82 protein-coding genes, 4 tRNA genes and 4 pseudogenes (1 of these 90 only partly in view) are annotated in these 104,841 nt (G+C 41.7%); 76 read left to right on the forward strand and 14 right to left on the reverse strand.

Annotated features, from left to right (window positions below; all coding sequences use genetic code 11):
* The 3 genes from ABHC48_RS06050 to ABHC48_RS06060 form a co-directional block, all read left to right on the forward strand.
* Window positions 1-2,992, forward strand: the 3' portion of a protein-coding gene (locus ABHC48_RS06050) for a phosphoribosylformylglycinamidine synthase (RefSeq protein WP_118581142.1). It extends 806 nt beyond the left edge of the window; only the last 2,992 of its 3,798 coding nucleotides appear in the window; its start codon lies off the left edge, out of view; it ends in the stop codon at window positions 2,990-2,992.
* 263 nt (window positions 2,993-3,255) lie between these two features.
* Window positions 3,256-3,765, forward strand: a complete 510-nt coding sequence (locus tag ABHC48_RS06055) for a sigma-70 family RNA polymerase sigma factor (RefSeq protein WP_118581320.1) — start codon at window positions 3,256-3,258, stop codon at window positions 3,763-3,765.
* A complete protein-coding gene (locus tag ABHC48_RS06060) occupies window positions 3,758-4,906 on the forward strand; it encodes a hypothetical protein (RefSeq protein ID WP_195699039.1) in 1,149 nt (382 codons plus the stop codon). The genes ABHC48_RS06055 and ABHC48_RS06060 overlap by 8 nt, the downstream gene beginning before the upstream one ends.
* Window positions 4,907-4,988: 82 nt before the next feature.
* Here the strand turns inward: ABHC48_RS06060 and ABHC48_RS06065 are convergent, their stop codons facing one another.
* The 6 genes from ABHC48_RS06065 to ABHC48_RS06090 all read right to left on the reverse strand — a co-directional run bounded on the left by ABHC48_RS06065 (window position 4,989) and on the right by ABHC48_RS06090 (window position 7,907).
* Window positions 4,989-6,542 (reverse strand): hypothetical protein, encoded by a 1,554-nt coding sequence (locus tag ABHC48_RS06065; RefSeq protein ID WP_195699080.1) that lies wholly within the window; start codon window positions 6,540-6,542, stop codon window positions 4,989-4,991.
* Window positions 6,543-6,594: 52 nt separating this feature from the next.
* On the reverse strand, window positions 6,595-7,287 hold the full coding sequence (locus tag ABHC48_RS06070) for a hypothetical protein (RefSeq protein ID WP_195699038.1): 693 nt from the start codon (window positions 7,285-7,287) through the stop codon (window positions 6,595-6,597).
* Window positions 7,288-7,474: 187 nt separating this feature from the next.
* Window positions 7,475-7,548, reverse strand: a tRNA-Met gene (locus ABHC48_RS06075).
* A 60-nt stretch (window positions 7,549-7,608) separates the two neighbouring features.
* Window positions 7,609-7,682 (reverse strand) — tRNA-Met (locus ABHC48_RS06080).
* A 60-nt stretch (window positions 7,683-7,742) separates the two neighbouring features.
* Window positions 7,743-7,816, reverse strand: a tRNA-Met gene (locus ABHC48_RS06085).
* Between the two features lie 18 nt (window positions 7,817-7,834).
* Window positions 7,835-7,907, reverse strand: a tRNA-Val gene (locus tag ABHC48_RS06090).
* Between the two features lie 516 nt (window positions 7,908-8,423).
* Here ABHC48_RS06090 and rhaD point away from each other — a divergent pair.
* From rhaD to ABHC48_RS06110, 4 genes are all read left to right on the forward strand, one after another.
* Window positions 8,424-9,257 (forward strand): rhamnulose-1-phosphate aldolase, encoded by an 834-nt coding sequence (rhaD, locus tag ABHC48_RS06095; protein ID WP_118578371.1) that lies wholly within the window; start codon window positions 8,424-8,426, stop codon window positions 9,255-9,257.
* A 196-nt stretch (window positions 9,258-9,453) separates the two neighbouring features.
* Entirely contained in the window at window positions 9,454-9,582 is a 129-nt protein-coding gene (locus ABHC48_RS06100) for a hypothetical protein (RefSeq protein ID WP_272066912.1), read from the forward strand.
* Between the two features lie 275 nt (window positions 9,583-9,857).
* Complete coding sequence (gene trpE / locus ABHC48_RS06105) at window positions 9,858-11,384, forward strand: anthranilate synthase component I (protein WP_195699037.1); 1,527 nt, start codon at window positions 9,858-9,860, stop codon at window positions 11,382-11,384.
* Window positions 11,381-11,950, forward strand: coding sequence for an aminodeoxychorismate/anthranilate synthase component II (locus tag ABHC48_RS06110; RefSeq protein ID WP_118578370.1), 570 nt, complete (start codon window positions 11,381-11,383; stop codon window positions 11,948-11,950). The genes trpE and ABHC48_RS06110 overlap by 4 nt, the downstream gene beginning before the upstream one ends.
* Here the strand turns inward: ABHC48_RS06110 and ABHC48_RS06115 are convergent.
* Window positions 11,884-12,030 (reverse strand): annotated as a pseudogene (locus ABHC48_RS06115) (DUF6783 domain-containing protein); the annotation flags it as partial. The gene ABHC48_RS06110 and the pseudogene ABHC48_RS06115 overlap by 67 nt on opposite strands.
* Here ABHC48_RS06115 and ABHC48_RS06120 point away from each other — a divergent pair.
* The 19 genes from ABHC48_RS06120 (at window position 11,968) to ABHC48_RS06210 (ending at window position 35,896) form a co-directional block, all read left to right on the forward strand.
* Window positions 11,968-12,120, forward strand: coding sequence for a DUF6783 domain-containing protein (locus tag ABHC48_RS06120; RefSeq protein ID WP_319017267.1), 153 nt, complete (start codon window positions 11,968-11,970; stop codon window positions 12,118-12,120). The pseudogene ABHC48_RS06115 and the gene ABHC48_RS06120 sit on opposite strands and share 63 nt — an antisense overlap.
* Before the next feature lie 38 nt (window positions 12,121-12,158).
* Entirely contained in the window at window positions 12,159-13,172 is a 1,014-nt protein-coding gene (gene trpD / locus ABHC48_RS06125) for an anthranilate phosphoribosyltransferase (protein ID WP_195699036.1), read from the forward strand.
* 142 nt (window positions 13,173-13,314) lie between these two features.
* Window positions 13,315-14,112 (forward strand): indole-3-glycerol phosphate synthase TrpC, encoded by a 798-nt coding sequence (trpC, locus tag ABHC48_RS06130; protein WP_195699035.1) that lies wholly within the window; start codon window positions 13,315-13,317, stop codon window positions 14,110-14,112.
* 112 nt (window positions 14,113-14,224) lie between these two features.
* On the forward strand, window positions 14,225-14,875 hold the full coding sequence (locus ABHC48_RS06135; protein WP_173718792.1) for a phosphoribosylanthranilate isomerase: 651 nt from the start codon (window positions 14,225-14,227) through the stop codon (window positions 14,873-14,875).
* A 47-nt stretch (window positions 14,876-14,922) separates the two neighbouring features.
* Complete coding sequence (gene trpB, locus ABHC48_RS06140; protein ID WP_195699076.1) at window positions 14,923-16,107, forward strand: tryptophan synthase subunit beta; 1,185 nt, start codon at window positions 14,923-14,925, stop codon at window positions 16,105-16,107.
* On the forward strand, window positions 16,100-16,879 hold the full coding sequence (trpA, locus tag ABHC48_RS06145; protein WP_118578364.1) for a tryptophan synthase subunit alpha: 780 nt from the start codon (window positions 16,100-16,102) through the stop codon (window positions 16,877-16,879). The genes trpB and trpA overlap by 8 nt, the downstream gene beginning before the upstream one ends.
* Window positions 16,880-17,085: 206 nt before the next feature.
* The gene (locus ABHC48_RS06150; RefSeq protein WP_118578363.1) at window positions 17,086-17,979 is read left to right on the forward strand and encodes a diacylglycerol kinase family protein; all 894 of its coding nucleotides are present in this window, start codon (window positions 17,086-17,088) and stop codon (window positions 17,977-17,979) included.
* 199 nt (window positions 17,980-18,178) lie between these two features.
* Entirely contained in the window at window positions 18,179-20,293 is a 2,115-nt protein-coding gene (locus ABHC48_RS06155) for a glutamine synthetase III (protein ID WP_195699034.1), read from the forward strand.
* A gap of 68 nt (window positions 20,294-20,361) precedes the next feature.
* A complete protein-coding gene (locus ABHC48_RS06160; protein ID WP_118578362.1) occupies window positions 20,362-21,282 on the forward strand; it encodes a MoxR family ATPase in 921 nt (306 codons plus the stop codon).
* Window positions 21,272-23,443: a nitric oxide reductase activation protein gene (locus tag ABHC48_RS06165; protein ID WP_243284462.1), complete on the forward strand. Its 2,172-nt coding sequence runs from the start codon at window positions 21,272-21,274 to the stop codon at window positions 23,441-23,443. Before ABHC48_RS06160 ends, ABHC48_RS06165 begins: the two co-directional genes overlap by 11 nt.
* 25 nt (window positions 23,444-23,468) lie before the next feature.
* A complete protein-coding gene (locus tag ABHC48_RS06170) occupies window positions 23,469-24,338 on the forward strand; it encodes a YitT family protein (protein ID WP_118578378.1) in 870 nt (289 codons plus the stop codon).
* A 387-nt stretch (window positions 24,339-24,725) separates the two neighbouring features.
* Window positions 24,726-25,814: a helix-turn-helix domain-containing protein gene (locus tag ABHC48_RS06175; protein WP_118578361.1), complete on the forward strand. Its 1,089-nt coding sequence runs from the start codon at window positions 24,726-24,728 to the stop codon at window positions 25,812-25,814.
* 446 nt (window positions 25,815-26,260) lie between these two features.
* Window positions 26,261-26,944: a cell division ATP-binding protein FtsE gene (gene ftsE / locus ABHC48_RS06180; RefSeq protein WP_118578359.1), complete on the forward strand. Its 684-nt coding sequence runs from the start codon at window positions 26,261-26,263 to the stop codon at window positions 26,942-26,944.
* Window positions 26,934-27,842, forward strand: a complete 909-nt coding sequence (gene ftsX, locus ABHC48_RS06185; RefSeq protein ID WP_187565499.1) for a permease-like cell division protein FtsX — start codon at window positions 26,934-26,936, stop codon at window positions 27,840-27,842. Before ftsE ends, ftsX begins: the two co-directional genes overlap by 11 nt.
* A 222-nt stretch (window positions 27,843-28,064) precedes the next feature.
* The gene (locus ABHC48_RS06190; RefSeq protein WP_195699033.1) at window positions 28,065-29,249 is read left to right on the forward strand and encodes a S41 family peptidase; all 1,185 of its coding nucleotides are present in this window, start codon (window positions 28,065-28,067) and stop codon (window positions 29,247-29,249) included.
* Window positions 29,250-29,415: 166 nt separating this feature from the next.
* On the forward strand, window positions 29,416-31,818 hold the full coding sequence (gene leuS, locus ABHC48_RS06195) for a leucine--tRNA ligase (RefSeq protein ID WP_173717049.1): 2,403 nt from the start codon (window positions 29,416-29,418) through the stop codon (window positions 31,816-31,818).
* 51 nt (window positions 31,819-31,869) lie between these two features.
* Window positions 31,870-33,201: an AAA family ATPase gene (locus ABHC48_RS06200; RefSeq protein ID WP_195699032.1), complete on the forward strand. Its 1,332-nt coding sequence runs from the start codon at window positions 31,870-31,872 to the stop codon at window positions 33,199-33,201.
* Window positions 33,202-33,312: 111 nt separating this feature from the next.
* A complete protein-coding gene (locus ABHC48_RS06205; protein ID WP_195699031.1) occupies window positions 33,313-33,933 on the forward strand; it encodes an HNH endonuclease in 621 nt (206 codons plus the stop codon).
* An 82-nt stretch (window positions 33,934-34,015) separates the two neighbouring features.
* Window positions 34,016-35,896, forward strand: a complete 1,881-nt coding sequence (locus tag ABHC48_RS06210; protein WP_195699030.1) for a DNA cytosine methyltransferase — start codon at window positions 34,016-34,018, stop codon at window positions 35,894-35,896.
* Between the two features lie 73 nt (window positions 35,897-35,969).
* Here the strand turns inward: ABHC48_RS06210 and ABHC48_RS06215 are convergent, their stop codons facing one another.
* Window positions 35,970-36,935 carry a hypothetical protein gene (locus ABHC48_RS06215; protein WP_195699029.1) on the reverse strand — a complete coding sequence of 322 codons (966 nt, stop codon included), beginning with the start codon at window positions 36,933-36,935 and terminating at the stop codon, window positions 35,970-35,972.
* 288 nt (window positions 36,936-37,223) lie between these two features.
* Between ABHC48_RS06215 and ABHC48_RS06220 the strand changes: the two genes are divergently transcribed.
* The 27 genes and pseudogenes from ABHC48_RS06220 (at window position 37,224) to ABHC48_RS06350 (ending at window position 69,929) form a co-directional block, all read left to right on the forward strand.
* Complete coding sequence (locus ABHC48_RS06220; RefSeq protein ID WP_195699028.1) at window positions 37,224-38,519, forward strand: AAA family ATPase; 1,296 nt, start codon at window positions 37,224-37,226, stop codon at window positions 38,517-38,519.
* Window positions 38,506-39,162 (forward strand): hypothetical protein, encoded by a 657-nt coding sequence (locus tag ABHC48_RS06225; RefSeq protein WP_195699027.1) that lies wholly within the window; start codon window positions 38,506-38,508, stop codon window positions 39,160-39,162. The genes ABHC48_RS06220 and ABHC48_RS06225 overlap by 14 nt, the downstream gene beginning before the upstream one ends.
* A gap of 146 nt (window positions 39,163-39,308) precedes the next feature.
* The gene (locus ABHC48_RS06230; protein WP_195699026.1) at window positions 39,309-40,910 is read left to right on the forward strand and encodes an ASKHA domain-containing protein; all 1,602 of its coding nucleotides are present in this window, start codon (window positions 39,309-39,311) and stop codon (window positions 40,908-40,910) included.
* An 88-nt stretch (window positions 40,911-40,998) separates the two neighbouring features.
* Complete coding sequence (locus tag ABHC48_RS06235; RefSeq protein WP_173772544.1) at window positions 40,999-41,379, forward strand: diacylglycerol kinase family protein; 381 nt, start codon at window positions 40,999-41,001, stop codon at window positions 41,377-41,379.
* A 77-nt stretch (window positions 41,380-41,456) separates the two neighbouring features.
* Window positions 41,457-41,846, forward strand: coding sequence for a hypothetical protein (locus ABHC48_RS06240; RefSeq protein ID WP_148463236.1), 390 nt, complete (start codon window positions 41,457-41,459; stop codon window positions 41,844-41,846).
* A gap of 156 nt (window positions 41,847-42,002) precedes the next feature.
* Window positions 42,003-43,703 (forward strand): AarF/UbiB family protein, encoded by a 1,701-nt coding sequence (locus ABHC48_RS06245; RefSeq protein ID WP_243284461.1) that lies wholly within the window; start codon window positions 42,003-42,005, stop codon window positions 43,701-43,703.
* A 399-nt stretch (window positions 43,704-44,102) separates the two neighbouring features.
* Complete coding sequence (locus ABHC48_RS06250) at window positions 44,103-45,554, forward strand: sugar transferase (RefSeq protein WP_195699025.1); 1,452 nt, start codon at window positions 44,103-44,105, stop codon at window positions 45,552-45,554.
* A 65-nt stretch (window positions 45,555-45,619) separates the two neighbouring features.
* Complete coding sequence (locus ABHC48_RS06255) at window positions 45,620-47,293, forward strand: phospho-sugar mutase (RefSeq protein ID WP_195699024.1); 1,674 nt, start codon at window positions 45,620-45,622, stop codon at window positions 47,291-47,293.
* 22 nt (window positions 47,294-47,315) lie between these two features.
* Window positions 47,316-48,626, forward strand: coding sequence for a sugar phosphate nucleotidyltransferase (locus ABHC48_RS06260; protein ID WP_195699023.1), 1,311 nt, complete (start codon window positions 47,316-47,318; stop codon window positions 48,624-48,626).
* 21 nt (window positions 48,627-48,647) lie between these two features.
* Window positions 48,648-49,613 (forward strand): type I phosphomannose isomerase catalytic subunit, encoded by a 966-nt coding sequence (locus ABHC48_RS06265; RefSeq protein ID WP_195699022.1) that lies wholly within the window; start codon window positions 48,648-48,650, stop codon window positions 49,611-49,613.
* A gap of 24 nt (window positions 49,614-49,637) precedes the next feature.
* On the forward strand, window positions 49,638-50,384 hold the full coding sequence (locus tag ABHC48_RS06270; RefSeq protein ID WP_195699021.1) for a WecB/TagA/CpsF family glycosyltransferase: 747 nt from the start codon (window positions 49,638-49,640) through the stop codon (window positions 50,382-50,384).
* Window positions 50,384-51,484, forward strand: a complete 1,101-nt coding sequence (locus tag ABHC48_RS06275; protein WP_195699020.1) for a glycosyltransferase family 1 protein — start codon at window positions 50,384-50,386, stop codon at window positions 51,482-51,484. The genes ABHC48_RS06270 and ABHC48_RS06275 overlap by 1 nt, the downstream gene beginning before the upstream one ends.
* Window positions 51,485-51,506: 22 nt before the next feature.
* Window positions 51,507-52,505 (forward strand): capsular polysaccharide synthesis protein, encoded by a 999-nt coding sequence (locus ABHC48_RS06280; protein WP_195699019.1) that lies wholly within the window; start codon window positions 51,507-51,509, stop codon window positions 52,503-52,505.
* Window positions 52,502-53,368, forward strand: a complete 867-nt coding sequence (locus ABHC48_RS06285) for a glycosyltransferase family A protein (protein ID WP_195699018.1) — start codon at window positions 52,502-52,504, stop codon at window positions 53,366-53,368. Before ABHC48_RS06280 ends, ABHC48_RS06285 begins: the two co-directional genes overlap by 4 nt.
* The gene (locus ABHC48_RS06290) at window positions 53,365-54,441 is read left to right on the forward strand and encodes an EpsG family protein (protein WP_195699017.1); all 1,077 of its coding nucleotides are present in this window, start codon (window positions 53,365-53,367) and stop codon (window positions 54,439-54,441) included. Before ABHC48_RS06285 ends, ABHC48_RS06290 begins: the two co-directional genes overlap by 4 nt.
* Before the next feature lie 201 nt (window positions 54,442-54,642).
* Entirely contained in the window at window positions 54,643-55,470 is an 828-nt protein-coding gene (locus ABHC48_RS06295) for a glycosyltransferase (protein WP_195699016.1), read from the forward strand.
* Entirely contained in the window at window positions 55,467-56,558 is a 1,092-nt protein-coding gene (gene wecB, locus ABHC48_RS06300) for a UDP-N-acetylglucosamine 2-epimerase (non-hydrolyzing) (protein WP_195699015.1), read from the forward strand. Before ABHC48_RS06295 ends, wecB begins: the two co-directional genes overlap by 4 nt.
* Window positions 56,559-56,574: 16 nt before the next feature.
* A complete protein-coding gene (locus ABHC48_RS06305; protein WP_195699014.1) occupies window positions 56,575-57,585 on the forward strand; it encodes a glycosyltransferase family 2 protein in 1,011 nt (336 codons plus the stop codon).
* A gap of 27 nt (window positions 57,586-57,612) precedes the next feature.
* Window positions 57,613-59,130: a polysaccharide biosynthesis C-terminal domain-containing protein gene (locus tag ABHC48_RS06310; RefSeq protein WP_195699013.1), complete on the forward strand. Its 1,518-nt coding sequence runs from the start codon at window positions 57,613-57,615 to the stop codon at window positions 59,128-59,130.
* Window positions 59,131-59,487: 357 nt separating this feature from the next.
* Entirely contained in the window at window positions 59,488-61,182 is a 1,695-nt protein-coding gene (locus ABHC48_RS06315) for a transposase (RefSeq protein WP_272066913.1), read from the forward strand.
* A 13-nt stretch (window positions 61,183-61,195) separates the two neighbouring features.
* On the forward strand, window positions 61,196-61,441 hold the full coding sequence (locus ABHC48_RS06320; RefSeq protein ID WP_195699011.1) for a hypothetical protein: 246 nt from the start codon (window positions 61,196-61,198) through the stop codon (window positions 61,439-61,441).
* A 237-nt stretch (window positions 61,442-61,678) separates the two neighbouring features.
* Complete coding sequence (locus ABHC48_RS06325) at window positions 61,679-63,265, forward strand: AAA family ATPase (protein WP_195699010.1); 1,587 nt, start codon at window positions 61,679-61,681, stop codon at window positions 63,263-63,265.
* Window positions 63,266-63,347: 82 nt separating this feature from the next.
* Window positions 63,348-67,283 (forward strand): metallophosphoesterase, encoded by a 3,936-nt coding sequence (locus ABHC48_RS06330; protein WP_195699009.1) that lies wholly within the window; start codon window positions 63,348-63,350, stop codon window positions 67,281-67,283.
* Window positions 67,267-67,611, forward strand: a pseudogene (locus ABHC48_RS06335) (arsenite transporter); the annotation flags it as partial. The gene ABHC48_RS06330 and the pseudogene ABHC48_RS06335, both read left to right, overlap by 17 nt.
* A gap of 44 nt (window positions 67,612-67,655) precedes the next feature.
* Window positions 67,656-67,949 (forward strand): annotated as a pseudogene (locus tag ABHC48_RS06340) (hypothetical protein); the annotation flags it as partial.
* A gap of 106 nt (window positions 67,950-68,055) precedes the next feature.
* Window positions 68,056-68,205, forward strand: a complete 150-nt coding sequence (locus ABHC48_RS06345; protein ID WP_195699008.1) for a DUF1016 N-terminal domain-containing protein — start codon at window positions 68,056-68,058, stop codon at window positions 68,203-68,205.
* Window positions 68,206-68,339: 134 nt separating this feature from the next.
* Window positions 68,340-69,929 (forward strand): AAA family ATPase, encoded by a 1,590-nt coding sequence (locus tag ABHC48_RS06350; protein WP_195699007.1) that lies wholly within the window; start codon window positions 68,340-68,342, stop codon window positions 69,927-69,929.
* Window positions 69,930-70,016: 87 nt separating this feature from the next.
* On the opposite strand, the gene ABHC48_RS06355 is transcribed toward ABHC48_RS06350, so the two are convergent.
* Window positions 70,017-71,447 (reverse strand): hypothetical protein, encoded by a 1,431-nt coding sequence (locus ABHC48_RS06355; protein WP_195699006.1) that lies wholly within the window; start codon window positions 71,445-71,447, stop codon window positions 70,017-70,019.
* Between the two features lie 195 nt (window positions 71,448-71,642).
* Between ABHC48_RS06355 and ABHC48_RS06360 the strand changes: the two genes are divergently transcribed.
* The 11 genes from ABHC48_RS06360 to ABHC48_RS06410 all read left to right on the forward strand — a co-directional run bounded on the left by ABHC48_RS06360 (window position 71,643) and on the right by ABHC48_RS06410 (window position 84,571).
* Window positions 71,643-72,722 (forward strand): glycosyltransferase family 2 protein, encoded by a 1,080-nt coding sequence (locus tag ABHC48_RS06360; RefSeq protein WP_195699005.1) that lies wholly within the window; start codon window positions 71,643-71,645, stop codon window positions 72,720-72,722.
* 75 nt (window positions 72,723-72,797) lie between these two features.
* Complete coding sequence (locus tag ABHC48_RS06365) at window positions 72,798-73,478, forward strand: collagen-like protein (protein WP_195699004.1); 681 nt, start codon at window positions 72,798-72,800, stop codon at window positions 73,476-73,478.
* A 355-nt stretch (window positions 73,479-73,833) separates the two neighbouring features.
* On the forward strand, window positions 73,834-74,823 hold the full coding sequence (locus ABHC48_RS06370) for a LacI family DNA-binding transcriptional regulator (RefSeq protein ID WP_195699003.1): 990 nt from the start codon (window positions 73,834-73,836) through the stop codon (window positions 74,821-74,823).
* Between the two features lie 175 nt (window positions 74,824-74,998).
* Window positions 74,999-76,492 (forward strand): sugar ABC transporter ATP-binding protein, encoded by a 1,494-nt coding sequence (locus tag ABHC48_RS06375; RefSeq protein ID WP_173736090.1) that lies wholly within the window; start codon window positions 74,999-75,001, stop codon window positions 76,490-76,492.
* Window positions 76,493-76,513: 21 nt separating this feature from the next.
* Entirely contained in the window at window positions 76,514-77,518 is a 1,005-nt protein-coding gene (locus ABHC48_RS06380) for an ABC transporter permease (protein ID WP_195699002.1), read from the forward strand.
* 25 nt (window positions 77,519-77,543) lie between these two features.
* On the forward strand, window positions 77,544-78,512 hold the full coding sequence (locus tag ABHC48_RS06385) for a sugar ABC transporter substrate-binding protein (RefSeq protein ID WP_195699001.1): 969 nt from the start codon (window positions 77,544-77,546) through the stop codon (window positions 78,510-78,512).
* Window positions 78,513-78,538: 26 nt separating this feature from the next.
* Entirely contained in the window at window positions 78,539-79,768 is a 1,230-nt protein-coding gene (locus tag ABHC48_RS06390; RefSeq protein ID WP_195699000.1) for a Tm-1-like ATP-binding domain-containing protein, read from the forward strand.
* Between the two features lie 15 nt (window positions 79,769-79,783).
* Window positions 79,784-80,611, forward strand: coding sequence for a phosphoenolpyruvate hydrolase family protein (locus ABHC48_RS06395; protein ID WP_173736080.1), 828 nt, complete (start codon window positions 79,784-79,786; stop codon window positions 80,609-80,611).
* A 5-nt stretch (window positions 80,612-80,616) separates the two neighbouring features.
* Window positions 80,617-81,762, forward strand: a complete 1,146-nt coding sequence (locus ABHC48_RS06400) for a glycerate kinase (RefSeq protein WP_195698999.1) — start codon at window positions 80,617-80,619, stop codon at window positions 81,760-81,762.
* A gap of 312 nt (window positions 81,763-82,074) precedes the next feature.
* Entirely contained in the window at window positions 82,075-82,923 is an 849-nt protein-coding gene (aroE, locus tag ABHC48_RS06405; protein ID WP_195698998.1) for a shikimate dehydrogenase, read from the forward strand.
* A gap of 70 nt (window positions 82,924-82,993) precedes the next feature.
* Window positions 82,994-84,571 (forward strand): hypothetical protein, encoded by a 1,578-nt coding sequence (locus tag ABHC48_RS06410; RefSeq protein ID WP_195698997.1) that lies wholly within the window; start codon window positions 82,994-82,996, stop codon window positions 84,569-84,571.
* 214 nt (window positions 84,572-84,785) lie between these two features.
* On the opposite strand, the gene ABHC48_RS06415 is transcribed toward ABHC48_RS06410, so the two are convergent.
* Window positions 84,786-86,270: a DUF1846 domain-containing protein gene (locus tag ABHC48_RS06415; protein WP_195698996.1), complete on the reverse strand. Its 1,485-nt coding sequence runs from the start codon at window positions 86,268-86,270 to the stop codon at window positions 84,786-84,788.
* Between the two features lie 415 nt (window positions 86,271-86,685).
* On the opposite strand from ABHC48_RS06415, the gene ftsH reads away from it, so the two are divergent.
* The 4 genes from ftsH (at window position 86,686) to ABHC48_RS06435 (ending at window position 92,956) form a co-directional block, all read left to right on the forward strand.
* Window positions 86,686-88,728: an ATP-dependent zinc metalloprotease FtsH gene (gene ftsH, locus ABHC48_RS06420; RefSeq protein WP_195698995.1), complete on the forward strand. Its 2,043-nt coding sequence runs from the start codon at window positions 86,686-86,688 to the stop codon at window positions 88,726-88,728.
* 66 nt (window positions 88,729-88,794) lie between these two features.
* Entirely contained in the window at window positions 88,795-90,660 is a 1,866-nt protein-coding gene (gene uvrC, locus ABHC48_RS06425) for an excinuclease ABC subunit UvrC (RefSeq protein WP_195698994.1), read from the forward strand.
* Window positions 90,661-90,919: 259 nt separating this feature from the next.
* Window positions 90,920-91,852 carry an HPr(Ser) kinase/phosphatase gene (gene hprK / locus ABHC48_RS06430; protein ID WP_118583906.1) on the forward strand — a complete coding sequence of 311 codons (933 nt, stop codon included), beginning with the start codon at window positions 90,920-90,922 and terminating at the stop codon, window positions 91,850-91,852.
* Window positions 91,853-92,014: 162 nt separating this feature from the next.
* Complete coding sequence (locus tag ABHC48_RS06435) at window positions 92,015-92,956, forward strand: ROK family glucokinase (protein WP_195698993.1); 942 nt, start codon at window positions 92,015-92,017, stop codon at window positions 92,954-92,956.
* A 223-nt stretch (window positions 92,957-93,179) separates the two neighbouring features.
* Here ABHC48_RS06435 and ABHC48_RS06440 read toward each other — a convergent pair whose 3' ends face one another.
* The gene (locus tag ABHC48_RS06440; RefSeq protein ID WP_195698992.1) at window positions 93,180-95,777 is read right to left on the reverse strand and encodes a PBP1A family penicillin-binding protein; all 2,598 of its coding nucleotides are present in this window, start codon (window positions 95,775-95,777) and stop codon (window positions 93,180-93,182) included.
* Between the two features lie 244 nt (window positions 95,778-96,021).
* Between ABHC48_RS06440 and ABHC48_RS06445 the strand changes: the two genes are divergently transcribed.
* Entirely contained in the window at window positions 96,022-96,678 is a 657-nt protein-coding gene (locus ABHC48_RS06445) for a YigZ family protein (RefSeq protein WP_195698991.1), read from the forward strand.
* A 117-nt stretch (window positions 96,679-96,795) separates the two neighbouring features.
* On the opposite strand, the gene ABHC48_RS06450 is transcribed toward ABHC48_RS06445, so the two are convergent.
* Window positions 96,796-97,314 carry a peptidylprolyl isomerase gene (locus ABHC48_RS06450; RefSeq protein WP_173773444.1) on the reverse strand — a complete coding sequence of 173 codons (519 nt, stop codon included), beginning with the start codon at window positions 97,312-97,314 and terminating at the stop codon, window positions 96,796-96,798.
* 97 nt (window positions 97,315-97,411) lie between these two features.
* Here ABHC48_RS06450 and tsaE point away from each other — a divergent pair, with 97 nt between their 5' ends.
* From tsaE to rimI, 3 genes are read left to right on the forward strand one after another with little or no spacing between them, the layout of a single operon-like run.
* Entirely contained in the window at window positions 97,412-97,843 is a 432-nt protein-coding gene (gene tsaE / locus ABHC48_RS06455) for a tRNA (adenosine(37)-N6)-threonylcarbamoyltransferase complex ATPase subunit type 1 TsaE (protein ID WP_173772218.1), read from the forward strand.
* Window positions 97,844-97,899: 56 nt separating this feature from the next.
* On the forward strand, window positions 97,900-98,628 hold the full coding sequence (gene tsaB / locus ABHC48_RS06460; protein WP_173719273.1) for a tRNA (adenosine(37)-N6)-threonylcarbamoyltransferase complex dimerization subunit type 1 TsaB: 729 nt from the start codon (window positions 97,900-97,902) through the stop codon (window positions 98,626-98,628).
* Between the two features lie 22 nt (window positions 98,629-98,650).
* Window positions 98,651-99,091 (forward strand): ribosomal protein S18-alanine N-acetyltransferase, encoded by a 441-nt coding sequence (gene rimI, locus ABHC48_RS06465; protein ID WP_148463469.1) that lies wholly within the window; start codon window positions 98,651-98,653, stop codon window positions 99,089-99,091.
* Between the two features lie 76 nt (window positions 99,092-99,167).
* Here rimI and ABHC48_RS06470 read toward each other — a convergent pair whose 3' ends face one another.
* Together ABHC48_RS06470 and ABHC48_RS06475 are read right to left on the reverse strand one after the other, a co-directional pair.
* On the reverse strand, window positions 99,168-101,756 hold the full coding sequence (locus ABHC48_RS06470) for a YfhO family protein (RefSeq protein WP_195698990.1): 2,589 nt from the start codon (window positions 101,754-101,756) through the stop codon (window positions 99,168-99,170).
* 161 nt (window positions 101,757-101,917) lie between these two features.
* Window positions 101,918-102,061: a DUF6783 domain-containing protein gene (locus ABHC48_RS06475; RefSeq protein ID WP_306797114.1), complete on the reverse strand. Its 144-nt coding sequence runs from the start codon at window positions 102,059-102,061 to the stop codon at window positions 101,918-101,920.
* Between ABHC48_RS06475 and ABHC48_RS06480 the strand changes: the two are divergent.
* The 4 genes and pseudogenes from ABHC48_RS06480 to ispD all read left to right on the forward strand — a co-directional run.
* Window positions 101,999-102,181 (forward strand): annotated as a pseudogene (locus tag ABHC48_RS06480) (DUF6783 domain-containing protein); the annotation flags it as partial. The gene ABHC48_RS06475 and the pseudogene ABHC48_RS06480 sit on opposite strands and share 63 nt — an antisense overlap.
* A 3-nt stretch (window positions 102,182-102,184) precedes the next feature.
* Window positions 102,185-103,096, forward strand: a complete 912-nt coding sequence (locus ABHC48_RS06485) for a ribonuclease Z (RefSeq protein ID WP_173719275.1) — start codon at window positions 102,185-102,187, stop codon at window positions 103,094-103,096.
* 3 nt (window positions 103,097-103,099) lie between these two features.
* Window positions 103,100-104,119 carry a tRNA (adenosine(37)-N6)-threonylcarbamoyltransferase complex transferase subunit TsaD gene (gene tsaD / locus ABHC48_RS06490; RefSeq protein WP_148463466.1) on the forward strand — a complete coding sequence of 340 codons (1,020 nt, stop codon included), beginning with the start codon at window positions 103,100-103,102 and terminating at the stop codon, window positions 104,117-104,119.
* Entirely contained in the window at window positions 104,119-104,814 is a 696-nt protein-coding gene (gene ispD / locus ABHC48_RS06495) for a 2-C-methyl-D-erythritol 4-phosphate cytidylyltransferase (protein WP_195698989.1), read from the forward strand. The genes tsaD and ispD overlap by 1 nt, the downstream gene beginning before the upstream one ends.
* Window positions 104,815-104,841: the final 27 nt, after the last annotated feature.

Below are 104,841 nucleotides of genomic sequence, written 5' to 3' on the forward strand. Positions count from 1 at the left end.
CGACAAATTCGTCTGCCTGATGGATCTTGCCCTTATGGCTATGAAGAAACTGAAATCCGAAGGCAAGCTTCAGGATCAGGAAGAGTCCGACGAGATCAATGCCTGCAGTATTGTAGTGCCGGTTGATGTAAATGGAAAAGAAGAGGAATGGCTGATCAACTTCAAGAATGAGACACACAACCATCCGACAGAAATCGAGCCATTTGGTGGCGCAGCTACCTGTCTTGGCGGTGCAATCCGTGACCCACTTTCCGGACGTACTTATGTATATCAGGCAATGCGTGTAACAGGAGCAGCAGATCCTACTGTTTCTGTAAAAGAGACTCTGAAGGGCAAGCTTCCGCAGAAGAAATTGGTTCGTGGCGCAGCCCACGGCTACAGCTCCTACGGCAACCAGATCGGTCTTGCTACCGGTTATGTAAAAGAAATCTATCATCCGAATTACGTTGCAAAACGTATGGAGATCGGTGCAGTTATGGGTGCTGCTCCAAGACGTGCAGTTATCCGTGAGAACTCTGATCCGGGAGATATCATCATCCTTCTTGGCGGACGTACCGGACGTGACGGCATCGGTGGTGCTACCGGTTCCTCCAAGGTACATACAGAGGCTTCTATCGAGGTCTGCGGCGCTGAGGTACAGAAAGGAAATGCACCTACAGAGCGTAAGATCCAGCGTATGTTCCGTCGTGAGGAAGTCAGCTATATCATTAAGAAATGTAACGACTTCGGTGCAGGCGGTGTATCCGTAGCAATCGGAGAGCTGGCACCTGGTCTTCAGATCGACCTTGACAAAGTTCCGAAAAAATATGCAGGTCTTGACGGTACTGAGATCGCAATTTCCGAGTCCCAGGAGCGTATGGCAGTTGTTGTTGCTCCGGAAGACGTAGAGAAATTCCTTGGTTTTGCAAACGAAGAGAACCTGGAGGCAGTTCCGGTTGCAGTTGTAACAAAAGAGCCAAGACTGGTGCTTTCCTGGAGAGGAAAAGAGGTTGTAAATATTTCCCGTGCATTCCTTGATACCAACGGTGCACATCAGGAGACAACCGTAGAAGTTGAAATCCCGAATAAAGAGGGCAACCTTTTTGAAGAGCGTCCGGACGTAGCCGATGTAAGAGAAAAATGGCTTTCCACACTGGCAGACTTAAATGTATGCTCCCAGAAGGGCCTTGTAGAGATGTTTGACAGCTCCATTGGTGCAGGAAGCGTTCTTATGCCTTATGGCGGTAAAAATCAGCTTACAGAGACTCAGGCAATGGTTGCAAAGGTACCTGTACAGAATGGAACAACTAATACTGTAACTATGATGAGCTATGGCTTTGATCCATACTTATCCTCCTGGAGCCCATATCACGGAGCTGCTTATGCAGTGACAGAATCTGTTGCAAGAATCGTGGCAGCAGGTGGTGATTATAAGAAGATCCGCTTCACCTTCCAGGAATACTTCCGTCGTATGACAGAGGATCCAAAGAGATGGAGCCAGCCATTTGCAGCACTTCTTGGTGCTTATGCAGCACAGATGGGCTTCGGTCTTCCGTCTATCGGTGGTAAGGACAGTATGTCCGGAACCTTCAATGACATTGATGTTCCGCCAACACTGGTTTCCTTTGCAGTGGATGTTGCCAAGCTTCAGGATGTGATTACACCAGAGCTGAAAAAGGCTGGAAATAAACTGGTATGGCTTCGTGCACCCAAGGATCAGTACGATTTACCAGACTATACAGGCATTATGGAGCAGTATGAGAAGCTTCACAATGATATGCAGGCTGGAAAAGTGGTTTCCGCTTATGCACTTGACCGTCACGGTATTGCGGCAGCAGTCAGCAAGATGGCATTTGGAAATGCAATGGGCGTGAAGATCGAGCATAATCTGGATCCAAGAGACTTCTTTGCACCAGGCTTCGGCGATCTGGTTCTGGAAGTTCCGGCTGAAAAGGTTGGTCAGCTTTCTATCACATATACCGTGATCGGTGAAGTAACAGATAATGGTAAATTCTCATATGGAAATGCTGAGCTCACAGTAGATGAGGCTTACAAGGCATGGACAGGCACTCTGGAGAAGGTCTTTAAGACAACCTCTGGTGAAGAAAACGATGGACCAGTTGCCATGGCTGTAAAGACAGCAGATCCGGAAGCAACCTATGAGAATGGTATTTATAATACAAAGAATATTTATGTCTGCAAGCATAAAGTAGCAAAACCTCGCGTATTCATTCCTGTATTCCCAGGAACAAACTGTGAGTACGACAGTACAAAGGCATTCGAGAGAGCCGGAGCTGAGGTAGACGTTAAGGTATTTAAGAACTTAAGTGCAGAGGATATCCGTGATTCTGTGGAAATATTTGAGAAATCCATTGATCAGGCACAGATGATCATGTTCCCAGGCGGCTTCTCCGCTGGTGATGAGCCAGACGGTTCTGCGAAATTCTTTGCAACTGCCTTCCAGAATGCAAAGATCAAAGAAGCTGTTATGAAGCTGTTAAATGAGAGAGATGGTCTTGCACTTGGTATCTGTAATGGATTCCAGGCGCTGATCAAGCTGGGACTTGTTCCATACGGCGAGATCTGCGGACAGAAAGAGGATTCTCCTACACTGACCTATAACACCATCGGACGTCATATTTCCAAGATGGTTTACACAAAGGTTGTAAGCAACAAGTCTCCATGGCTGCAGAAAGCCACACTTGGCGGTGTATACTGCAACCCGGCTTCCCACGGTGAGGGACGCTTCGTAGCAAACGATGAATGGCTTGCTAAGCTCCTTGCAAACGGTCAGGTAGCTACCCAGTATGTAAATCCAAACGGAGAGCTGGATCAGTCCGAAGAATCCAATATCAACGGATCTACCTATAACATTGAGGGTATCACAAGCCCGGATGGACGTGTCCTTGGTAAGATGGCACACAGCGAGCGCCGCGACAATGGCGTTGCAATCAACATCTATGGACAGCAGGATATTCAGATCTTTGAGTCCGGTGTTGAGTACTTCAAATAAAACGTTGCAAATAAAACGTTAAAAAAGAAATATCCTGGTAAGTACAAAGCTTTTTCCGCATTGTAACTTATCCAGGATATTTTTTGTATCTTCATTACTTTGATTTTCGTCGCCGCAGATGCATTGCCATCAATATAGTTCTTGCGCTATATTTAATGATTTTAATGAAATATTTTCCCGGCTATTTCCATCTAATGTATGTAAAAGGAAATACAGCAATTGATTTCGTGTACTGCAGAACACAAAAAGGAGCGAAAAACCTTATGGAGAATTTGGTGAAAAAGGCAAAATCCGGAGATTCCGGTGCATTTGCACAGCTCATCCGGATGAATACCCAGAGCATGTATAAAGTAGCCTGGGCCTATCTGAAGAATGACGAAGATGTGGCAGATGCCATACAGGAAACGATTTTAAAGTGTTATGAGAAGCTTTCCACTTTAAAAAAGGATTCTTACTTCAAAACCTGGATGATTCGGATTTTGATCAATAACTGCAATGAAATGCTTCGGCATAAAGGCCGTGTTTTTCCTACGATGGAAATGGAAGAGGGAATCTTCGAGGAATCAGGCTATGTAGATTGTGAGTGGAAGGAAATCCTGGCATCCCTGGAAGAGAAGTACCAGGTGGTGATGCTTTTGTATTACAGCAAATCCCTTAGTGTAAAGGAAATTGCCGCTCTTCTGGAAATCAGCCAGAATACAGTGCTTACAAGGCTCTCCAGAGCCAGAAAACAGCTTCGTGCAGAGTATGAAGGAGGATATATTCATGGATGATAAATTGTTTGATGTTTTTTCAGAAGAAACAGAAGTGCCGGAATGTGTGCGCAGGCGTGTAGATGAGACATTGGAAATGATAGAGAATTCGGCAGAGTCCGATAGAGGGTATCAGAAAGAAGAAAAAACGGGAAAAGTAATAAATGGCACTGACAGAATGGGAAAAATTGGTACACGGAAAAACTGGAAGCGCAGTTTAATCCTGACATTTGCGGCAGTGATGGCATTTGGTGCCACTGTTTTTGCAGCAGAGAAGTATATAGGAATTTCCGGTTTTTTTCAGGAAGTTGGAAATAAGATGCCGGAAGAAGCCAAGGGGCTGATTGAAAAAGATCCGGTGCAGCAGGAAGATGGCGATTCCATTCTCACTTACACCGTGAAGGAAGCCCTATGTGATAAGAACAGTGTCCAGGTGGTGGTGGAAGTCACAGCGAAAGAAAGAGGCAAATATCTTCTGGCAGGACAAGACACCATGAATGAGGATCCTGTAAGAAATCTTGGAATTGAAAGTGACAAGACAATAGGAGAATATGCCGCAGAAAAAGGGCTGATCATCGTAAAGGTTGGAGCCAGCTTTGATTTTGATTCAGATCTTGGCATTGAAACAGCAGTGGGAGATTATCGAAATCTGGAAGATGATGTAGTAGATTTCTATTCTTCCGCGGTAAAGACAAATGAGAGTAAGAATCTTACCATTTCCTGCATCGGAACTGCCACGCTTCCGGATGCTAAGTGCGTTGATGATGTGATGCGTACAAATATTACTTTCCAGCTGGAAGATAAGAGCCAGGGGAAAAGTATGACCTATGTGCCTGTGGATGGTGAAGGGATAACTGCAGCTGGAAAAGTAAAGATCCTGTCCGCAGATATAGAAGAAACAGAAGTGGGCGATTACGTCACAATCCATTGCATCTTCTTAGAAGAGTGCGACAGTATTTCCCTTGACGTAATGGATCTGAATGGAAATCTGTGGCAGCTTTCCGACCTTGGCGGTGGTTCAGAGGTGGCAGAGGTTGGAAAAGAAGCCACCTTCCAGAGAAGCTATCAGAAAACGGACCTTGCCGACGAAATCGGAATACGGGGATATGACTATGAAACGAATACCACGTATGAGCCGGTAAAAATGAAGCTTAAGAAATAGAATAATCGAAAAAAGTCCCCATTCACTGTTTTTTGCAATTAAAACAGTGGGATGGGGACTTATTTGATTTGTTAAATTAAGATTATCCGAACTTTCGCATATTACTCAGATCGGAAAAATCAATCATTTTGATTTCTTCAACGTTGCCGGTTGAGCCCATTGGGCAAACGGCGTAGTTTCGCGTCTCATTTCCTATAGTAAGTTTTACCACATAATGCCATATGGACCATGATGGAGAGCCAACCGGATAATCACCAAAGCAATAATGAATATCATCAAATCCACCGACTAATTCAGCGAACTCACCGAGAACTGACGGTGATGTGCTAGAGTTCCAACGGTAAGTTACAAAAAATGGCTCATTGGGATCTGCTGCCAGATCGACTGTATGATCGTTATATCTGGTTAAATATTTAAAGCGGCCTGGTTCTCTGAGGTAGGCACTTATAGCGTCCATCTTTTCAAAAGGAGTCATATCAGCAGTTGTAGTTTTGTTAATAATGTCAATCATCCATGCGTTTTTGGCCTGTTTATAATCCAGAACATTTAATGTCACTGTATTTGCAACCGTATAACCTGATAATGAATATTCCCTGAATTCTACAGTGTTGGTTCCTGCTTCGAAAAATATCGCGTATTTGATATAACCGCCTTTTACTTTCTCTAATGAAGTAGTTCCTGAGTCATTGTTTTCTAAAGGAATATCATCAAAGAAACGAGATGAACCACTTCTGTATGCGCTGGTCCGCGAGTCATTTCCATTAAAAATCAAGGAAAAAGAGTTCGGATCCGGATTGTCTGTCTTTATAAAAAAAGGTTTGGGACAACCGGTGTAAATATCTGCCTTCTGTTTGTCCAGACCATAAATTTCATATGTATATTTAGCTGGTGCAGTTCCTTCTTTATCGTGTGCAGGCAGATCAGCTTTGGGAATCGGTGTGGGTGTAGGAACCGGTGTGGATGTAGGCGTTGGTGTAGGTGTAGGGGTAGGGGTTGCACTTTGGTGGGTACTGTTTGTCTTTTTGTTTGTTGTGCAATGGCCTGTAGAAGACCATTTGGAATAATATTTTTTTCCTTTAACAGTCATGTAAGTGCGGGTTTGCATATAATATGTAGTCCCGGCACGGAGGCCATTGAGAAAAATTGTGTTGTTTTTGTTACCTTTGACTGTTATAGTTTTGGCATTTTTTAGTTTTGAATTAGTGGCATAGCGCAGCTGGTAACCACTGGTCTGGGAGGTTTGTCTTTTTATTACTACAGTTGTAGCTGCTGTTTTTGCATAGATATTCATGATCTGGGCTTTCGGCGGTAAAATGACAAACTGTTTTTTAGCAGTACCGGTATAAGTGCCTTTTCCAATAATCTGAACCGTGTAAGTTCCTACTTTTTTGCAGCCTTTAGAGTACTTTACAATATAGTTTTTCTTTTCCTTCAAGACTTTTCCTTTATAAGTTACTCTTACTTTGGGACGCTGTACCTTTTTATTATAGGTAAGCTTTGTGGCTGATAATTTAATCCTGGTATTTTTCACATTTACCTTTGCTGCGGCAAATACCTGGCTTGAACTGCAAAACAGAAGCAGTAAAATAATGAGGCAGAGGTGAATCTGCCGGTGTAGATGATGATTTTTTTTCATGGCTTTTTACTCCTTTTATATGATAAGTTTATTGGGTTTTATAAAAATATAACTATTTATGACCAGACCGTAGCAGCCATTTCTGGTCAATCTTTTTTACCTCATCATCTGCAAAACGGATATGCAGCCGGACGGAATTGGACAGCTGTACGATTTCCTCTACAGTGCCTTCTCCGAATTTGGGATGAGTTACCATATCGTTTACCTGGAATTTTATTTCGCTATGTTTGGCGCTTTTGTAGGCCTGTTCACGGCGGTAGGTGTCCCGGATGGGAACTGTCTTGTCGTGAATAGGGTTTTTCAGAGCTTTGTCATAATCGTGCTTCAGAAGGCTTTCTCCGATTCTATAATAGGGAGTAGGCGCGGCGCCCACAAGAGAACAGCAGTATTTCCAGGCGCTCCCGTGTTTCCCGGCTTGCCAGTTGTACTGCGCCGGTATTTTCATATTGTACTGCATATAATGGGCGTATTCGTGCTTATAAAGATCCAGGCGATCCTCTTTGGAAAGAGGCTTCTTTACGGCATAACCAATAAACAGAAGGGAAAAATAGAAGCCTTCCTTTTCATGAGAAGAAGCAGGTGTATAAGAGCCAAGTACAGCCTCATCGTAACCAAAGCGGATAGGCACAGAAGCTCCCCGAAGCCCAAACCTGCGGTCAAGAGTCTGGAACAAAGCGCGGATCTGAGCTTCGTGGATGGTAGCTTCATTATCAAGAAGTTTACGGATAGATGGGTCAATATTCATGCAGTTACTCCTTTAAAAATTATTAACTGGAAAAAATACATGCCAAGTTTTATGGCGTTTGACTTGAAAACTCCCACTGACAGATCGCGAAGCGACTGCGTTCATGAGCAAGTAGCGAAGCGGACATTCCAGGTCCGCTTCGCTGATAGATAAAAAAAATAGATGCTGCAATCTGCAACATCTATAATAGCGAGAGGGGGATTCGAACCCTCGACACCGCGGGTATGAACCGCGTGCTCTAGCCAACTGAGCTATCTCGCCATATTCAATTAAAAAAACTTTTGCTGAAAAGTCTGTGCGTATAAAAGACTATCAGCAAAGTAGCGAGAGGGGGATTCGAACCCTCGACACCGCGGGTATGAACCGCGTGCTCTAGCCAACTGAGCTATCTCGCCATATTCAATTAAAAAAACTTTTGCTGAAAAGTCTGTGCGTATAAAAGACTATCAGCAAAGTAGCGAGAGGGGGATTCGAACCCTCGACACCGCGGGTATGAACCGCGTGCTCTAGCCAACTGAGCTATCTCGCCATATTCATTTCATAAGTATGGGGCCTACAGGGCTCGAACCTGTGACCCTCTGCTTGTAAGGCAGATGCTCTCCCAGCTGAGCTAAGACCCCATATACAAACTGTGAAGTATCTTCTCTTCCGCAGCTCGCTTTGCTATTATACTATTAACTGTCGCAAATTGTCAACAACTTTTTTAAATTTTTTCAAAAAAATTTAGAATTATATTTTTTTACTATTTTATTGGAAAAAAAGAAAACTAGAGCCTGTTTGCAAAATCTCCCGCAAAGTGGGGCGTGCAGATTGCAGAAAGCCTTTCTCAAACATGCTCTGGAAACAGAAATTTTTATTTTGGGTCCTTATTTGCAAAAAGCGGAAAACAATTTGGCAAGTAAGGTTCTTTCCAAAATGAGAATTGGTGTTATACTGAGTCTGTAAACAAGAAGAACAAACAAAAGCATACCGGATACCTGCAAGAAGAAAAAGAACGGACGCAGCGTATTCGTATGGTCTCATAAGAAAGGGCTTACAAACTCGCTCTGAGATCATAATTGCGATCAGCTGACAATTGTTTTTCCTATTAGGAAACGTCAGTTGGCGATACGAAAAATAGAAGAGGAGAAGATGGTATGAAGATTTTAGATTCCAAATTTATGAAGGGCTTTATCAAAATGGCAGACGATGGTTTCCAGCAGGGCTGGCATGAGAGAAATGGCGGAAACTTAAGCTATCGTCTGAAAGCAGAAGAAGTAGAAATGATCCGTCCCCGTCTGAATGCACCAGGTGAGTGGCAGCCTATCGGCACAGAGGTGCCGGGACTTGCAGGAGAGTTTTTCCTAGTAACCGGAAGCGGCAAATATTTCAGAAACATAGCAGTTGACCCGGAAGCATGTCTTGCAATCATTGAACTGGATGACAAGGGTGTTAATTACAGGATCCGCTGGGGACTGGTAGAAGGCGGCCGCCCAACCAGCGAGCTTCCAACCCACCTTATGAATCATGAGGTAAAAAAGAAGCTTACAAACGGCAGACATCGTGTTATTTATCACGCACATACAACCAACACCATCGCATTAACCTTTGTCCTTCCACTGGATGACAAGGTATTTACAAGAGAGCTGTGGGAGTCTGCAACAGAATGCCCGGTTGTTTTCCCAGATGGCGTAGGCGTTGTAGGCTGGATGGTACCAGGCGGAAGAGAAATTGCAGTAAAAACAGCGGAGCTGATGAAGAAATATGACGTTGTTATCTGGGCACATCATGGAATGTTCTGCTCCGGTGAGGACTTTGACCTGACCTTTGGCCTTCTCCATACAGTAGAGAAGTCCGCGGAAATCCTGGTGAAGGTAATGTCCATGGCACCGCGTAAGCTTCAGACCATTACTCCTGATGATTTCCGCGCAGTAGCCAAAGACTTTCATGTTACTTTACCGGAAGAATTTCTTTATGAAAAAGAGCAGTAAGTAAATTAATATAATAATGTGAGATCTGTCTGTGATGAGAAAATTCACAGGCAGATTTTTTACGTTAGAGGAAATCAATTTTAATAAATGTTTATAAAATATGAAAAAATTGCTTGACAATTCATTGCCCGTATGCTATTTTAAATAAAAATTCAATTCAACGAACTAAACCGATGAAGCGGGAATAAAAACAATCGTGCACCCACAGAGAGTCCGGGAGGCTGAGAGCCGGGCGGTAAGGCAGTTTGTTAAATGGGCCGCTGAGGGCGCATGGAAAGGCAGAATGAGTGCAGAAGAAATGCAGACATATCTGATTGAAGCATGAAAGAAGATTCTGCAGAAGCCAAGTATTATGCGACGTAGGACATACGTCAGTTGTCAGGAATATGATGGTATTCCGTTAAGAGCACGATTTTATCGTGAAGCAAGGTGGCACCGCGGGTGAATATTCAGACCCGTCCTTGACAGATATGGAAATTCTGTCCTGGACGGGTTTTTTGTGTACTAGAAAATTACTCCGTAATGTTCCTGTTACACCTAAAAACGCTCTGCGAGGATGCGGCGCGTGCACTGTTCAGGAAATAAATCGGGAGGTGTTCTATGTATCCAACATTTGATAAAATCAGGGAAATGGCAACAGGAGATTACAAAAGAATTCCAATCTGCAAAGAGTTATACGCAGACAGCTACACACCAGTAGAGATGATGCGGATTCTGCAAAAGGCGAGTCATCACTGCTATCTGCTGGAAAGCGCCAGCCAGAGCGAAGCGTGGGGCAGGTATTCTTTTCTGGGATATGACCCTTCCATGGAAATCACCTGTACAGACGGAATCCTGCGAATTCGAAAAACCAGTAAGACGGAAACTTTTGGTAGAAGCGGCAATGCTGCAGAAAGCAGTACAGAAAGCAGTACAGAAGAGGTTCGACAGGTTGCCCATCCAGGCGATGCCATCCGTGAAATCATCAGTCAGTACAAAAGTCCGGTTATGGACGATATGCCCACATTTACCGGCGGTCTGGTAGGTTACTTCTCCTACGACTACATCAAATACAGTGAGCCCAAGCTGGAACTAAAAGATAAGGAACAGCAGGATTTTCGGGATCTGGATCTGATGCTGTTTAATGATGTGATCGCATTCGACCACTACCGTCAGAAGGTTTTTCTTATTACAGGTGTGATGACAGATGATCTGGAAAAGTCCTATAAACAGGCCTGTGAAAAACTGGAAGAAATGACAGAGCTGATCAAAAAGGGTGAGAAAAAAATCTTTCCTCCGATCAGGCTTAAATCTGAAATCCAGCCTCAGTTCGTTAAAGAAAAATATTGCCAGATGGTGGAAACGGCGAAGCATTATATCCACGAGGGCGATATTTTCCAGGTGGTTTTGTCAAACCCCATGAGGGCAAAAGCAGAGGGCAGCCTGTTTGATACTTACCGTGTTCTGAGAGCTACCAACCCATCCCCCTACATGTTCTATTTTTCCAGTGATGACATTGAAATCGCAGGTGCCTCCCCGGAGACACTGGTGAAATTAGAGCATGGCAAGTTAAGCACTTTCCCACTGGCAGGAACAAGGCCGCGAGGAAAAACACCGGAAGAGGACAAAGCCCTGGAAGCAGATCTTCTTCAGGATGAAAAAGAGCTTGCCGAGCACAACATGCTTGTAGATCTGGGAAGAAACGATATTGGAAAAATCAGTGAGCTTGGCAGCGTAAAAGTGGAAAAATACCTGACTGTGGAACGTTATTCCTGTGTCATGCACCTGGGCTCCACAGTAACAGGAACTATCAAAAAGGGCAAAGATGCCATAGACGCAGTGGATGCCATCTTACCTGCAGGAACCCTTTCAGGGGCACCGAAATTCCGTGCCTGCCAGATCATTCAGGAACTGGAACAAAGCAAGAGAGGCATTTACGGCGGTGCAATCGGATATGTGGATTTCACAGGAAATCTGGATGTGTGCATTGCAATCCGTCTGGTATATAAGAAAAAAGATGAAATCTGTATCCGGTCGGGAGCCGGAATCGTGGCAGACAGCGTACCGGAAAAAGAATTTGAAGAGTGCCAGAATAAGGCAAGAGCGGTGGTAAGGGCCATCAGCCAGGCAGAGGAGGGATTAGAATGATTTTACTGATTGATAATTACGACAGCTTTTCCTATAACCTGTATCAGCTGATCGGGTCCGTTAATCCGGATATTCAGGTGGTTCGAAATGACGAAATTTCCCTGGGAGAAATAGAGAAGCTGGCACCGGAAGCAATTGTTCTTTCCCCGGGTCCTGGAAGACCGGAGGAGGCAGGCATCTGTATTCCGGTGATCAAAGAGTTCGCTGGAAAAATCCCAATTCTGGGTGTGTGTCTGGGACATCAGAGCATCTGCGAAGCCTTTGGCGGAGTGGTTTCCTATGCAAAAGAACTGAAGCATGGGAAAAGAGATGAGATGATCCAGTGCGGTTCCAATGTCCTGTTTAAGGGACTCCCGAAAAAGTTCCCGGCAGCAAGATATCATTCCCTGGCAGCAATAGAAGAGACTCTTCCGGAGGAGCTGGTTGTGACAGCCAGAGCAGAAGATGGAGAAATCATGGCAGTGGAGCATAAGGAATATCCGGTTTATGGTGTACAGTTTCATCCTGAGTCTGTTATGACTCCCGATGGAAGGAAGATGATTGAGAATTTTCTAGAGCGTGTTTGAAAAAGGCTTTCTGCAAGATGTGCGTCACAATTTGTGGGAGATTTTGTCCGGATGAGGGCGCCGTAGCGGGCTACGGCAACCGAATTCGGGCAAAATCTCCCGCAAAGTGGGGCGTGCAGATTGCGGGAATGATTTTTCAAACACGCTCTGGAAGCGCAAGTCAGATTTGACAATTTATAAAGGACAACATCAGAGAGGAGCAGAAAAAATGATCAGAGAAAGTATTATCAAATTATCGAAGAAACAGAACTTAACCTATCAGGAAGCAGAAGAGGTAATGGACGAGATTATGAGCGGAAAAGCTACTCCGGTACAAATGTCAGCCTATCTGACTGCTCTGGCATTGAAAGGGGAAACTATTGATGAGATTACCGCTTCCGCGGCAGGCATGAGAGCACACTGCATCAAGCTGCTTCATAACATGGATGTACTGGAAATCGTAGGTACTGGTGGAGACGGCTCCAATTCCTTTAACATTTCCACTACTGCCTCCCTTGTGATCGCAGCAGGAGGTGTACCGGTAGCAAAGCATGGAAACAGAGCTGCTTCTTCAAAATCAGGAGCCGCAGATGTGCTGGAAGCTCTGGGCGTTAAGATCACAATTCCACCGGAAAAAAGCCAGGAGCTTTTGGAAAAAATCGGAATCTGCTTCCTGTTTGCCCAGAACTATCACATTGCAATGAAGTATGTGGCTCCAATCCGTAAAGAGCTGGGAATCCGTACTGTATTTAATATTCTTGGACCGTTAAGCAACCCGGCTGGCGCCAATATGGAGCTGATGGGTGTTTATGATGAAGCCCTTGTTGAGCCTCTTGCGCAGGTTATGGCAAATCTTGGAGTAACAAGAGGAATGGTTGTCTTTGGACAGGACAGTCTGGATGAAATTTCCATGAGTGCACCGACTTCTGTATGTGAGATCAAAGATGGCAAATTTACATCCTATGTACTCACTCCGGAGCAGTTTGACTATGAGCGCTGCACAAAAGAGGAGCTTCAGGGAGGAACCCCGCAGGAGAACGCCGAAATCACAAAAGCAATTCTGGAAGGCAAAGAGACAGGTGCGAAACGTCATGCAGTTTGCCTGAATGCTGGTGCCGCACTTTATATTGCAGGCAAAGCAGCTTCCATTGAAGAAGGTGTGAAGATGGCAGAGCAGCTGATCGACAGCGGGGCTGCCCTGAAGAAACTGGAAGAATTTATACAAAAGAGTAATCAAGAGTGAAAAATAAACACAAATAATAACAAAAATAACAATAATCACATCACAAAACAAAATAGCACTGAAAAAAATAACAATATAACTCATTTGGATAAAGATGACGACAAGAGAGAATGACATCACAGAGAGTTTTACAGGAGATAGAATGAGTATTTTAAACGAGATAGCAGCGCGCACAAAAGAGCGTATTGCGGAGGAAAAATTTAAATTCCCATTAAGGGAACTTATCTCACAGCAGAATTCCGATCTGGCGAAACATGCCGAGGAAAAAATCTCTTTTCTGGAGGCATTAAAAAAGCCGGGAATGTCTTACATCTGTGAAGTAAAAAAAGCGTCTCCTTCAAAAGGATTGATCGCACCAGATTTTCCTTATCTGGACATTGCAAAGGAATATGAGCAGGCCGGTGCTTCTGCAATCTCCTGTCTCACAGAGCCCTTTTATTTCCAGGGCGCAGACAGGTATTTGCAGGAAATTTCCCAGGCAGTGAATATTCCGGTGCTTCGAAAGGATTTTACAGTAGATGAGTACATGCTCTACCAGGCAAAAGCATTTGGGGCTTCCGCTGTACTTCTGATTTGTGCGATTCTTGATAACAGCCAGTTAAAAGCCTTTGGGGAACTGGCACAGGAGCTGGGGCTGGATGCTCTGGTAGAAGCTCATGATCAGTGGGAAGTGGACCGTGCTTTGAATCTTGGAGCAAAAATCGTGGGAGTGAACAACCGGAATCTCCATGATTTTACCGTTGATATGGGAAACAGTATCAGACTGCGGAACATGGCACCTGCTGATACGGTGTTTGTTTCCGAAAGTGGTATTAAGACAGCGGAGGATATCCGTATATTATATGAAAACAAAGTAGATGCAGTCCTGATCGGGGAGACCTTAATGCGCAGCCCTGACAAGAAAGCGGCACTTGGGGCATTAAATGCAGGGATTGTCTGAGCTGACTCATGGTGATAAGTGATATTCCATGCACGCTCTGGCAATCTAAGATGTACAATGTGCTGATAAAATAGTTGGAAAATAAAAAATTAAAGAAAAGGAACGAAACAGTATGGCAAAATTAAAAATTTGCGGTCTGACCTGCAAAGAGGATATTGAAGCCGTAAATGGAGCAAAACCGGATTTTGCGGGATTCATAATTGAAGTTCCAGGAAGAAGACGAAGCCTTACGGCAGAACAGGTCAAAGTCCTGGTTAAGGGACTGGACAAGGAAATCCTTCCCGTAGGTGTATTCGTAAACGCTGCCCCGGAACTCCCCATTTCCTTATTAAGAGATGGCACCCTATGGGCAGCCCAGCTTCACGGGGATGAAGACGAAGACTACATCGAAAAAATCCAGAATATGACTGGAAAGCCTGTCATCAAGGCCTTTTCCATAAAAACACCCGAAGATGTACAGCGGGCCCTTCGAAGCCCTGCCGACTACATCCTCTTAGACCAGGGCGCAGGAGGAACCGGCGAACCTTTCGACTGGACCCTGGTTCCCCCAGTCCGTCGCCCATTCTTCCTTGCCGGAGGAATCGGTCCCGAAAACCTCCGCAGCGCCATCGGAACCTTACACCCATGGGCTGTAGACCTGAGCAGCAGCCTGGAAACCGATGGAAGAAAAGACCGGGCGAAAATACAGCAGATTGCCCGTATGCTGAAGCAGATTAATACACTGGAAGCATACAGAAAAGAGCGAGAAGCAGATTTAGAGTGAAAAAAGTAATTCATATACAAAACAGCGAAACGAAAGGAACCAACACTATGTCAAACGGAAGATTTGGAATCCACGGCGGCCAGTATATCCCCGAAACCCTGATGAACGCGGTGATCGAACTGGAAGAAGCATACAACCACTATAAAGACGACCCGGAATTCAACCGGGAGCTTACAGAACTTTTAAATGAATATGCAGGAAGACCATCCCGCCTCTACTACGCAGCTCACATGACCGAAGACCTTGGCGGCGCAAAGGTTTATCTAAAAAGAGAAGACTTAAACCACACCGGCGCCCACAAGATCAACAACGTCTTAGGTCAGGTGCTTCTTGCCAAAAAAATGGGCAAAACCCGTGTCATCGCGGAAACTGGAGCAGGACAGCATGGTGTAGCCACAGCCACAGCAGCAGCCCTTATGGGAATGGAATGCGAGGTATTCATGGGAAAAGAAGACACCGAGCGCCAGGCATTAAATGTATATAAGATGTGTCTCCTTGGAGCAAAAGTTCATCCTGTAACCTCCGGAACTGCCACCCTGAAAGATGCCGTATCCGAGACCATGCGTGAATGGACCAACCGTATAGCAGATACCCATTATGTACTGGGCTCCGTTATGGGCCCTCACCCTTTCCCAACCATTGTCCGCGATTTCCAGGCAGTTATCTCCAAAGAAATCAAAGAACAGATGCTGGAAAAAGAAGGCAGGCTTCCAGATGCAGTCCTTGCCTGTGTAGGCGGCGGTTCCAATGCCATCGGAACCTTTTACCACTTTATTGAAGACAAAGATGTACAGCTGATCGGCTGCGAGGCAGCAGGCCGTGGCGTAAATACTGCAGAGACCGCAGCCACCATTGCCACTGGCAGACTTGGAATCTTCCATGGAATGAAATCCTATTTCTGCCAGGACGAGTACGGACAGATCGCGCCGGTTTACTCTATTTCCGCAGGACTGGATTATCCGGGAATCGGACCGGAGCATGCCCACCTTTACGACACTGGTCGTGCCCAGTATGTACCTGTAACAGATGAAGAAGCAGTAGAAGCCTTTGAATATCTTTCCAAAACAGAAGGAATCATTCCTGCCATTGAAAGCGCCCACGCTGTTGCCTATGCAAGAAAAATCGTGCCCCAGATGGGCAAGGATCAGTGCGTAGTCATTACCATTTCCGGCAGGGGTGACAAAGACTGTGCAGCAATCGCAAGATACAGAGGGGAGGATATCCATGAGTAACCGAATTTCAGAAGCATTTGCAAAAGGAAAAGCATTTATCCCATTTATCACCTGCGGAGATCCATCTCTGGAGATCACCGAGCAGCTTGTCTATGCAATGGAGGAAGCAGGCGCAGACCTTATTGAGCTTGGAATCCCGTTTTCCGACCCGACAGCAGAAGGTCCTGTGATCCAGGAAGCCAATGTGCGTGCACTGAGCGGCGGAGTAACCACAGACAAGATCTTTGACATGGTGGTAAAAATCCGTAAAAAAACCAGTATCCCAATGGTATTTATGACTTACGCAAACGTTGTTTTTTCCTATGGAACAGAGCGTTTCATCAGGAAAGCAGCAGAAATTGGAATGGATGGACTGATTCTTCCTGATGTACCTTTTGAGGAAAAAGAGGAGTTCGACGTGGTCTGCAAACAGTATGGTCTGGAGCTGATTTCCTTGATTGCCCCCACATCCCACGATCGGATCACCCGGATTGCAAAAGAGGCAAATGGCTTCGTATACTGCGTTTCCTCCCTTGGCGTAACCGGAACCAGAACCCAGATCACCACCGATATAGGAGCAATGGTGAAGCTGGTAAAAGCTGCAAAGGACATTCCCTGTGCAGTAGGCTTCGGCATCTCCACCCCGGAGCAGGCAAAGAAAATGGCTGCCCAGTCTGACGGTGCGATTGTAGGCTCCGCCATTGTGAAAATTTGTGCCGCACATGGAGAAAACTGCGTCCCATATGTAAAGGATTATGTAAAGTCTATGAAAGACGCTGTGCGTGAGGCTTAAGCAGGAAGAATATAAAAAATGGAAAAGAAATGCTTCAGTTTTTCCAAAAATAAGCAGAACAGACCAAAAAAATTTAGCTTGTTTTAATTCTAAAAAGACTATAAAAGAGGGCAAAAGCGTTGACATTTTGCCCTCTTTTTTTTATAGTATCATATGTGAATTAATTTTATGTGTAAAATAAATGGTAATGAAAAAGAGGAATGAAGTTGGAGAAAAAACTGGTATTTATTTTTAATCCCAAAGCAGGGAAGGGCAAGATCAAGACATCTCTGATGGATATAGTAGATATCTTTAATAAAGGCGGTTATGAGGTGATCATCCGCGCAACTCAGGCCCCGAAGGATGCCTATGAACAGGTGAAGAAATATGCAGACAAGGTGGATCTGATCGTCTGCAGCGGCGGTGACGGCACGCTGGATGAAGTGGTTACAGGAATTACCGAGGTGGGAAGCAAGGTTCCGGTCGGATACATACCGGCAGGAAGCACCAATGACTTTGCCAACAGCCTTTTTATGCCGAAAAATATGCTGGATGCGGCATCTATGATCATGAAGGAAGAGATTTACAGATGCGACGTAGGCAGATTTAACAGCCAGACTTTTGCCTATGTAGCTGCTTTTGGTCTTTTTACAGATGTGTCTTATGAGACAAGTCAGGATCTGAAGAACATTCTGGGTCATCTTGCTTATGTCCTGGAAGGTGCCAAGAGACTTCTGGATATCAAGGCTTACCATATGAAAGTGACAACAGAGAATGGTGTGATCGAAGATAATTTTATCTACGGCATGGTCACCAATTCCAGATCTGTGGGCGGATTTAAGAACCTGACCAAGGATGTGGATATGAACGACGGCCTTTTTGAGGTCACTTTGATCGTACAGCCTAAGAACCCGCTGGAAATGCAGGAGATTGTCCGGAATCTTCTCAACATGGAGGACAATTCTGACCTGATCTATTCTTTCAAGGCCCGGAAGCTTACAGTAGAAGCAGAGGAAGAAGTAGCATGGACACTGGATGGTGAGTACGGCGGAAGCCCAAGGCTGGTAGAGATTGAGAATCTGCAGCAGGCACTGAATCTTTGCCTGAAGAGCGACAAGTAAACAGGGTGAGACCGGCTGGTATCATCAGAGAGAATTTTTGCGCGTTTTTTGCCTTGCACCTGTGAAAGCATTAAGTGCTTACATGTGAAAAAATAAGAACCAGTAATGTGTGATGAATCGTTGTTTATGGAGAGAAGGTACCGCAGATAAATGGCAGCCTGGGGAAATAAGCAGCGAGATGAACGAGAGGAGAGGAACAATGGGAGATTATGTTAATGTGAAGGAATTATTCGGATGTGATGTATTCAATGATTCCGTCATGCAGGACCGTCTGCCGAAGAAGGTTTACAAAGAACTGAAGAAAACCATTGAAGAGGGCAAGGAGCTTTCCATGGAGGTTGCAGATGTGGTTGCCCACGAGATGAAGGAATGGGCCATCGAGAAGGGTGCCACTCATTACAGTCACTGGTTTCAGCCCCTTACAGGCGTAACTGCAGAGAAGCACGATGCATTTATCACCGCACCTATGGAGAATGGAAAAGTCCTTCAGAGCTTTTCTGGTAAAGAGCTGATCAAGGGAGAGCCGGATGCATCTTCTTTTCCATCTGGCGGACTTCGTGCCACCTTTGAGGCAAGAGGCTATACAACATGGGATTGTACCTCACCGGCTTTTGTAAGACATGATGCAGCAGGTGGAACCTTATGCATTCCTACCGCTTTCTGTTCCTATACAGGAGAAGCGCTGGATCAGAAGACACCGCTTCTTCGTTCTATGGAAGCCATCAATACACAGGCGTTAAGACTTCTCAGACTTTTCGGAAATACGACCTCCAAACGGGTGACACCATCTGTTGGTGCAGAGCAGGAGTATTTCCTTGTTGATAAAGAGAAATATATGCAGAGAAAGGATCTGGTTTACACCGGACGCACTCTTTTCGGAGCCATGCCTCCGAAAGGACAGGAGATGGATGACCATTATTTCGGAACCATCCGTCAGAGAGTTTCCGCATATATGAAAGAAGTAAATGAAGAGTGCTGGAAGCTGGGAGTTACAGCCAAGACCCAGCACAATGAGGTTGCACCGGCACAGCATGAGCTTGCGCCGATCTATGCACCTGTTAATATTGCAGCAGATCACAACCAGATCATGATGCGTATCCTGAAAAAGGTGGCAAGCCGTCACGGCATGCGCTGTCTGCTTCACGAGAAACCTTTTGCAGGCTTGAATGGTTCCGGTAAGCACAATAACTGGTCCCTGACTACTGATGACGGAATTAATCTTCTGGAGCCGGGTAAGACACCACATGAGAACATTCAGTTCCTTCTGGTTCTGACCTGTATCCTGAAAGCAGTTGACAAGCATGCAGATCTTCTTCGTGAGTCCGCAGCAGATGTTGGAAATGACAAGCGCCTTGGCGGTCATGAGGCTCCGCCAGCTGTTATTTCGGTTTTCCTTGGAGAGCAGCTTGAGGATGTGCTGGAGCAGCTGATCAGCACTGGTACTGCTACAAGAAGTAAGACCGGGGAGAAAATGGATACAGGCGTTAAGACGCTTCCGGATTTCATGAAGGATGCTACAGACCGTAACCGTACTTCACCCTTTGCTTTTACCGGCAATAAATTCGAGTTTCGTATGGTTGGTTCCAAGGATTCCATTTCCGCATGCAATGTGGTGCTGAATACCATTACTGCTGAGGCGTTTAAGGAAGCCTGCGATGTTCTGGAGAGCGCAGAAGACTTTGATCTGGCAGTCCATGATCTGATCAAGGAATATGCTACCAAGCATCAGAGAATCGTATTTAACGGCAATGGCTATGCTCCTGAATGGGAAAAAGAGGCACGCCGCCGCGGACTTCCTGTTCTGCCATCTATGGTAGATGCCATTCCGGCACTTACTACAGATAAGGCTGTAGAACTGTTCGGAGAATTTGGAGTATTTACAAAGACTGAGCTGGAGTCCAGAGCGGAGATCCAGTATGAGATTTATGCGAAAGCAATTAACATCGAAGCGAAAACCATGGTGGACATGGCAACCAAGCAGATCATTCCGGCAGTTATCAAGTATACAACTGTACTGGCAGAGTCCATCAATCAGGTGAAGGCAGTTGGACCAATTGACGTGAGCGTTCAGATGGATCTTCTGAAGAAAGCAAGCAAGCTTCTGAAAGAAGTGAACAGTACCATGAATAAGCTGAGCAAGCTGGTAGATCAGATCGAGACGCATCCGGAAGGACGTGACAGGGCAGTGTTCTGCAGAGAGAAACTGGTTCCGGCAATGGAGAAATTAAGAGAGCCGGTTGACGAACTGGAAATGTTAGTGGATAAAGATATGTGGCCGATGCCATCTTATGGAGATCTGGTGTTTGAGCCGTAAAGTGATCAGGAGGACTGTAGCCGCAGTCCTCTTTTCTATTAAAGAGATAAAGTGAAAGCAGGAAAAAGATGAGTGAATTTGATTTTTTAGAGGAACAAGGCGTCAGTGCGGCGCTTATTAAGGCGGCGGAAGAGTTTCGACAGGAATATGGTGTTTCAGAGGAAGCGAAGCACAGACGGATAAAGCCGGCGCTGCCATTTTATGGGAAGGAAACATTGGAGATGGCCATGGCAGCGGTGCTGGAGCAGGAGAATCTGCTTCTGGCAGGACCGAAGGCTACGGGAAAGAATGTGCTGGCAGAGAATCTGGCATATATTTTCGGGAGACCGGTGTATAACGTGTCCTTCCATGTGAATACAAACAGCGGTGACCTGATTGGAACAGATACTTTCGTGGATAATCAGGTGAAGCTGCGTAAGGGAAGTATTTACCAGTGCGCAGAGGAAGGCGGATTCGGTATTCTGGATGAGATCAATATGGCGAAGAATGATGCGGTTTCTGTACTTCACGCCACATTGGATTACCGCCGGTCCATTGATGTGCCAGGATATGACAAAATAGACCTTCACCCGGCGGCAAGATTTATTGGAACCATGAATTACGGGTATGCCGGAACCAAGGAGCTGAATGAGGCTCTGGTTTCCCGTTTCCTGGTGATCGACATGCCGGCGCAGAATGAGGAAACGCTTGGTTTTATTTTCAACAGGATGTTCCCTGATGCAAAGAAAGAGGCTGTGGAGCAGTTTATGGGAGTATTTCTGGATCTGCAGCAGAAATCCATGAACAGTGAAATTTCCACAAAGCCGTTGGATCTTCGCGGCCTGCTTGCTGCCATGAAGATCGTGCGTACCGGGCTTTCCCCATGGCAGGCGGTACGCATGGGCATTGTGAATAAAACATTTGATGTGTTTGAGAAGGAAATCGTGGAGGATGTGGTGCGAACCAGAATTCCACAGGGCTGGACCCGGGAAGATGTTTATGGAGAATAAAGAAAACGAATCTTTAAAAATTTCTGCCAAATTGGTTGATCTTGAAGATGCAGAGGAATTTTTGAAGAAATCAGCTATTGGGAAAGAAAAAATTAAAATTGCAGCTGGGGATAAGAAATCAGAAAAAGTTTCAATGGAAGTACCTGTAGCGGAGAAAAGCGAAAATTTTCAGGCAAGAGAGGATAACTGTGAAGAACTGAATCTCCAGGATTATCAATTAGAGCTGGAAAACCGTATCCGAAATCTGCTCTGGACCATCAGTGGGGACTACACCCAGCAGATGAAGCCGGATGTTTCCCTGTTCCTCAGGTCAAAGGATATTGCATTGTATGATGGAATCAAGCAGGGCGCATTGGCGAAATTCTTCGATAAAGATTTTCTGGGAATGTATCTGGTGAAAAAAATCTTCATGGGCGCGGATGAAGCTGCGCTTACCTTTGTTTCGCAGCTCTGTATTGAAGAAGCCATCGGAGAACGGATCTGTGAACAGCGCCCTGGGATCTGGGAGATGCAGAGGAAAGCCTGCGAGGACATACTGGATCAGGAATATGAGACTATGCCGTCGGCAGCAGATAAGCTGGGCTATCTGAGAGTGAATCTGCTGAGAAGGCGGATTGACAGAGGTGGAAATACTTCTTTGAAAAAGAAGAATCTGCAGGATGATTCCAGAAGTGAGGAAAAATCGGCGGATAGTGTGGAAAATACGGATGTATCCAATGGAATAATAACAGGAAATGCGGATGTATCGAATGGGAGAATAGCAGGAAATGCAGATGCATCAAACAAAACTATAACAAATATAACAGAAAACAAACAAAAAAATAGAAAATACAAAGGAATCTATCACTATATTGATTTAATCTCCAGCGCAGCAGAGACTACGGATACAATGTCTTTAATCCGCATCATAGATACTGTATACAATGAAGTCGCTGACCCTGATTTTTCCAAAAAGGCAACACTTGAGCAGGTGCTTGCTGTCACTATGGAGGATCTGACGGAGTTCGACTGGCATGACTATCTTTCCGAAGAAATGTATGAGGACGCACTGGAAAGCTATATGGAGCAGCTTACCTCCAATGTGGCGGGCATGGAGAATGCGGATGTCACTCGGGAGATGGAAGAGGAACGGCAGTCGAAACAGAAAATTACAGTTCTGCCTCAGGAGGCTTTGGAAAAAGCCCACACCTATGTAGAGCTGAATTTTGGAAAAACGTATCTGAGCGAGCTGGAAGAGAAGCGGATGAACCAGCTGATGTGCCGTGACATCCACAGCGACTGTAGCCTGTATTTTACTGAGGGGATTCTGAAAAGTCCGGTAAAACGAAATTACCAGTATGAATATGCAAAAAGGTTGAAAAATAAGAATATCTGGCTTTATCATGACAAACACCGCATTGTGAAGCGGAATATCGCCCTACTCACAGAAATGCTGAAAAAGTCACTGGTCATCAAAAGTGAAAATCAGGAGATTCTTTCAGACAGAGGAATGATTGTTCCATCAAGGCTGTGGCGGCTTGGAAGAAGCAGTGATGCACAGGTTTTTAAGCGGGAATTGAAGGGAGATTCTTCTGATTTTGTGGTAGATGTGCTGATCGATGCCAGTGGTTCCCAGATGAGCCGCCAGGGCGAGGTAGCGCTGCAGGCCTACATTATCAGCGAGGCACTTAGCAATGCAGAGCTGCCCCACAGAGTGATGAGCTACTGCACTTTCTGGGACTATACCATTCTCCATCGCTTCAGAGAATATGACGACCCAAGAAGTGCAAATGAAAATATATTTAACTATGTAACATCATCCAACAACCGTGACGGACTTGCCATCCGGGCAGCAGGATACGGCCTGCTGAACCGGGAGGAAGAGAAAAAGATTCTGATCATTCTCAGTGATGGACGTCCTTACGATGTTATTGTCAATCGTCCCAATGCGAAGAATCCGGCACCGTATCATGGGAAGTACGCAATTACTGACACTGCAGCCCAGATCCGTAAGCTGCGCAGCCAGGGAGTGAGCGTGCTGGGTGTTTTCGCCGGGGAAGAGAAAGATCTGGCGACGGAGAAGAAGATTTTTGGAAAGGATTTTGCATATATCCGGAATATTACCGGATTTTCCAAAATCGTTGGAAGATATCTTACAAAGCAATTGGAGGATGATGAATAAGAAAGCAGAATACGGAGGTAACGCCATGTTCCAAAATAACAAAAAAGCTGCCTTCCTGGACTACCTGATGATCATTGTGGGTACAGCCCTTATGGCAACTGCCATAAACAGTGTTTTCGATATGTCCGGTATGGTAACCGGAGGCTTTTCCGGTATTGCGATCCTGGTAAAAGAGTGGACGGAGGGAGTCGTGCCGGGAGGCATCCCACTGTGGATCACAAACTTAAGTCTGAATATCCCGCTGTTTCTGATCGGAATGAAGCTCAGTGGATTCCAGTTTGTGAAAAGGGCACTGGTGGGAGAAATCTGCCTGTCATTCTGGCTGGCGGTTCTTCCGGCATTTGATATTGCAGGAAATGATCTTTTGCTGGCAGCCGTTTATGGTGGTGTAATCCAGGGGATTGGAATCGGACTTGTGTTTCTGGGAAGAGGAACTACCGGGGGCACAGACATGATGGCGGCACTGCTGCAGCGGAAGCTCCGTCATTACTCCATTGCCCAGATCATGCAGTTTATTGACGGAGCCATTGTACTTGTGGGTATGTATGTGTTCGGCGTGCAGAAAGCACTTTATGCCATCATCGCCGTTTATCTTGTAACAAAGGTATCTGACAGCTTGATCGAAGGTCTGAAATTTTCAAAACAGGCGTATATCATTACCAGCAAGCCTGACGAGATTTCCAAAGAAATCATGGACAAACTGGATCGTGGCGTGACCGGAATCCACGGAAAGGGAATGTACTCCGGCCAGGACAAGCTGCTTCTTTACTGCGTTGTGGGACGCAAGGAGATCGTGGCATTGAAAGAGCTGGTAGACCATATTGACCCGGATGCTTTTGTGATCGTGTCTGACGTGCGTGAAGTCCATGGTGAGGGATTTATTGAACGTAAGTAAAAAGAAAAACTTTACCAAAGCCTTTTGTGCACCGCAAAAAGGGGAAAAATAGGGCTTGAAATTGGAGTGATATAGAAAAAGTTAAAAAAAATTGCTGGAAATTTGTAAATTTTTTCTACTTTCCTCTTCCTTTTTTGGTGATTTTGTATTAAAATAGGTTCATAGATTTTTGGAATCAGTAGATTTTCCTAAGACTGTCTGAGGTTTTGTGCAATATTACAGATTTGAGACCGCGAATTTTGGCACTAATGGACAGCGATTCATGCCGGTTATACCGGCGAACATATAATGTTACTGCTCTCTTTGACGATGTTTTCACTATCCTGGAATACATTGACAGCTGTGAGACCAGTAGCCCTATAATTTACAAGAAGGGACGGAAGGGTAATGATATCAAATCAGGTACTGCAGAATACACTTGAGGGGCTCAGGGAGATATCCAGGACGGAGTTTTGCATTATTGACACAGATGGCAAGACACTGGCGTCCACCTACAGTGAATTTGAGATTCAGCCACAGGATATTCAGGCATTTGTGGAATCCCAGGCTGCCAGCCAGCTTGTGAAAGGTTATCAGTATTTCAAGGTCTGTGATGATTACCAGCTGGAATACATTCTGGTCGCCCACGGAGAAGATGAAGATACTTATATGGTAGGAAAGCTTGCCGCTTTCCAGATCCAGAGCCTGATCGTTGCATATAAGGAGCGTTTTGACAAGGACAGCTTCATTAAGAACCTGCTTCTTGATAACCTGCTTCTGGTAGATATTTATAATCGTGCGAAGAAGCTTCATATTGATGCGGATGTTCGACGGGTGGTTATGATCCTGGAGCTTGAGCAGGAGAGAGAGCACAGCTCCATGGAGAGCGTGAAGAGTCTGTTCGGCGGCAAGAGCAAGGACTTTATCACAGCTGTTGATGAGAAGAGTATTATCATTGTCAAGGAGCTTGAGGAGAATGAAGGATACGAGGAGATGGACAAGCTTGCCCAGACCATCCTTGATACCTTAGGCCTTGAGAAAGAGAATAATACACATATTGCATATGGAACTATCGTAAGCGAGCTGAAGGAAGTTTCCCGTTCCTACAAGGAAGCCAGAATGGCTCTTGATGTAGGCAAGATTTTCTCACCTGAGAAGGATGTTATTGCTTACAGCTCTCTTGGAATTGGTCGTCTGATCTATCAGCTTCCGATCCCGCTGTGCAAGATGTTTATTAAGGAGATCTTTGGCGGCAAGTCCCCGGATGATTTCGACGAGGAGACTCTGGTCACCATCGACAAGTTTTTCGAGAACAGCCTGAATGTATCCGAGACCTCCAGACAGCTTTACATTCACCGTAATACTCTGGTTTATCGTCTGGACAAGCTTCAGAAGAGCACCGGTCTTGACCTTCGTGTATTCGAGGATGCGATCACATTCAAGATTGCGCTGATGGTTGTAAGATACATGAAGTATATGGAGACTCTGGAGTATTAATTTTCATATCTGTAATTTCTGTGCCTGCTGCATTTGTTTGTGGCAGGCATATTTTATCTCTTGTGATTTATCAGTATGAGAACTCTGAACGTGGTATTTGGAAATATTTCTGGATCTGCTTTGTGTTTCCTTTGTGAAATCTATTGCGTTCTTAGTTTTCTCTGTTATAATAAAGTACTGCCTGAAAATGAAGCTGGAAAGATGGCATGTTACTGTGTATGGAAGAAGATATGATAACGATAGAACGGTAATGGTTACTGTTCACTGGTAACATTCCGCGAGGCGTTTTTTGTGAACGAAGTTCACAGTAACCAGTAACCGGTAATGCTTATGCTTTCGGGAAAAATAAGGTTGCATTTTCATCAGACATATATTACAATAATGTTACATAAAAATTAAGCAAACTGCTGAATTGAATTTTTATATGAAAAATGTAGGAGGATATCATGATTGATCTGATAGATGTAAGCAAGTCCTATGGACCGGGACTGCCGGCAGTGAATCACGCCAATCTCCATGTAGATAAAGGTGAATTCGTATTTATAGTAGGAAACAGCGGTTCTGGTAAATCCACGCTGATCAAGCTGCTTTTGAAGGAACTGGATTCCACATCCGGTACGATTATCGTAAGCGGAGAGAAGCTTGAGGGGATGAAGCACCGCCGTGTGGCCAAATACCGCCGTAAGCTTGGTGTTGTATTCCAGGACTTCCGTCTTCTGAAGGACAGGGATGTGTATGAGAATGTAGCTTTTGCCCAGCGTGTTGTGAACCGTCCTACCAGAGTTATCCGCAAGAGAGTTCCGGAGGTACTTCAGGAAGTTGGACTTGCAGGGAAATACAAGGCATACCCTGACGAGCTGTCTGGTGGAGAGCAGCAGAGAGTTGCTCTTGCCAGGGCGATTGTAAACCGTCCGGACATCCTTCTTGCAGACGAGCCTACTGGTAATCTTGACCCGAAGACATCCGAGGAGATCATGAAGCTCCTTGAGGAGATCAATCAGCGTGGAACCACCGTTCTGGTAGTAACCCACAATAAAGAGATTGTCAATTCCATGAAGAAGCGTGTACTGACCATGCATAATGGAGTGATCATCAGCGACGAGAAAGAGGGAGAATATTATGAGGCCTAGTACCATCTGGTATACTCTGAAGCAGGGTATCAAGAACATCAAGAGAAATTTCATGTTTTCCATTGCTTCTATTATTACGATGGCAGCATGTATTTTTCTTTTCGGAATTTTCTTTTCCATTGTAAATAATGTGAATACGCTGGCGCATAAGGTTGAGGAAGATGTGCCGATCACAGTGCTTTTTAATGAAGGAACCACGCAGGAGCAGATGGATGCAGTTGGAGAACTGATCAGGCAGCGCCCGGAGGTTTCCAAGATTGAATTTGAGTCCGGTGATGAAGCCTGGGAGAAGATGAAGCAGGAATACTTCGGTGATGACTCTGAGGCAGCAGACGGTTTCAAGGATGATAACCCGCTGGCAAACTCATCTAACTACCGTGTGTACATGAACAACATTGAGAAACAGTCTGAGCTGGTTGCCTACATCAAGACACTGGATAATGTACGAGAGGTTAATCAGTCTGAGCAGGCTGCCAAGACTCTTGGTTCCATTAACCGTATTGTTTCCTATGTATCTGTGGCTGTGATCGTGATCCTGCTGCTGATCGCTGTTTTCCTGATCAGTAATACCATTTCCGTTGGTATTACAGTTCGTAAGGACGAGATCGGAATTATGAAATATATTGGTGCTACCGATAGTTTTGTACGTGCACCGTTCCTTCTGGAGGGTATGATCCTGGGACTGATCGGTGCGGGAATTCCACTGATCATTTTGTATTTCTGTTACAATAATGTGGTAACCTATGTATATACCAAGTTCAGCGTACTTCTGGGTGTTGTAGATTTCATCCCGGTTGGACAGATCTACCAGACACTGGTTCCGGTGGCGCTGGCACTGGGAATTGGAATTGGTCTTGTGGGAAGCTTTATTACTACAAGAAAACACTTGAAGGTGTGAGAGTTCTGTTTTACAATAAGGGCGGTTGTTCGCATTCCGCCAGAATATGAGAAGAGGATATGGGGGCTGCTGGAGAGATCTGGCAGTCCTTTTGTATAAAAACAAGTAAGGTGTTTCAAGGCGGACGCATTGGGGCAAATGATATTCCACGCAAGTCGGTGCAACGCTCCGGTGAGCTAGCTGGCAACTGGATGAAACTTGTATGGTGAGGAGTGATAATATATGGCAGATAAACAATTTATGAAGGGGGCTGTAACTGGTGTGCTTTGCGCATCCCTGGTGCTGGGCGGGGGATATGTGGGTCTTCAGAAAGCGGGACGTGCGGGAAGTAATGTACTGTCGGATGTGGCGGTTACCCAGAAGATTAAGTATCTGGAAGATATTATAGATCAGAATTATCTGGAAGATGTGGATGAGGATTCGCTGAAGGAGGGGATTTATACCGGGCTTCTGTATGGGCTGGGGGATCCGTATTCCAGATATTATACGGAGGAAGAATACGAGGAGGAGATGAGAGATACGGAGGGCTCTTACTCTGGAATCGGCGTGAGCATTACCCAGAATACGGAGGGCGGAATTCTGGTAGTGGACTGTTATGAGGGCAGTCCGGCGGATGAGGCCGGACTGAAGGCGAATGATGTGATCACGGCTGTGAACGGAACGGATGTAACGGAAATGACGCCAGCTGAGGTCTCAAAGATGATCCGGGAAAAGGAGGACGGTACTTCTATCCTGACCGTCTATCACCAGGAGGCAGATGAACCGGAAGAAATTACAGTGACTTTGAGCGATGTGGAGCTGCCCACTGTTTCTTATGAAATGCTGGAGGATTCTATAGGATATTTGCGAATTACAGAGTTTACCATGGTAACACCCCAGCAGTTTGAGGATGCTTACAAAGATCTTCAGGCAAAAGGCATGGAGAAGCTGATCGTGGATCTTCGTGACAATCCAGGTGGGGTGCTTTCTTCTGTGTGCGATGTGCTGCGCCAGATTCTGCCCGAAGGACTGATCGTGTATACAGAGGACAAATATGGGGAAAAACAGGAGATGAAGTGTGACGGCGACACCCCGATCGACATTCCGCTAGCAGTGCTGGTAAATGAGAACAGCGCCAGTGCATCGGAGATTTTCGCCGGGGCAGTGAAGGATTATAAGATTGGAACGATTGTGGGAACCACCACTTATGGAAAGGGAATCGTTCAGAGCATCCGTCAGCTCTCTGATGGAAGTGCGGTGAAGCTGACTACGGCGAAATATTTTACCCCCAAGGGCAATGATATCCACAAGGTGGGAATCACACCGGATGTGGAGGTAAAACTGGATGCCAGCCTTTTGAACCGGACAGATTATACCCATGACGAGGATAATCAGCTTCAGGCCGCAATAGAGGCGGTTTCTCGTTGACAAAACCACTATGTTGGATTAGAATGGTAAAAGGATTTTTGCAAAATAACGCGCCTGATCTGCGCGATAAACAGGCGGATCAGCCGACAGTTATTTTGTTGACAGGCAATAGCTGTGAATGCATTGAACAGTTATGACAGGCACAATAAATGTGGAGGAACCATCAATGAAACACAATTTTAAGAAAATCGAGCCGAAATGGCAGAAAAAGTGGGAAGAGCAGCAAGCATTTAAAGCTGTTGACGGAAGTGATAAACCGAAATTCTACGGCCTTGTAGAGTTCCCATACCCAAGTGGTGCGGGAATGCATGTTGGACATATTAAGGCATATTCCAGTATCGAGGTACTTTCCAGAAAGAGAAGAATGCAGGGATACAATGTACTGTTCCCAATCGGATTCGATGCATTCGGACTTCCTACTGAGAATTATGCGATTAAGACGAATACACATCCTCGTGAGATCACAGACCAGAACATTGCGAAATTCACTAATCAGCTGAAGAGTGTTGGATTCTCCTTTGACTGGAGCCGTGTGATCGATACCACACAGGAAGATTTCTATAAATGGACCCAGTGGATTTTCCTGAAGATGTTTGAGAACGGACTTGTTTTCCGTGATAAGACATTAGTTAACTATTGCCCGTCCTGTAAGGTTGTTCTTTCCAATGAGGACAGTCAGGGCGGCAAATGCGATATCTGCCACAGCGACGTTATCCAGAAGTCCAAGGATGTCTGGTATTTAAGAATCACCCAGTATGCAGACAAGCTTCTTGAGGGACTGGAGGATGTGGACTATCCGGCGAACATCAAGCAGCAGCAGGTAAACTGGATCGGTAAATCCACAGGTGCTTTCGTAAACTTTGCAGTTGACGGAATTGATGAGACACTGCAGATTTACACCACCAGACCAGATACCCTGTTTGGTGTAACCTTCATGGTTATCGCACCGGAGCATCCGCTGATCGACAAATATGCTGACCGCATTACCAACATGGATGAGATCAAGGCTTACCGTGAAGAGTGTGCGAAGAAGACTGAGTTCGAGAGAACCCAGCTTGTAAAAGAGAAAACAGGTGTATGCATCCAAGGACTTGAGGGCGTAAATCCTGTAAATGGCAAGAAGATCCCGATCTACATTGCAGACTATGTAATGATGGGATATGGTACCGGCGCGATCATGGCAGTACCGGCACATGACCAGAGAGACTATGATTTCGCCAAGAAATTTGGTATTGACATTATCCAGGTTATCAAGGGCGGCGACATTGAGAAAGAAGCCTACACAGGTGACGGCGAGATGATCAACTCTGATTTCCTGAACGGCTATACAAATAAGAAGGATTCCATCAAGCGCATGCTGGAAGAGCTTGAGAAGAAGGGCATTGGTAAAGCTGGCGTTCAGTATAAGATGAAAGACTGGGCATTTAACCGTCAGAGATACTGGGGCGAGCCGATCCCGATCGTTCATTGTCCGAAATGCGGTGATGTAGCGGTTCCATATGAGGAGCTTCCGCTTCGTCTGCCGAAGATCAAGGATTTCCAGCCAGGTGAGGACGGACAGTCTCCGCTTGCAAAGATTGATTCTTTTGTAAACTGCAAATGCCCGAAATGCGGCGGCGATGCCAAGAGAGAGACGGATACCATGCCACAGTGGGCTGGATCTTCCTGGTATTTCCTTCGTTATGTGGATCCACATAATACAGAAGCTCTTGCAGACCGCAAGAAGATGGAATACTGGATGCCGGTTGACTGGTACAACGGCGGTATGGAGCATGTAACCAGACATATGATCTACTCCAGATTCTGGCATCATTTCCTGTATGACATGGGAATTGTCAATACTCCGGAGCCATATGCGAAACGTTCTGCACAGGGTATGATCCTTGGCTCAGACGGCGACAAGATGAGTAAATCCAAGGGCAACGTTGTTGATCCGCTTGATATTGTAAATGAGTATGGTGCTGATGCACTTCGTACCTACGTTCTCTTCATGGGTGACTACGGCGCAGCTGCTCCGTGGAACGACAGCTCCGTAAGAGGCTGCAAGCGTTTCCTTGAGAGAGTTGCAGGACTGACCGATATCATGACAGAGGAGCCGGCAGCCAAGGATATGGAGGTTAAGATCCATAAGGCAATCAAGAAGGTATCCTCCGATATTGAGGCTATGAAGTTCAACACTGCAATTGCCTGCCTGATGACTCTCATCAATGAGATTTATGCAGTTGGCAAGATCAGCAAGGATGACCTTGTGATCTTCATCAAGCTCCTTTGCCCGTTTGCACCTCATCTTTGCGAGGAAATCTGGGAGACCATCGGTGGAGAAGGTTTACTTTCCCTTTCCCAGTGGCCGGAATATGAAGAGAGTAAGACTGTAGAGGACTCCATAGAAATCGGTGTCCAGGTTAACGGTAAGGTTCGCGGAACCATCGTAATTCCTAATGGCTGTGCGAAAGAGGAAGCTCTTGAGCTGGCAAAGAAGGACGAGAGAGTAGCTTCCTTCCTGGAAGGCAAGACTCTTGTAAAAGAGATTTATGTACCGAATAAGATCGTAAACTTTGTTGCGAAATAAAGATTACTGGAATTGAGAAACTCCCCACTGAATGATCGGTGGGGAGTTTTTTTGAAACCTATAGTAAACCTTGCGGAGAAGGAGTTTGTAAGATATAATCAATTTATATTATATAGAGAAGGTGATGCAATGAAAATTGATTTCCTGGAATTGACGAATTTTAGAAATATTCAAAAGCAAGATATTATATTCGAAAATAAAAACTTTGTTGCTTTAATCGGAGACAATGGGAGCGGAAAGACTACTATATTGGAGAGCATTACTAAGGCATTTGTACCTGTATTAAGATCGATCAATGCAGAGGCAATGAAAAAATGTGATTTAACGAATAACGATATTAGAAACGGAGCAAATAGTACAGGGGTTACATTAGGAATAAGCCTGGATAACGAACGGTATATCTGGACTAATAAGCGTAGATTTTCATCGCAGAAACCATTTGAAAACATCAGCGAAAAAAAGCTGGAAAATGTTAAAGACCTTAAGGAATTAAAGATAAAATATGCACAGTGTGTTGAAACGAAAGCATTACCTCTGGTGCTTTATTATGGAACTGATAGAATTATAAGAGAAGTACCACAGCGCGGTCATATTAAAAATTTTAATGTAATAGATGCATTAAGAAATTGTTTTGACAATGTGAATTATTTTAGAGACTTTTATGACTGGTTTAAGACAGAAGAGGACATTGAACTTCGAGGATTGCGTGAAAGTTCAAATTACAAAAATCCGAAACTTAATTGTGTCCGAACAGCATTAGAACGGATGATAAAAGGGTATTCTAATCTGCGAATTGAACTAGCACCATCAAGAATGGTAATGACGAACGCAGAGGGAATAGATTTACAAATTGATCAATTAAGTGGCGGATATAAAGCTGTATTATCTGTTATTGCGGATATCGCAAAAAGATTATCTATTGCAAATCCGAATTCTTTAAACCCTTTGGAAGAAGAAGCTGTGATTTTAATTGACGAGCTAGATTTACATTTACATCCGAAATGGCAAAAAGAAATAGTAGCCGATTTGAAAAGAACATTTCCAAATTGCCAGTTTATTATTTCAACACATTCGCCATTTATAATCCAGTCATTAGATGCAGCAGAAGTTTTTGATATAAAAACAATGACATTTGCAGAAGAAAAAGGAAATTATAAGGGATGGAGTATAGAAGCTATTCAGGAATATAAAATGGGAGTAGAGCCTAAAACAGCTATTTTTAATGATTATTTGGAAAAATTTTCATTGGCAATGGACCACGAAAATTATGATGATGCAAAAGCATTTTATAAAAAATTGAAGGAAATGGTAAAACCAGATAGCAATGAAAGTAAAGTTTTAGAATTGGATATGGAGATGATTGAAGCATATGATAAAGCTTAGTAGAGGTGAAAAACCAGAAGAGCTTAAGAATGATGTCTGTGAAGAATTAAAAAAATATATGCTGAAGATAAAGATAGGGATGTATGGAATTCATCTAAAATAAAGGAGCCTTTGAAAAAGGCTATGCTAGAGATGAGTCATGGAAAATGTTCCTATTGTGAATGTAAATTAGGAATAGAATCTAAAGATGTTACAATAGACCATTTTCTTCCGAAATCGGAGAATCCAGATGAAGTTGTAGAATGGGAGAATCTTTTTCCTGCTTGTTTGAGATGTAATAGAAAGAAAAATAAGCGTGAAGAAAGAATTGTAAATCCATGTGTAGACGAACCAAAAGAATATTTAGGGGTGACAAGTGTAAATCGTTATAGATTAAAAGGAATCGATACACAAGGCATTGGCAAAAATACAATAGAGGTAATAGGGCTTAACGATATAGAACGAGTAATGGTTCCAAGGATGACTGAGTGGGAAGCATTGAAAGTGCATTTGGAAGAAATAGAAGAGGATTTAAAAGAAGAAGGATACAAGAACAAATATAGAAACCGTTTGCAAAAGATAATGGAGAATTGTTTATTTGATAAGTCATATGCTGCGGTTAAGGCGACGAATCTTTTGAATGACAGAAGTTATCTTCAAATAAAAGACTATTTTATAAAAGAAAATCAGTGGTCAGATAATATGAAGAATATCGAAGCGAAAATAAAAGAAATTGCATTGAAGTTAGTTTAGTTGCACAATGGTACATAGCCGATTGGTCGTGAAAAATCAATCGGTTTTTCAAATTTATAGTATTGTACAGAAGGATGAATTTATGGAAATTAGGGAAAACAGGGTTGTAATATTGGGGGCAGGAATTGGTGCAATGGCAATGGGATTTGAAAATGCCAGTTGTAAAGTTGTGGCTGCTTATGAACATGATGAAAGAGCTAGAGAGCTTTATGAAAACAATGCAAAGGATAAAACATATAAAATAGGGGAGCTTGATTATAATAATTTTGAAGAAATACCTGATATGGATATCTTAGCATGCGATTTTCGTAGAGGACTTTCTTTTACGAGTGCAGGTATGGGGAAAACACATCATTTTAGAAATGCGGTAAAGGCAGTTATCGAATTTAAACAGCCTAAAAAGGTTTTCTTTCTTGTTCAGTGTGGTTATGCTAGATTAAAACCTTTTAAAGCATTATTAGACTATTTAAAGGATGAAGGTTATAATTATAGTTATAGAATTATAAATACCGAGGGTTCTACTGGATTACCTATTAAGGAAGATTGTGTTTATCTTATAGGTACTAGAGATTCATCAGAATGTGAGTTAAAATTTCCTGATTTTGAAGAACAAAGTATATGTTCGATAAATGAAATATTAGAAAGTGATGAGGTGGATGGGTATTATTATAAAGTCAATTATGAGCAGATTGACAAGAAAATTAGAAAAAATACATTTTTGTGCTGGGAAAAAAATCAATATGTAGAGGCTAATTTAGCAGATACAAATTTACGAAAAATCCCATTGATATGTAACAATGGAGTCATTAGAAAAATAACCCATCGGGAATTTGCAAGATTGAAGGCAATTCCAGATAGTTTTAATCTTGATATAAGTAATAAAGCATGGATGTATAGACAATTGGTGTATAGCCCGAATGTGGAAATTGTAACTCAGATAGCGAAAAAACTAGGAAATACAGAAGAAAATTTGTTACGAACGTCTTATGTGGTAAGGGAGGATGTGTTTGCTGATATATTTAGAAAATATCTTTTTAAAAAGTGTCAAAGTGTAAAAATAGGAAAGAGTGTGGATTTTGAATGCAATGTGCAGGGAAAAGATATTTGTTTTGAATTAAAAATTTATAATAGTAATTATGCTATTGAAAAAAATATAGAGCGAGTTTGCGCATACTTGGTGTCTTTAAAAGCTAAGGAAGATATGATATTAGTTGTTGGGAATATTGTTTCAAAAGAAATAGTAGAAAAATATTTCGAAAAATATAAAATACATATTTGGACCTTAAGTAATATACTTTGGTTGTTTGAAGAATATCCGGACATTAAGAATGAGTTCATTTCTTTACTAACGTATAGTGTGGATGATTTGAAATTAGAAAAGCCTTGTCATTCTTTATTTCAAGAACAGAGAAATAAAAAAAATGAAGGTACATGGAAGTCCAAGTTGTTAGCTATCAAACCTGGAAAGGGAGAGCGTTCTAAAGAATATGAGGACATTTGTGTAGAAATATTAAAAAATGTGCTTGGTGAATATCTGGGATTATGGAAAGTTCAGGAGTCTTCAAATAATGGCTTATATCGTTTTGACTTATGTTGTAAAATAAAAAATGGTGTAAATCAAGATTTTTTTGATACAATTAAAAATTATTTTAATACAAAATATATAGTGTTTGAATTCAAAAACTATGAAAAAGAAATAAGTCAAAAGGAAATATACACAACAGAAAAGTATTTATATGAAAAGGCTTTAAGACGTGTTGCAATAATTATATCAAGAAAAGGAGCTAGTAAGAATGCTCTTTCAGCAGCAAGAGGATGTTTACGTGAAAATGGAAAATTAATTATGTGCTTATCTGACCAAGATTTAATTGAGTTAATCAATATTAAAGAAAAAGAAGAACAACCAACAGCAGAATTTTTTGAGGTAATGCTAGACGATTTATTAATTCAATTAGAAAAATAAGAGATAAAATAATTGTTTAAGACTTCCCACACCAACAATAAAAATTCATTTGGTATGGGAAGTTTTATAATAGTTACAAGTATGTAGCGTTTTTGCTCACGTAGTACCAGAAGGTACGGGTGGTTTTTTTGAAGCTTTTGGTTTTGAAATTGAGAAAATAGTAGGTCTTATTGGTGTAATAGGCGCCGGTGGGAGTGATTTCCTGAATACTGTCTAAGGTATAGCCTTTTCTGGAAACGGCGGCAAGTTTCTTGGCAGAGCCGGAACCGGAGGCTTTTTTCTTATAGAAAGTTATCTTCGTGCCAGAAGCATAGGGGCTGGTGGATACGGCGTAATACCAGTAATTTCCTATGCGGGTAACTGTGGAAGCAGTTCCGCTGCTGTTTAATTTTCGGATCTTGCCAGTTTTGGCATCTAAGACAGCAGCCTGATTCCTTTTATTAGACACGTAGAAGTAACGGTCCTGAACCTGGGTTGATGGGAATTCCAGATTGTAGGATTTGGAGATCGTCTTCTTATTGGCCTTGCCGTTGATGTTTACACTGTAAATTTTGTAATGGGTGGTGTATCCGCTGCAGGTGCTATAGAAGATTTTGTTTCTATAGGGAATCATGGTGGTAAAACTGTTCTTGGTCTTATATATGTGGAGATCCAGGATTTTGCGCGCTTTACCGGTGCCATCGGCATTTTTGCAGTAGACATAGCCTATGTCATCCTGGTAGACCAGGTATTTGCCATTGGTATAGATGAATGTGGCAACGCTTATATATTGTGGCTTAAAATCGAGGATCACCTGGGTCGCCCCTGTCTGGCAATCCTGACGGCACACCTGGAAAAGAGGGCTTCCCTGCTCATGGTTATAGTAATAGGAATATCCGCCAATTTCCACCGGATCGCCGTACCCATTGTGGCAGACCCGCACCCATGTTCCCGGAGATGCCGCCTGTGTTTTCACTGGAAAAGATATTCCAAGGAGCATAGTAAGCAGCATGGAAAAAGCTAAAAGTGTAAGTGGTCGCTTAAATGATTTTCGCTCCATTTGTCCCTCCTTAAATGAAATTGATCTATTAAAAATGTAGCAAAAAAAGGTAGGATTGTCAAAAACTTTGTGGCTTTATAGGAAAGACCGCTTTCGGTGTTATTACTGTTCATTCCGTGACTCTAACTTTATTGTGGAATATAATAGATTTTTGTTCTAAAATAGGATATAATGAATAAAATATTATTATAGCTATTGTATGAAACGGAGAAAAAGAGAGGGAGTTATTCCTTCTTTTTATGATCAAATATTTCTTGGTGAATTTGATGTTGTTAAAAATGAGGTAGGATGATGAAATTAAGGATTAGAAACTTTGCAAAGATTTCAAAGGCAGATATTGAAATTGATGGAATTACCATTATTGCGGGAAATAATAATACGGGAAAAAGCACGGTCGGTAAAATTTTAGATTCTGTTTTTAATTCATCATATAATATAGATGAGAAGATGAATAAGGCAAGAATTGATTCATTGGCATCTATGCTACGAAATGAAATTGAAGGTAGTATGGCTAGAGTTAACAGATCGGTAAGAAGATATTTACCACGTACTTATCGCGGATTTGCAAAGGATCTTTTAGAATGTAAAGAAGATGAGAGAGAAGAGTTGTGTAAAGAGTATAAAAATGTTTTGCTATTGCCACAGGAGGAAGAAACTAAGTTTACAGAAAAAATTTTAGAAAAATTGGAAGAAAATCTAAACATATCGAACGAAACATTTTGCAAAGCCATATATACAAGTTATTTTGGAGAAACATTTCATGAACAAATAAATTCATTATATTATTTTGATGAGCTGGCAGAAATTACATTGTCTATAAAGGAAAAGGAAATTTATTTAGCTTTTAAGAATAATGAGTGTATAGAAGCAAAGAGACAACACCTGGATATTTTTAATACATCTCTCTATATTGACGATCCATTTGTAATAGATGAGCTGAATAATAATTTATCATTTGGAATCTCTGAATTACCAATTCAGAAAAGAAATATATTACAAAAATTAATGCAAAAAGAGGAGAGGGAAGTAGAAGAAAAAACGTTTTTAGGTTTATTGGCGAATAACAAACTTGAAGATATTATGCAAATTATTGATTCTGTAGCTAATGGAAAAATTACCAAAAAACAAAAATATATGTATCAATTGGCTGGAGAATCCTCTAAAGAAATTGATGTTGCGTCATTGTCAACCGGTTTAAAGGCATTTTTAGTTCTAAAGCAAATTTTGTTAAATGGAAATTTACAGGACAAAGACGTTATTGTATTAGATGAACCTGAAATACATTTACATCCAGAATGGCAGCTTTTATATGCGGAAATAATCGTATTGTTACAGAAAAAGTTTAATTTCCATATTGTTGTGACAACACATAGTGCTCATTTTTTGGAAGCATTAGAGTTATATTCCCGAAAGTATGAAATTGCAGAAAGATGTAATTACTACTTAACAAGTTTGCAAGAAGAGGGAGTCGTTTTTGAAAATGTAACAGAAAATATCAGCAAAATATATAAACAAATGGTTGATCCAGCTCTATTATTAAGCCGATTAAGAGAGGAATTAGATACGGAAAATGACAAATTATGAGCAAATAAAAAAATTGCTATATACATTTGAAGATAATCACAATCGACATGTCGGTATAGAAACAAAGCTTTCGAGTGTGTCGGAGGATAAAACTGAATCCCAAAATAGGGATGTCAGACAACTGGTTTACGAGAATACCAGACAAGATATGGATATTATAGATATGGATGAAATTGCGCATAATGTATATCGTCTTGTGCGGTTTCCAGATTCTAAAAAAGAAGAGGAATCATTAGCTTCAGCAGATGCATTTGTAATAAGTTCGGATAATATTTGGTATTTTATAGAATTTAAAAATCAAAAAATAACGAGAGCAAAAGAGAGTGTAACGAAGAAGGCTTATCAGAACTGGTTTTGGCTTGTAGATATTTTATATGAATTGTGGGAACAAAAACAACTGAAGTACGATACATTTAATTATGACAATCCGATAGAGTTTGCAAGGAAAAATGTGGTTTATATTTTGGTAGTAAGCGAAGATAAAAATAAGTTAGAAGCTGATAAAATGGAGAAATGTCAGCTTGCTGGAGTGAAATATCAACCAGAATATATGAAAAAATTGGAAAAATATATTTTCAAAGAAGCATATGCTTATACACCTCAATTACTGGAAAGAAATTTTGTCAAACGTTTTAAGTATTAGCAAAGCAGTAAAATAAAAAGCAAGGTTATTAAGTTGTATAGGTTGAATACATAACCGATTGGTTCAAATAAGGAATCAATCGGTTTTTAATGACTGGAAGTAGTACTTATAACGTTTGAAGATTTATGTAAAGGAGCTGAAAAACGATGAACGGTCTCAGCCGAAAAATATATCTCGAACTCCCCCTCCCAACCGAAGACGATCCCCGCTCAGATCAGCAGCGGATCCTGGATAGCCTGGCGGCAGCAGGTGTGGAAGAGCGAGTCCATATGCCTGTCCACATTTTGAGAAAGTTATACCCCTTGCTGGACAACGCAAAGTGGAAAATAACGGTTTCCCTTGCCTGGAATGGGGAAAACTGGGAAATGGTGGAGATAGAGGAAGGAGATACCACCGCGCAGCATTATGGGCTGGCGGTGGATCTGGGAAGTACCACTGTGGTGGCGAGACTTCTGGACTGCAACAGTGGAGAGATTTTGAAGGAAGTCAGCTGCTTCAATAAGCAGATCCAGTGGGGGACAGATATTCTGTCCAGGATTTTTTGCTGTAAAGATAATAAGGAAAAGCTGGAAGAAGTGCGGCGGGCTACGGTGGAATCCATTTGTGAATGCATGGATAAGCTGGATGCAAGCCACTCCGCGCTCTCCATGGTAATCGCGGGCAACACCACCATGATTCACTTCCTTCTTGGAATGGATGCCTTCTGCGTCTTCTACACCCCACACGCAGTTCATGCCGACTGCCCCGGCTTTCAATTGGCGCGCGATCTGGACATTCCGCTGAAGGGCTACGTTTATTGTTACCCTGCCAAGTCAAACTATCTTGGTGGCGATATTATCAGCGGCATGATTGACACTGAATTATACAAGAAAAACGAGATCAGTGTTTTCTTCGATATCGGAACCAACGGCGAGCTGGTAATCGGAAATAAGGAATTCCTTCTCTGCGGTGCAGGAGCAGCAGGCCCGGCACTGGAGGGAGGTGTGGTGCGCACCGGAATGTGGGCAGACGTTGGCGCTGTGGATGAAGTGAAGATAAGAGATGGAAATATTTATGTGCATGTGATTGGAAGCCATGAGGAAGACTCAGGAAGGCATGAGGAAGATTCAGGAAGCCACGAGAAAAATTTAGGTAATCATGAGGATAATTCATCAGGTGAAGAACCTCAGGGAATCTGCGGTTCCGGCATCATAGACCTGATCGCAGAGCTTTTCCTGGAAGGCTGGATCGACATCCGCGGCAAGCTTTCCCCGGAAAAAAGCCCTCTTATCCAGGAGAGAGACAACCAGCTCTGTGTGGAATATGCCCCCGGTCTGTACTTCTACCAGAAGGACATCGACGAATTTATCCGCACCAAATCCGCCGCCCACACCATGGTAGAAATCATGCTCCGTGAATCCGGTCTTGACTTAAACCAGGCCGACCGCTTCTATGTAGCCGGAGCCTTTGGTAAACACGTATCCAAAGAATCCGCCATCACTATCGGCATGTATCCCGATATGGATCGCGACCACATTATCAACGCTGGAAACTCCTCACTGGAAGGAGCTCAGAAGCTTCTTTTAAACCGAAGTCTCCTCACTGACATCGACCAGATCCTGGAAGAAATGGTTTATATTCAGTTTGCCGAAGTGGAGGATTTCCTGGAATTAATGGTAGCAGCCCAGGCTTTGCCCCATACAGATTATAAGCGGTATCCTACGGTTATGGAGAAGCTGAAGGAACGACAAAAAGATATAAAATTATGAGATGATTGTAAAAAATATCTAAATTTATAGTAATTTAGCACAAAATATGCTATACTATCCCCAAACCAACAGACAGGAAGTGTACGAAATGACAGCACCCAAGAAACCACCAATTACGAAAAGTTTCGGATACGCATTTGAAGGAATTTTCACCTGTATCCGCAAGGAACGGAACATGAAGATCCACTGTATCATGGCAGTCCTGGTAGTGATCGCAGGCATCATCCTGAAGCTTTCCCCAGTGGAATGGTGCATCTGTCTTGGCCTTTTCGGACTGGTGATGGCACTGGAGCTGGTGAACACCGCCGTAGAATCCGTGGTGGATCTGGTGACCAGCGAGTACAAGCCCCTGGCGAAGATCGCCAAGGACACTGCCGCCGGAGCCGTCCTGATCGCCGCCATCATGGCCGCCATCGCCGGACTGATCATTTTCGTACCCAAAGGACTGGCATTTCTTGGACTTTTATGAGAAGTCCGGTCTGCTGAAAACGAAAATCCCACAGGGAGTTGGCAGATACAGCTGTAAATAAGAAAGGAGCACACACTATGGAACTTGGAGAAGGCATCAAAAAAATATTACTTGCAGGAATCGGCACTGCAGCAGTGACCGCAGAGAAATCCAAAGAAGTTCTGGATGAACTGGTAAAGAAAGGTGAGCTCACTGTAGAACAGGGCAAGGTCCTCAATCAGGAACTGAAGCACAATATCAAAGAGAGCGTGAAGAAGAACGTAAACGTAACTCTGAAGCCATCCAACCCGGACGAGCTGAAGGAAGTCCTTGGCAAAATGACTCCGGATCAGCTGGCCGCCCTGAAAGAGCAGATCAGCAAGATGCAGGCGAAAGACGTAGACGCAGAGGAGACTGCCGAAGAAGAGGAAGAGGCAGAAGAAGTGGAGGAAGCCAAAGAAGAATACGAGGACGACCCTCAGGAATAAGCAATAACATTTTCCGAAAAAGAAATAGTATTGCCTTGTTTAAGAAGTGCAGCAGGAAATCCTGAACGGCATTGCAGAACGAAATAAAGAAATTTATGAAGGCAGGATGAGGAGAAAGAGTACCCGAATCCTGCCTTTTCAGTAAGGGGAACAGACATGGGTGTGACAAAGAATGACAGTACGATGAAGTCAGAAGCAGACCAGGCACAAAGAAAGAATCTGGAAGTGGAAAACCAACAGGATAAAAATGAGAAAAGCAACACAGCTGGTAAGAAGTCAAATGGCAAAGACACCGGCACGTATAAAGAAAGGCTAAAAGAAATCACAGCTGTCCTCCACAAGCATGCCATCACACGAGGCGTCTCCCCGGAGAAGCTCCGCCTCATTCTCACAGATCTTGGTCCCACCTTCATCAAGCTGGGACAGATCATGTCCATGCGCTCCGACATTTTGCCCAAGCGCTACTGTGATGAGCTGATGAAGCTTTGCTCTGATGTAGACCCCATGCCATTTGCAGAAGTAGAAGAAGTCCTCCGGGAAGCCTTCGGCTGTCCCTGGCAGGAAGAATTTCAGGAAATCCAGGAGAAGCCCCTTGGCTCAGCCTCTATCGCCCAGGTACACCGCGCCGTCCTGAAAACCGGCGAGGAAGTTGTGATAAAGGTTCAGCGAAAGGGTATCTACGAAATCATGGCCCGGGATATCGGCCTGATGAAAAAGGCGGTGAAGCTCCTTCCCCCTGTAAGTATCAAGGAAGCAGTAGATCTGAATCTTGTGCTGGAAGAGCTGTGGCGCGTCACCCAGGAAGAGATGAATTTCCTGACGGAAGCCGCCAACATGGAAGAATTTTCCAGGAAAAATAAAAAGGTGGCATTTGTGAAAACACCTATTCTTTACAGGGAATATACCACAGCCAGCGTCCTTGTTATGGAATACATTGATGGTATTCCCATCGACCATAAGGAAGAGCTTCTTGCAGGCGGCTACGACCTTGATGAGATTGGCAGCAAATTTGTGGACAATTTTATCAAGCAGGTTATGGATGACGGCTTTTTCCACGCAGACCCTCATCCGGGAAATGTGATGATCCAGGGCGGCAAGATTGTGTGGATCGACATAGGAATGATGGGACGGCTGAATGAACGTGACCGCGAGCTGATCGGTCAGGCTATCGAAGGAGTGGCACTGAATGACATTGGAAAAATCCAGGATGCAGTGCTGGCACTTGGAGAATTCAAGGGGAAACCCAATCAGAGCCGCCTTTACACAGACATCAGAGACCTTATGGCGAAATACGGCACCGCAGATTTTGGCGAAATCGATATCGTAGAGATCCTCACAGATCTGATGGACGTAATGAAGGAGAACAAGATCGTCATGCCCCATGGGCTTACCATGCTTGCAAGAGGACTGACGCATATGGAAGGGGTACTGGCAGATATCAGCCCGGAGATCAATATGGTACAGATTGCAGCAGCCCGTCTGAAGGGGAACCTTCTGGATGAAGGGAACTGGAAGAAGCAGATGAAGGGCACCGGGAAAAAGCTGTATCGCTCCATGCTCCGCGCTGTGGATATCCCTGCGCTGGCAGCAGATTTCCTGCAGGGCTGTATGAAAGGCCAGACCAAGATCAACCTGGATCTACACGCCTCCGATGACCTGGCGTGGCTGATGCGCCGCCTGATCCGGAACATTGTGCTTGGTCTTTGGGTAATGGCACTTCTGATCAGCTCCAGTATTATCTGTACCACAGATATGACACCGAAGATAATGGGAATTCCGGCTTTTGGAGTGCTGGGGTACTTTGGGGCGCTGGTCATTCTCATGTATTTGTTTATCAAACATTTTATGAAAAAGTAGTGGAAAAAACCAGTGGGAAAATCGGGTTAAGTGGATAAAATTACCAAACTTTGCCGGAAAAGCCAGAAAGAAACCTGGGGGGGTTGACACTAATATGGCAGGGTGATATTTTATTAAGAAGACTGGAATGGTGAAATTTGTCGAAATTGGAAAAAAAGAAATAAATAATACCGCTGACGCATGAACGGTGGTTACAGATCCAAAGAGAGATGTGACCCAAAGATGCCTGAGAAAAAGCATAACCGGGAAGCGTTGGCGGGAAAATATAAATTTAGATAAGTTATAAATATAAGACTAAAAATAGATTTTGCAATTGCATTTTAGAGAATGGAAGGATTCTGTCAGCTGTATTTACCTAAGCTGAACGGAAGAAAGGTACTTGGGAGGGAAAAGGAAAATATGTATCGGAAGGACTCAGAGGGCTGGTTAAAGCATGGGGATTTTATTGTTCTGGATATGATCTGTCTGCAGCTGGCATTTATTTTGGCATATGCATTCCGTGGGTACGGATTCAATGTGTATGGAGATATTTTGTATCGAAATATGGCAATATTCCTTGGATTTGCCGACCTGGTGGTGATCTTCACCTCCGGTACCATGAAAAGCGTTCTGAAAAGAGGTCACTATAAGGAATTTGTCACCACCTTGAAAAATGCTGTGGCAGTAGGTGCTCTTGCAATCGCTTATCTGTTCATAATCCAGGAAGGCCAGAGCTTTTCCAGAATGATCCTGATCACCACAATTGTGATCTACCTGATCCTCACCTATGCCATAAGAGAAATCTGGAAAAATTCCTTACATAAAAAAATGGAAAACGGCGGCGACAAGAAACTGCTGATCATCACCTCCAAAGCGGTAGCGAAGAACGTAGTGCACAGCATGCAGGAAAACAATTATGCCAGATATTCCCTTGCCGGAGTGGTTGTGATCGATGAGGACTGTACCGGTGAGAAAATCTGTGGCGTCCCTGTAGTTGCATGCGAAAGTGACGTGCCTATGTACGTCTGCCAGGAGTGGATCGACGAGGTGCTGATCGTCATCTCCGAAAATCTGCCATACCCGGATGGGCTTATCGACAAGCTCACCGAAACCGGCGTAACCGTTCATCTGAACCTTGCAAAAATCACCAACCAGACTGGCAAAAGACAGTTTGTGGAAAAGGTTGGAAGCTACACAGTTCTGACCACCAGTCTGAACTATGCATCCTTCGGACAGCTTTTCCTGAAGCGCCTGATGGACATCTGCGGCGGACTGGTTGGCTGTATTTTCACAGGAATCATTACCATCTTCGTTGGCCCCGCCATCTACCTGGCATCCCCGGGCCCGATTTTCTTCTCCCAGGAACGTGTGGGAAAGAACGGAAAGAAATTCAAAATGTACAAATTCCGCAGCATGTACATGGATGCGGAAGCGCGGAAAGCCGAGCTTATGAAAGAGAACAAACTGGGCGATGGCAAAATGTTCAAGATGGACTTTGACCCCAGAGTAATTGGAAATAAGGTGCTGCCGGATGGAACACATAAGACGGGAGTGGGAGATTTTATTAGAAGGACGAGTCTGGATGAGTTTCCGCAGTTTTTTAATGTGCTTAAGGGGGATATGTCCATTGTGGGGACGAGACCGCCGTTGATTTCGGAGACGAATTTGTATGAACCGCATCACAAGGTAAGGCTTGCAATTAAACCTGGGATAACGGGGATGTGGCAGGTTAGTGGTAGGAGTGATATTACGGACTTTGAGGAAGTTGTGAGACTGGATAAAGAGTATATTGAGAATTGGAATATTGGACTGGATATTAAGATACTTTTTAAGACGGTGATGGTGGTTGTTAGGAAAGATGGATCGATGTGATTTGTAATACGAAATGAGATTACATAATTTTCATTAGGTTAATAACTGACATAGGAGTAAGTGTAATGGATATTAGAAAAGAATATGATCGGTGGTTAGAAAATGCTACATCTGATGCAGACATTGTTGAAGAATTGAAAGCAATGAATGATGCGAAAATTGAGGATGCATTTTATCGTGATCTCGCCTTTGGTACTGGTGGTTTGCGCGGGGTAATTGGTGCAGGAACTAATCGTATGAACATTTACACTGTATCGAAGGCTTCTCAAGGTCTGGCTGATTATCTGAAAAAGAATTTTGCAGAGCCATCAGTAGTCATTGGTTATGATAGCCGAATTAAGAGTGACATATTTGCAAAAGTAGCAGCTGGAGTATTTGTAGTTAATGGAATCAAAGTAAATATTTGGTCTACTTTAATGCCTGTGCCGACAGTGTCATACGCAACTCGTTATCTTCATACTTCTGCTGGTGTAATGATTACTGCTTCTCATAATCCGAGTAAATATAATGGCTATAAGGTATATGGAGCTGATGGTTGTCAGATTACCAGTGAGGCTGCTGCTGATATTTTAAGTGAAATTGAGAAATTGAATATTTTCGCAGATGTTAGAATTGGTGATTTTGAAGCTGGTGTAAAAGATGGCAATATTCAATATATTTCAGACGAAGTTTACACCGCATTTGTTAATGAGGTGAAAAATCAATCTGTTTTGTTTGGAGAAGAAATTAATAAGAATGTCGCTATTGTATACAGTCCACTGAATGGTACCGGTTTGAAGCCTGTTACTCGTACATTGAAAGAAATGGGATATACCAATATTACAGTGGTTAAAGAACAGGAGCAGCCGGATGGCAATTTCCCAACTTGCCCCTACCCGAACCCTGAAATCAAGGAAGCCATGGTTCTCGGCATGGAGTACGCCAAAAAGTGCAACGCTGACCTGCTATTGGCAACTGACCCAGATTGTGACCGCGTGGGTATTGCTGTTAAGAACAAGGCTGGAGAGTATGAACTTCTGACTGGTAACCAGACTGGTATGCTGTTGCTGGACTACATTTGCAGCCAGCGTGTGAAGCATGGTAAGATGCCTGCTGACCCTGTTATGATCAAGACTATTGTTACGATGGATATGGGCGAGCAAATCGCTTCCCACTACGCCCTACGGACCATCAATGTGCTGACTGGCTTCAAGTTTATCGGTGAGCAGATTGGCAAACTGGAACAGCAGGGGAATGCCGACAGTTATGTGTTCGGCTTTGAGGAAAGCTATGGCTATCTGACCGGTTCCTACGTCCGTGATAAGGATGGTGTGGATGGTGCATACATGATTTGTGAGATGTTCAGTTATTATGCAACGCAGGGCATCAGTCTGTTGGACAAATTGGACGAGCTATATAAGATCTATGGCTACTGTTTGAACACCCTGCATAGCTACGAGTTCGATGGCAGTGCTGGTTTTGCTAAGATGCAGAACATCATGCAGGCTTTCCGTGGAGATATCAAGGCATTTGGCGGCAAGAAGGTCGTTAAGTTACTGGATTATGCATCGGGGCTGGAGGGTCTGCCGAAGTCCGATGTGCTGAAGTTCTTACTGGAAGATAACTGCTCTATTGTAGTACGTCCTTCCGGTACTGAGCCGAAGCTCAAGACATATATCTCTGTCAGTGCAGAGAATAAAGAAAACGCCGAAAAGATGGAAGCGGAGATTCGTAAGAGTGCTGAAGAGTACTTGAAGTAAAGAGTAGAGGAGAAAAACATAAATGAATATTATTTTACTTTCTGGTGGTTCAGGCAAGCGTCTTTGGCCTCTTTCCAATGATGTGCGTAGCAAACAATTTATTAAACTATTTAAACATAATGAAGAATATGAGTCTATGGTACAACGTGTGTATCGCCAGATTACCACGGTAGATGCTGATGCTAAGATTACAATTGCAACAAGCAAGTCACAGGCTAGTGCTATTAAGAACCAATTAGGTGAAAAAGCATCCATTTGCGTAGAACCTTGTCGACGTGATACTTTTCCTGCTATTGCATTGGCTGCGGCTTATCTTCATGATGAATTAGGCGTTACAGAGAACGAAGCAGTAGTTGTCTGCCCTGTTGATCCATATGTGGATAATACATATTATGAAGCAGTTAAAAAATTGCAAGAATTAGCAGAACAAGGAAATGCTAATTTAACGTTAATGGGAATTGAACCCACTTATCCTAGTGAAAAATATGGATACATCATCCCAGAAAATGGTAAGAATGTTAGCAAAGTCAAGGAATTCAAAGAGAAACCAGATGTGGAAACTGCTAAGAAGTATCTGGAAAAAAAAGCATTGTGGAATGCAGGGATATTTGCTTTTAAACTGGGGTATTTATTGAGTAAAATTCACAGTATGATTGATTTTGAAGATTATCGCGATTTATTTAGCAAATATGACACCATGACAAAAATCAGTTTCGATTACGCTGTGGTTGAGAAAGAGTCCAGTATTCAGGTTCTGCGTTACAGTGGTGCTTGGAAGGATGTTGGAACTTGGAATATGATGGCTGAAGTTATGGCAGATAAAACCAAGGGTAAAGCAATTTTGGATGAAACCTGTGAAAACACCAATATTGTAAATGAAATGAATATTCCTGTTCTTTGTATGGGATGTAAGAACATGATCATTGCAGCCAGTGGTGATGGAATTTTAATTGCTGATAAAGAGCGCAGCGGCTATATGAAGCCATATGTTGAAAAAATAGAGACAGAGGCAATGTATATTGAAAAGTCTTGGGGAACTTATACTGTTATTGATGTGCAGCCAGGATCAATGACAGTTAAGGTTTCAATGAGAGCTGGTGAGCAAATGGCATATCATATGCACAATTATAGAGAAGAAGTTTGGACTGTAGTTTCGGGTAATGGAAAAGCAATAGTGGATGGTATGGAACAAATTCTTCGTGCTGGTGATGTTATTACAATTGCAGCAGGATGTAAACACACTGTTGAAGCGATTACCCCGCTGGATATGATTGAAGTTCAGTTGGGAGATGAAATTAGTGCTTCAGATAAGATTAAATTTCCAATGGAATAAGAAACGGTGGTAGACAAAGTAATGGAAATTATGAAGCTTATTCCGACGGGCAAGGATTATTTGTGGGGTGGTGTTAGGCTACGGGACGAATATGGAAAGAAAATTGATTTAACACCGTTGGCTGAAACTTGGGAGTGTTCTGTTCATCCGGATGGTCCAAGCTATGTGGCAAATGGTACGAATAAAGGAAAAACATTGGCAGAGGTACTAAAAGGGCATCCGGAATATCTTGGAACAAAAGTAGAAAATGGTAAACTTCCTGTACTAGTAAAATTTATTGACGCCAAGAAAGACTTATCTGTGCAAGTTCATCCTGATGACAAATTTGCGAGAGAACATGAGGATGATAATGGTAAAACTGAAATGTGGTATGTCGTTGAAGCTGATGAAGGAGCTTACTTGATTTATGGCTTCCAACATGAGGTGACAGAAGCAATTCTTCGAAAAGCTATTGAAACGGGAAGGCTTGATAAACATTTACAAAAAGTGCCTGTTCATAAAGGTGATACATATTTTGTTCCAGCTGGTACAGTTCATGGAATTGGTAAGGGAATTTTAGTGGCTGAGATTCAGGAAAGCTCTAATGTGACATATCGCGTTTATGATTATAATCGTGTAGATAAGAACGGAAAAAAAAGAGAGTTACATTTTGATAAAGCAGTTCAGGTAATGAATATGAATGCCGCACCAAGTGTGAAGCAAAAGCCAAGAATGGTAAAGTACTATTCTGGATGTTCGCGGGAGTTGCTTTGTCGTTGTAAATATTTTGAAACAGAAAGAATACAAGTAACGAAAGGTTTCGCATTCTCTGTTATGGATGCATCTTTTCAGGTGTTGATGTGCTTGAGTGGATATGGTGAAGTACAGACCATGGATGCAGAACAGAAGCCGATGCGATTCAGCAAGGGAGAAACGCTGTTTCTGCCGGCTGGACTGGGTAGATGTTTAGTTGTTGGTGATGCAGAGCTGATTAAGGTGCGATGCTAACAGGTTTGTAGTGAGGGTGGATAAATGTCAAGAATGAAGTTTATGAATACAGAGATTGATAACTTGACAATGCAGGAAACGCTGCAGGCTATTGATCAGCTAATTCAAAAAAATGAAAGTGCCTATGTGGTTACACCAAATGTAGATCACATTGTACAACTTGAAACAAATAAAGAATTACAGGCGGTTTATGAAAATGCGTCATTGATTTTGACGGATGGTAAGCCACTGCTGTGGATTGCTAAATGGTACGGAACACCGATTAAAGAGAAAATTTCAGGATCGGACTTGTTTCCACTTTTGTGTGATATGGCTGCTCAAAAAGGATATAGGATGTTTTTTTTAGGTGCAGCTGAAGGTGTGGCAGCAAAAGCAGCAGAAAATCTTGCAACCAGATTTAAGGGATTGCAGATTGTAGGTACATATTCACCTCCATTTGGTTTTGAAAAAAATCAAAAAGAAATGAATAAAATTAAATCCATGATAAAAGAGGCTAGTCCGCATATATTGATTATAGGATTAGGTTGCCCGAAGCAGGAAAAGTTTATGTACCATTATTGTAAAGAACTTGGAGTGCCAATTTCTTTTGGGTTGGGTGCTAGTTTTGATTTTGAAGCAGGGAATATTAAAAGGGCCCCTCGTTGGATGTCTAATCATGGTTTGGAGTGGATTTTTAGAATCACACAAGATCCAAAACGTATGGCAAAACGATACTTAGTGGATGATCGAAAGATACTTGGTTTAGCAATTAAGTATTGGAGGGAAAAATAATGCGGATTTGTGTAGATCTCACCTCATTAGCAGATAATTTTTCTGGCATAGAACGCTTTGCTCTTTCAATTACTAAAGAGCTTATAAAAAATGAAAAATATCACTGGATACTTCTCTTTAAAAACACTGTGCATAAGGCATTTGAAGATGCAAATGCTGAAAAAATTGTAATTAAGGGTAGTAACAAATTATTATTCAATCAGATAATACTTCCTTTGAAAATGTTAAAAATCAAAGCAGATAGATATTTTTTTCCTGCATTTCCAGCTCCTTTTTTCTTTTTTAATACGAACGTATTTAATACTATTCATGATTTGAGTTGTTGGGATTGTCCAAGAAGTAATAAGAAATATATGATAGCCTATTTTAGACTTATGTATTGGAAAGCTTCCATATGCAATAAGAAAATTGTTACAGTGTCAGAATTTTCGAAGAAGAGAATTTGTTCTATTTTATCTGTCAAACCTGAAAATATTGCAGTAGTATATAATGGAATTTCAAGGCATTTTAATGCTGAAAACATTGATGAAATAAAGAAAAAGCAAATAGCTGACAAATATTCCTTGCCCCCAAGTTTCATTTTATCATTATCTACAATAGAACCAAGAAAGAATGTTAGGCTTTTATTAGATGCTTGTGCAGAGTTATTAGAAGAAGGAGTCGTAGAGGATATAGTCTTAGCAGGACGAAAAGGATGGAAAATGAATGATTTTCTTAGTGGATATCAAGAAAAATTTCTAAAGCATGTGTTTTTTACAGGATTTGTAGATGATGAAGATTTACCGTCTGTGTACAAGATGGCGAAATTATTTGCTTTTCCTTCGCAATATGAAGGATTTGGAATTCCTCCTTTAGAAGCTATGGCATGCGGTACTCGTGTAATATCTTCTGATGCTGCATCAATGCCAGAAATTTTGGGTGATGCTGCAGTATATTTCAAAAACCAGAATTTAAATGATTTGAAAAGAATTTTAAAAAAAGAAATTAAAGTAGTTGAAAAAAATAGTGATTATGTAAAATGTGGAGAACAGCAAGCAAAAAAATATAGTTGGAATAGAGAGGCAAAAAAACTGATTAATTTCCTCTGCGAGTGTCAATGATTTAAGAAATGAGGAGCAAGTTATGAATAAAAGGTTGATGAAAAGAGAATTAGCAAATCTGAAAATGCTATTTAATATTGCGAAAAAACAAGGAGGCAAAGTCTTTTTTTGGTCGTTAACAGATGGAGTTTGCAGGAGATTTCACTTTGTTAATTTTTATCATAAAACACATTATAAACGTCATGAAGCATGTAAAGCATATTTAAAAAAAAGATATGCATATGTTGTTGAAAAATATAGAAAAGATACTTTTAAAGAACTTGGGAAAATAGATTCTGACTCTATAATTTGGCGATACTGGCATCAAGGGGTGTCCAATGTTCCGTATCCGGTTGATATTACATTGAACAATATAAAAAATAAAGTTGGAAAACATCCAGTAAAGGTTTTAGATGCGACATCTTATAAAGATTATATTGATGTGCCAGATTATATAGCTGAAAAAGTACAAAATGGGCAAATGAATATTGCTGTGTTTTCTGACTATATCCGGCTAGCTTTATTAAAACGTTATGGAGGTATCTGGCTTGATAGTACGTTTTATGTAAATAGAGATTTCCCAAGAGAAATTGATAACATGTCTTTTTATACGATTAATCAAGGAAATAAAAGAAAGTGGGTAGTGACGAGAGATAGGTGGTCAGTCTGCCTGTTAGCATGTGCACCTAATAATCCGTTGATTTCATTCTGCGAAGAATTCTTGCGGGAGTATTGGAAGAATGAAACGACACCAGTAGCGTATTTAATGACAGATTGTATTATTGGAATTGCATATGATGAAATTCCTTTTTTCAAGAAAATGATTGATAGTGTGCCTATCAACAATACACATTGTTTTGATTTTCTAACGGAATTTAGGAATGAAACTTATAACGAGGAAAAACAGATAGAAATGAATCGTGATACATTTTTATATCAACTATCTTATAAATTCAGTTGGAATCAAAAAACATCAGATGGCAAATTGTCAAACTATGGTGGTCTTGTAGAGAATAATAATGGAGCTGAGTTAATAAAATGAAATTTTCATTCATTATAGGAACAATAAATAGAACAAGAGAATTAAAATACTGCATTGAATCTCTCCTAACTCAAAGCTATAGAGAGTTTGAAATAATCATAGTAGATCAAAGTGAGAATGATTTGACAGAAAAATTAGTTAAGTCTTTTAATGAAAAATGCATTATATATAATCATGTTAGTTTTAAGGGACTTTCTAAAGCTCGCAATTATGGTATTAGTATAGCAACAGGTGAATATATTTGTCTGACAGATGATGATGCTTGTTACGATATTGATTATTTGTCTATGCTAAAAGGTTATTATGAAAAAGAACCTAATTGGATTATATCGGGGCATATGTGGGATGCGGTTAATAAAAGAGAATTTATTGATTATAGTAGAATACGTGAAGGAGAACCTTTATCAGTAAGAGATATAATTAGAAAATGTCCTTCGCCTGCAATTACATTTCCTAAATGTATTGTGCAAGAAATAGAGGGGTTTGATGAGAACTTTGGTGTTGGAGCTAAATATGGAGCTGGTGAAGAAACGGATTTTTTACTTAGAGCATTTTGGATTAAATATGATGTGATTTATTGCGAAGATGTTAGAGTACAACACCCTCATGAATATGCGATGATTGCAGTGGATGAAGAAGCAGAAGATCGTAAAGCATTTAATTATCCATATGGAATTGGAGCAATGTATAAAAAGCAATTTGTACTTGGTGATAAAAAAAAGATGATGTATCCGTATGTTGAACAGATTTTAAAAATGATAATTAAGAAGATTTTGCATAAATCAAGAGCTGAATTAATATTAAAGCGATTTCAGGAGGGCTTCAATTCATATAATAGAGAGCTCGAGGGTAAAATAGAATGACTGTTTATTTGACATTACTTGGAATTTTAGCTGTAACATCAATATTAGAGTTACTTCATATTAAATTAGAATCAAAACAAAAAAAAATTCTCTATTTTGTAACGGTAATAGCTTTAGTTTTGGTTGCAGGCTTAAGATACGGGCTTGAAACCGATTATTGGCATTATTATTATGTATTTAATGGAACACTAAAGGTGTCTTCTCTTGAAATTGGATTTAAATTATTCAACTTTTTAATACATACTTTTTTTAAAAATTATGGAATATATTGTCTCATAGTGGCTATTATATCATTGGGAATAAAAGGAAAGTTTTTCTTTAAATTAAAGTATCCATTTATTGCTTTATTATGCTATTATCTCCGTTTCTATGTTCTATTTGAATTAAATGCAATAAGGCAGGGCATTGCAATGACATTTGTTATTGTTGCGATATATTATTTAATAAATAATAATACTAGAAAATATATTGTTTATGTTGTAATTGCAATGCTTTTCCATTCAGCAGCAGTGTGTGCACTACTTGGATTGATTTTAAAAAAAATAAACTTAGAATTTAAGCATATTATTTTTATGTATTTGTGCTGCCTTATATTTAGATTGGCTTTTTTTGATATAGTTATAGTTTCTTTTTCACCTTATATTTCGGGTGTACTTGGCTCGACAAATAACTTGATACACGGAATACAATATATTATAAATTCAGGTGATAAGATGCAGGAAATGAATTACTTTGCATTAGCCAGAGTAATTATTCCTGGTATTTGCTTGTATTTTATCTCAAATAAAAATAATCAAATGTATTTCAATTTATATTTTACAGGTTCAGTATTAAATTTGCTTTTTTGGGGGTTAGATACAATTGCGTTTAGAATTCCAGCAGTTTTTTATATATTTGAAGCATATATATTAAATGATGCGTTATTAGAACGAAAGTTATTTGGCCGAAAAAAAAAGGATTGGATATTTACAATTTGTTTTTGGGGCATATCTTTTTGCGATATTTGGACTTTTGTGTCATATCTAACAGACAGCACTACGCTTGTTCCATATCGTACAATTTTGGGAATATAGAATGAAACTATGCGGATGAAATAGATAGATATTGAATGAGGCATATTAATTAATAATGGTTATGAACTATATTTTAGGAATATATGGTGTTGTTTAGAATTGTATGCGCAAATATAAAATATCAGATAACAGTAATATATAAGATGTTTTCTTTTTGGAATTTAAGTTTTTATATATTAAAAAATTAGAGTGGAGGTAAAAATGATTCCTAAAATTATACATTATTGCTGGTTTGGTGGAAAACCGCTTCCAGAGCTTGCACAAAAATGCATTTCTTCTTGGAAGAAATATTGTCCTGATTATGAAATTAAAGAATGGAATGAATCTAACTTCGATTTAAATTCTTGTGATTATGTACGAGAGGCTTACGAAGCAAAAAAGTGGGCTTTTATTACAGATTATGTTAGGTTGTATGCTATGGTGACAGAAGGCGGAATTTACATGGATACAGATGTGGAAGTGATTAAAACATTAGACCCTTTTCTTTGCCATAAAGCTTTTTCTGGTTTTGAAGATGAGGTTAGTATTCCAACTGGAATTATGGCATGTGAAAAAAACTTTCCGCTATTTACAAAGTTATTAGAAGATTATGATAATCGTCATTTTATTTTGCAGGATGGCAAATTTGATCTTACAACTAATGTTGTAACAATAACAAATCTCTGTAAAAAATATGGATTTATTGGAGATGATAGCAGACAAGATATTTGTGGATTTATTTTGTATCCACATGATGTATTTTGCCCTAAAAGTCATGTGACAGGGATTATTAGTTTGACTAATCGTACTGTTACGATTCATCATTTTTCTGGTTCATGGAAAAATAAGGAGGCAAAGATATCAATACAAATAAAGAGAAAACTCGATAATAAGGGACCTGCATTTCATATAATTGCAAAAGTCGTAGCTTTTCCTTTTACTTATAGTGATCGTGCGAAGAACGAAGGAGTGGGAAAAGCTACGCATTATTATATAAGAAAGATTGTAAAAAAGATAATAATACAAAAAAGAGGGAGAAATCACATATGAAAAAAATAATGGTTGTTTTTGGAACTCGTCCAGAAGCTATCAAAATGTGTCCACTTGTTAATGAATTGAAGAAGCGTAAGGAATTGCAAACAGTAGTATGTGTGACAGGTCAGCATCGTCAGATGCTTGATATGGTTTTGGAAGCATTTGAGATTATACCAAATTATAACTTATCTATTATGAAAGATAAGCAAACATTATTTGATGTGACAACTAATATTTTAAATCGTATTAAAGATGTTTTAGAAAAAGAAAAACCTAATGTTGTTTTGGTTCATGGTGATACATCTACTACATTTGTAACTGCCTTAGCTTGTTTTTATTTGCAGATTCCAGTTGGTCATGTAGAAGCCGGTTTGCGTACATATAATATTTATAGCCCTTATCCTGAAGAATTTAATCGTCAGGCGGTTTCAATTATTAGTAAATTTAATTTTGCTCCAACAGAACTGTCTAAAGAAAATCTTTTGAAAGAAGGAAAAGATCCGACAAGTATTTATGTTACTGGCAATACTGCAATTGATGCATTGAAAACGACTATCAGAGAAAATTATACACATCCTGAATTGGAGTGGGCAGATGGAAGCCGACTTATTATGATTACTGCGCATCGCCGTGAAAACCTTGGTGAACCAATGCAGCATATGTTTAAAGCAATTCGTCGTGTTATGGATGAACATCCAGATGTTAAGGCAATATATCCTATTCATATGAATCCGGTTGTTCGCGAAATTGCTAACGAGTATTTAGATAACGACGATCGTATTCATATTATTGAACCGCTTGATGTTCTTGATTTCCATAATTTTCTGAACAGAAGTTATCTTATTTTGACTGATTCAGGTGGAATTCAGGAGGAGGCACCTTCTCTTGGTAAGCCGGTTCTGGTTATGCGTGACACTACAGAGCGACCGGAAGGTATTGTAGCGGGTACATTGAAGCTAGTTGGTACGAAAGAAGAAACGATTTATAACGAGTTTAGCCGTTTGCTTTCAGATAGAGAGGAATATGATGCGATGAGCAAAGCAAGCAATCCGTATGGAGATGGTCATGCTTGTGAAAGAATTGCAGACATTCTTGTCAAGTAAACTAGGAGAGGTGAGAATGAAAACATTATCTATTATTATCCCGATGTATAACACCTCAAAGAGTTACTTTGAAAAATGTCTGATATCTTTGTTGTGTGAGCAGCAAAAAGAGATTGAAGTTATTGTTGTGGATGATGGTTCACAAGAACAATATAGTAGAGAGACAAAAAAACAAATTGAAAGTTCGCCACTTGATATTAAATATTTTAAAAAGAAAAATGGTGGTCAAAATTCTGCGCGAGAATATGGTCTTGCACATGCAACGGGTAGATATGTTTTCTTTATGGATGCTGATGACTATGTGGATAGTGATGCCTTAGATAAAATTATATCTTTATTAAAAAAATACAAGCCGGTTATTCTTGCCTTTAATTATGATGTACGAACTTCAGATGATGTTATTTTAGAAGAACATAATCGTTGGAAAGGTGAATATAAGAAAGTTGATGTAAATAAAGGGCTACTTTATAGTGATTCTTTGTGTTTGCAAATTTATGATAGAGACGCATTTTATAAAAGCGGAATACATCTTGTACAGGGAGTTAGAATTGGTGAAGATATGGCTTCATCGACAGCACTTTTAGCCACAATTGAAACGGAGTATGCAACAGATACGTGTTTGTATCATTATATAAAACATCCAGGAAGTGCGTTAAGCAATCCATCAGAAGAATCGGCACTTGACATGATTCATGCATTTGAGGCAATGCTGGCACAGCTTGACACGTCGATTCAAACTCAATATTATGTAGAATTTGAATGGCTTGCAATTTTACATATATTGTACTACAACACTATGAGGATTTTAAAAAGCTATGGGGGAAACAAGGCGTATATTAAAGAAATAAAAAAATGGATGAGGAATAATTATCCAAATTGGAAGGAAAATACATATATAAGGACAGAGAATATTGCTACCAAATGGTCATTTGTCTTAATTAAGAATGACCACACAAAGTTTTTATTTTATTTACAGGAAGCAAAAAAGAAAATGAAAAAACTTTTTAAGAAAAGGCAATCAAAGTGATTTTAGAAAGGAAAAATTGATTGGGCGATGATAAATGAAAGAAAAAAAGGAGCAATATTGTCTTATATTCAAGTTGTATTGAGTGTCGTTGTCAGTATTGTTTATGTGCCGGTTCTACTTCGATATCTTGGACAAAGTGAGTACGGATTGTATCAGATTGTAGGTTCTTTTTTTTCCTACATATCTGTTTTTGAGTCGTGTATGTCAACGGGGGTTCTAAGAAATTATTGCAATGCATTAGGTAGTAAAAATACAGAAAATGCAGATATAACACTTTCGATGGCTAGAGTGATATATAGGGCTATGGCTGTTTTGATAGCTGTTATTGGTGTCATTGTGTTTTTTTTGTTTAGGTATCTTTATACAAGTTCTTTTAGTACTCTGGAATTAAAGGAAGGTTCTGCAATTCTGATTTTGTTATTTGTCAATATGCTGGTAACATTGTTAGGATCAGTTTATTTAACCATTTTAACAGGGCATGAGAAGTTTACCTTTTTGAAAGTACTCGCAATTGTAATTCAGATAGTACAACCGTTCTTAGTTATTTTATGTGTGCGAAAAGTTCCGTATGCTATTACAATATCGACAGTAATTGTATTACTTAATATTTTAACAGTATTCATAAGATACATTTATGTAACTAGGAAATTAAAAATTAGAATTATAAAGAAAGAAAAAGATACCAAGGTAATTCAGGATATTGTTGGACTTTCTGTAACAATTCTTATGGGGTGTATTGCGGATCAGATTTTTTGGAAGACAGATCAGGTTATTTTAGGAAAGCTTTTTAACACAGCGCTAGTTGCAGTATATTCAGTGGGAGCTCAAATTTATATGATGTATATGCAATTTGGCACTCAAATTGCCAGTGTGTTCTATCCAAAGGTTAGTATTTTATATCAAGAAAATAATGGAAATAAAAAAGTTTCGGAGCTTTTTGTACGAGTTGGAAGAATGACATTCATGGTAATTATGCTGATTCTTTCTGGTTTTATTGCGTTTGGAAAAGAGTTTCTTATGATATGGGTTGGAACTGGCTATACAGAAGCATATTATGTATCGATTGTTGTTATGATCCCATTTTCGGTTGATTTAGCTCAAAACCTTGCATTAGCAATTTTGCAGGTAAAAAAACAGTATGGATTTCGTGCAAAAATTTATTTTTTAAGTGCAGTTATTAATATTATTACGACAATAATTTTTGCATCATATTTTGGCATTGTTGGAGCTGCGATTTCAACGGGGTTATCAATGACTATTACAAGTGGTTTTATTATGAATTGGTATTACTTAAAAAAAGCAGAATTAGATATTGCGAAGTTTTGGAAAGAATCTATCCCGGTTATCATGGTAGCAATTGTGATGTCATGCATTTCGTGCTTACTGAAGCGCGGTGAAGGCGTGAAAAATGTGTCAGTTGTTCATTTCGGAATAGAAGTTTTAATTTATTCAGTGGTTTATGCATTTATAATGTATTTGTGTGTTATGAAATCAGATGAGAAAGAACAAATTTTTAATTTGGTGAAGCACAAGAAAAAGATTTAAGAATGAAATGTTGAGTTTGTTAAGTTTTGAAAAATAATTTGAGGGTGTAAAATAAAGTGTGTAAGTTAAGAAAAACAAATTTCAAAACTTACGCACTTTGTTCAATGTGAACTTCCGAAAAAATCTCCCCTAAACAAATTTTAGGGATGATGAGGAATAAAAAAATATTGAAAATTCGGCGTTTTGCACGTAATTTTGCTTGCAATCGTGTGAACTTCCAGAAAAAGTTCCACCTAAACAAAATTAAGAGAATAAAAAATTGAAAAAATCCCGATTTTCTGCGGGTTCTGCTTGCAGGAGACTGGGATATATGGTACAATTATTTTAGGCGGATTACCGCCTAAAAGGAGGAGCCTAATGTATCTGGATTTTTTAGTGAAAACACCATTCGTACAGGGGAAGATTACACGTAGAAAAAAGAAAGATGTTGTATATATTGAGTATGAATATGACCGGATCTATGATCCGGTAAGGCAGTATACTTTTCCAAAAAGAGTAACGATAGGAAAACTGTCAGAAACAGATCCGGAACTGATGCAGCCGAACCAAAATTTCCTGAAATATTTTCCAGATGCAGAGCTTCCAGAGACAAAAAACAGGACATCCAGAAGCAGCTGCCTGCGTGTGGGAGCATATTTTGTATTGCGTAAAATTATAGAAGAATTCAACCTGGTCGAGCTCCTTGGTGGGTATTTTGAACAGCGTGATCTGGGACTTTTTCTTGATCTGGCGGTATACTCAATCATTGCAGAAAACAATGCTGCCCAGTACTATCCGGATTATACATACAACCATCCTCTTTTTACAAATGGAATGAAACAATACAGCGATTCTACTGTCTCAGATTTCCTGAATTCCGTAACGGATGACCAGAGTATTGGGTTCTTAAACTCCTGGAATGAGACCAGAAACCATCGCGAAAAAATATATATTTCCTACGATTCCACGAACAAAAACTGCCAGGCTGGAGACATTGAAATGGTGGAATTCGGACATCCGAAAGTAGATGTGGGACAGCCTGTATTTAACTATGCGGTTGCATATGATACACATAACCAGGAACCATTATTTTACGAAAAATATCCCGGAAGTCTGAACGATATCTCACAGCTTCAGTTCATGTTAGACAGAGCTTTTGGATATGGCTATAAGAAGATTGGCTTTATTTTGGACAGGGGCTATTTCAGCTGTGAAAACATACAATATATGGATAAATGCGGGTACAGCTTCGTGATCATGGTGAAGGGACTGGCTTCACTGGTGAATGAACTGGTTCTGGAACACAAGGGAACTTTTGAAAGTAAGCGCGTGAATAACATCTATGAGTATGGAGTATATGGGAAGACCGTGAAGCACAGGCTTTATGCGGGTGATAAAAAAGAACGGTATTTTCATCTGTACCACAGCATTTCCAAAGAAAGTGCAGAGCGTGCTGGGATTGAAAACAGGCTCAACCAGATGACATTGTACCTTAAGAAATATCAGAATAAAGTAAAAGAATTCGGGCCAGGGTTTGAGAAGTATTTTAATCTTCATTATGATGAAAAAACACAGGCATTTGTACTGCCGGAAGAGCGCTGCAGTGTGGTGGAAAGGGAACTGGATCTGGCAGGATATTTCTGTATAATCACATCGGAAAAGATGAGCGCAAAAGAAGCAATCGAGTTGTATAAGAGCCATGATACATCAGAAAAACTTTTCCGGGGAGATAAATCCTATCTTGGAAATAAGAGCATCCGGGTGTATTCGGAAGAGTCAGCACGGGCTAAGATATTTGTTGAATTTGTGGCAATGATACTGCGCTGTAAGATGTATACGAAGCTGAAAGAGGAGATGAAAAAACTGGAAAAGAAGCCGAATTATATGACAGTTCCGGCAGCGTTGAAGGAACTTGAAAAGATAGAAATGGTGCGTCAGTTGGACAATGTATACAGGCTGGATCATGCAGTAACAGCTAATCAGAAAACAATATTAAATGCGTTTGGTCTGGATGCGAATCACATAAAAAACTATGCATCCGAGTTGAGTAAAGAATTAAAAAAGGCGGAGTAGAAAGGAGAAAAAGATGGCAAGAACAAGAAAAACGAGCAGGGAAGCCCTGGATGAAAAGATTGAAAAAGCGGAAGCGGATGTGATCGTAGCGAAGAAAAGATATGACCATGCAACTGCAGTTTTGAAAGAGCTATTGGACAAGCGGGATGCGATAAGGAAAGATGAAATCCTGTCAGCAATTGTAAAGAGTGGACGGTCTTATGAGGAGATAATGAACTTCCTGAATGTGGAAGAAACTGAGAGAGAAATAAAGGAATAGACAAGGAATGCACCACAGCTACGGCTGTGGTGCGAGTTTTAGGCGGAAAATTTCTGGAAGTTCACATGAATGGATATAGGCTGGATTTAGTTGTAAAATTTCTGGAAGTTCACACTTTACAAGTAAGAATTCATAAACACGCATAAAATTATTGAGACCAAAAAGTTTTCATGATATCATTATTGGTAGAAAATAGTGATACTGTGGAAGCTTTTTTGTATAGGGAGTGTGTGATAGATGGGAAGATTTGTGAATCCGGACAACAGTGCTTTTCAGGCTGCTTTGAATTCCAGAATTTATGTAGATAAAACTGGTATGATCGAATATATGAATCGCGTTCTGGAGACTACAGATGCATATATTTGCAACAGCCGCCCCAGGAGATTTGGGAAATCCTATGCGGCGAATATGCTTGCAGCATATTACAGCAAAGGTGCAGATTCTGAGATGATGTTTTCCGACCTTTCAATAGGAAAAACACAGGATTTCAAAAAGTATCTTAACAAATATGATGTAATTCACATTGATATCCAGTGGTTTCTGGCAAATTGTGAAGATAAGAACAAAGTGGTACAGTTTATTACAAAAAGCGTACTGGACGAGTTGCGCGAAATTTATCCAGAGTGTTTGGTTCTCCAAGAGGGTTCTTTGTCTGATGCGCTTTCAAGAGTTAAAAATCAAACAGGACAGAAATTTGTCATTATTATTGATGAATGGGATGTTTTGATTCGAGATGAAGCGCAGAATCAGGCTGTACAGGAAAATTATATTAATTTCCTGAGGGGACTGTTTAAAGGTACTGAGCCAACTAAATATATTGCTCTCGCATATCTGACAGGTATCCTTCCAATCAAAAAAATGAAAACCCAGTCAGCACTAAATAATTTTGATGAGTTTACTATGCTTAGTGCAGGCAATATGGCGCCTTATGTCGGTTTCACAGAAAGTGAAGTGAAGATGCTTGCAAAAAAATATCATCAGAATTACGAAAAGGTCAAAAGGTGGTATGATGGTTATCTCCTAAATGAGCATCAAATATATAATCCACGGGCGGTTGTGGGAGTTATGCTAAATGGCGAATTTAAGAGCTACTGGTCAGAGACTGCTTCTTACGAGACAATCGTGCCGTTGATCAATATGGATTTCGATGGCTTAAAGTCCGCTGTTATTGAAATGTTGTCAGGCGCTGAAGTGAAAGTGAATACGGCAACTTTTAAAAATGATACGGTAAATATACAGAACCGCGATGAGGTTCTTACGTATATGATCCATCTTGGCTATCTGGGATACGATCAGAATCGAAGGTCTGCATTTGTTCCTAATGAAGAAATTCGGCAGGAACTTACGCTTGCTGTAGAGAACAAAAAATGGAGTGAAATGACAGCATTTTGGAAGAACTCTGCCAGTCTTTTGGAGGCAACCCTGGATATGGATGAAGAAGCCATTGTAGAAAGTATAGAAAAGATTCACACTCAGTATGCATCTGGAATCCAGTACAATGACGAAAATTCCCTAAGCAGTGTACTTACGATTGCATACTTAAGTTCTATGCAGTATTATTTCAAACCTGTCCGAGAGTTTCCTACTGGTCGTGGCTTTGCTGATTTTGTGTATATACCGAAACCAGAATACAAAGCCAATTATCCAGCGCTCGTAGTAGAATTGAAATGGAATAAGAATGCGAAAACGGCTCTTCAACAGATTTACGAGAAAAAATATCCGGAGTCTATTGCAGAATATACTGGAGAGATTTTGCTGGTTGGGATTAATTATGATAAGAAGACGAAGAAACATGAATGTGTGATAGAAGAGTACCAGAACTAGCAAGTTGTATAAAGTTAGTTAATGAAATATCGGCGATTTATAATACAATCTATCTATAAATACAGATGAAGGAGAATGTATAGTGGGGAGAGTTAGATGGATTCATTTTTCTGATTTGCACTTGGGAAATGATAAAGCAACAGAAACACGTCTTATGAGGCGTGAATTGCCAGAATATATTGCTGGATTGAATCGAAATTTTGACTATGCGTTTTGCACAGGTGATATTAAAGAGTGGAATGGCTGCTATACAGATGCCTGTGTGGAGTATTTAAAATCGATATGTAAAGCTGGAATGGTGCCTTTGACACGGTTATTTATAGTTCCAGGAAATCATGACGTTAAAGTTACAAATTCCGAAAGAAAAGAGATTATAGATAGATTAACTGATTGGAATAGTTCATATTACACTCCGGCTGAGGGAAATATTTCAGAATCTGATATTAGAATCCTAAAAGAAGGGGAAACTGATTTCATAAATTTTATCAGAAAACTGCTTGGAACAGAACGTGCAGAGATGTACACAAAACCGCATTTTGTGGTTAAGACAGAGCAGTTTAATATTCTACATGTGGATTCAACTTTGACTTACGGTCAGGGAAGAAATCGTGACTTCGTAATTGGATCAGGTGTACTGTTAGATGCATTGGACGAATGTGCTCCAAACAAGCCAACAATTCTTCTTACACATTATTCGTTTGATTTTTTGACACAGCAGGAGCGAAAAGAGGTTGAAAAATTGTTGGAAAGTACAGATGTGCAGCTATGGTTGGCAGGTCATGAACATGAAAATCTGATTCGCAAGCAGCGTGAAAAGTTCTGGGAATGCCAAAGTGGAAACCTTGCACTTCAATATGGGGCAAGATCTTGTTTCCTTACTGGAGAACTTGATTTAGATACAGGAGAAGGGATTCTTGAAGTTCATGCCTGGTATGAGAAAAAAGGCTGGGCATTGTATCCCTTTGCACGAACTGGATCGGAAAATGATCAAATTTACCCTTTCTCATTAAGGCTTCCGGGAATTAAAAGAGAAAAGAATGTATCACCAGAGCTTTTTAATGCTCGTGAAGCCTGTTATCAGCTTTCCCAGGATGGAAATCTTTTTGATGGTGTCAAAGTGAACAACCTGCTTTTTGCAGATTTGGAATGGAATGGCCGGACATATATAAATAATAATACAGAAACTCCGTTGACGACGCTTATGAGGGAATTATGGACTTACAAAAATGAACATCCGGAAGTATCCTGTAATGCACTGATTCTTGGCGACGGCGGAATGGGCAAGAGTACTATGATGTATCAAGAGTGCAGAAGATTGCTTGAGGATGGAAAAATGGCAGTATATGTTTCACTACAGGCGCGCGAGGGATTTGGAAACGAAAGAATATTAGATTATGTCTTGAAGTGTATATATAAGGAAATAGATGAGCGCTCTAAGAGCCGTTTTGTTTCATTAACATGTTCCAGACATTTGCATCCAGATGTCACATTATTTATTGATGGATTTAACGAACTAACAGGCTCTGGTGCACAGAGATATGTTGCGGAAATTAAGAAATTATCACAGCAACAGGGAATTCAGATTGTAATATCTTCACGGCTTGATTTTTTGAGAGATTATGGACTTAGTCATTTTTGGATGATTCATACCTGTGATCTTAGAGAAGAACAATATCATGGCCTTTTTGATGAAAACGAGTGGAATAATATTGTGGCGCATAAGAATATAAGGATTCTTCTTCGAAACCCAATGATGGCACTTTTGTATGCATGTACCTGTCCGGTTGTAAGTAAGCATCAAGATCTGGATTATTTAGACTGGAAAATGCCAATAACGAATGTTGTTGATCTGATTCATGATTATTACTTATCACAAATTGCAATTTTGTTAGATAGGGAAATGGTCAGTGGGGATGATGTGGTTGCTGGCTATTTAATAATTAAGAGAGTTCTTCCAAAGCTTGGATATGAACTGGAACGGAAAAATACTACAATTTGGGGAGAGGATGATTTTGAGCGTGCGTTGAGTAATGCAGTTGCGGAGACAAATGCATGGATAGGTGGAAGCTGTGATGTAGCTGTAATACGAAAGATAAGAAGAAAATTTCGTATTCAGAGTGCAGAAATTTCAGAAGATAAAGCGTACAATCTTATAGTAACAGAACTATGTCTTTTAAAAGCTGGCTCCGGAAGAGTTTCATTTTCACATCAGGTTTTCCGCGATTATCTTTCAGCAGTATATTTGTACGCTTGCCTTAGAAATAATATTAGAACAGAAAGACAGTGGCATGAAGAAAAAATTCATCGTGGTGTTGTGAGTTATCTTCGCTATATGCATGAAGAACCGCTGTGGGGAGAAAATGGAATTGCAAACCAATATCTTTCCGGATATAGAGAAAAGGAAAGGCCTGCTGCGGATAATTTTGTTGCCAATATTGTAAATTGTTGGTTAAGTGAAGAAACTGGAGAGCGTGATCTGTCCGGAATTGATTTACGGGGGATTCCTTTAGCTGATCATTTAAAAAGTAAATTCACAGGAAAAATTAATATAAATAATGCATGGGTTGATCGGCAGACTTTTATTAATGATAAGCATCATGATTGCATTATAGATATAAACTTTTCTCATGATGGAAGGACAATGGCCGCAATTTCTAAAAATGGAATTGTATCAGTTGTCAATTTATTAACTCAGAGTCAAATGATCGTGGGAGAACTGGGATGCCTTGAATCAGCGGCTATTGGCTATAATACAGATGATTTTCTAATTGTAAAATATGATGGAAAGACAGTTAAATGGCCAACGATTGCTTATGATATTATAGAAAATTGTAGCTTTGATGAAGTGGTTTACGTTGATTCCATTACAGAAGAAATGAAGGTGAAGGTGAATGCGCTTAAAAAGAGGCTGAGTGAATCGGATTTGTTAGGATCATGTGTGAAACAATCTGAGGACGGTAGATACTTAGGAATTGGGTATGAGAGTGGTTTTCTGCAAATTTGGGATGTACAGACGCAGGAGTGTGTTGGAGAATTGTCATTGAGCGATACACAAATATCCACTGTGTCATTTACTCCGGACGGAACAATTGCAGCATTAGGATCTGGTGGTAAAATCGTTCAAGTATGGGATGTTGTAAAACGCAAATATCTTCATACATTGTATTTTAAATACCGGGTAAGTAATGTTAGTTTTCCAGGAAATGAGCATATCTTAGAGTGCCAATTTTCAAATGGAACATACAGAAAAGTGAATATTGATGATGGAAGAGTGGGTCCGGAGACGCAGCATGGTGGAACCCGGTTTGTTTCTCAAAGGTTACTAAAAAGACTAGGAAGGCAAAAAGCAGACAAGATAGAGTCTGCACAAAATGGAAACGCAATCATCTTGTTGGAAAATGGAAATGCATACACATGGGATGAAAAATTACAAAGACTAAATTTTTGCCCTGGTCATATGGGAAAAGTTACAGCCATTGCAATGTGCGGTGCTGATAATCGATTTGCAGCAAGTTATTCGCAGGAAAGATATCGGGCAAATCGGAATGACAAAACTCGCAGAGGTATTTTGGATGGACAGAAGGTAGTTCGGGTTCGAATTGTGAAAACGGGCCAGTGCCAGTGGCGATTGCCTACTCGTGGAAGATCTATAAAAAAATTACAGTTTTTTACAGCAAATCGGATTATTTTGGCTGGACTGGCAACAAATGGTGACATTTTGTTATGGGAATTAATCAATAAAATGGTATATGGGAAAGAGCGAGGCGAATGGAAAGCAGTAGAAGTTGTTCGGAATAATCAGACGGAACCGCTGGAATGTGCAGTGACAAAGGACAGAAAAACATTTATAAGTGCGTATATAGATGGGAGTCTTGTAATCCGATCCTTTTCCGAGCAGTGTGAAGACGATGGAGTGATAAGCACATTTCCTGGAATTGATGCAAGTGTATTTGAATGGGAAGACTTGAAATGCGATGACGATATAAAAAAGACTTTGAGGAGTTATCTTCAGAAATGACTTCAAAAGTGTCAAGTATATCAGTAAAAATCCGAAAGGATTATTTGTGACTTGGATCGTTAATTGGCTGATCAAACCATTTACAATGTATGGAATTGCATGCTTGTTCTTCTTTGTGTTATTCAGGGCATTTATTCCGGTTGAACTTGCTACAGAATATCTGGCTGGGGCAGTATTGCTTGGTGCAGCACCATGCACAGCAATGGTATTTGTATGGAGCAGTCTGACGCAAGGGAATCCGGTATATACTGTCGTTCAGGTTGCAACGAATGATATTATCATTCTTTTTGCATTTGGACCGATTGTGAAATTTCTGCTGGGCGTGTCCACAGATTAGAGTGCTTTTTTCATGCCTTGAAAGGAAGTGGTCAAAGCACAATGCTTGCAAACTCAGAGTTCGTGGCACTTTTAAAGCAGGCGAATACAGACAGTTCCAAGATGGCAGAGATTATCGGAGTATCAGAGGCACAGCTTAGATTCGTAACCAATACCGCTTCGGGAATGGGGCTTATCAAGTGTGGCTCTGTGGTGATTCCATTTGATAATCAGATTAGCAAGGATACAGACCTTTACAGACTGTATAACACCAATATTCATGAGATGATAGCGATGATGAAAAAGGAAAAACTACCGGAAAAAGTAATTGAGAGGAGTGGAGAATCTTGATATAATTAAATATAGTGATTTAAAAAAGTTTATAATTTCTCGCTAAAATGGTAAAAATGACATTGTGACACCACTGGTGTCACAATTCGAAAGGTGGAATATTTGTATGGATAATGATTTAATGTCTGCAGCTGGATTAATCCATATAATTGAGGAATCTAGACAAAATGCATTAAAAAAAGTAAATGAGGAACTTATCAAAATGTATTGGAAAGTAGGTGAGTTCTTAAGTAAGGAAACGGAACACGCTTCGTAGCAATATCTATGGACAATTGATTTGTAAACGCTGTTTTTCACAAAATTATTGAGGCCAAAAAGTTTTCATGATATCATTATTGGTAGAAAATAGTGATACTGTGGAAGCTTTTTTATATAGGGAGTGTGTGAGTGATGGGAATATTAGTGAATCCAGATAATTTGGCTTTTCAGGTAGCATTGAATTCCGAGATATATGTTGATAAAAGCGGACTTATTAAGTATACGAATAAAGTTTTGAATACATTGCAGGCCTATATTTGCAATAGCCGTCCGAGAAGGTTTGGAAAATCTATTACAGCGAATATGCTTACAGCTTATTACAGCAGAGGCTGTAATTCAGAAGAAATGTTCGCTGGATTGGAAATTGGTAAAAGTGCAGATTTTAAGAAGCACTTGAACCAATATGATGTAATACATCTTGATATCCAATGGTGTATAGAGCCAGCTGGTGGACCTGAAAGGGTGGTTTCTTATATTTCGGAAAAGACGATTGCGGAGCTTGCGGAATACTATCCAGGTGTATTGAAAGAGAAGACGGAATCTTTGCCAGAAGTGTTGTCTCGTATTAACGGTGCAACTGGAAAAAAATTTATTGTCATCATTGATGAATGGGATGTCCTTATTCGTGACAAGGACGTTAATAAAAGGGTACAGGAAGAGTATATTAATTTTCTCAGGACAATGTTCAAAGGAACAGAACCAACAAAATATATTCAACTTGCATATCTTACTGGCATTCTTCCAATTAAAAAGGAAAAAACTCAGTCGGCATTAAATAATTTTGATGAGTTTACAATGCTGAGCGCAAGTAATCTGGCTCCGTATATTGGTTTTACAGAAGCTGAAGTGAAAAAGCTGTCAGAAAAATATCAGCAGGACTTTGCTGAAGTGAAGCGATGGTACGATGGCTATCTTCTGAAGGATTACCAGGTTTATAATCCCAGAGCAGTTGTCAGCGTAATGCTAAGGGGGGAATACAGGAGTTACTGGTCGGAAACAGCATCCTATGATGTGATTGTGCCGTTGATTAACATGAACTATGATGGGCTGAAAACAGCTGTTATTGAGATGCTTTCCGGAGCCGAAGTCAAGGTGAATGTGGCAGCTTTTCAAAATGATACGGAAGATATTAAAAGTAAAGATGATGTATTGACTTATATGATCCATTTAGGATACCTTGGTTATAATGAGAACAGGAAGACTGCTTTTGTACCAAATGAGGAGATACGGCAGGAGCTGACGACGGCTGTTGAGAGTAAAAAGTGGAATGAAATGCTGATATTGCAGCTGAATTCGGAAAATCTGCTGGATGCTACATTGGATATGGATGGTGAGGCGGTTGCAGAAGAGATTGAAAAAATCCATAACGAGCATGTGTCAGTAATTCAGTATAATAATGAGAATTCCTTGAGCAGTGTGCTTACAATTGCCTACTTAAGCGCAATGCAATACTATTTTAAGCCAATCCGTGAATTTCCTACAGGACGAGGATTTGCTGACTTTGTATTTATCCCAAAGCCAGAGTACAAAAATGATTATCCGGCATTGCTGGTGGAATTGAAGTGGAACCAGAATGCGCAGACTGCATTAACACAAATTAAGACAAAAAAGTATCCTTCTTCGATCCTGAATTACACAGGCGATATTCTTCTTGTTGGAATCAATTATGATAAAAAAAGTAAGGAACACCAGTGCTTGATTGAGAAGTACGAAAAAGATTGATTTTGCCAGAACAGTGCCGAATGAAAATAACTTAAAAGGGCAGGTGTGGATGTTCTCCACAACCTGCCCTTTCGTGAGGGGAATGTATCAGAAACCTGTAAGTCGGAATACCATTAATTCGCTTGCAGAGTCGTCGTCACGGTCCTGTGTCATAAGAACCATCACAGAACCATCCTCTGCAACTTTCATATCTTCAATCCAGGGGTATCTGGTTCCAAACATATCGTAGCAGTCTACTTCGGCGAGGAGAGTTCCGTCCTTTGACCAGAAGTAGAATTCTCGCATATTTCCATCTGCTGCAATATAGCCATTCGCTGTCTCAGCTATTCCCGTGAGACTTCCGAAATAAGCAGGATCCTCGTGCTGGTCACCGCCAAGAAGCAGCTGCTGGTTGCCATCCAGATCATAAACTGCTATTTTCGATGGGGGGTCATCTCCTGCAAGACGTCCGTATACCATAATATGATCATTGCTGATCTCAACCAGGCTGACAAATTTAAAAATACCGGTTCGTGCCTCGTCATCATTCATGGAGGTTAAGATCCAGGGCTCTGTAAGCACGCTGCCGTCCTGGAAGGTTACTTTTTCCGTATCATAGCCAAGGTAGCTGGTAATGCCCCAGGCACCGGATGGGTGTACAGACAGGTAACCGCTTGTGCCGGTCTCCAATATGGTCTGCCCGTCTTTCATAACGATTCCTTTTCCACCGTTATGGGAAATATAAAGTTTTCCGTCCGTGTCTGTAAAAAGATCCATTCCCTGCTCGTCCATTGTATCAGAAGAAAGAAGATTCAGGGTGCTTCCAGTATATTCGTAAGTTTCCAGAGTATTATTCAGCTGATGATACATCCGGTCTCCAGATATTGCAAACTGGTGACGCATGATTTCAAATCCGTTCTGGGAAACACTAAATGGAATATACTCCGGAGTGACGGTATAATCTCCAACAGCTATACTCTGCGGAGCCGGTGTGAATGGAGTTCCATCCCATGGGTAAGGTGCTTCTACATTGCCGGTGTCCTCTAATTTCAGTTCCAGATTGTTAAAAACGTTTCTGACAGAATCATTTTCTTCTCCGGAAATGATAACTTTGTAGGTCACACCGGATGGCTCGTGACGATAAATGTAGTAAATTCTGTCAAAATTGTCTGTGGTTCGTATATAATCCACATCACCAATGGTTGTTTTTTCAATAGTGCCGTCTGCATAGTCATGAAGATCGATATCGGAGGTCTGAAGATATTTGCGGAAAGAGTAGCTTGATTCTTCATTTGCTTTAATGGTGAAATCATTTTGTGAGTTGTCCTTGTCAGCACCTTCGAATACGCTGACGGAGCAGGTGTATTCATAATCGCTGATATCATTCGGATCATAGCTCCAGTCATCTGGAAGGTTAAGCTTGAACAGGGTTACGTCAATGGTGTTGTCACTTTCTCCGTGAACGGTGAGAGCGCTACCGGCAGTCAGAAGCACAAGTCCGGTCACAAGAGGTAGTATTTTCCATATTTTTTTTCTCATATTCAGCACCTCTTTTCTATGTGGAATGTTTTGTATTTTTATTTTCCCAGATTTTGGAGACTTTGTCACTGACACAAATGACAGGTAATCCGTAAGGAAAGCGTTATTGCTGGAAAAAATGCGGATATCCGGAAGCGGCAAATGGGAATAAAAGTAATTTGTCTTGCATAGGCTATTGAAAAAAGGATATTTGGAATGATATCAATTGGCCTGTGTATGATCGTAAAAAATGAGGAGGCGGTACTTCGCAGAATCCTCACGCCGATGAGCAAGCTTGTGGACAAAATCTATATTTGCGATACCGGATCGGTGGATAAAACGAAGGAGATTGCCAGGGAGTTTACCGATGAGGTTTATGATTTTTTGTGGAAAGATGATTTCTCAGCTGCCCACAATTTTATTATGGAAAAAGCAGATACAGATTATTGGATGTGGCTGGATGCAGATGATATCATTACGCCGGAAAATCAGGAGAAGCTGCTCAGGCTGAAAGAGAGCATGGATTCAGACACGGATGTGGTTATGATGGATTATGCAGTGGGATTTGATGAATGGGAGCATGTCACGTTTTCTTATTATAGAGAGCGTATTATGAAGACTTCCCGGAATTTCAGATGGCAGGGGCGCGTCCACGAATCGGTTGTTCCGGCGGGGAATATTTTATATTCGGATGTGGTGATTGAGCATCGGAAAATAAAGGCTGGAGAGTCTTTTCGCAATCTGCATATATATGAGCAGATGATTGATTCCGGTGAAAAAATGGAACCGAGACATTTCTTTTATTATGGGCGGGAGCTTTTTTATCATAAGCAATATGAGTATGCAATTTTAATTTTAAAAAAATTTCTGGAAGAACCAGATGGCTGGATAGAGGATAAACTGAACAGCTGTCTGGTTCTTTCCTGCTGTTATCAGGCAATGGGAGAGAATGCAGCTGCTTTTGATATACTTTTTTACAGCTTTACGATGGATGTTCCGAGAGCGGAGATCTGTTGTGAGATAGGAAGATTGTTTATGGAAAAAAGGGAGTATGTGACGGCAGCATATTGGTATCAGCAGGCTCTTCTTGCGCCACGGAAAAAGAAAAACGGCGGTTTTTATATTGCAGACAGTCATGATTTTATACCTGCGATACAGATGTGTGTATGTCTGGATAAAGTGGGAAGGCACAGGGAGGCGTTTGAATTTCATAAAAAGGCAAGAGTATTGAAGCCTCTGCATCAGGCAGTTATTGGAAATGAGAAGTATTTCAGGGATGTTTGGGGTATGGAGTGAGAGGGAAAATTCACCTGTATTGTTAGTATTTCATATATTGATAGTGAATATCTAAGCTGTTATGGGAGAATGTGTATGTTTTTTGATCGTCATAATCAGAAAAATTCTTCTGAAAAGGAAGCTTCTGGTGATATCACCTGTACATCCTGTTTTGGAAACAATAATCGCTGCGGCTGCGATTGCAGTTGTTCGGGACAGGGAGCCACAGGGCCTCGTGGTGCAACCGGTCCTATGGGACCTATTGGTCCAAGAGGGTGTCCCGGTGTGACTGGTCCTATGGGACCAAGAGGATGCCAGGGAGCAGTAGGCCCTGCAGGTCCTATGGGCCCGCAGGGAGAGCCTGGTATGCCAGGCGTTATGGGGCCTGCCGGAGAAGCCGGCCCAGCCGGAGCGACAGGCTCAACCGGCCCAACCGGCCCCGCCGGAGCGACAGGCCCAACCGGTCCAGCCGGAGCAAACGGCCCAACCGGTCCAGCCGGAGCAACAGGCCCCGCCGGTCCCGCTGGAGAAGCAGGTCCAACCGGTCCAGCCGGAGCAACAGGCCCAACCGGTCCAGCCGGAGCGACAGGCCCAACCGGCCCCGCCGGAGCGACAGGCCCAACCGGTCCTGTCGGAGCAGACGGCCCGATTGGTCCAACCGGCCCAGCGCCAACTCCGGCAGCGGCAGTGGCAGATGCTACTGGTACAGAGGATGCTGTGACACAGCTAAATACACTTCTGGCAAATCTTCGCGCTGTCGGAATTCTGCAATCATAGTTTGGAGACGAGGCAAGACGTATTTTGAAAGTTTTGTTTTGTTGCATATGTAACTGAGAGAAAGGGCTGGAAATGGAGTGATCCGTTTTTAGCTCTTTTCTTGGTTCGTTTTGTAGTGCAAGTTCTAGGAAAAATAAGAATATGAAAATAAAATTGAAAAGGATTATGAAAAATATATACCTTTTAAATTTTATTCTGTAAATTAGAAAAATTCAGGGATAAATTCATATGAAGATAGACTGACAATAATTGCTTGGTAAAAAACAAATAAATATCTGTATATATTGCAAAAATTAGCCTAATATTATATAATGAATAAAAATAATCAGGAATATATTTGATAGGGAGAGACAATATGGCGAAAAAAGTTACACTGGATGATATTGCTGCGGCAACAAATTTATCGAAATTTTCAGTTTCAAGAGCAATTGCTGGAAAAAGTGGGATTAGTGAGGAAACCAGAAAAGTGGTATTGGAAGCATGTGAAAGGCTGGGCTATGTAAAGAAAGGAAGTCCCTCTGGAAATGAAAAGAAATATGTTCTTTTGGTAATTCCAAAGATTGATGCCAAGGATACTACATTTTGGATGAAAGTAATTTTAGGCGTGGAAAGTGACTTGACATTGCGAGGATATTCATTACATTTGAAGGTGACAGATCAATCGGAAAATGGCGTAGCAGAAAGAGAACTGGATGGGGCTGCTGGAGTTATTTTTGCAGGACATAAGAGTTTGGAATATATTGATATGCTTCAGAAGTATAATCGCCCCAATCTGGTGCTGACATATCCTCCATATAATTTATTCCCATACGATACAATGTATTTTGCAGATCGTGAGGGAGCATATGCCTTATGTGAACGAATGCTTAAAATGGGGCATAAGAGAATTGCATACTTAGGAAGTGCTGAAAGACCTTCAACTAAGAAAAGATTTGCTGGTGTCAAGGAGGCTATTAGTGAATATGGTGTGGAATTGATTAAAGTTTGGGATCAGAGTGATTCAATAGAATCTGAACAAGTGTATGAGGATCTAAAGCGGATGAAAGAAGAAGGTAGTTTACCTACTTTGATCATGTGTAGTTCAGATGCAAAGGCACAGTCTCTGATTTTTACCTTAAACCGTTTGGGACTGGAGGTCCCTAAAGACATTTCAGTAACTGGATATAATAGTGATCTTGATGAGACAGAAACGATTCCTCTTACCAGTATAGGTTTTAGCAAAAGAGAATATGGAAGACTTGCAGTACATTATCTAATGGAAAAAATGGAAAATCCATGGATTCCGGTTAGAAGAATTTCTATAATCCCACAGTTTAGTCAAGGTGAAACAGCAAGAAAAATTTAAAAAGTTCAATGATTCAGTTACCCTGTGGTTTTTACCACAGGGATTTTTAAAAACAAAACATAACAAATAACATAATTATAAATAAAATTAGGCTAATAAAAAGTTGACAATAAAATAAAATTATGCTAATATGAAAATAGAAAAAGGAATGCTATAAAAAATGAAAGGAGCTAAAATGGACAAGCCATTATTGAAAGTATGTGGACTTAAGAAAAGTTTTGGTGGTGTTGAGGTTCTTCATTCTATCGATTTTATAGCCGAAGCAGGTAAAGTAACAGCCTTGGTTGGAGAAAATGGCGCAGGAAAATCGACTTTTATGAAGATACTTATGGGAGAATATGACTCTGATGCTGGTACTATAGAACTGAATGGGAAAGAAGTTCATTTTACAGATTCCCATCAGGCACTTTCAAATGGAATATCAATGATTTTTCAGGAAATGTCGCCTTTTCCGAATCTTACAGTTGCTGAAAATATGTATATAGGTAGAGAACCACATAAATTACACTTTCTGAAAAAAAAAGAGCTTCGAGAAAAAGCAAAAGCACAGTTAAAAAAACTAAATATTTCACTGAATATAGATACTCCTGTAAAAAATTTGACCGTATCTGAAATGCAACTTTTGGAGATTGCAAAGGCTGTGTCATATCAATCACAGATTGTAATCATGGATGAACCGACATCAGCACTGACAGATTCTGAGGTAAGAATTCTGTTTGATATGATTGCAAAATTAAAGAAACAGGGGGTTGCAATTATATATATCAGTCATAAACTGGATGAATTGTTTGAAATTGCTGATGTGATTAGTGTTTTAAGAGATGGTCAGATGATTAGTACGCATCCAATAGAGTTAGTTGATCGGGATGTCATGATAAGTGAGATGGTAGGAAGAAAGATTGATAATATTTATCCTACTGTAGAAAAGAAAATTGGAGAGCCTGTGTTGGAAGTGAGAAATTTAAAACGTCAAGGTATTTTTCATAATATAAGTTTTCATTTGAAAAAGGGCGAAATACTTGGAATTGCAGGAATGGTTGGTGCTGGTAGAACAGAAGTTGTTACTTCAATTTTTGGAATTGATAAATACCAATCAGGAGAAATATTTTTGAATGGTAAAAAGGTTGATATTTATAGTCCTAAATCTGCGATTCAAAACCATATCGCTTTAGTACCAGAGGACAGAGCCAGATGTGGTTTGAATCTGGGTGCAACCATTCGGTCAAATATGTGTACTACTATATTGAATAAGACATCAAAGTTTCATGGAGCATTATCGGATTCTAAAGCAGAATATAATTATACTAGGTTGATGATGGATAAAATGCATATTAAAGCGACTGGATCAGAACAGGAAGCAGGCTCATTATCAGGAGGAAATCAACAGAAAATTGTAGTGGGAAAATGGTTATTGACTGAGCCGGAGATTGTTTTTCTTGATGAACCTACAAGAGGAATTGATGTGGGTGCAAAATACGAAATTTACCAGCTTATTCAGAAACTGGCTAAAGAGGGAAAAGCAATCATAATGATATCCTCAGAAATGCCGGAATTGCTTGGAATCTGTGACAGGGTCTTAGTAATGAGAAACGGAGAGATTGCAGGCGAAATGGATGTTGCAGAAGCTACGCAAGAGAAAATTATGTCTGTAATTGTGGGTGAACAATAAAAGATAATGAGGTAAATAAAAGTGGATGATAAGAATGTAAAAAAATTAAAAATTCCGGGTTTTGTTTCAAAATTAGGTATTGTGTTTGTTTTGATCGCATTGGTTATTTTATGGTCGTGTTTGTCCAGTGCTTTTTTTACAGTTAATAATATGCTGCTTATTGTGAAACAGGTAAGTATGTATAGTATTTTATGTGTTGGTATGACATTTGTTTTAATAACAGGTGGAATTGATTTGTCTGTCGGATCTATAGTTGCACTTGCAGCTGTTTTTGCTGCTCATTACTGCTCTGGTGATTATTTGGAAACACCCCTTATTGTTCCAATTGCTATTGCAGTTTTTATTGGATTGGGATGTGGGTTGATAAACGGTATATGCATTGCTTATGGAAATATTCCACCATTTATTATGACAATGTGTATGATGTTGGCAGCCAGAGGGGCAGCATATGTGTATACAAATGCAAAAGCAATTTTCAATTTAAATCCTGATTTTGTAAATATTTCAAATGGATTTCTTGGAAGGACATATACAGAAGAGAAGTTAATTGAAAATTATGGAATTCCATATATGGTATTTTATTTTGCAACAGCTGTATTGATTGGTATTGTTATATTGCATTTTACTACATATGGAAGACGTATTTATGCCATTGGTGGTAATAAAGTTGCAGCTAGATATTCTGGAATTAATACTAAGCTGGTTGAGTGTTCTGTTTATGTTCTTAGCGGATTATGTTCTGGAATTTGCGGGTTTCTGATGGCATCTCGTATTTCATCTGGTAATGCAAACTCAGCGGACGGTTATGAAATGACTGTAATTTCAGCAGCCGTGATTGGAGGCGTTTCTTTATCAGGTGGGGTCGGTTCTATGTATGGTGCCATGATCGGCGTATTAATTGTTGGTGTAATTCGAAATGGTATGGATATTCTTGGAATAAATACATATTTTCAGCAAATATTACAGGCTGTAATAATTTTGGTAGCTGTATATATTGATGGAAAAGTAAATCGAAAAAATAAATAAAATATCATAAAGGAGGAAGTGTAACATGAAAAAAACTTTATCAAGAGGTCTTGCAGGGGCATTATGTGTGGGTTTAATGATTGGAAGCTGTGTTTCAGTAGGTGCAGAAGGGGAAACAGCAGATAATCTTGGCAAAATTTTATTTTTACAGACTCACAACAATAATTCTTTTATGTCCTATATGGGAGAGGTTTTTGTGAAACTTGCTGAGGAAAAAGGGTTTGAAGTAGATCATTTAACAGCCGATTCGGATGAGGGGAAGCAGCTTTCTCAGATTGAACAGGGGATTTCAAGTGGCGAATATGTTGGAATTATCTGTGATTGCACAGGCGAAGGCGTAACTCAGGGATTTAAAGAGGCAAAAGAGGCTGGATTATATGTAATGACATTGCATGAGGGGGTAGAGGACAATACATATGTAGACTGTATTGTTGCATGTAGCCTTGCTGAGACTGGATACGAAGCTATCTCACTGGAAGTAGAAGAATTAGGTGACGATTTTAATCTTGCAATTGTTAATGGTTCTGAAGGTCATGGTGCGACTGTTGCAATCAGAAAGGGATATGACAAAGCACTTGAAGAATATCCAGATATAAATGTTGTTTTTGACGGAGCTGGAAACTGGAATGCGGAAGATGCTATGGCACTTACTGAAACCTGGTTTTCATCAGGAGAAAAAATCGATGGAATCGTTTGCATGAATGATGGTATGGCAACTGGTGTGCGTCAGGTAATGCGAGATAATGGAGTTTTAGGAACAATACCGATTTATTCAAACGATTGTGAGGAGAACACTTTGCAGGCTATTGAAGCTGGTGAGCAGAGTGGTTCCTTTGACATGAATGCTGAAGCACAGTGTACTGCAGCTTTGGATGCAATGGCAAATCTTATTGCAGGAGAAAAGATAGAGGAAAAAGAAATTTATGTAGATCCTCTCTTGGTTACGAAAGATAATTTGGAAGAGTACAGAGCAAGTCATAGTGACAACTATTAATTACCCATATAAAAATAGGAGCTGCAATGGAACCTGAGAAAAAAACGATTTTGATGCTGGGAACTTTTGACTCAAAGGGAAATGAATTTCAATATTTATATGAAGAATTGCTTCGTAGAGGTGTGGCTGTAATGACTATGGATGTAGGTGTGTTCAAACCACAGGGACATTTTCATGTAGATATTACCTCAGAAGAAGTTGCCGAGAGCGGTGGGAGGCTGTTGAAAGACATAAGAGCGCGCGGTGATCGAGGCGAGGCTATGAAGTACATGAGCCTGGGAGCCAGAAGTATTGCCATGAGTTTGCAGAAAAAAGGAATAATCCAAGGTATAATCAGCATGGGCGGTGGAGGAGGAACTTCGGTGGCAGCTACGGCGATGCAGGGATTGCCATTGGGATTTCCAAAAGTATGTATCAGTACATTAGCGTCTGGAAATACACAGGAGTATGTGGGTACAAAAGATATAGTTCTTTTTCCATCTATTGTTGATATATGCGGAATCAATCGTTTCTCGAGAATGATTATGTCAAGAGCTGCCGGAGCTGTTTGTGGAATGGTAGAACTAGATCCAATAATAAGTCAGAATGATAAACCAGTAATTGCAATTTCTATGTTTGGAAATTCTACTCCGTGTGTAGAAAAATGTTCAAAAATTCTAAATGAAAAGGGTTTTGCCACGGTGATTTTTCATGCTACAGGATCTGGTGGAAAAGCAATGGAAGATTTTATTGTTGAGGGAAATTGCATAGCGTGCCTGGATATTACAACCACAGAGTGGGCTGATGAAATTTGTGGAGGAATCTTATCAGCTGGCAGCACAAGACTAGATGGACCAGGAAAAGCTCATATTCCCCATTTGATTGTTCCCGGTTGTCTTGATATGGTCAATTTTGGAACGATGGATACAGTTCCGGAAAAGTATGTAATAGCAGAACGAAAATTTTATAATTGGAATCCAATGGTAACTTTAATGAGAACCAATGAAAAAGAAAATGAGATATTAGGGAAAATATTAGCGGAAAAGGCAAACGAATCTTTATCTCCTGTTGCGTTTTTGTTTCCATTAGAGGGGATTTCAATTCTTGATGGCGTGAACCAACCATTTTGTGATTGGAAAACAGATAAAATTTTATTTGAGTCAATCAGGAAAAATGTAAAAGAAGGTATTCCAATTAAAAGTGTAGAAGCAAATCTTAATGATGATTTGTTCGCAGAAGCAGCAGTTGAAAATTTGTTGGAACTAATGAATAAATGATAAGAGGAGAAAAAAATGGCAATTAAGCGAGAAGAAATTATTAGAAGACTTCGTAAAAATATTAGTGAGGGAAAACCTATTATTGGTACAGGTGCTGGAACTGGAATCAGTGCAAAATTTGAAGAGGCAGGAGGAACCGATTTAATTATTGTCTATAATTCTGGACGATACAGAATGGCAGGAAGAGGTTCAAGTGCAGGTCTTTTAGCTTATGGTGATGCAAATCAGATTGTAATGGATATGGCTGGGGAAATTCTTCCGGTAGTAAAGGATACCCCTGTTTTAGCAGGTGTTAATGGTACAGATCCGTTTAAGGATATGCATTATTTCTTAAAAAACGTAAAAGAAATTGGATACTCAGGAGTACAAAATTTTCCTACAGTAGGTTTGTTTGAAGGAAGAATGCGCCATACTTTTGAAGAAACTGGTATGAGTTATAATCTAGAAGTTGAAATGGTTCATATTGCACATGAAATGGATTTATTTGCTTCTCCTTATGCTTTTAATCCGGAAGAGGCTGTAAAAATGACAAAAGCAGGTGCTGATGTTATTGTAGCTCATTGTGGTTGCACTATAGGTGGATCTATAGGTGCAGAAACGATTATGGAATTGGATGCAGCAGTTAAAGTTGTACAGGACATTCATGATGCTGCTACGGCTGAACGTAGTGACGTGATTGTATTGTGTCATGGTGGTCCGATTTCAAGTCCTGAAGATGCGCAGTATATTCTTTCACATACGAAAGGAGTACATGGTTTTTATGGTGCTTCAAGTGCTGAGAGAATGCCGGTTGAAGTTGCTATTACTGAACATATCCGCAAATTTAAGAGCATAACATTTTAAGAAAAATGAAAATTACGATCGCTATTGATTCATTTAAAGGAAGTCTTTCATCGGTAGAGGCAGGATGTGCAGTTCGTGATGGGATACTTAGCTGCTATGCTGATGCAGAAATTCATATTAGTCCATTAGCAGATGGAGGAGAGGGATTTACGAAAGCTTTGATCTATGGAGTAGGGGGAAAGCTCCATAGTGTAGAAGTTACAGGTCCTTTAGGAAAAAAGGTTAACGCTGAGTTTGGAATTTTAAATGATGGAGTAACGGCAGTAATAGAAATTGCTGAGGCAGCTGGAATTACACTAATTCCAAAAGAAAAGCTAAATCCCTTAATAACAACTACATATGGCGTAGGTGAAATAATAAAAGTAGCATTAAAAAAAGGTTGTCGAAAATTCTGGATAGGAGTTGGCGGAAGCGCAACAAATGATGGTGGACTTGGTATGTTGCAAGCCCTGGGCGCTGAGTGCGTAGCTGAAAATGGACTGCAAGTTGCGTATGGAGCTTATGGATTGAAGCAATTAAAACATATGACAGTGGAAAAATTTATGCCAGAGTTGAAAGAATGTGAATTTAGTATAATCTGTGATGTAGAAAATACATTAACAGGGAAAAATGGTAGCAGTTATGTGTATGCCAGGCAAAAAGGAGCATCAGACGCTGAAATAAGGCAAATGGATGTTTGGATGCAGAATTATGTGGAGATTGCAAAAAAAATAAATCCGTTAGCAGATGAGAATTATCCGGGATGTGGAGCTGCTGGTGGTTTAGGATTTTGTTTCCTTACTTTTTTGAACGCCAAGTTGATGCCTGGGGCTGAGTTTATTCTTAGAAAAACAAGACTTGAGGAGTATATAAAAAATTCTGATTTAGTCATTACCGGAGAGGGCTGTCTGGATGGACAGACCGTTATGGGAAAAGCTCCAATAGGAGTTGCTAGATTTGCAAAAAAATATAAAAAACCGGTTATTGCATTTTCAGGCTGTGTTAAAGATGGAGCTCAGGCATGTAATGAATATGGAATAGATGCATATTTTCCAATTCTTAGAAGCATAGTTTCGTATGAAGAGGCTATGGATAAGCAAAATGCTGCTATCAGTTTGCAAAGGACTTGTGAACAGGTTTTTAGATTAATTAAAATGAAAATTGCGGATTAGTTATATTTTTACAGGGTAGCTGAAGCTTACACGAGCTTGCTACCCTGTTTGGCTTGGTGTTTTGGAAATTCTAATGTCTTTCTCAGGCGATTTTTATTTTTGATGGTTGCCGTTGCCCACAAAATTATTGAGACTCCAAAGCTTTCATGGTATCATTATAAAAACAGGAAATAGTGATACTGTGAATTACCGGGGACAATGGGAGAAATACAGGGCTATGGGAGTGAGCGGTATTTATTCGGATGCATTGTGAAAGCGAATTTGGATTCGATTTTAAGGATGATTTTGAAAAAGAGAAAGGGGCATTCAAACATGAAAAACTATCGTGCAGAATTAACAGGCGTTTTTGGTGATCCAGTGGATGATAATCCTACTGGTGTAGTTGAGGAGGCTGCATTTGCAGCGAAGAATTTGAATTATCGTTATCTGACCATTAAAGTGCTTCCAGAGGATCTTGGAAAGGCAATGGACAGTGTGAAAATCTTTGGCATGAAGGGAATCAATCTTACCATGCCTCACAAGATCAAGGTTCTCCCTTATCTGGATGAACTGAGTCCGGCAGCAGAGATTATCGGAGCAGTGAATACGGTTATCCAGAAAGAGGGAAAACTATTCGGTGAGAATACGGATGGGAAAGGGTTTGTAACCGCGTTGAAGAATTCTGGTGAGACTCTGGATAAGAAAAATGTGACTATTCTTGGCGCTGGCGGAGCAGCCAGGGCGATAGCTGTTGAATGTGCATTAAATGGGGCTGCCCATATCAATATTATCAATCGAAGCATTGAAAAAGGTGAGGAACTGGCATCTCTTATTCAGATGAAAACAAACAGCCGTGCAAAGTATCTTAACTGGAAAAACAATATGGAAATTCCATCTGATACAGATATTTTAATCAATGCCACTTCAATCGGTTTTTCTCCAAATGTGACAGACAAGCCAGACATTGATTATACTGCCATCACACCGGAAATGTGTGTATGCGATGTCATATTTAATCCTGCGGAAACAATTTTCCTAAAGTCCGCAGCAGAAAATGGTGCAAAAACTATCACCGGTCTTGGAATGCTGGTACAGCAGGCCGCACTGAATTTCACCCTCTGGACAGGCGTGGAAGCGCCGGTAGATGTGATGGAGGATGCGCTGAAGAAGGAGTTTGAGTAAGGAAGACAGGCTTTTTCTGAAAAGAAAGTTGTCAGATTGAATCTTTTTAAACAAAAAGGATGTGAGACCTTTGAAAATAAATTATGAAACTGTCCACTTCAATTATGCAGACAGAATAGGCAATCTGACCGCGGAAGCAGTCGGCGTAGTAAAGGGAGAGAAACATTTTCCGGTTTACGGTGGAAATCGGATTTTTAAGCCGTTGAGTAAATCCAAGCCATTTTCTACGCCTCTGTTTGCTTATGCGGAAGTGTTCTGGTCGAATGTGATAAATGAATATTTTGTATCGGCGCCTTTATATCAGCTGGCTTTTTGCCATGGTTATGAAGAAGAGATACAGAAATACTATGATTATGGGACTGTGGTTCCAAGGATTTATAATGAAGATGAGCAGCTTTTGAATCTTCTGGAATTCTTTCGGAAGTATCCGGATGAAAAGGTGGATATAGACCAGTATGAGAATTACTGTATGATGTTTTATGATTATACGGATATTCTGGAGGCTTCCTATTTCCAGGATCATGAAGACATGGCAGAGCAGCTTGCCATGCAGATCCTAGTTTCTGTGCTGAAAGGCGATCAGAATTATCACTATGAGAATATTGCGTTTGTTTGTAATAAAGAAGGAGAAATTCTGAGGCTGGCACCAATGATCGACCATGAATTTTCCACGTACTTTATGTTTCCGGACAATTCTGCGCAGCATAGGTACTGGTACAGTGAGTTGATTCGTTCCATGGAGGGACATGAAGTTCAGGATTATGAATATGACTGTCTGATGAACCCAAAAGAACGGCAGATGATGGAAAAAAGTGCCGTTTGTCTGCATAAGAATCTTGTGTATATAAAAGAGCATTACCCGGAAGTTACCGGGAAGTTTATAGAGAAAATGAATTGCCTGGAGCATGATCTGGAAGAGAATCCATCTCCCTTCTATCTGCAGGAAAATATTGAATATCCGGGAACTGCCAACTCTTATGCCTACATGTCTGGGAAAGCCAGATACAAGGATCATGATGAGGAAAAGGCAAAGCTTCTGGAAGAGAAATATAGTTCCAGGGAAAAGAAAATAGATTTTCATGTATTGAGTGTTCAGATTGTGCAGGAAATCAAAGGAATTATAAGGTTGTTGAAAGTAATGCTGGAGAAAGAAAACGGCAATTGGGATAAAGTAAAGGAACAAAATGATGAGGACAAAGCCGGAGCCGGATTTACAGGTAGAAAAATAAAGGCATATGTCAAGCCGGAACTGACAGATGGGCAGCAGAAAGTTCTTGATGCTCTTAAACAGAACTGTGAGGAAGAGACTCTTTGGTCAGCAATTGCAGCCTTCCAAAACTATCCATTTCGCACAGCCTCTGGTCTCCCATACCAGTACAAGCTGAAAATCGGCAAAGACGGGACCTACAACAAAGAGCTTCTCATCGATCGCCGTGAAAACAGCAAAACCTTGTCCTGGAGCAGCATAAAAATGGCATTCCAAAATTGCCGGCAGATATCCGGCATCGTGAAACGTCCAAAGGCATTAGGGGATATTAGAGGTATTTCTTATATTTATCCATTGTTCTGGAAATTTGGACTGATCGAAGTGCCAGAAGAGACTGAGAAGAAGATGTGTGGGGAATGTGATACCGAAGCGGAGCTATGAATGCATGAAAGAAAGAATGCTGTTTTTCAAGGTAGCGACGGTGTGGAATTTTTTCCGTAAATTCAAAACCTCATGCGGCTTAATGGCAGATTTTGCGGTTAAGCCGTTATCTGGGCACATATACAAAAGAAAAAGCTCTGACAAATGATAATTATCTAACAATCATTTGCCAGAGCTTTTAATTACGTAGCAACAAAATAAAATCTATGCCTGCTTATCTCTGCAGTTTCTTACCCTGCTCAAATTTCGGTTCACAGGTCAGCTCCACGCCCAGTTTACGGAAGGAGAGGACATCCACAGAAGAAAGCATAACAGAAGTATGCGCCTGGCAGCCTTTCAGCTTTGGAAACTGCTCCAGGGCAAGACGTGCTTCTGGATTCGTAGCGGCGCTGATGGAAAGAGCAATCATGGTCTCATCCATATGAAGACGAGGATTCTTACTTCCAAGATAATCTGTCTTCAGCTCCTGAATGGGGTGAATAGCATCCGGGGAGATCACATGCTTCTGGTGATCAATTCCTGCAAGCTCCTTCAACACATTCAGAAGAAGGGCAGAGGATGCACCAAGCAGATCAGAGGTCTTACCTGTGATGATCCTTCCGTCTTCCAGTTCCATGGCAGCAGCCGGGGCACCAGTTTCTTTCTCTCTTTCAAGGGCAGCAGGAACAACCTTGCGGTCCTCCAGTGTGGCATGTGCCTGCTTCAGAAGAAGCTCGATCTTGTAAACTTCCTCCTCTGTGCCGGTACCGGACATAAGTGCATCCATACTCTTGTAATATCTGCGGATAATCTCCTGACGGGAAGCCTCCTGGCAAACCTCATCATCCACAATACAGTTTCCAGCCATATTAACGCCCATATCTGTAGGAGATTTGTAAGGGCACTCGCCCATGATTTTCTCAAACATAGCCTGTACAACAGGGAAAATCTCTACGTCACGGTTATAGTTGACAGTGGTCTGACCATAAGCTTCCAGATGGAATGGATCAATCATGTTGACATCATTCAGATCAGCGGTAGCAGCTTCATAAGCCAGATTTACCGGGTGCTTCAGCGGGATATTCCAGATCGGGAAAGTCTCGAATTTGGCATAGCCTGCGCTGATTCCTCTCTTGTATTCATGATAAAGCTGGGAAAGACAGGTAGCCATTTTTCCGCTTCCAGGTCCTGGTGCCGTGATAACGACCAGTGGGCGGGTGGTTTCAATATAGTCATTCTTGCCGTATCCCTCGTCACTTACGATCAGGGAAGTATTGCTTGGATAACCTGGAATATTATAAAGGACATAAACCTTGATTCCAAGCTTCTCCAGACGCTTCTTGAATGCATCTGCGCTGTCCTGTCCGGAGTAACGTGTGATGCAGACACTTCCTACATAAAGCCCTCTGCTTGTAAACTCGTTCATCAGACGGAGTACGTCCTCATCATATGTGATGCCAAGGTCACCGCGAATCTTATTCTTCTCAATATCAGGCGCACCGATTACGATTACGATCTCTGCCTGGTCGGAAAGCTGCATCAGCATGCGCAGCTTGCTGTCTGGCTCAAATCCTGGAAGAACACGGGAAGCGTGGTAGTCATCAAATAACTTGCCTCCAAATTCCAGATAAAGTTTGTTGTCAAATTTGCTGATTCTCTCACGAATGTGCTCGGACTGCATTTTCAGATATTTGTCATTATCGAACCCAATTTTCTTCATTCTGTCTTTCCTCCCTCTTTCTCTGGGCTGTTCTTTACTATGTTGACAAAACACCTTGCGGAATATTTGCGGCACATAGTAATCTTTTAGTTCCTCATCCATTATGTTGTTTCTTACTGTAAGGTTACAGGTAAAAAGGATACAGCAGATGCGTTCTGCACCTGCCTCAAAAAATATGTTCCTGGATTGTATTAGAAAAATCATTTCTGCAAATTGTACGCACATCCTGCAGAAAGCTTTTTTCAAACACGCTCTAGTATACTACAGTTTGCGCCGTAAAAAAAGTATCTATTTTTTTTCTGATGTGAATTTTTTTGACCTTTTTTTCTCAAAAATTCAGAGGGTTTTCACAATATCCAGGTTGATTTATCTGCGTTTTATCTTTATAATAGAAAAGATAGTAAGGAGGAATGAAATGGATAATAATCTGGATAACAATCAAGGCGGACGCCGCCCTGATAAAGGGGATCCAAGAAGAGATCAGGATCCCAACCGCAATAAGAAAAATCATCAGTCCATTCTGGCTTTTCTGATATGTCTTTTGGTTACTCTGGTGTGTTTCAGCCTGTTTACCAATATGCTGCAGGATAATTCCAGTGAGATTACGTATGATAAGTTTATTGATATGGTGAATAATGATGAAGTGAAATCCGTTACACTTCAGTCTGATAATCTGACCATCGTGCCGAAGAAGCAGGTGAATCCTTATCAGGAGATCAGTTATTACACCAATCTGACAGAAGATGAGACTGCCCTTACCAAACGTCTGGAAGGAACCGGTATTATTTTTAAATCTGAGCCGCCGGATGCTTTCGGAGAATTTATGGCAATGATGCTTAGCGTACTTTTACCGTCTGTGCTTCTGTTTGTGCTTCTTATGTTCTTTATGCGCCGCATGAACAAAGGCGGCGGTGGTATGATGGGCGTTGGGAAAAGCCGCGCCAAGGCGTATGTACAGAAAGAGACCGGAATCACATTTAAGGATGTTGCCGGACAGGATGAGGCCAAGGAATCCTTGCAGGAGGTTGTGGAATTTCTTCACAATCCAGGCAAATACGTGGAAATTGGTGCTAAACTTCCGAAGGGCGCCCTGCTTGTAGGACCTCCGGGTACAGGTAAAACCCTTCTTGCTAAGGCTGTTGCAGGGGAGGCACATGTACCGTTCTTTTCCCTTTCCGGATCAGAATTTGTGGAGATGTTCGTTGGTGTAGGTGCTTCCCGTGTCCGTGATCTTTTTGAGGAAGCCAAGAAGAATGCGCCGTGTATCGTATTTATTGATGAGATTGATGCCATTGGAAAGAGCCGTGATTCTCATTACGGCGGAGGCAATGACGAGCGTGAGCAGACTTTGAACCAGTTGCTTGCTGAGATGGATGGTTTTGATACTTCCAAGGGACTTCTGATCCTGGCAGCTACCAACCGTCCGGAGGTACTGGATCCGGCACTTCTTCGTCCGGGGCGTTTTGACCGCCGTGTTATCGTTGACCGTCCGGACCTGAAAGGACGTATTGATATCCTGAAGGTTCATGCGAAGAATGTAAGGCTTGACGATACCGTTGATTTCGAGGCAATTGCCCTTGCCACATCCGGTGCCGTTGGTTCTGACCTTGCCAATATGGTCAATGAGGCCGCTATCCTGGCTGTTAAGAATGGCCGTCACGCAGTTTCCCAGAAGGATCTTCTGGAGTCTGTTGAGGTGGTTCTTGTTGGAAAAGAGAAGAAAGACCGTATTTTAAGTGCCCAGGAGCGCCGTATCGTATCCTATCATGAGGTAGGACATGCACTGGTAAGTGCCCTTCAGAAGGATTCCGAGCCGGTACAGAAGATCACCATTGTACCTCGTACTATGGGCGCACTTGGTTACGTTATGCAGGTTCCGGAAGAAGAGAAATATCTGAATACCCAGAAAGAACTGGAAGCTATGCTGGTCGGATATCTTGGCGGACGTGCTGCTGAGGAGATCGTTTTTGACAGCGTGACAACTGGTGCTTCCAATGATATTGAGCAGGCCACCAAGGTTGCCCGTGCTATGATCACCCAGTATGGTATGTCCAAGAAGTTTGGTCTGATGGGTCTTGCCACTCAGGAGAATCAGTATCTGAATGGTCGTGCAGTGCTTAATTGCGGTGACAATACAGCTACCGAAGTTGACCATGAGGTTATGGAGTTGCTTCGTGTTTCTTATGAGGAGGCGAAGCGCCTGATCAGCAGCCACAGAAAGGCTTTGGACAAGATCGCTGCTTATCTGATCCGCAAGGAGACCATTACCGGTAAGGAATTTATGATCATTTTCCGCGCAGTGGAGAAGGGACTGGAAGTTTCAGATGTGTTGGATGCAGAAGGGCTGAAGGCACTGGATGAGGCTGTGAAAGCAGAGGATAAGACAGATGAGGTAAATGCAGACACAGAGACAGCGGAATCTGCTATTGCCGTTCCTGCAATTGAACAATACAGATAATATAGGATAAAACATCAGAACCGGGAGACATGTTTTCCCGGTTCTTTTCAACAAAGGAGAGTTTTTATGTTCCTGATTGAAGAAGAATTAAAAAAGCTGCCCGGTAAGCCTGGTGTCTACATTATGCATGGGGAAAAAGATGAGATCATTTATGTGGGAAAGGCGGTCAGTCTGAAGAACCGTGTTCGTCAGTATTTCCAGAGCAGCCGCAATAAAGGCGCAAAGATTGAGCAGATGGTCACTCACATTACCAGATTTGAGTATATTGTCACCGATTCTGAATTGGAGGCGCTGGTACTGGAGTGCAACCTGATCAAGGAGCACCGCCCGAAATATAACACCATGTTGAAGGATGATAAGACATATCCATTCATTAAAGTGACGGTAAACGAGCCCTATCCAAGAGTTCTTTTTTCCCGCACCATGAAAAAGGACAAGGCGAAATATTTCGGACCCTATACCAGCTCCACAGCTGTGAAGGACGTGATCGAGCTGGTCCGCAAGATTTATATGGTACGGTCCTGCAACCGTAATCTGCCCCGTGACTGCGGCAAAGACCGTCCATGTCTGTATTATCATATGAAGCAGTGTACGGCCCCCTGCCAGGGAAATGTAAGTGAGGAAGTGTATAAGCAGAACATTGGACAGGTACTTCATTTTCTCAATGGAAATTTCCAGGAGACCATTGATCAGCTGACTGAAAAAATGATGGCTGCTTCAGAGGATATGCGTTTTGAGGATGCTGCAGGATATCGTGATTTAATCAATAGTATCCGGCGGATCGGAGAACGACAGAAGATTACTACCTATGGGGAAGAGGACAGGGATATTATTGCAGTTGCCATGGATGAAAGTGAAGATCTCCGGGAGCAGGATGCAGTTGTGCAGGTGTTTTTTATGCGTGGCGGCAGGCTGATCGGCAGAGATCACTTTTTTCTCCGTGTGGCAAGAGGCGATACCAAAGCACAGGTTTTGTCAAGCTTTCTGAAGCAGTTTTATGCAGGAACTCCTTTTATTCCGGCGGAAATCATGATGCAGACAGAGATAGAAGATGGGGAAATTATTGAAGACTGGCTGACTGCAAGGCGTAAACAGCGCGTTCACATTCGTGTACCGAAAAAGGGAACAAAGGAGAAGCTGGTGGAGCTTGCCAAGGAAAACGCCTGGATGGTCCTTTCCAAAGACAGAGAACGGATCAAGCGCGAAGAAGGACGTACGATCGGCGCTGTGAAGGAGATTGAGGACTGGCTGGGGCTTAAGGATATTGTGCGTATGGAGGCCTACGATATATCCAATATCAGTGGGTTTGAGTCCGTTGGTTCCATGGTGGTTTACGAAAAGGGCAAGCCGAAGCGCAGCGATTACCGAAAATTCAAGATCAAATGGGTGCAGGGACCTAACGATTACGCCAGCATGGAAGAGGTGCTTACAAGGCGTTTTACCCATGAATCCAAGGGCGAATACGACAGCTTTTCCATTCTTCCGGATCTGATCCTTATGGATGGCGGACGTGGCCAGGTAAACATTGCACGGAAGGTTCTTGGAGAGCTTGGAATTGATATTCCGGTATGTGGTATGGTAAAGGATGACAATCACCGAACCAGAGGGGTGTATTTCAATAATGTTGAAATTCCCATTGATACTTCTGGTGAGGGTTTCCATCTGGTAACCAGGATCCAGGATGAGGCTCACCGTTTTGCCATTGAGTATCACCGCTCCCTTAGAAGCAAAGAACAGGTACATTCCGTTCTGGATGATATTCCGGGAATTGGCGAGACCAGGCGAAAGGCTCTTATGAGAAGATTCCGGTCTGTTGAGAATATCAGGGATGCTTCTGTGGAAGAATTAAGTCAGACAGAGTCTATGAATGTACAGAGCGCGGAGGCTGTCTATCAGTTTTTTCATAGAGCGCCAAATCATACGAATGCATGATTTCTGTGCATCGCGAAGCGTGTTACTGTGAATAGAGCGAACAGTAACAGTTTTAACAAGATTCGACATTGAAGTTACAGAAAAAATTGTGTATAATACAGATAAGTGTGGATTTTTGGCAATGTATATAATTTCTATGTGCAGTGCAAAGAAACCTGCACAGACTGCATAACAGTTTTCACCTATTATGAGGAATCTTGTAACTGCAGGGAACTGCTTATGCGGGAAGGACTTCATTAGAGAAAAAGGAGATAAAAGCATGAAGGGTGTACAGCTTACCAAGCTGGCGCAGGAACTGAATCTGACCAACCTGACGCCTGATATTGACCTTACAGAGATTTATGTGAAGACAGCAGAAATAAATCGTCCGGCTTTGCAGCTTACAGGATATCTGGAGCATTTTGCAAACGAGCGTGTTCAGATCATCGGATATGTAGAGTATACTTATCTGATGCAGTTAAGCGATGAGGAGCGCACATTCAAGTACGAGCGTTTTATCTCCAGCAAGATCCCATGTGTCATCTTCAGCACTATGACAAGACCGTCACAGGATATGATCGATCTTGCATACAAATATAATGTACCTACATTTGTGACAGAGAGAACTACGTCCAGTCTGATGGCAGAGATCATCCGTTGGCTTGGCGTCCAGCTGGCTCCCTGTATTTCCATTCACGGTGTGCTTGTGGATGTTTATGGCGAGGGTGTCCTGATCACAGGCGAGAGCGGTATTGGTAAGAGCGAGGCAGCCCTTGAGCTGATCAAGCGTGGTCACCGTCTTGTCAGTGATGACGTTGTTGAGCTTCGCAAGGTGAGCGATGTTACTTTAGTTGGTTCCGCACCGGATATCACACGTCACTTTATTGAGCTTCGTGGTATTGGTATTATTGATGTGAAGACCCTGTTTGGTGTTGAGAGTGTTAAGGATACCCAGTCTGTGGATCTTGTTATCAAGCTGGAAGAGTGGGACCGTGACAAGGAGTATGACCGTCTGGGACTTCATGAGGAGTATACGGAGTATCTTGGAAACAAGATCGTATGCCATTCCCTTCCGATTCGTCCAGGACGTAATCTGGCTGTTATTGTTGAGTCTGCAGCCGTTAACCACAGACAGAAGAAGATGGGCTACAATGCAGCTGAGGAGCTGTACAAGCGTGTTCAGGCGAATATTGCCAAAAAAAGAGAAGAATAAAAATCAGAGTGTGCAGATTGCGGGAATACTTTTTTAATAGGCTTTAAGGCACAGTAATGCATAGAACGGTAATGCATAAAACAGTAATGCATAGAACAGTAATGCATAGAACAGTAATGCATAGAATAGTAATTTATAGATCAGAAAGGATGGAAATTTACAATGGGTATGTATTGTTTTGGTATTGACGTAGGAGGAACTTCTGTAAAATGCGGTCTGTTTCTTACGAATGGAACTTTGGTTGAGCAGTGGGAGATTCCTACAAGACTGGAGAATAACGGTTCTTCAATCCTGCCGGATGTTGCAGATGCAATCAAGACGAAGCTGGATGAGAGAGGAATCACAAAGGATAATGTAGACGGTGTTGGAATCGGTATTCCAGGACCTGTTAATGAGAATGGTGAAGTTCCTATGGCAGTTAACCTGCACTGGGGCTTTAAGGCCGTAGCAAGCGAATTAAGCGCACTTACAGGTCTTCCGGCAAAGGCAGCCAATGATGCCAATATCGCAGCTCTCGGTGAGGCATGGAAGGGTGCTGCAGAGGGGGCCAAGAACGTAATCCTGGTAACACTTGGAACCGGTGTTGGCGGCGGCATCATCATCGACAGCAAGATCATCGCAGGTTATCACGGTGCCGGTGGAGAGATTGGACATGCATGTGTCAATCACAATGAAGTTCGCCCCTGTAACTGCGGTAATCACGGATGTCTGGAGCAGTATGCATCTGCAACCGGAATTGTACGTGTGGCAAATGACATTCTGGAGGAGAGTAAGGAGGACAGCAAGATGCGTCATGTAGAGAAGCTTTCTGCTAAGAATGTTCTTGACTTCTACAAGGAGGGCGATGCTCTGGCTGTTAAGACTATGGAGAAGGTTGGAGACATTCTTGGAAGCACACTTGCCGTGTTTGCATGCGTAACAGACCCGGAAGCAATTGTAATTGGCGGCGGTGTATCCAAAGCAGGTAAACCTCTTACAGACTGTATCCAGAAGCACTATCAGAAATATGCATTTCCATCCTGCAAGAGTACTCCAATCATTCTTGCAAGCCTTGGAAATGATGCCGGTATCTATGGCGCAGCCCGTATGGTGATCAAAGACTGATTTCAGATCATCCAGAGAATTTCATAATACATAAAATCAGGAAACGCCTTGTGCAGAGGATTGCTGAATCCAGCAGACTCTGTGCAAGGCGTTTCTTTGTATATATAGTTTATCGCTTCCGGCATTGAACAGCTATTATTTTGGCAGAAAAAAACTGCAGCTTTCCGGAAACGAAAACTGCAGTTCTCTAATTGTTTATTACTGGTTGTCAGCTGAAAGCTTTTTAGTAATAATAAATATCATCATTACCAGAATCTCCGCCGCTTTCATCTGGATACTGGATATCACCGCCGCCGGTACCGTCACCGCCAGTACCGTCACCACCAGTACCATCGCCGCCAGTGCCGTCACCGCCACTGCCATCTGCATTGTCTGTGCCGTCCGGATTTTCCGGATCTGGAGTCGGAGTGGCATTTTCATCGCTGATTTCCATATCTTCATCCTGACTTTCGTCATATTCGTAGAAATGCTGGTCACAGTACTCTGTAGGCATGGTTCCTACATCAAAGTACTCCTCTGTAACCGGGCAGCCAACTCTCGGAAGAAGTCCTGTATCAGCACAGATACTGATCTGTTCAATACCATCCGGAACTTCGAAATCTTTGTATTCCATTCCCTGATGGATCCGGTTCATGACCTTACGCCATAATGTCTTGTGGAAATTACGTGCGTCACCTTCCGGTATCTTCTGGTTGCCGTCGTAACCGGACCATACTGCACATGTGTAATATGGTGTATATCCTACGAACCAGAGGTCATTGTATGCATCTGTAGTACCTGTCTTACCTGCAACTGCCATATTATCAAGCTGGCAGGCTGTACCGGTACCATTCTGAACTACATCCTCAAGGGCGCTTGTAAGAAGATAAGCAGTTGTTTCCTTAATGACGGAGCGTCCTACAGAGTTGTTCTCAATCAGTACGTTTCCGTTGTGATCAAGAATCTTGGTGTAGTAAACCGGTTTGATATAATTACCGCCGTTCGCAATGGCTGCGTATGCGGCACAAAGCTCTACGTTCTTAACACCGTAGGTCAGACCGCCAAGTGCTGTAGGCAGGTTGGCATCTGTATAAACATTGCCATTGGCATCAGTATCCGCTTCTGTACCATGTGCCAGTGTGGTAAAGCCAAAGTTGTCCAGATATTTCAGGCCAAGCTCAGGGGTTACATCCTCAAAACACTGAACGGCAACGGTATTGACAGAATTACGGATCGCTGTACGGATCGTAGTGGTGCCATTAAAGCTGCCGCTTGCATTATTGACTGGTGCGCCGTTGTCGTAGGTGATTGGCTGGTCTTCGTAAGTGGTAGCCAGTGTCATTCCCTTTTCATTAAGGGCCGCTGCATAGGTGGATACGATCTTAAATGTAGAACCTGGCTGACGGGTACTGTCTGTAGCGCGGTTCAGGGTAAGGCTGGCAGTCTTGGTTCCCCGTCCGCCAATGATCGCCTTCACATATCCGGTATGCTGGTCGATAATCGTCATTGCTGACTGAGGCTGGGGGGCAAAGCTTACACGCTCTGCAACAACCGTGCTTCCGTCTGCAAGAATATTCGCTTTATAACGGTCTACATAAGTCTGTCCCTCGTCCTGGGAATCAAACAAAAGATCAAAAGACGGATCCTCATTCTGGAAGTAAAGCTTCATCATTTCCTTGCTGTAGTTTACTTCCTGTCCATCCGGCTGTTTCACGGTAAGGGCATAATCAAGTGCGTACTGTACGTAATCCGGATAGTTGGATGGATCGGAATATTCCTCATCCACAATGTTCTGAATGTCCGGATCCTGGGTAGTCATGATCTTCAGACCACCGCTATACAGAAGGTTCTGTGCCTGTGTCTTGGTGTATCCCTTGATATTCATCAGATCATTGATAACCTGCTTGGTAAGCTCGTCCTCAAAGTAAGAGTATGTCTTGCTGGAAGACTGTGTATTAGAAGCCTGTGCCTCCTGAATGCGGGTGTAAACGTCATCATTAATAGCATCGTCATACTGCTCCTGAGTGATGTAACCCTGATCCAGCATATGGTCAAGAACCTCTTTACGTCTCTTTGCATTTTCCTTGGGATTCTCGATAGGGTTGTATTTGGTAGGAGCCTGGGTGATACCTGCCAGAGTTGCACACTCGGAAAGATTCAGATCCCACACATCTTTATTAAAATACTGACGGGCAGCAGCCTGTACACCGTATGCACCTGCACCAAGGTTGATGGTATTCAGGTAATTCTCAAGGATCACGTTCTTGTCGCTGATCTTTTTCTCAATCTCAACGGCAAGGAACTGCTCCTGAAGCTTACGTGTAAATCGCTCCACCTGTGTAGATTCGTTGGTCCAGTTGGTGAAAACGTTGTTCTTCAGAAGCTGCTGGGTAATGGTACTTGCACCCTCGGAAAAGCTTCCGGTAGTAAGTGCTTTCACACCAGCACGAAGAATACCTCTTACATCAATTCCATTATGCTCATAAAAACGCTCATCCTCGATAGCCACTACTGCATGCTGCAGATCCTCCGGAATCTGGTCAATGGAAACCGGAAGTCGGTTGGCATTAGGTGCTGCCAGCTTACGAATCTGATTACCATTGCAGTCATAGAGGAAAGTGGCATAACCAAGAGGCATGATATCCACTTCATTTACGTCCGGCGTATTTGCAAGTATTCCACGAATGGAACCAATTCCAAGACTGGACACTGCAACGCACAGGGCGATCAGGCCGATGAAAAGGACTCTGATAAACGAAACATGTGCCCTTTTTCCCATCATGGACGAGCGGGAAATAAGAGAATTCCGTTTCTTAGAGGCCGATTTTTTTCCGTAGTTCATGATAAACCTCCTTTATAATCCGTTCTATTATATCAAATCCAGGTTCGTAAATAAACCCTAAAATCGAATATTTCTGTGAACTTTGTTCACAAAAAACACCTCGCGGAACGGTATCAGTGAATAGTAAGGTGAACAGCATCCTTTTACAAGACTGGAAAGAAAAGCCAATTCATGTTACACTATAGCAAATGAGGAAGAACAAGCTGTTATCTTTATTTTATTATGAGTTTTTGGAGGTTTCCGTATGCGGGAAAATTATAAGACCATCTATGCAGGAGGCGAGGGGGAGATTACGGAGAAGAAATCCCGGTTTATTGCGACGGTGCGCCTGGTGGAAAAAGAGGAGGACGCTCTTGCTTTCATAGAGGAAATGAAGAAGAAATACTGGGATGCCAGACATAATTGCTATGCTTATTCTATTGGAGAACATCGGGAGTTTACTAGGTGCAGTGATGACGGGGAGCCGTCAGGAACTGCAGGACGGCCTATGCTGGATGTGATCTTGGGGGAAGATATTTATAATGTGGCGGTAGTTGTGACCAGATATTTTGGCGGTGTGCTCCTAGGTACCGGCGGACTTGTGCGAGCCTATTCCGGAGCAGTGCAGGCTGGCCTGGGGGAGAGTACGGTGATAGAGAAGTACCATGGGATTTCATTGGCACTGACTGCAGATTACACGGCTATCGGCAAGCTGCAGTATATTGCAGCAGAGAATCAGCTTCCGGTCCTTGACACGGAGTACACAGACAAGGTGATCATGCATCTTCTTGTGCCAAATGACCAGGTTGGAAGAATCCAGAAGGTGATCACAGAAGCCACCAGCGGACGTATAAAGATGGAGAAAGAGAAGGAGCTTTATTTCGCAGATGTGGAAGGCAAAATAAAGGTGTTTGACCATTAAAAGAGAACAAAAACCCCTGCATCTGGAAAATAAACATTCCACAGATGCAGGGGATAAAGTTCTTTTGAAAGCTTTTTAAACATGCTCTGGATCAGTCTGCCTGCAGAGCATGAATGATCAGCACTTCTCTGGTTCTGGATAATCTACGCCGAAGGTGTCTACTGTCATGGATTTGATCTTCTGCTCATCAAGTGGTCTGTCGCTGTAGTCAGTGTCAGTCTCAGCAATCTGGTTTACCACCTCCATGCCCTCGGTCACTTTACCAAAAGCAGCGTAAGCACCATCAAGGTGTGGAGCATTTTTGTGCATGATGAAGAACTGGCTTCCTGCTGAATCCGGATGCATGGCTCTTGCCATGGAAAGAACGCCCTCGGTATGTCTTAACTCATTCTTCACACCGTTCTGAGCAAATTCACCCTTGATGCTGTATCCAGGACCGCCCATTCCGGTTCCGTCCGGGCAGCCGCCCTGGATCATGAAGCCGTTGATAACACGGTGGAAAATAAGTCCGTCATAAAATCCCTTTTTAACAAGGCTGATAAAGTTATTTACAGTATTTGGTGCAATCTCCGGATATAACTCTGCTTTGATCACATCTCCGTTATCCATAGTAATGGTAACAACTGGATTTGCCATAGTTTGATCTCCTTTTTTAAAAAGTATTGTATTTCGTTATTCGTTCTATTATAATATGCAAAGAGCAATTCTGCAAGTAAAAAGGAGTTGTAAAGTTATGATAAAAGAAACATTCAGCCCCGAAGAGACCTTCGCTTTCGGCAAATGGATCGGGGAAAAAGCTCTTCCCGGGCAGGTATACACACTGGTAGGAGATCTTGGGGTAGGTAAGACTGTTTTTACCCAGGGAGTGGCAGAAGGACTGGGGATTACAGAGCCTGTAAACAGTCCGACTTTTACTATTATTCAGGAATATGAAAGCGGCCGTATGCCATTTTATCACTTTGATGTGTACCGGATCGGGGACATTGAGGAGATGGAAGAGATCGGCTATGATGACTATTTCTACGGAAATGGAATCTGTCTCATCGAGTGGGCCAATCTGATCGAAGAAATCCTGCCAGAGCAGATCATTGAGATTACCATTGAGAAAAATCTGGAAAAAGGGTTCGATTATCGTAAGATTACAGTAACTGGATTACCAGAATAGATTAAGTGGCAGAAAAATTAGAAAATCTCCAAAAGTGGGGAGAGTAAGGAGAAAAAATGAAGATTTTAGGCCTTGACAGCTCAGGAATCGTCGCTTCTGTTGCAATAGTGGAGGACGAGAACCTGATTGCGGAATATACAGTTAATTATAAAAAGACACATTCCCAGACACTTCTTCCTATGCTGGACGAGCTGGTGAAGATGACAGAGCTGGATCTGGATACCATTGATGCCATTGCAGTGGCAGCCGGCCCAGGCTCTTTTACAGGACTTCGTATCGGTTCTGCTACAGCCAAGGGACTTGGTCTTGCGTTGAAAAAGCCTCTGGTGGAAATTCCTACTGTGGATGCACTGGCATATAATTTGTATGACTCCAGAGCATTGATCTGTCCGATTATGGATGCAAGAAGAAGTCAGGTTTATACAGGAATTTACCGCTTTCAGGAGCATAAGCTGGTAACGGTAGAAGCTCAGATGGCAGTTCCAATGGCTGAGATGATTGAGAAATTGAATGCGAGAGGGGAAGAGGTAGTATTCCTTGGCGATGGTGTGCCTGTTTTTGGAAAAATGATCCAGGAGAACCTGAAGGTTCCATATTCTTTTGCTCCTGCCCATGTGAATAAGCAAAGAGCAGCTGCAGTGGCTGCCCTTGGTGGGATTTATGTGAAAGAGGGTAAAGTAGTGACTGCTATGGAGCATGTTCCAGAATACCTGAGAGTTTCCCAGGCAGAGCGTGAGCGCGCCCAGAAGCTGCAGGAAGAGAAAGCTTCTGAAAAAAACAGCTGAGAAGAAAAGGAGAAGTCAGAGTATGATTCTTCGTGAAATGCTGGTAGATGACCTGGATCAGGTCATGAAGATTGAAAACGAATTATTTTCCCCGCCATGGACGAAAGAGGGATTTTTTACTTATCTGACCCGCAAGGATGCCATGTTCCTTGTAGTGGAAGAGAAAGGAGAAATCCTGGCTTACTGTGGCCTGATCATGGTTTTGGATGAAGGCGACATTACCAATGTTGCAGTGCGCCCGGACAGGCAGAAAGAGGGGATTGGGCATTTCCTTATGGACAGTCTGATCCGGCTTGCCGAACAGCAGGGAGTTACCACGATCCATCTTGAGGTTCGTACAGGCAACGGGACTGCCATCCGTCTTTATGAAAGAATGGGATTTACAAAAGACGGGATCCGCAAGAAATATTATACGGATCCCGTGGAAGATGCTCTGCTTATGACTAGGCATCCGCGTGGATAAGTGAGAACCTCTCATTCTCGCAAAATGTGACGCACATCTTGCAGAAAGCCTTTTTCAAACATGCTTCAGTCATGGTCTATCGCATGATTTTATGCCTGAGCCCATACGCTACATTGTAGAAAATCAAAAGCGCAAATGCCACAAAGCTGAGTGCAGCCCCAAGTGACTTACCGGGCGCATGGAATTCAATCTGGATTTCATGCGCCCCTTTTTGTAACGGAAAACCAAGAAACGCCTTGTTAACTTGTACCGGTGCAGCTTCTTTCCCATCCACACAAACAATGTATCCTTTGGAGAACGTATAGGAGGTTACGAAATATCCATCTTTCGGCATATCAATACTACCGTTTAGAATCTCTTTCCCGGAAACTTCTTTTTCCTGAAAAGTTACCAGCCCCGGATGGGAAAGCAAGCTTAATGGAAGGGTGTAGGCTTTTATATTTGTGAGCTTATATTCTCCTCTGGAAAACATAATATCCAGAGCATCCATATCCTCATTAGAAGAAATCATATAATAAAAGGTATCATTATTGTTGGGATAAGGAGCCTCAGAGCCGGAAAGCCGGTTTCGGATGCCGTTTATGGTAATGGACATATCCTTTTCCCCATTGTATTTTACGTCAAAAGAGAGCAGCAGAATAGTGGATGCCGGCAGTGTTTCCGGCAGTTCCAGGCGGAAGGTTTCATCTTTTTTTGAAGTCTTGTGATCAAGAAAATCGGCAGGCAGGGAATATTCCTTCATTTGAGAAGCGTATGGCAAAAAAGCGGCAGAAAGATCACTGGCATTCTCTGAATTGTCAGGAGAATCCGGCACAATTGTGCGGTTGGTAATGGTATCCAGTGTCTGCGGATAAGAAAGCTTATCATATTCACTTTCTGTCATCAGAGCCGTACTTCCATAAGCAATAGGCAGCACATTGCTGTTTTCTGCCAGTATATGCCCGTCTTTTTCCAGAAGGGTCTTATAGCCCGCAGGAACTTTATCTGCTTTTGTCTGAATATACCGGACGCCCATCAGATATTCCTGAAAAGGATTTACATCAGCTGTCATGGCAACACGGTTGCGGATGCTGATGGGCATTTGCAGGATATCGTACAGCAATGTATTGTAAGTGCTGTTGGAAATAGAGGAATACAAGGTGCTTTTATTTTGCTCCCCGGTGATCACATAGTTTGAATTGTTGGATGGGTGCTCGATCACATCGAACCGTGCCTGAGGATTTTCACAGCACGCCTCCAGATCCTCCCTGGAAAAATAGTCCCTGGATTCGTCTGCAATTGTGGCGTAATGCTCTTCCTGCCCTTTTGTCAGATAAAGCATAGAAGGAATCGCAAGCAAAAGTACAAGTCCTCCAAGATTTATCCACCAGCAGCTGAATGGTATCGTGATTTCTTTTTCCTCCAGAAAAACGCCAAGGGAAGCACAGACAAGAAGCAGCACAAGATCAGCTGTGACCAGGTGCCGGATCTGCTGATTATGTAAAAGGAAAATAAGCTGTACGATAACCGGAATTGCACAAAGCAAAGCCAGTGGCAGACTGTGGCGTATTTTTTTCTGTCTGAGGCCTTCAAGAGCCTGTGCAGCCAGGTAAAGAATCAAAGGCAGAAATGGGATCAGGCATTTGGGCCTTACATATAAAGTGGCATTTAAAATCCAGTAAAAAATGTCAAAAAACAGCAGTGCAAAAACAGCAATTGCCAGCTTTCGGGTTTTCTTTTCCCGTATGCATAGAAACAGTGCATACAGACAAAAAAGAGTGAGTCCGCAGCCGTAAGGACTGTATAGGATGCTGTCCAGTGTGGGGTTCACTCCCAGGATTTTTAACAGGGAAGTGGAATCACCGGTATCCTTTTTATTTCCAAGGATGGAAAGACCGGTGGGAAGCAGGAGAAAGAGATTCATGGATACGGCAAAAGACACGTCCACAATATAGTTCCACCATATTTTGCATTTTCGTTTTTTCTGCATTCTGGCGGGTACATTTTTCAGATGCTCCGGCAGCAGATGGCTGATATAAAGGATGCATGCCAGAAAGCAGGATGGGAAAAAGTAAAAGCTATGCAAAATGCAGAAAAACAGGGAAAGGATCAGTCCAATATGGGGATGGATGTGGTACACGTCCTGTTCCTGGTGCTCAAAAATCCGGTCCAGGCAGAGGAAAGCCAGTAAAAGAAATGGCAGATAATTCACAAACATGATCTGTCTGTGCGCCTGGAAAAAGCAGTTTGCGCTAAGATAAAAAAAGCCGCATGCAAAGCTGGTAAAATCCGAAAAACCCTTCCTGTGCAGCCAGTAATAAAGAAGTCCGCCTCCAAGCAGGATTTCAAATATTGCATATCCCTGAATAAACCATTCCATTTCCACATGGGGAAAAAGATAGGAAATCAGTACATCCGGGCGCATAAATCCGTAGTAGGAGAGGGAAAAGAAATTGGTTCCGCCTCCAAGTCCGGTGAAGTCCGGAAACAGGCTTCCTGTTGCATAAAAATTTTTTCTCATATAATCAGCAATGGTTACATGCTGGGAATACCAGTCTGTCTCGGAGCCAAACCAGGAACCGGAAGGTATCAGAAGGAAGATGAGAATGCTGCCAGCTGTCAGAAGAAGCAGCAGAGTAATGGCGTTTCGCCAGGTGAATTTTTGAGGCTTGCTGCAGAAAATCATAATAATTCCTTTCTGTTGCTGAGCTTAAAACAGCAACAAATGTTAAGTTCAAATTATGAAAGCACATTGTAAGCGGTTTGTCAAGCGGCTTCATCTTAATAATTTCTGAATGATTTTCCATATTGGGAAGACCTGACTCTTGTTTTAGGAAACTGCTTGTGTTAAACTTTCCTAGAGCATGTTTGAAAAATCATTTCCGCAATCTGCACGCCCCACTTTGCGGTAGATTTCACCCGAATTCGGTTGCCGTAGCCCACTACGGCGCCCTCATCCGGGCAAAATCTTCCACAAATTGTGACGCACATCTTGCAGAAAGCATTTTTCAAGCCTGCTCTGGAGCATGTTTGAAAAATGTTGTTATAAGATTGCTTCGGAAAGCATTTGGAAAACACGTTTTGGAGAATAAAGAAAAGAGGATATTTTAATATATGTTAGATGTTTGTCTGCTGGGAACCGGAGGTATGATGCCACTTCCAAGAAGATGGCTCACTGCTCTGATGACCCGGTATAACGGCCACAGTCTTCTTATTGACTGCGGCGAAGGAACTCAGGTGGCAATTAAGGAAAAAGGATGGAGCTTTAAGCCTGTTGACGTGATCTGTTTTACCCATTATCACGGAGATCACATCAGCGGACTTCCTGGTCTTCTTCTTACAATGGGGAATGCAGAGCGCACAGAACCGCTTACCTTGATTGGTCCGAAAGGTCTTGAGCGGGTAGTAAACGCACTTCGCGTGATCGCACCGGAGCTTCCTTTTGAACTGAAATTTATCGAGATTAACGGACCTGAACAGGTATTTGAGATTAATGGTTACAGGATCACGGCTTTTAAGGTAAACCACAATGTACTTTGTTATGGATATTCACTGGAGATACTCCGTCAGGGGAAATTTTCCCCGGAGCGTGCCCGTGAGCAGGGAATCCCATTGAAATACTGGAATCCTCTGCAGAAAGGCCAGACTATTGAAGCCGATGATGTGACATATACTCCGGATATGGTTCTGGGACCTGCGAGAAAGGGACTGAAGGTTACTTACACTACAGATACCAGACCCACCGAGTCAATTTTGAAAAATGCGTCTGGCTCAGACCTTTTTATCTGCGAAGGGATGTACGGCGAGGATGACAAGCTGGAGAAGGCAAAAGGCTATAAGCACATGACGTTCCGTGAAGCTGCTACTCTGGCGAAGCAGGCTGATGCAGGGGAAATGTGGCTGACTCATTACAGTCCGTCTCTGATCCGTCCAGATGAATATATGGACATGGTGCGGGATATTTTCCCAAAAGCTTATCCAGGCAAAGACGGAAAAACAATGGAAATGAATTTCGAAGAGGATTAAAAAATGAAAGATACATTCATTCTTGCAATAGAAAGTTCCTGTGATGAAACTGCGGCTTCTGTAGTAAAAAACGGCAGGACTATATTATCAAATGTGATTTCTTCCCAGATTGCGCTTCACACTCTGTATGGAGGTGTTGTGCCGGAAATCGCTTCACGTAAACATATTGAGAAAATCAATCAGGTGATCGAAGAGGCACTTTCCGAGGCAAATGTGACCCTGGATGATCTGGATGCAATTGGCGTTACTTACGGTCCTGGCCTGGTAGGTGCTCTTCTTGTGGGCGTAGCTGAGGCGAAGGCCATTGCATATGCGAAAAAGCTTCCTCTTGTTGGAGTGCATCATATAGAAGGACATGTTTCTGCCAACTATATTGAACATCCGGATCTGGAACCGCCGTTCCTTTGTCTGATCGTGTCCGGCGGACACACACATCTTGTAATTGTAAAAGACTATGGAGAATTTGAAATCCTGGGACGCACCAGAGATGATGCTGCGGGAGAAGCTTTTGATAAAGTTGCCCGTGCAATCGGATTGGGTTATCCAGGTGGACCAAAGGTAGATAAATTGGCAAGAGAGGGAAATCCGGACGCCATTGTTTTCCCGAAAGGAAAATTAGGAGACTGTCCTTATGATTTTAGCTTCAGTGGCGTGAAATCTGCTGTATTGAACTATATTAACAATGCCCAGATGAAGGGCGAAGAGATCAATCGTGCCGACCTTGCGGCTTCTTTCCAGAAGTCTGTGGTAGACGTACTTGTGGAGCACACAATGCTTGCTGCCAAAGATTATCACATGGATAAGATTGCTATTGCAGGCGGAGTTGCGTCCAACGGAGCTTTGAGAGAAGCTATGACTAAGGCTTGTGAAAAGAGGGGCTATAAGTTCTATCGTCCGTCACCTATTTTTTGTACAGACAATGCGGCGATGATCGGCGTGGCAGCTTATTACGAATATATCAAAGGAACACGCCATGGATGGGACTTAAATGCAGTTCCTAACCTGAAACTGGGAGAGAGATAATGGAGCAGGGCAGATGTACGGCAATCGTTCTGGCGGCAGGCCAGGGCAAAAGAATGCATAGCAAAATACAGAAGCAGTTTCTGGAAATAGGAGGGAAGCCGGTTCTGTATTATTCCCTGCATTGCTTTCAGGAGAGTCCGCTGATCCAGGATATTATTCTGGTGACGGGGGAAGAAATGATTTCTTACTGTGAGCAGGAAATTGTAAAAAAATATGGCTTTTCCAAGGTGCGCAAGGTGACAGCAGGAGGAAAAGAGCGTTATGATTCTGTGTATGCAGGACTATTATGCTGTCAGGATACAGATTACGTGTACATTCATGACGGTGCAAGACCATTTATCACAGAAGAGATGGTTCAAAGAGGATATGAGGCCGTGAAGCGAACCAATGCGTGTGTAATGGGCATGCCGTCCAAGGACACTGTGAAACTGGCAGACTCGTCAGGCTATATTAAAGAGACTCCAGATCGTAAAATTGTATGGAATATTCAGACTCCTCAGATATTTTCATATGATCTGATTCGCGGAGCTTATGAAAGCATACGCAAAAAGGACATGACAGGGGTAACAGATGATGCAATGGTAGTGGAGCAGAAGACTGGAACCAAGATCCTTCTTGTGGAGGGATCCTACCAGAATATCAAGATCACTACACCAGAAGATCTGGCGATTGCAGAGGCTTTTTTGAGATATTGAATGAATTTTTGAAAAAAATAAAAAATC

The organism is Ruminococcus sp. 1001136sp1 (assembly GCF_039841815.1).
GTDB classification, from domain to species: Bacteria; Bacillota; Clostridia; order Lachnospirales; family Lachnospiraceae; genus Blautia_A; species Blautia_A faecis.

Bases quoted from the DNA above. Each gene is read 5' to 3' on its own strand.
- ABHC48_RS06055 (WP_118581320.1), top strand. From the start codon at position 3,256: ATGGAGAATTTGGTGAAAAAGGCAAAATCCGGAGATTCCGGTGCATTT.
- ABHC48_RS06060 (WP_195699039.1), top strand. From the start codon at position 3,758: ATGGATGATAAATTGTTTGATGTTTTTTCAGAAGAAACAGAAGTGCCG.
- ABHC48_RS06065 (WP_195699080.1), bottom strand. From the start codon at position 6,542: ATGAAAAAAAATCATCATCTACACCGGCAGATTCACCTCTGCCTCATT.
- ABHC48_RS06070 (WP_195699038.1), bottom strand. From the start codon at position 7,287: ATGAATATTGACCCATCTATCCGTAAACTTCTTGATAATGAAGCTACC.
- rhaD (WP_118578371.1), top strand. From the start codon at position 8,424: ATGAAGATTTTAGATTCCAAATTTATGAAGGGCTTTATCAAAATGGCA.
- trpE (WP_195699037.1), top strand. From the start codon at position 9,858: ATGTATCCAACATTTGATAAAATCAGGGAAATGGCAACAGGAGATTAC.
- ABHC48_RS06110 (WP_118578370.1), top strand. From the start codon at position 11,381: ATGATTTTACTGATTGATAATTACGACAGCTTTTCCTATAACCTGTAT.
- ABHC48_RS06120 (WP_319017267.1), top strand. From the start codon at position 11,968: ATGTGCGTCACAATTTGTGGGAGATTTTGTCCGGATGAGGGCGCCGTA.
- trpD (WP_195699036.1), top strand. From the start codon at position 12,159: ATGATCAGAGAAAGTATTATCAAATTATCGAAGAAACAGAACTTAACC.
- trpC (WP_195699035.1), top strand. From the start codon at position 13,315: ATGAGTATTTTAAACGAGATAGCAGCGCGCACAAAAGAGCGTATTGCG.
- ABHC48_RS06135 (WP_173718792.1), top strand. From the start codon at position 14,225: ATGGCAAAATTAAAAATTTGCGGTCTGACCTGCAAAGAGGATATTGAA.
- trpB (WP_195699076.1), top strand. From the start codon at position 14,923: ATGTCAAACGGAAGATTTGGAATCCACGGCGGCCAGTATATCCCCGAA.
- trpA (WP_118578364.1), top strand. From the start codon at position 16,100: ATGAGTAACCGAATTTCAGAAGCATTTGCAAAAGGAAAAGCATTTATC.
- ABHC48_RS06155 (WP_195699034.1), top strand. From the start codon at position 18,179: ATGGGAGATTATGTTAATGTGAAGGAATTATTCGGATGTGATGTATTC.
- ABHC48_RS06160 (WP_118578362.1), top strand. From the start codon at position 20,362: ATGAGTGAATTTGATTTTTTAGAGGAACAAGGCGTCAGTGCGGCGCTT.
- ABHC48_RS06165 (WP_243284462.1), top strand. From the start codon at position 21,272: ATGGAGAATAAAGAAAACGAATCTTTAAAAATTTCTGCCAAATTGGTT.
- ABHC48_RS06170 (WP_118578378.1), top strand. From the start codon at position 23,469: ATGTTCCAAAATAACAAAAAAGCTGCCTTCCTGGACTACCTGATGATC.
- ABHC48_RS06175 (WP_118578361.1), top strand. From the start codon at position 24,726: ATGATATCAAATCAGGTACTGCAGAATACACTTGAGGGGCTCAGGGAG.
- ftsE (WP_118578359.1), top strand. From the start codon at position 26,261: ATGATTGATCTGATAGATGTAAGCAAGTCCTATGGACCGGGACTGCCG.
- ftsX (WP_187565499.1), top strand. From the start codon at position 26,934: ATGAGGCCTAGTACCATCTGGTATACTCTGAAGCAGGGTATCAAGAAC.
- ABHC48_RS06190 (WP_195699033.1), top strand. From the start codon at position 28,065: ATGGCAGATAAACAATTTATGAAGGGGGCTGTAACTGGTGTGCTTTGC.
- leuS (WP_173717049.1), top strand. From the start codon at position 29,416: ATGAAACACAATTTTAAGAAAATCGAGCCGAAATGGCAGAAAAAGTGG.
- ABHC48_RS06210 (WP_195699030.1), top strand. From the start codon at position 34,016: ATGGAAATTAGGGAAAACAGGGTTGTAATATTGGGGGCAGGAATTGGT.
- ABHC48_RS06215 (WP_195699029.1), bottom strand. From the start codon at position 36,935: ATGGAGCGAAAATCATTTAAGCGACCACTTACACTTTTAGCTTTTTCC.
- ABHC48_RS06220 (WP_195699028.1), top strand. From the start codon at position 37,224: ATGATGAAATTAAGGATTAGAAACTTTGCAAAGATTTCAAAGGCAGAT.
- ABHC48_RS06225 (WP_195699027.1), top strand. From the start codon at position 38,506: ATGACAAATTATGAGCAAATAAAAAAATTGCTATATACATTTGAAGAT.
- ABHC48_RS06230 (WP_195699026.1), top strand. From the start codon at position 39,309: ATGAACGGTCTCAGCCGAAAAATATATCTCGAACTCCCCCTCCCAACC.
- ABHC48_RS06235 (WP_173772544.1), top strand. From the start codon at position 40,999: ATGACAGCACCCAAGAAACCACCAATTACGAAAAGTTTCGGATACGCA.
- ABHC48_RS06240 (WP_148463236.1), top strand. From the start codon at position 41,457: ATGGAACTTGGAGAAGGCATCAAAAAAATATTACTTGCAGGAATCGGC.
- ABHC48_RS06245 (WP_243284461.1), top strand. From the start codon at position 42,003: ATGGGTGTGACAAAGAATGACAGTACGATGAAGTCAGAAGCAGACCAG.
- ABHC48_RS06250 (WP_195699025.1), top strand. From the start codon at position 44,103: ATGTATCGGAAGGACTCAGAGGGCTGGTTAAAGCATGGGGATTTTATT.
- ABHC48_RS06255 (WP_195699024.1), top strand. From the start codon at position 45,620: ATGGATATTAGAAAAGAATATGATCGGTGGTTAGAAAATGCTACATCT.
- ABHC48_RS06260 (WP_195699023.1), top strand. From the start codon at position 47,316: ATGAATATTATTTTACTTTCTGGTGGTTCAGGCAAGCGTCTTTGGCCT.
- ABHC48_RS06265 (WP_195699022.1), top strand. From the start codon at position 48,648: ATGGAAATTATGAAGCTTATTCCGACGGGCAAGGATTATTTGTGGGGT.
- ABHC48_RS06270 (WP_195699021.1), top strand. From the start codon at position 49,638: ATGTCAAGAATGAAGTTTATGAATACAGAGATTGATAACTTGACAATG.
- ABHC48_RS06275 (WP_195699020.1), top strand. From the start codon at position 50,384: ATGCGGATTTGTGTAGATCTCACCTCATTAGCAGATAATTTTTCTGGC.
- ABHC48_RS06280 (WP_195699019.1), top strand. From the start codon at position 51,507: ATGAATAAAAGGTTGATGAAAAGAGAATTAGCAAATCTGAAAATGCTA.
- ABHC48_RS06285 (WP_195699018.1), top strand. From the start codon at position 52,502: ATGAAATTTTCATTCATTATAGGAACAATAAATAGAACAAGAGAATTA.
- ABHC48_RS06290 (WP_195699017.1), top strand. From the start codon at position 53,365: ATGACTGTTTATTTGACATTACTTGGAATTTTAGCTGTAACATCAATA.
- ABHC48_RS06295 (WP_195699016.1), top strand. From the start codon at position 54,643: ATGATTCCTAAAATTATACATTATTGCTGGTTTGGTGGAAAACCGCTT.
- wecB (WP_195699015.1), top strand. From the start codon at position 55,467: ATGAAAAAAATAATGGTTGTTTTTGGAACTCGTCCAGAAGCTATCAAA.
- ABHC48_RS06305 (WP_195699014.1), top strand. From the start codon at position 56,575: ATGAAAACATTATCTATTATTATCCCGATGTATAACACCTCAAAGAGT.
- ABHC48_RS06310 (WP_195699013.1), top strand. From the start codon at position 57,613: ATGATAAATGAAAGAAAAAAAGGAGCAATATTGTCTTATATTCAAGTT.
- ABHC48_RS06315 (WP_272066913.1), top strand. From the start codon at position 59,488: ATGTATCTGGATTTTTTAGTGAAAACACCATTCGTACAGGGGAAGATT.
- ABHC48_RS06320 (WP_195699011.1), top strand. From the start codon at position 61,196: ATGGCAAGAACAAGAAAAACGAGCAGGGAAGCCCTGGATGAAAAGATT.
- ABHC48_RS06325 (WP_195699010.1), top strand. From the start codon at position 61,679: ATGGGAAGATTTGTGAATCCGGACAACAGTGCTTTTCAGGCTGCTTTG.
- ABHC48_RS06345 (WP_195699008.1), top strand. From the start codon at position 68,056: ATGGATAATGATTTAATGTCTGCAGCTGGATTAATCCATATAATTGAG.
- ABHC48_RS06350 (WP_195699007.1), top strand. From the start codon at position 68,340: ATGGGAATATTAGTGAATCCAGATAATTTGGCTTTTCAGGTAGCATTG.
- ABHC48_RS06355 (WP_195699006.1), bottom strand. From the start codon at position 71,447: ATGAGAAAAAAAATATGGAAAATACTACCTCTTGTGACCGGACTTGTG.
- ABHC48_RS06360 (WP_195699005.1), top strand. From the start codon at position 71,643: ATGATATCAATTGGCCTGTGTATGATCGTAAAAAATGAGGAGGCGGTA.
- ABHC48_RS06365 (WP_195699004.1), top strand. From the start codon at position 72,798: ATGTTTTTTGATCGTCATAATCAGAAAAATTCTTCTGAAAAGGAAGCT.
- ABHC48_RS06370 (WP_195699003.1), top strand. From the start codon at position 73,834: ATGGCGAAAAAAGTTACACTGGATGATATTGCTGCGGCAACAAATTTA.
- ABHC48_RS06375 (WP_173736090.1), top strand. From the start codon at position 74,999: ATGGACAAGCCATTATTGAAAGTATGTGGACTTAAGAAAAGTTTTGGT.
- ABHC48_RS06385 (WP_195699001.1), top strand. From the start codon at position 77,544: ATGAAAAAAACTTTATCAAGAGGTCTTGCAGGGGCATTATGTGTGGGT.
- ABHC48_RS06390 (WP_195699000.1), top strand. From the start codon at position 78,539: ATGGAACCTGAGAAAAAAACGATTTTGATGCTGGGAACTTTTGACTCA.
- ABHC48_RS06395 (WP_173736080.1), top strand. From the start codon at position 79,784: ATGGCAATTAAGCGAGAAGAAATTATTAGAAGACTTCGTAAAAATATT.
- ABHC48_RS06400 (WP_195698999.1), top strand. From the start codon at position 80,617: ATGAAAATTACGATCGCTATTGATTCATTTAAAGGAAGTCTTTCATCG.
- aroE (WP_195698998.1), top strand. From the start codon at position 82,075: ATGAAAAACTATCGTGCAGAATTAACAGGCGTTTTTGGTGATCCAGTG.
- ABHC48_RS06415 (WP_195698996.1), bottom strand. From the start codon at position 86,270: ATGAAGAAAATTGGGTTCGATAATGACAAATATCTGAAAATGCAGTCC.
- ftsH (WP_195698995.1), top strand. From the start codon at position 86,686: ATGGATAATAATCTGGATAACAATCAAGGCGGACGCCGCCCTGATAAA.
- uvrC (WP_195698994.1), top strand. From the start codon at position 88,795: ATGTTCCTGATTGAAGAAGAATTAAAAAAGCTGCCCGGTAAGCCTGGT.
- hprK (WP_118583906.1), top strand. From the start codon at position 90,920: ATGAAGGGTGTACAGCTTACCAAGCTGGCGCAGGAACTGAATCTGACC.
- ABHC48_RS06435 (WP_195698993.1), top strand. From the start codon at position 92,015: ATGGGTATGTATTGTTTTGGTATTGACGTAGGAGGAACTTCTGTAAAA.
- ABHC48_RS06440 (WP_195698992.1), bottom strand. From the start codon at position 95,777: ATGAACTACGGAAAAAAATCGGCCTCTAAGAAACGGAATTCTCTTATT.
- ABHC48_RS06445 (WP_195698991.1), top strand. From the start codon at position 96,022: ATGCGGGAAAATTATAAGACCATCTATGCAGGAGGCGAGGGGGAGATT.
- ABHC48_RS06450 (WP_173773444.1), bottom strand. From the start codon at position 97,314: ATGGCAAATCCAGTTGTTACCATTACTATGGATAACGGAGATGTGATC.
- tsaE (WP_173772218.1), top strand. From the start codon at position 97,412: ATGATAAAAGAAACATTCAGCCCCGAAGAGACCTTCGCTTTCGGCAAA.
- tsaB (WP_173719273.1), top strand. From the start codon at position 97,900: ATGAAGATTTTAGGCCTTGACAGCTCAGGAATCGTCGCTTCTGTTGCA.
- rimI (WP_148463469.1), top strand. From the start codon at position 98,651: ATGATTCTTCGTGAAATGCTGGTAGATGACCTGGATCAGGTCATGAAG.
- ABHC48_RS06470 (WP_195698990.1), bottom strand. From the start codon at position 101,756: ATGATTTTCTGCAGCAAGCCTCAAAAATTCACCTGGCGAAACGCCATT.
- ABHC48_RS06475 (WP_306797114.1), bottom strand. From the start codon at position 102,061: ATGTGCGTCACAATTTGTGGAAGATTTTGCCCGGATGAGGGCGCCGTA.
- ABHC48_RS06485 (WP_173719275.1), top strand. From the start codon at position 102,185: ATGTTAGATGTTTGTCTGCTGGGAACCGGAGGTATGATGCCACTTCCA.
- tsaD (WP_148463466.1), top strand. From the start codon at position 103,100: ATGAAAGATACATTCATTCTTGCAATAGAAAGTTCCTGTGATGAAACT.
- ispD (WP_195698989.1), top strand. From the start codon at position 104,119: ATGGAGCAGGGCAGATGTACGGCAATCGTTCTGGCGGCAGGCCAGGGC.